This is a genomic window from Paenibacillus sp. J22P51 (assembly GCF_059692215.1).
This window is the reverse complement of sequence record NZ_JCAUAZ010000001.1, coordinates 980,415-1,095,757: the sequence shown is the minus strand read 5'-3', so window position 1 is coordinate 1,095,757 and position 115,343 is coordinate 980,415. Positions and strand designations below refer to the sequence as shown.

The following is a 115,343-nucleotide window of genomic DNA, read 5'->3' as shown; positions in this document are numbered from 1 at the left end:
GCAGATTGGCCTTATCTTCCAATCATTTGCCTTAGTGCCGTATATGTCCGCTTACGAAAATGTAGAGTTCGGTTTGCGCATTTCGGGCATTCATCCCAGTCAATATAAAGCTTTAGCAGAAGAAGCACTCCATTTCGTGGGCTTGAAGTCGAGAATGAAGCATAGACCTTATGAGCTTTCTGGCGGAGAACAACAGCGCGTTGCGATTGCAAGAGCGATTGCTCACAAGCCTAAGCTGATATTGGCTGATGAACCTACGGCGGAGCTAGATAGTCGAATGGGGCTTCAGATTCTCAAATTGTTCAAGGATTTGGTGCAAGAAGGCATGACCATTATTTTGACTACACATGATCTGGCGATTATGGAAATTGTAGATGAAGTCTATGCATTGGAGGATGGTTCCATTGTCGATGAAGGTTAATAAAATCGCTTCAAAGCTTGTTCTTATTTCCGGCGCCATTTTCATACTTGCTGGCTGCTCGTTGCTGCCGAAGGAAGAAGAAGCGCTGAAGCCGCCTTTAGTTAAACCAGTCAAAGAAAATTTTGAGCTGTATGAAGTGAAGAAAGGCACCATAACGAGGAAGGTTAGTGCGGTTGCAACGTTTAAGTCGAGTAAAACAACCAGTTATTATTTCAAAGAAGCAGGTCATCGTTTAGCTGGAATGCGTGTTAAATTAGGCGATATCGTGAAGCAGGGTGATGTGCTGGCTGAATTGGAAAAGGGCGATTTAGAAACGAGGATTGCGCTTCAAAAGTTAAATCTGGAGAAAGCTCAGATTGCTAGCTTGCAAGCCAAGATGACTTCCCCAGATCAAGAGCTAACGATTCGTCTCAAAACCATAGATGTGGAAGCAGCGCAGCTGCAATTAGCAAATCTCCAAGCTGAATTGGCCAAAACGAGAATAACGGCAGATACCGGAGGGATCGTGACCTACTTGACGGATGCTCAGGATGGGAAGATCGTAGATGCCTTCAGTACACTTGTTGTCGTGTCAGACCCTACAAAGCTGCAACTATATTATGAGTCATCAGATAGCGCGACTCTTTCTGGTATTGAAGTTGGCATGAATGTAGACGTGAAGCTCAGTTCCAAAGGGAATGTGGTACAAGGTAAAGTGCTGCAAACCCCATCAAGCGCTCCTCCATCCGATAACAAGGCGCAATCTGAACGAAATGCCAAAACGATTATCGTAGGGATTCCACAAGGAACAGAAGGGGCAGAGATTGGTGCATATGGTGACATGACGATTAATGTTGAGAAACGAGAAAATGTCATCGTCATACCGAGAACAGGTCTACGGTCTTATCTAGGCCGTGATTATGTGCAAGTGCTGAATGGTGAAAGCCGTAAAGAAGTCGATGTTGAGAAAGGGCTTGTCACAGCTACGGAAGTTGAAATCCGAACGGGGCTTAAAGAGGGTCAGAATGTCATTTTAAATAATTAGCACGCTTTAAAGCTTATGCTACGAAGCTAGTTTTACTAAAGCAAAACGCTTAGGAGGATTACAATGTCTTTATTTCTGATGATTCTCCGTAAAATGGTGAAGAACCGCTGGTTAGAGCTAAGTTTATTACTTGGGCTAATTATTTCCGTAGCCCTTGCGAGCTCGATGCCGATTTATACGCATGCCATTTTGCAACGTATGTTGATCAAAGACTTGGAAGTACAACAAACCAATACACAGCAATATCCAGGACTTGTGGCTAACCATGCTTACTTTACAAAATCGAAAGACGGAGACAAACGACTAACGGAAACGGATGCTTTCATGGCCGAGACGAGCAAACGCTTCGGATTGCCGATTCTGCTTTCTACGATAACACGAAGTACAAAGACGTTTGATCTTACACCTAGCGATCCTAGTAAAGTAGATCCCAAAGTGCAACGGAATGGCGAAGTAGCTGCGATGACGGAATTGGAAAAGCACATTCGACTTGTTGATGGCGTCATGCCTTCGACTCAGATCGTAGATGGCGTTTATGAGGCATGGGTATTTCCAGAGCTGTTGACGAAGTTGAAAATTGTGCTTGGCAATGAAATAACTATCGCGAACAAAGATTTGAAGATAAACATTCGAATCAAGCCAGTTGCTGTAATCGACCGCGCAGATATTGCCGATATTTACTGGACCAATACGACGAAAGATTTGAGTTCTAGATTTTTCATTCCATACGCGTTATTTGAACAAGATTTTGCGAAACAAACGAATTTTATCGACATGTTTTCCTATTGGAATTACTTAGTGGACTATCATCAATTGAAGTTAGAGGGCATAGACAATTACAGCGCGACATACAAAGAAATGGATGCTTATTTTAGTCAAAATTTAGAAACCTATACAACTAGTAACCCAACGATAAGTACCTTACAAACCTATGGGGAAAAAGAGAAGAAGCTCCGCATCCTGCTGTGGTCATTGAATGTGCCCGTTTGTATACTACTTGCTTTCTATTTATTCATGGTCGCTAATTTGATTACGGAACGGCAGAAAACAGAAATCGCCGTGCTCCGAAGTCGAGGGGCAAGCCGAGCTCAGATTTTGATTGGATATGTGATCGAAGGCATTCTACTCGGTGGAATTGCCCTGCTAATCGGTCCTTTTATAGGGCTCCAATTAACGAAGGTCTTGGGTGCTTCGAATGGCTTTCTGACTTTCGTCCAGCGTGCTGCGATGGAAGTTAAGCTGGGTCAGGAGGCGTATCAATACGGATTGATCGCAGTAGTCGCTTCGGTTTGTATGACGCTCATTCCCGCTGTACTGGCTACACGTGTGAGTATTGTAGGACATAAGCAAACGCTCGCTAGGAAGAATAAGCTTTCTTTTGTGCATAAAATATATCTAGATGTCATCCTATTAATCGTTTCTATCTATTTATTGCAGAGCTTTAAGCGACGGATGGATGATCTGGTAGCGCTTGGATTAGATTCTATGGACATGAAGGTTGACCCACTATTATTTGTCGTACCCGCTTTATTCATATTCGCTATGGGGCTTTTCCTTCTGAGGATCTATCCTTGGGTCATACAACTGATCTATACAGTCGGTCGAAAATGGTGGCCAGCCTATTTATATTCAACGCTGCTGCAAGTGGGGAGATCGACCACACAATATCAATTCATCATGCTTTTTATCATTATGACATTGGCAACAGGTATTTTTAGCGCGAGTGCAGCAAGAACGATGAATAAGAATGTGGAAGAGAAAATTCATTATAAAAATGGCTCCGATATTGTATTGCAAACGGCATGGGATAATGACGCACCTCCTCCACAGGCAGGACCGCCAGGATCCTCTGGTGAAGGGAAAGCATTAGGCAGCGAAGGTGGGGGCAAGAAGCGCGTTCAATACGTAGAGCCGCCGTTTATACCATTTACGCAATTGACAGGCGTAGAAGCAGCAGCACGCGTATTTCAAAAGAATGATGCCTATATCGCAGTGGGCAAAGATACGAAAAAAACAACACTTATGGGGATTGATACCGACGATTTCGGTCGAACAGCCTGGTTCCGTGATCATTTACTGGATCATCATTTCTATGACTATTTGAATGTGTTGGCTACGGATTCCAAAGCAGTGTTGATTTCTAGGTCTATTGCCGAGGAAACCGGAGCCGGCGTGGGTGATGTGGTTCGAATTGGATGGAATGATGTTGAGGGGGCTACGGCTGTGATCTATGGCATTATCGATTATTGGCCCAGCTGGAATCCAAATCCGATCTTGACGGCGGTGGCGAGTGCCAAAAGCAACACCAGCTCAAGCAAAAGTAAAGTCGATGCACCAAAGCTTGTAATTGGACATCTTTCTTACCTTCAAAATAATTTAGCCGTAGAGCCGTATGATGTGTGGTTAAAGCTGAAGCCAGGTATGACGAGTCAAGCCTTGTATGAAGCGCTGGAACAGAAGCATATGTCGGTCACACGTTTAGTGGATACGAATATGATGGTGATTCGTTCGAAGAACGATCCCTTCCAACTGGCAGTAAACGGAGTTATGACCCTCGGATTTCTGATAGCGATGGGCATCAGCTTTATTGGATTTCTCCTGTACTGGTTACTCTCTTTGTATGGGCAAATTTTACAATTCGGTGTTTTTCGTGCGATGGGAATTTCCTATAGGCAGTTGATCGGAATGCTGGTCGCCGAGCAGCTTCTAACTTCAGGAGCAGCTGTGCTGATTGGCATGATCACAGGGAATACGGGTAGCCGATTATTCGTCCCCCTGTTCCAATTAACGTTCGATTCGTCAAGCCAAGTCCCGCCATTTCAAGTCAGTTTTGATCCGAGAGACCAACTGCATTTATACGTCATTGTTACGATTATGATCGGCATGGGATTGCTGCTGCTCGGTACGATGCTCTCCAGAATTAAGATTCATCAAGCCGTAAAGCTTGGGGAGGATTAAGCATGATTCACTGTGAGAATTTAGTTAAAATTTATAAAGCTGCTGATCTTGAAGTCGTTGCCCTGCAAGGGCTTGATCTCCACATTCAAGAAGGAGAACTGATGGCCATTATCGGCAATAGCGGCAGTGGGAAATCTACGCTGCTCAATATGCTGGGAGGGTTGGACCGACCTTCGGCAGGTAATCTGAGTGTGGATGGGAAGGACTTATTGAAGTTTAAGGAGTCTGATTTGGTAAAATATAAACGGGAAACCGTGGGCTTCGTCTGGCAAAATAATGCCCGTAACCTGATTCCCTATTTGACAGCATTGGAAAATGTGGAATTGCCTATTCTGTTGCAGGGACGGCGCAAACGCTATCGTGCGCTGGATTTATTGGATGCAGTAGGTTTGAGTCACCGGAGAAATAACAAGCTGGGTGAGCTTTCCGGCGGGGAGCAGCAGCGCGTTGCGATTGCGATTGCGCTGGCTAATCAGCCGAAGCTTTTGCTGGCGGATGAACCGACAGGATCCGTCGATACGAAGATGGCGAATCAGATCCTCGATTTGTTTCGTGAGTTGAATCGTAACTTTGGGCTGACCGTCGTGATCGTTACGCATGATCCGCTTCTGGCGAAGAAGGTAGACCGTGTTGTTGCGATTCGTGACGGCAAAACCTCATCCGAAATTCTGCGGCGCAAATCCTACCAAGAAGAATTGTTGGAACTGGAGCAGGGGATTATTTCGTCGGATGAAGATTCACATGTTGAGTATGCCGTCGTTGATAAGGCAGGCAGACTGCAAATCCCGGCAAACTACCTTGAATCCATTGGTGCTGCCGGAACGAATAAAATTCGTGTAGAGATGGAAAATGGACGAATTATCCTTCTTCCACAGGACAAAGCTTAAGGAAATTATCCGACTAGTCAACTGTAAACTTGAAACACGAGCTCGTTCCGCATAAAATATGAGAAGGCTGCGATTTAGGAGCTCACCTAAATGCAGCCTTTTTTTTGGCTTTGTTGAAATAACGCTAGATATGAAACTTTTTCTCCCGAGTAACGGTCTATTAATTTGAAAAGCTTTGAGAACTTCTAGGAGGCATGACGACAACGAATGAAAAATAAAAAGGAAATAAGCATTGCCTTGCTTATAGGGTTATCCATCTTAGCTGGTTGCGGCAATAAAAGTGAAGAAATGTCTACTATCCCACCTACGCCAACAGCTACAGTATCACCATCAGCATCTGTTTCACCAAGTGCAGGAGCGACACCGACTACGTCAGCGACTACTGTGCCAACGACTACACCAAAGCCCTCTGTGAAACCATCTGCTTCTCCTGCGGCAAGTACTACCCCGCCTAAGGATGGAGCGGTTCAAGTGATAGCTAGGCCAGAGAGCATAACGGTTCTTGTGAATAAGCAAAATATGCTCCCATCGAGCTATGAGCCGAATGATCTTGTCTATCCAAACATTGCCTTTACGTTTTCTGAAAAAAATGAAAAGCGTAAAATGCGGCAAGCTGCCGCTACAGCTATCGAGAAGCTTTTCGATGGATCGGCAAAGGATGGCGTCCAATTAGCCGGTGTATCTGCCTACCGTTCGTATGCTACACAGAAAGCTCTTTTTGACAGCTATGTGAAAAAAGATGGTTTGGAAAAGGCCAAAACGTACAGTGCAGTTCCTGGAACAAGCGAACATGAAACAGGGCTTGCCATTGACGTGTCGGGCATTAATGGGAAATGCGCAGCAACCGATTGCTTCGCAGGCACGAAAGAGGCTGTCTGGTTAGGGAAGCATGCTGCAGAGTACGGCTTTATCATCCGCTACCCGCAAGGAAAATCCACCATTACAGGTTATCAATACGAGCCCTGGCATTTGAGATATGTCGGAACAGATATTGCGATGGAGATCCAAGCGAAAAACTTGACGATGGAAGAATACTATCATACGGTTCCGGTCACCAACTAAGGCTTGCAAATAACCCCACAAGAATGTCGTCATTCGCGTGGGGTTGTTTTGTGTACCAGTAGATTGGAACCAAAGTTACGGAACGTAGTTCCGCTATTTTGGCGAATTACAGGTGATTATGAAAGTTGCGGAACGTGGTTCCGCTAATCTTGCAGAAACCTCCTGCAAACAGCTCAAAGCTAAGAAATAGCGGAACGAAGTTCCGTTTCTCAACGTAATTGCGTGTTTTTGTGGAAATAGCGGAACGACGTTCCGCATGCGAACTCAAACACCACTCCCACGTTATAGAAAAAAGCTTGACGTTCTAGTCATTCTATCATACTCTTCGAGTAAGCTAATATTCATTCATATGTCGTAATTTTGCACCTTCATCTGTCGCTAATTCGAAATTTAACCGCCCTCACCACCGTGTTACAATGAACCCAAGTCACTTATTTGGAGGTTATTTAGGATGAAAGTAGCAATGTTGAGTTTCTGGCATGTACATGCAAAGGATTATGCAAAACAGGTGAATGAACACCCAGATACTGAAATTGTCGCGATTTGGGACGAGATTGTGGAAAGAGGTCAGCAAGAAGCCGAAGCACGGGGTGTGACATTCTATTCAAGTCTTGAAGAGCTATTAGCAAATCCAGAAATAGAAGCGGTTGTTGTGGATACACCAACCAACCTTCACCGAGATGTGATCATCGCTGCCGCTAAGGCAGGTAAACATATTTTTACAGAGAAAGTCATTGCTCCTACGCTCCGCGAAGTGAATGAGATCCTAGCGGCTGTGGAGGAAGCTGGCGTGACCTTAACGGTTTCGTTACCGCGTTTGAATTCGCCATCTACTTTAGCGATCCAAGAAATTGTCCAGAAAGAACTGTTGGGTCAAATTACACTTGTGCGCACACGACTCTCTCATAATGGTGGTATTTCTACCACTGCGAATCCGTATGGTTGGTTGCCGGAGCATTTCTATAATGCCGAGCAATGTGGTGGCGGGGCGCTTATTGATCTTGGTTGTCATCCCATGTATCTCAATCGTCTATTGCTAGGATTACCTGTTGCTGTAAACGCTTCTTACGGCTACGTGACGGGAAGAGAAGTTGAAGATAACGCGGTATCGTTGCTCCAATATGAGAACGGTGCATTGGGAATTGTTGAAGCAGGCTTTGTGAATGCTTTTTCACCCTTCGTCATTGAAGTTCATGGCACTGCAGGCAGTGTCTTATATTCGGACCAAGATGGACGCGTTATGCTGCGTACGAATAAGCTAGAGGAAGCGACAGGACAATGGGTGGCTTACGAGGCGTTGCCAGAGGCTAAGCCGACTGCTTTTGATCAATGGGTCGCACATATTCAAAATGGTACCAAAGCCACTGAAAATATCGGGTTGGCTGTGGACTTAACGAAGCTTATGGAAGCTTCCAATCTATCCGTTGCAAGCAAGAGCCAGGTTCGACTGGATTCTTTGGTTAACTAATGTTCTAAACAGCTGGAAAGGAAACGGTGTTTACCCGAATGAGCCAACCCTTTTACTTCGAACCGATGCTAGAGAATCCGATGGCTTTAGATCGCCTGGAATTAAGCTTCCGCTGGGGAGCTTACGGTCTTAGGGTATTACGTTGCCACCTGACTTCCTTTCCAGCAGGAACAATCGTGAATTATCATCAACACTCCGAATACGAGATTCATTATATCCCCTCCGGCAAAGGGAGAGTCATTCTGGATGGGATTACACACCCACTCCATGAAGGACTTCTCTATGTCACCGCTCCTGGTGTCATCCATCGGCAAGAAGCGGATGAGCATGAAGCAATGGGAGAGCTTTGTCTCCATGTGGATATTGTTAAGCTAGCTCAGAGCGATGCTGATGAGTCAACTGCTACGCATGGCTGGGGAGAAGAATGGGAGATGGCAGAAGCGGAAGCGTGTATTGGACAGCTAAGTGAGCTGCCTCATATTCCGGCTGTAGACCGCCATGAAGCGATGAAATGCTTCCTAGTTGCATATGAAGCTTGGCGGAATAATCAACTAGGCCAATATACGATTATTAAACAGTCCATCGTCCAGATGCTGCTCAGAACGGTCAGTGCCTATCGACCGGAACAGCAGGGAGTGAACCTGCCTGCCCGTGATATGAAAAGCTATCGTTATCACATGGCTGTTCAGTTCATAGCAGACAATTTCCACCGTCCTCTAACCTTAGAGGGGGTAGCAGAACGCGTGCAGATTAGCTCGAGACAGCTGCAACGGATTTTCAAGGAGAAAGCGAATGTTTCATTTAGCGAATACTTGGAGCAGATTCGCCTTAAATTTGTATGCAGCGAGCTGCAGCAAACCACACTTACTCTAGAGAAAATTGCAGAGCGCAGCGGCTTCACGTCCAGCAATTATCTGCACTATGTATTCAAAAAAGCGCACGGAACAACCCCAAATGCCTATCGTGAAAATAGGATGCTCCAGTACGCGAGCATAACATAAATCCCAAAAAGAGCTGCTCGGAGGTAGAGAAATCTACTTCCGAGCAGCTCTTTTTTTAATGACATAACTCCAATTGGTAATGTAGCCACATTCGAGCAATATAGTAACTTAACAACTCAGCAACTCACCAATCCAGCAACTCAACAACTCACAAACTCACCAATCTAGCAACTCACCAATCTAGCAATCCAGCAACCTGACCACAACCCAGCCATTCGGCATCCGGCCATCACCAACCCAAAAACCCAAATAACTGGAAAACCTCCAGCTATTTGGGCCCGAAAACTCATCTTAATTGAAATAACTGGAAAATATCCAGTTATTTTTAGTCATTTGAAGCATATGAGGCAAATTTGTAAGGATTAACTGTAGTTTTTCCATCTAATCTTAAATACTAGCTGAAAATCAACAATTTAACTGTAGGTTTTCCATCTATTCGAAAAGCTTACGCAGATTTTCCGTATACGGAGCTTGAACGATGCCTTTTTCCGTGATAATCGCGGTGACATACTCATTGGGCGTCACATCGAACGCAGGATTGAATACTTTCACGCCAACTGGTGCTGTGCGTTTGCCAAAGCCTTGCGTGATCTCGTCCTCATGACGCTCCTCGATTGGGATATCGCCGCCAGTCGGCGTGTTCAAGTCGATGGTCGACATCGGACTTGCTACATAGAACGGGATGCCATGTGCCTTAGCCAGCACAGCTACGCTGTATGTGCCGATCTTGTTGGCTACATCGCCGTTAGCCGCAACGCGGTCCGTTCCTACGATGACCGCTTGAATCCAACCCTTCGCCATGACCGCGCCGGCCATGTTGTCACAGATCAGCGTGACGTCTACGCCCGCCTGCTGCAGTTCAAAAGCCGTGAGACGCGCGCCTTGCAGCACGGGCCGTGTTTCATCGGCGAACACTTTGATGTTCAGCCCTTGTTCCTTCGCCAAGTAGAACGGCGCTAACGCTGTGCCGTACTTGGCAGTTGCCAAACCGCCGGCGTTGCAGTGTGTCAGCACGCCAAACCCATCCTCGAACAGCGTGAGCGCATGTTCGCCGATACGGCGGTTGGTGTCTTCGTCCTCCGCCTGAATGACTTGCGCTTCTGCTAGAAGCGCAGCCTTGAACGCATCCGGGCTCACGCCCTCGGCTGCCAAAGCACTTGCTCTCGCGCGCATGCGATCGAGCGCCCAGAACAAGTTCACCGCTGTCGGACGTGACGTCGCCAGGTAATCCGCTTGCTTCTGGACTTCCGCCAGAAGCCCTTCAACTGCAGCATCCACCCCGCGGATGCCGAGATAAACACCATATGCGGCGGCGATCCCAATCGCAGGTGCGCCGCGAACTTTTAAGTGCCGAATCGCTTCCCACACCTCAATCGGTGTCTCCAGCGGTAAATAGACAATCTCCTCCGGCAGGAGTCGTTGATCCAGCAAATCAAGTTGCTGGCCGTTCCAGCGCAAGGATTGCAAAGCACCTTGCTCTTGGTTTTCTTTATTTACTTTCTCATTCTCTACGTTGTTCGTTGTCGTCATAGTACATAACCTCTTTCTGCTGCTCGTGTTGCAATTGCAATTAGCTCATCAATCGTCGCTACCTGACGGTTAGCTCGAATGCATGCTGTGCCGATCGTTAGTGCCATGCGCTGAGCGCGTTCTCTTGCTGCAGCGTCCTCAATTTTATCGATATCTGCGACGTGGGCAAGACCGACTACGCGACGCACCATTTTGGCGCCAGTGAAGCCGACCGTATCACGCAGCAAGTTGGTCATGAAATAGTCTTGGTATCCTGGAGCTGTAAAAACACGATCTACGCCTTGTTCGTTCCATAATGCACGGAAATTTTGTTCGAAATACGTCCATACATCCTTCACAGTTTGCGTTAAATAAGCGCGGTAAGAGGAACGACTTTCTTCGTCCTTACTCCAACCTTCTTGGGCAGCAAAGTTAAGAAGCAGGTTGGCTAGAACAGCACCGATATCGAAGCCCATCGGTCCATAGTAAGCGAATTCCGGGTCAATGACTTTGGTGGAATCAGGTTTGATGAAAATACTGCCTGTATGCAAATCACCATGAAGCAGAGCTTGCGCCTGAGTAAGGAACTTGTTGCGCAGAATAGCAACTTCGAAGTGAAGTTCTTTGTCTGCCCATAGCTGCTCTGCCGCATCACGGATAGGGGCTTCAAAATTGTTCGTTTCCGCATCGCGATAGGGATCGTCGAAGATCAAATCTTCGGTGATTTTGCAAAGCTCAGGATTGATGAAGCGTCCTAGCTGAATCTTTTTTTCTTGTTGATTTTTGCCTAAGTCCGAAGTGAAGAAGAGCGTATTAGCTAGAAAGCGCCCAATATGCTCAGCAAATAGCGGGTATTGATTGCCTTCAATTAACCCTCTGCGCATGATCACGTGATCGCTCAAATCTTCCATTACTGTAAGAGCTAGGTCGGCATCGTAGGCGTACACATGCGGGACAAGGTCTGGAACGAGCCCTTCTTCAATAATCAAAGCCTCACTCTCAATACGTGCGCGATCAAGCGTCAGCGGCCAAGATTCCCCAACAACTTTGGCATAAGGAAGAGCTTGCTTCAAAATAATACTTTTTCCAGTGGCAGCTTCTGTTATACGAAAGACGAGGTTTAAATTCCCATCCCCGATTTCCTGGCTAGCCAGATCAGCACCTGCTTGGAATAATTGTGGAATATGACGCGCGTATTCGATGGCTTGCGCTTCCGATAACGGATGATAAGTGGACATGATCGAACCTCCTAAAAGTTTTCGTCAGAAAACTGACTTCGTAAGCGTGCTCTTAAGTGATTGGAATTAATTCCAACTAGTTTACTGAGTATTAATTGTCTTTACCTAGTATAAGACAAATTGATTCTGCATGAAATACACTTTTCAGAAATGTCGTTTATTTTACATAAAATCCGCGAAATAAACGTAAATTAGCGTGTACAAACACGATTTTTCAGTCAAAATGAAGGGGGATTTCGATGACGAGCGCGACATTAGTTGGGGCGCAATCTATTCAAGCTGTTCTCAATAAGCAAATTTCAAATTGGAATTTACTTTTTGTTAAACTGCATAATTTCCATTGGTATGTTAAAGGAAATCAATTTTTCACACTCCATGTGAAATTCGAGGAGCTTTATAATGAGGCTGCACTTCATGTGGATGAGCTGGCTGAACGATTATTGGCTATTGGCGGTCAACCTGCTGCCACGATGAAAGCTTATTTGGAGATTTCTTCTTTAAAAGAGGCCTCTGGCACAGAGACAGCAACGAAAATGGTCGAAACGATCATTGAAGACTTCACTATTCTTACACAAGAGCTGAAAGCCGGCATGCAGATTTGTGAGGAAGCGAGTGATGATACCACATCGGATATGCTTTTAGCGATCCAAACGTCTTTGGAAAAACATCGCTGGATGCTGCAATCATTTTTGGGCTAAGTAAGAAATTTACACAATCTTCAATTCGTTCAAACATTCATAAAATGAAATTCAGTTATCCTAGAGACAAAATGGTTTCGAAGGATGTGGAATTTATGAAATTCCTGAATATCATTATGGCCATCGTTGTATGCACCATTTTCCTACTCATTGCGTACCATGCAGATGCTCCTGATACGGCCCATGATCCGAACCCTATGAAACATAATCAAGAACAGTTTACCCGAATGCAGCTCACGTATGACACGGATGAAGTGAAATAAGGAGAAGGAATGGCCAGTTTTTGAGCCGTTCCTTTTTATTTTTCCTGAAATATGTCAGTTTTCATTTGTTTTGCTTTCAAAGTTTAATTATAATAGATGGATTAATGAGGAGAACGAGGAGTTGGCGTCATGGGGCAGGGGATGGCTTTAAAGGAATGGGCATCTGCGGTTAAAGCATTAGAGGCGGGTTCGCAAATTTTTATTATGCGCAAGGGAGGTATTGTCGAAGAAACGAGAGATTTCCAAGTGGAATCTAATGACTTTTTCCTGTATCCAACATACGAACACCAGAGAAAAGAGCTGTTAAAAGAGCAATATCGCGGGATTATCGATGAAACTTTGGTCAACTGGAGCGCTGAAGATACACACGTTACGATCAGTTCCTTTGCCCGAATGGTAGAAGATATCGAGGTTAGTGATCAAGAAAAGCTGAATCAGTTATTTCCTTTTCATATTTGGACAGAAAATTTCACAGAAGAGCGTTTGAAGTGGAAACGCAAAAACCCGCTGCATATAATGATTTTAAGGGTATATACACTTAATCAACCGATTCAAATCGAGATCGAACAGGCCTATATTGGCTGCAAATCATGGATACAGCTGGGGGCATTGGTGCCGGATGATTCCGAGATGACTCCTGTGTTGAATGAGGAAGAATTTACCGCGCAAGTTGCTGAAATAAAACGTACTTTGGCGTAAAATTTACGTAGTATTTCACAAAACGCTCTCCTTTTTCACCTGATTGCCCTTTCTTGATTTGTTACAGTAAGTTATAATAGAATTATTCTAATGAGAATCAGTGATAATCACTACACAGGATTGTCATCTATCTTGTACACTCAAACATTATGGAGGCTTAAAGAAAATGGCAAATTCATCAACATTTACAATAGAGGGTCTGAAAGCGACCATCGAAGGAAAGGAAATTTTGAAAGGTCTTAGCCTAGAAATCAAAGGCGGCGAAATTCACGCGATCATGGGGCCAAACGGTACTGGTAAAAGTACTTTGGCTTCCGCGCTTATGGGTCACCCGAAATATGAAGTAACAGAGGGGTCTGTTACATTAGACGGCGAAGATGTTCTTGAAATGGCTGTTGACGAAAGAGCACGCGCTGGTTTGTTCTTGGCAATGCAGTACCCAAGTGAAATCACGGGCGTTACCAACGCTGACTTCTTGCGCAGCGCAATGAACGTTCGTCGCGGCGAAGGTAACGAAATTTCTTTGATCAAATTCATTCGTCAAATGGAAGCGAAAATGAAGCAACTGGAAATGAACCCTGAGTTCATGCACCGTTACTTGAACGAAGGCTTCTCAGGCGGAGAGAAGAAGCGTAATGAAATTCTTCAAATGCTTTTGCTTGAGCCTAAATTCGTTATCCTTGATGAAATTGACTCAGGTCTAGATATCGATGCTTTGCGTATCGTTGCTGAAGGTGTTAATGCAATGCGCAGCGAAGAGCGTGGATTCTTGATTATTACGCATTACCAACGTTTGTTGAACTACGTTAAACCTGATTTTGTACATGTTATGATGCAAGGTCGCATCGTGAAGTCCGGTGGTCCGGAGCTCGCTGAGCGTCTGGAAGCGGAAGGTTACGACTGGATCAAAGAAGAACTCGGCATCGTTGATGAAACTGTTGGTCAAGATACGGAAGAATTCAAAGTTCCAATGAACACAACAGGGCCGAAGTACTAGGAGATGAGAGACTTTGATCTTAGGGTCAAAGATACTTATAAATGGAGGAAATCATGAGCACTAAAACAACACTTTCCATCGATTCTAACGCTGTTATCGAGCTCTCCCGCAGCAAGCAAGAGCCGGAATGGATGACAGCTCTTCGTACTGAAGGGTTAGCGTTAGCGAATTCGTTGGAATTACCTATACTAGAAAAAACGAGAATCGACCGTTGGAGCATTTCCGCCTACGGTTCCTATAAAGAGCAAGCAACTTTGAGTTCACTTGATGCATTGCCAGAAGTGACGCAAGGTTTAACGAATTCCGGCAATCTGATCGTACAACGTAACTCCGGTATCGTGTTCAATCAAGTGTCCGAAGAATTGAAGAAGCAAGGCGTTATTTTCACAGAACTTGAAACGGCTGTTCGTGAGCATGGGGATTTGGTTAAACCTTACTTCATGAAGGCTGTCCAAGCGAATGAAAATCAGCTGACTGCTTTGCATGCAGCCTTGTGGAATGGCGGTATCTTCATCTACGTTCCGAAAAACGTTGTTGTAGACATTCCGCTTCAAGCGTTGTTTGTAGCTGATGATGCAGAAGCAACATTCGCACCGCATGTCCTGATCGTTGCTGAGCAATTCAGCTCCGTTACGTATGTAGATAACTTTGTGTCCTCCGTTGGTGACGCAGCGCTTGTACAGAACGGAATTGTTGAAGTATTTGCAAAACCAGGATCACGCGTAAGCTATTCCTCTATTCACAGCTTAGAAGCATCTGTAACAGATCTCACTTATCGTCGTGCGATCCTTGAAGATGATTCCCGTATTGGATGGGTAGTTGGTGAATTGAACTATGGGAACTCGATGTCCGATACGACATCCATTCTCAAAGGTAAAGGGTCCGATTCCGATGCGAAAGTCATCTGTGTTGGAACCCATGAACAAAAACTAAACCTGACGACTCGCGCTGTTCATTGGGGCAAAGCGTCTACAAGTGATATGATTACACGTGCGGTTATGCGTGATAGCTCTACAGCGATCATCAACGGAATCACGAAGATCGAGAAAGGCGCACAAGGCTGTAACGGTCAACAAACCGAGAAAGTCTTGATGCTTAGCCCGAAAGCTCGCGGAGACGCGAACCCGATTCTTCTGATTGACGAAGATGATGTTAAAGCAGGTCATGCTGCGAGTGTTGGGCAAGTGAATGCAGAGCAAGTTCACTACTTGATGTCCCGTGGTATTACCAAAGAAGAAGCTCAACGCTTAATTATTTATGGATTCTTAGCGCCAGTCGTTTCTGAAATTCCAGTTAAGAGCGTTGAAGAACAGCTGCAAAGCTTAGTGGAGAGGAAGCTAGGACAATGATACCTGCAGAGATACGTGAACTTTTTCCCATTCTGAAGCAAGAAGTGAACGGTCATCCTCTGGTTTACTTGGATAGTGCTGCTACTTCCCAGAAGCCTATTCAGGTGATCGAGGCACTGAAGCATTACTACGAGTGGGATAATGCGAACGTTCATCGCGGGGTTCATACCCTAGGTTCCCGAGCAACGGATGCGTACGAAGGAGCTAGAGCCAAAGTGGCGAAGTTCATCGGCGCAGCCAGTGAGCAGGAAATTATTTTCACAAGAGGCACAACAACCGCTATCAATATTGTGGCAGCTAGTTTTGCGGAATCGGTACTTCGTGAGGGCGATGAAATCGTCCTTACCCCGATGGAGCATCACAGCAACCTGATTCCTTGGCAGCAAGCTGCTAAGAAGTCAGGCGCTACTTTAAAATATATCCCGCTACAACCTGACGGATCCATTTCTCTTGCTGATGTTGAAAATACGATTACTGATCGTACGAAAATCGTTTCGATTGTGTATGTATCCAACGTGTTAGGCGTTATCAACCCGATCAAGGAAATTGCAGCCATTGCCCATAAGCATGGTGCCAAAATCATGGTCGATGGTGCGCAAAGCACACCGCACATGAAAGTGGATGTACAGGATTTGGATTGCGACTTTTATGCCCTGTCAGGGCATAAGATGTGTGGTCCTACTGGAATCGGGGCATTGTATGGGAAGAAGTCTTTGTTAAATAACATGGAGCCAGTTGAGTTTGGCGGCGAAATGATCGATCATGTCGATCTTTACGAGTCAACTTGGAAAGAACTTCCGTGGAAATTTGAAGGCGGAACACCTATTATAGCAGGAGCAGTAGGTCTTGGTGCGGCAATCGACTTCTTAACTGAAGTCGGGATGGATAATATATATAAACATGATGTAGAGCTTATGAATTATGCGGTAGACCGTATGATGCAGATCGAAGATTTATCTGTCTACGGACCGACGACGAATCGTGCAGGTCTTGTTACCTTTAATCTTGGGGATGTTCATCCTCATGACGTGGCAACCGTGTTGGATTCCATGGGCATTGCAATTCGTGCCGGTCACCACTGCTGCCAACCGCTAATGAGATGGTTAGAACAAAGCAGCACAGCTCGTGCGAGCTTTTATCTATATAATACGGAAGATGATGTAGACCGTCTTGTGACGGCTTTAATTAAAACAAAGGAGTACTTCGGCGATGCAATTGGATGATTTATACCGTAGAGTAATTATGGATCACTATAAAACTCCTCGCAACCGTGGGAAATTTGAGTCCGGCGAGACCGTTACGATTGACCTGAACAACCCAACCTGTGGAGATAAAATTTCACTACAGATGCAAGTTGAAGAGGGTATCGTGAAAATGGCGAAATTCACAGGTGAAGGCTGCTCGATTAGCTTATCCTCTGCATCCATGATGACGGATGCAGTCAAAGGAAAAACAATCGAAGAAGCACTGAAAATGGCTGATGATTTCTCTGGGTTGATGAAGGGCGAATCCGTAGATTTTGAATATGAAGACATTGAGGCCCTGTCGGGCGTTAACAAATTTCCAGCGAGAATTAAATGTGCAACTCTTGCGTGGAACGCTCTTCGCAAAGGGATTGAACATTCTCATAAGACCGATAACTAACGCATTTGCGATGGAATAGGTTAAACATATGTAAGTAAGAGATCGTTAAGGAGGAATCAACCATGGCGAAACAAATGCCAGATTTAGAGGATTACAAATATGGTTTTAGAGACGAGCACAAATCCATTTTCCAATCCGGTAAAGGCTTAACTCGTGAAATCGTTGAAGAAATCTCAAGAATTAAAGGCGAACCAGAATGGATGTTGGAATTCCGTCTGAAATCACTTGAGCAATTCTTCAAAATGCCTATGCCTCGTTGGGGCGGAAACATGGATGACTTAGATTTCGATGATATCCAGTACTATGTTCGTCCATCCGAGAAGCAAGGTAAAACGTGGGAAGAAGTTCCTACAGAAATTAAAGAAACGTTCGACAAGCTTGGTATCCCTGAAGCAGAGCAAAAGTTCCTTGCTGGTGTATCTGCTCAGTACGAATCTGAGGTTGTTTACCACAGCATGCAAAAAGAGCTTGAAGATCAAGGTGTTATCTTCACAGATACAGACACAGCTCTTCGTGAATACCCAGAGTTGTTCAGACAATATTTCGGAACAATCATTCCTCCAGCCGACAACAAATTTGCAGCATTGAATAGTGCTGTTTGGTCCGGCGGATCCTTTATCTACGTACCAAAAGGCGTTAAATGTGAAGTGCCTTTGCAAGCTTACTTCCGTATTAACTCCGAGAACATGGGTCAATTCGAGCGTACATTGATCATCACTGATGAAGATAGCTTCGTACACTATGTAGAGGGCTGTACAGCTCCAATCTACAGCACGAACTCCCTTCATAGCGCAGTAGTTGAGATCGTATGTCTGAAGAACTCCCGTGCTCGTTACACAACGATCCAAAACTGGGCACCTAATATCTACAACCTCGTTACCAAACGTGCGGTTGCAGAAGAAGGAGCTACGATGGAGTGGGTTGATGGTAACATCGGTTCCAAGCTGACAATGAAGTACCCAGCAGTTGTTCTTAAAGGCCGCGGCGCTAAAGGGATGGTTCTTTCCATCGCTGTTGCGGGCAAAGGTCAACATCAAGATGCGGGTGCGAAAATGACGCATTTGGCTCCAGATACAACATCGACAATCGTCTCCAAATCGATTTCCAAGCATGGCGGTAAAGTAACGTACCGTGGTTTGGCTTCCTTCGGACGTAACTCCCAAGGATCGAAAGCTAACATCAAGTGCGATACGTTGATCTTGGATAACGAGTCAACGTCAGATACAATTCCTTACAATGAAATCTTGAACGATAACATTACGCTTGAGCATGAAGCGACAGTATCCAAGGTATCTGAGGATCAATTGTTCTACCTCATGAGCCGTGGTCTTACAGAAGCAGAAGCTACGCAAATGATCGTTATGGGCTTCATTGAGCCATTCACCAAAGAACTTCCAATGGAATATGCCGTGGAAATGAACCGTCTCATCAAGTTCGAGATGGAAGGATCTATCGGTTAATCTCCTGATAATAGAAAAAGCGTTCCAGAGATATTTCTCTGGGACGCTTTTTTACGTATGTTAACCGTTAATCCGCTTACGATTCTGTGTTGCTGCCGATTGAAGTGCAACATATAACGATTGGATATTGAATTTTTTCTTGAATTCAAAGCGATACGACGCGGTAGATATGTTATTGGCTTTGTAATAAGGTGAGGTAATGTAATGAATAATTAACTCACTGTCATCAAAGCCTGTACCACCAGATTCCATCGATACTTCATAGATGGCGTCTAGATCAATGGTGGAAACTTTGGTCTTTTTGCCAGTAACACCTTGATGATCAATCAGGATAATCCGCTCGTCGGTGATAACGAAAGAATCTCTCACCAGCTTGAAGCCTGTTGTAATGGTTTCGTTCGGCATGAGATACACACCATACTGCTTCGTAAGCTCCTCAACAGAAACTTCCGATAAATTCCCTAATATTCCACTGAAAATACCCAATATCATCACTCCTTCTTGAACAAATATATGTAGGTATTCCACATTTAGACTGTGCTTTCCTTTTTGCAATATCCGTCTACAGACGGAAAACTAAGCCTGCTTGAGGCGGTTATTTTGATGAACTACGGATGATATGCTAGTAGTAACATCGAAGGAATCTCGTGTCATTTTACATACTAGGAGGCGTTCGTGATGAGTAATTCCAAATGGTTCAATGGCATGTGGGGAACGAAAGGCTGGAACCTTCCAGAAATCGATTATCAGTGGCCATCCCCCCAATTGCCGATCGTTAACATTAGGACTGGCGGCGCAAAGAAAGCTAGACGTAGGATAGTCATTGGTGTTATAGCGGTGGGAGACGTAGCGGTAGGTCTAATTTCAGTAGGTGCTGTCAGCATAGGCCTTGTATCCTTTGGCGCTGTTGCTTTGTCTTGGTTAGCCTCCTTTGGCGCTGTCGCGGTGACTTCGTATGTGGCAGGAGGAGCTGTAGCGATATCGCACTGGCTATCTATTGGAGCGGTAGCGATTGGTGATTTAGCCTTAGGAGCGGTAGCGATAGGTAAAACTGCCCTTGGTGCAGTGGGTATTGGTGAAACGGCCTATGGCGTCGTTGCCATCGGTGAACATGGATTAGGCTTGGTACCGATAACGGTTGATTTTGCTAACTGGGTGAAAGGACTATTCACATCCAAGTAAGGAGTAAAGGAGTTGCAATGACTAGCTGGCTTTCCAACATGCTCCAAGTCAGTTTGAGCTAATGGATTGCATAATTGCTTGCCACTTGTCTCACTCTATAAAGGATAATAATGTTTTCCTTAAGGAGAGAGAAATTCATGTGGAGTAAGCTAAAGGCACCAGCAATTGGAAGCATGGTCGTCATGCTGGCGATTACGACAGCTTGTGGGAAGGATAATGCGAGCCCCCGAAGTGTAACACCTACACAGAGTCCGACAACTCTTACAGGCCCAGGAAACACGACTACGAAGAGCCTATCTCAAGCAGGTAAGGATATTATTGCGCTTGCGAGCAATGATGCAGTTCTCCCGATGAAGCAGATTGGCAATGTGAATCATGTGTCTGCCCAAGATCTTATTAAGACATTAAAATTCCAATCAGAATGGGAAGAATCGGAGAACAAGCTAATATTAGGCGATAATGATGCCAACTTTGAATTGATTATGAACTCGAATAAAGCCATTAAGGATGGCGCAGATATTCAATTGAGTCAGCCCGTTATCAAAGAGGGCGCCACGGCTTATTTACCAGTCTCTGACTTGACCGATTTATTTCAAGATGATATGTCGTATGAAGTAAGAAAAAGCGATATTCTTATTCACGCCTCTCCCATTGCGATTATCGAACATGAAGATGATCCGGCAAGTGCGAATGATAATTCACCAGAGTTGGACTTCGCCGATGACCCATCTGATCCCTTCAAAGGCAATGATGAAGGCGCAAATCCGGCAATGAACTCGGATAAATCCTTAGGTGATTTACAAGTTTGGTCGCCATATGACCAAGAAGAGGTAGTGCCGGTTCTGAAGAATATCGATATTAACGCTATGATTAATAAAGGAAAGAATTATTTAGGGGTCAAATATAAATTTGGAACGGGTTCTTATCCGAAAACAGGCCGATTCGATTGCTCAACATTTACCCAATATATTTACGGGAAATATAATATTAAGCTGCCGCGCGTAGCTCGCCAACAAGGGGCTAAAGGCTCTTTGGTTTCTCGTAAATCATTGCGTAAGGGAGATCTTATGTTTTTCTATGTGCCTGGCCGCTTCAAATCGAACAAAACAGTTGGTCATGTTGGGATTTACATCGGAAATCAAAAGATGCTGCATGCGTCTCCTAAGCCGAAAAATGGGGTACAAATCACAAATATTAATAAGGCATATTGGAAAAAAACATTTATCAAAGCGAAACGCATTGCCTATTAATGGAAGTAATGGTAAGAGCCTATCCATGAGATAGGCTTTTATTTTTGTTAATTTTGAAACAATTGTATCTCTCGTGCGTTTAAATGTGTAGGAAGTTTGTTTGTGGAGGAGGCATGGGAGAATGACAATTGTACTTTATGAAAAGTTGATTGAGGGGCAGCTGCTCCGAATTGGAGAACGCGCATGGGATGATAAGCTTATTCAAGCCTTAAATGTGGCTAATTTTATCCTCGTTGGTGGCAAGGAATACGAAATGATTGAAGGTCGATTGAATTTAGATCTCCAAGTGTTTGAACTGCTTCTCGTTGCAGCCAGCTCAGAAGGGGGAGGAAGCAAGTAGTGAAACGACCACTTAAAGTACTATCAGCTTCACTCAGTCTGATCTTGTTAAGTCAAATGCTGCTGGTATCGACTCAGGCCGCAGAGACGCCAAGTCCAAGCGCGGGTTCATCCAAATTGGTGGAATGGTCGAACGAAGACGTCAAAGCGTATTATGATCCGCAGGTGGATTGGAGCTTACCTATCCCAGGGGATAAGGCAGCAGCTTCACCCTCGCCGACACCAGTTGCCGGTACGTCAGTTGGTACAGGAGGCAGCAGTGCTCCTATCATTGTGAATCAGGTTTCGGGCGGTGGCTTTGGTTGGGATGATCTTCTCCTGTATCATCTTATTTTCAACACGGTAAGCCCATATTCGTCTAGCAATTGGGGGAACAATCATCGCTCGTATTATTATCGTTCGAATACCCCATATGTCAATAAAACGTATCAACCGAGCTCATTTACGAATCGTTCCACCACGAAGACCCCTACTACCTCAAGCGGAAGCGGCACTTTTACATCGAATAAATCGTCTACAACCACCAAATCAAACACGAGCACGACAACCTCTTCCGGCTCTTCTGTAAATAGTTCTAGTTCTAGTGGCAGTACGTCCTCCAACAGCTCCAAATCGACTTCAACCTCATCCGGCAGTATTGGCGGTAAATCAAGTGGCTTTAGCTCATCTTCCTCCAGCTCAAGCTCTGGGGGTTAATTGCATGGAATTTGAAGTATGGGGTACACCATCTCCCGACAGGGACTTGAGAGTGCAGCAATTGGCTGAACTTGGGTTCACATGGGCCAATTTGGAGAAGGAAGACTACTGGATTGATCAACTTGTCGTGATGTCTAGTGGGGTTTATGAGGAGCTTATTCAAGCCGCTTCAGGACTGTGGCAGGTGTTCGATAAAGCGGTTCGTTACGTCCACAGGAATAGGGAACTTTATGCAGACTTATCGATCCCTGATGTGCTGTGGGATGGATTGGATCGGCTTGAACCGAATGAAGAAGGCTTCATTAGCCGTTATGCCAGATTTGATTTTACCATCAGTCAGGATGGCGCGATTAAATTGCTTGAATTGAATGCAGATACACCTACTGGCTATGTAGAGGCTGCAATTGCTACTCCGTGGCTATGTGAGCAATACGGTGTTGACTCACCAAATGTGTGGATGAAAGAGCTGGTAAGAGCCGCTTGGGAGATTGAGGCTCCCGACTACGCGGCCTGTATAGCATACGGACAGCATGCGGAAGACTCTGGTACGATAAATGCACTAGTCGCACATAGCCAGAGAGAGATGACTTGTGTGGATTGTTTGGATTTATGGATTGATGAGGGCGTAGTCAAGGTTGGTGCTGATCAGACCATTCGCCGTATGTTTGCCTTGTATCCGAAGGAATGGATGGGGGTCGACGACGGAGGAGAAGCACTGTCGTATGCAATCGAAGAACAATTCGTTCACGTGTTTAATCCCTTGCACGCCGTGATTTTGCAATCCAAAGGCTTACAGGCGTTAATCTGGGATCTTCATCTCAGACAGTCTGAGTTATTCACACTAGAGGAGCACGACGTGATAAAGACCTACATGCTGGCTACGTACATGGAACCAGTTTTCGAAGGTAGCTATGTGTCCAAGTCGATGTTTGGTCGTGAAGGGGGCTCTGTGGAGCTATATAACGAGCAAGGAGAGCTGGAGTTTAAGGATGAAGCAGGCTTCGATACGAGTGTGTTTTTCAAGCGTGTGTATCAGGAGAGGGCTGATTTGCCGCGGCTTTCCTTCCAGCATGGTCAAGGTCACTTATTAACCGGCCTTTTTGTATTGAATGGTACACCTTGTGGCCTTCTAGGAAGAGCTGGCGGAATCATTACGGGAAATGCAAGTCAATTTGTGGCGATTGGAGTGAAAGCGCCTTGAAACAAGGAAGATTCATGCTATTGGCAGTAGGACTTATCGGAATCATTTGTATCATTTGGTTGTTCAGCATGGCATTCGATAAGAAACCATCTGTTCTCAGCAAAACAACATCAGGGAACGCGGCAACATATACCAGTAATGGAACGAGTGGGCTAGAGAACACATCCGGAAACACGAGTAGTACAACTGGTGAGGTGCCATGGGACTACCAGGTTCAGCAAGTTAAGGTTGGCGATTTAATCGATGGTGACATGGTGTTGTTGCCGAACAATGATCGAATTTCCAATGATCAGAATTTTGCTACTGGAGATACCATTTGGGTATTGAGCTTTATGCAGGCATCGATGCAAACGGACAGTCAAGGGAAGAACGAAGTCACCTTGTCGCAGTGGAAGCCCCTCAAATCTTTTAAAACAAAAGAAGAAGCAGATAAAGATCTAGCGGAGTTGAAAGTAGAAATAAAGACGGATGTGAAATTGATCGGGGTTTATAAAACAGAGCTGGATAGCAAATTTAGATTTTTTGCCGTGGTAGAATTGCCAACAGGACAGAAGGTCAAGCAGCCGATTCCAGAGGATCGTTACAAAACGTTCAAAGATAAAAAAGAAGTAAATGTAGTTCTAGAAGAAGTACATGATTATACAGATTTTGATCAATCCATGGCTAAATTTCGGGGGTGGGCAGAGTGATCGTTTTGGATATTATAATTAGTTTATTTGTCATTGTCCTGCTACAGTTTGCAGGGATGTACGTATTTAGTTTAATGACACCATATCGCGATATGGAAGAAATAAACAGCGGCAATGTGGCCGTGGGTATCACCATGGGAGGTAAGTTCGTGGCAACGGCGATCATTCTAGGCATTGCTGCCTACACGAACTCCTCCATCTGGCATATGAGCTTATGGTTTGCGGTTGGGTACGCATGCTTAATAGCTTCATATTGGGTTTTTGATTGGTTAACCCCAGGCATGAAGCTATCAGATCAGTTGAAGCAGGGTAATATAGCCGTAGGTACCTTACTTGCAGCTGTATATATTGGGATTGCGATTTCGGTGAGCAGTCTAATTATTTAACTTGTAGGCCAATTAGATCGCAATTTTCGTTATTTCAACATTCCCGATTTGCGATAAATCCAAGAACTGATTGTCGATGTTAATGAGCGGTCGGAAGAAATCAGTAGGGTTCGTCATGATGATCGTACCTTCACGTCCGTCGCTCAAAGACACTTTCTTGCCTATAAAATTAGGAATCATGTTGCGAATGAATACTTGCGTTATTTTGGGATCCAGCTCACCAAAGCTCATACGGTGCAGCTCCTTGAGAACATGCAGAAGATCACGTCGCTGTTGATAGACCCTGCTTGATATCATTGCGCTGTAGACATCTGCAACTGCGACAATACGCGAATAGGAATGAATGTCTGTACCGAATTTCCGGAGCGGATAACCTGAACCATCCATACGCTCGTGATGCTGAAGGGCAACAAGAGCTAGTGTATCATCCTTTAACGACTTACGAATGATATCATAGCCATGAATGGTATGCTTCTGAACATCCTCGAACTCTTCCTTCGTCAGCTTGCCTGGTTTATTCAAAATATCCGGATGAACTCTACATTTCCCAATATCGTGTAAATAGCCTGCTTTACCAATCACCAAAGCTTCTTTCTCGGATTTGTTCATCCATTTGGCAATATAATAAGATAACATGCCTACTTGCACACTGTGCTGAAGGGTGTACTCATCCTGGCTTGTCAACGATAGGAGAAGTGATACCACGTCTTTCTCTTCTTTAATGCTCGCAATCATCGGATTGAAAGCGGATTCTACATCCTCATTACGAATAGAACCCCCGTCTTGCAACACTTCAAATAGCTCTTTGAAGCCCTCGATAGCGTTATTAAAAGAGGAAACCTGTAACTTGTTGGCTTGTCTGGATGGGGCTTCCTCAACCACTTTCTCGATTTCACTGCTTCTAGGAGCTATATCAACATAATCCACACTGTGGCGATTGAGCATCGAAATGTCTCCAGCATCAAGAACCGTGCCTGATGATAGGAGATTTAGGCCTACTGAATTGTAGGAATCGGAAATCAATTGATCACCAACTATAAGTTGAAGCACATGTACACGCATAGAAGCTCCTCTCCAAGTCCTAATTTCACGTAGGTATATTGTAATACTACATCCCAATATAACGGCTGTAAAGACTTTTGGCTTGATTTAAATCTTCAGTCCCTTGAATGAGAACGCGGCCGCCAGGGAATAGAATCATTTGAATATCGGCAGAAACGTGAAACTTCAATAGAAAGCGGTTTTTCTCAACAATACCTAGGGGCTTCAGCCGTTCCTCCCAGTATTCCAACGGATGTGTACTAGGCACGATTGGGTGAATTTGAACCGAATTACGCCCGCATAAGGATTGAATCGTATCGCTTTCAAGAATGGCATCTAAGTACTCATATTGCTTATGTGCACATGCGGGACAATCCGACTTCTTAGCCCCAGATACCCGTATGGCTGAGTTCTGATTGAACCATAAGTCCCATTGCTGCATGCTGAGATTAAGCTGCTCAGTTGCACCTACAAGCAGCTTGAGCGCCTCTGTGGCTTGAAATGACGCAACAACATGAATGATACCTCCAATGACTCCGGCTGTATCACAAGTATCCGTAGAACCTGCGGCTGGCGCTTGTGGGAATAGGCAGCGCAAGCAAGGGGTTTGTTCAGGGAGAATTGTCAATGAGACACCTCTCGAGGCAACAGCACCGCCATAGATCCAAGGAATTCCTAATTTCAAGCTGACATCGTTGAGCAGGAAGCGGACGGCAAAATTATCCGTGCCATCGAGAATGACATCAACATCATGCAGCAAATGTTCCGCATTCGTTGCGTTCAGATCACAGACATGAGGGTCAATAACAACAGCAGAATTGACAAGCTGTAGACGTTTAGCTGCAGCGATCGACTTTGGGATCGTAGCAGACGCGTCCTCTTCATCGTAAAGCATTTGCCTTTGCAGATTGCTCCTGTCTACAAAATCACGATCGATGATTCGAACATAGCCAACACCTGCACGCACCATATGATTGGCAAGTACGGTGCCTAAAGCGCCCATGCCAACAATAGCAACTCGTCCATGGCTTAGCTTTCGCTGACCTTCAAGGCCGATAGGGGGAAATAAAATTTGCCTCGAATAACGCGAGTCAACGTCAGGAGCAGCTTCTGTATGTAAGTGCGGATCCAAGTTAAGTCATCTCCGATCAAGTCATTATTCAGCTTTCGGTGTAGAAAGCGGGTTCCAAGGTCCGGTTTGGCTGCCTTTCCATTCGGATCCGTCTTCCCATATTTCTTTTTTCCAAATGGGTACGATTTGTTTCAAGCGCTCAATCGCGTATCGACTGGCTTCATAGCAATCGGCGCGGTGAGGTGAGGACACGGCGATGACGACGCTCGCCTCTGCTATAGCAACCTTACCCAAACGATGCGTAATGGCGCACAAGGCACCGGGCCACTTGGCATCGATTTCCTCACCGATGCTCGCCATCGTTTTCAGGGCCATAGGAACATAAGCCTCATACTCCAATAGCACGGTTCGCTGTCCATAAGTCATTTCTCGCGTAGTACCTATGAAAGCGAGTGAAGCGCCGTGGTTGGGATGGTTCACCTTGGAGCTCACTGAAACAACATCAATGGGTGTATGAGTGATTTCATAAAGGGAAGGCTGTCCACCTGAAACAGGTGGTATGAGAGCGAGCTCATCGGAAGCGGAAACGGTCTCCTGATCACCGGCATAAGCTTGATTTTTGGCGAAAAAGCATATAGGAAGCTGCGCCGAGGCCGCAGGATAGTTAGTTATAATTTTCTCTTTCAATTGTGCGATCGTTATGAACTCTTGTTCAACAGAAATCGTCAGATTAGAAGTTCCGAATAGGTCTACGAGCCCTGCGAAAAGTTGGATGTGTAGGTTCAATTTGTTTCTCCTAGCGATAGATGTTAGAATCCCTTACAGCATATCATATTTTGCCCTGGAAATGGTATAATGGAGTGATCATTTGGCAGGAAATGCCTGTTGAGTTGGAAGGGGATGTAAGTATGCAAACTAATTTAGTCATAGAAGTGTCTGACATATATATGAAGATGGAAACCTTTACGGTTGATGACATGGTCGCTTTGGCGGATCAACGTTTGAACATTCAAGATCGCGTACCCGCCGTGGAGGGAGAGGCATTTGATCTCAAGGGCTGGTACCAAAACTGGAAAAGCAATAGGCAACAGTTGAGCAATGAGGAGCCATCCCACGTGAAGGTGGAAGCCGTAGATGAGTTCCAAGCTGTGATACCGTGGTCACAGGTTGATCAAGCCCTTTTTCTATATGCACAGGAGGGACAACCGCTCCAGAAAGGGTATCCCATTCGTCTTTACGTACCAGATGGAAGCAGCGAATGTCTCAATGTTAAAAGTATTGTAAAAGTATGGTTCCTAAGCGAACCAGCTTTGGGGGAAGAAGCAACCTATGGGTTTAAAAATAAAGTGTCCCTCGATGAATTGAAATTCAAGAAATGAGCAGCAGGATACTTGCATAACATAGAGACATGCTAGGAACTAGTTGACTACGAAGAGAGGTGAACGGGATGTCGGCCCCCTTGCAACGGCTAGTAATTTTACATACGAATGATATTCACAGTCATTTTGAGCAGATGCCCAAAATAAGTGCATATTTTGATCGTGTTCGCCGCCTCTGGCCGCCACACCAGGTATTGACACTCGATATTGGCGACCACATGGATCGGATGTTTCCTGAGACGGAAGGAACGAATGCAATCGCGAATTTAGAAATTATGAATGCGACAGGTTACGATGCGATGGTTCTGGGAAATAATGAAGGCTTGACCTTCACGCCGGATTGGCTTAGAGCGGTTGTGCTGGAACACGCGCAATTCCCGATTATTGGCAGCAATATTACCGAAATCGCTACCAAAGAGACGCCGGATTGGATGCTGCCGTCGCTGACCGTTGAGAAGTCAGGACTTCGTATAGGTCTGATTGGTGTTACAGCGTCTTATCAAGATTATTATGAGCTGCTTGGTTGGCATGTCACCGATCCTGTGAAGGCTGTGAGCGCCCATGTGAGCCTTCTGCGCCCTAAAGTGGATATCTTAATCGTTATGTCCCATCTGGGCCTGAGAACGGATCAGAAGATGGCTGAGGAGCTGGAGGGCATCGATCTGATCCTAGGCGGACATACCCATCATCTTCTCGAAGAGCCGCTTTTGCTCGGCGGCACTTATATTTGTGCGGCCGGCAAGTTCGGACAGTATGCCGGCCACATCGAACTTGCCTACGACCCGGCGCAGCGCAGGATCGTGGAGCTGAACGGCCGCGTCGTCCCGATGACGGACGCGAGCGAAGAAGACAGCAGCGTCACCACGCTGCTTGAGCACTACCGCATCGCCAGCGCAGCCTCGCTGGCGGTGGAGGTGGCGCAGCTGCGGCAGCCGCTGCGCCTGGACTGGTACGGCGAATCCCCGCTCGGCAACTTGCTTGCCGCGGGCATTCGCCGCTGGACCAGCGCCGAGATCGGGCTGGTCAACAGCGGGCAGCTCCTTCAGGGACTGAAGGAGGGGGGCTTGACCCGGGGCCGGCTGCTGGAAATCTGCCCCGGCCCGATCAATCCCTGCCGCATGCTGCTCAGCGGCGCGGATATTCGTCAAGCGCTCGAAGAGTCGCTGCTTGACGAATTCATGGAGAAGCCGATACGCGGTTACGGCTTCCGCGGGGAGGTGCTCGGCGTACTCTGTGTGGACGGGATAACCGTCCAAATGGATGCGTCGCGCCCTCCGTATGAACGCATCCTCGCCGTGCATGTTGGCAAGGAGCTGCTAGATCCAGAACGCTCCTATCTTGTAGGTACGATCGATATGTTTACGTTCGGTTCCGGGTATTTATCGCTGGGACGTGGCAAGCAGATCGTTTACATGCTGCCGGAATTTATCCGTGATGTGCTAGCGGATCAACTGCAGGATGAGGCCGCGATCGCAAGCAGCCATAATTTTAGATTCACAGATGTTGTCAGACCCAGTCCCAAACAGGTAGAATAAGTACTTGGAATAAGTATCACCATATTCAACAGGTCATAGGGGGCAATTATGCATACAATTTTTGAAGCGATCATCATTGGGATCGTTGAAGGCTTAACTGAGTTTTTACCCGTATCATCGACAGGACATATGATTTTGGCGCAAAGCTTATTAAACACACAAAATGACGAAGTTATGAAAACCTTCGATTTCGTGATTCAGTTGGGTGCCATTATGGCAGTCGTCATTATCTATTGGAAGCGAATCCTATCGTTATTTGGACTCGTAAAACGGAAAAGTGAAAGCAAAACAGGGAAAAAGCTGAATTTAATGCATATTTTAATTGGTATCGTACCTGCTGGTGTGATCGGCGTCTTATTTAATGATATTGTGGATGAGAAGCTATTCAACACAACGACAGTGTTAGTTGGACTTGTGTTAGGCGGTATTCTATTGATCATTGCTGAGCAGAAGAAGGAACAGCCCAAAACAATGGTCCTGGATGACTTGACGTATCGACAAGCCTTTGCAATCGGTTTATGGCAGCTCATTTCGATCTGGCCAGGCTTCTCTCGCTCAGGCTCAACAATTGCGGGTGGTATGCTGTCTGGTGTAAGCCGTGCGGCTTCTGCTGACTTTACGTTTATCATGGCGATTCCAATTATGTTCGGAGCTTCTGGCGTTTACTTTTTGAAAAATTATGACGCGCTTTCCTCAAACGATTTGGCCTTTTTTATTGTAGGGTTTCTAGTGGCTTTCGTCGTTGCTTTACTTGCCGTCGTATCCTTCATTAAATTTGTACAAAAGATGAAGCTAACTTACTTCGCCTATTATCGTTTTGCAATTGCGATTATTTTCGCGCTTTATATGTTTTTAAAGTAAAATATTACGTAGGACTAGCGAATCGCGTCGAAAGACGCGGTTTTTTATATTGAAGTTTTGAATAAAATCTATTACATTTAAATAGAACGTAATGCTCACCTATGCGGGGGTCCTGAAATGCTGTTTATGCCGATCAACATGTGTCAACCAGGAATGAGGCTGGCCAAGAATATATACAACGATGATGGTATGGTCCTTCTGGCTGTTAATGTTGAGCTTACACAGAGACTCATTGATCGCTTGTTTACGTATGGAATCGATTATATCTACATAGAAGACGCTAGAACGGATGACATCATTCAAGAGGATGTCATTCAAGATGAAACAAGAAGCAGAGCGGTATCCGAAATTCGCAACACCTTCAAGAAGGTAATGGAGGATTCGAATAAACGCGGAGCCGTTAATTATTACGATATTGGGCGTAATTTTCGTGATGTTATGAAGATGATCATTGATGATCTCAGTGCTCATGAGGGTGCGATGGTCATGCTCAATAATATGAATGTGAAAGATAACTACTTATTTCAACATTCTGTGAATGTAAGTATATATGCGATTATGCTTGGTATCAGTTATGGGTATAGTAGGGATAAGCTGGAGACACTTGGTTTGGGGGCATTATTGCACGATATTGGCAAAACCAAAGTTCCATTAGGTATTCTGCGCAAGCCTTCTCAGCTAACCCCTGATGAGTTCAAGGAGATGAAGAATCATACGACCTATGGTTTCAATCTACTGAAGGATGAGCCGAATATCCCACTGCTTTCTGCACATTGTGCCTTACAGCATCATGAACGTATTAATGGCAGCGGCTATCCCCGAGGGATTCAAGGGGATGAAATCAATGAGTTCGCCAAATGGATTGGACTTGTCGATTCTTATGATGCTATGACGACAACACGGGTATATCGAAGACCATTATTGCCACATGAAGCGATGGAGCAGCTATTCGCGGGTTCTGGAACCATGTATGATCAAAGTCAGATTGCGTTATTTCGAGACAAAATTGCCATTTACCCATTAGGTATTACGGTTCGCCTGAATACGGGAGAATACGGAATCGTATCTAAGCTGAACATGTCTGTTCCGCACAGACCGACGATTCGTGTACTTCAGGATGAAGCAGGAACCGTGCTTAAAGAACCCTATGAAATCGACCTTTCAAGCAAGCTATCCGTATTAATTTCCGAAATTGGAGAAATTAACGTAAACGAATCAGAACTTGATTCAAGTATGCCGACAATTATTTAGAACAGACATAGCACTTTTTAGATGAAGAACCTGGGAAACCAGGTTCTTTTTGTAGATCAAGGAGGAAGTAAAATGAGGGAGTCAACGGTACAAGGGAAGTTTTGGAGATGGGGCCATGCCATGTATAAGTTTCGATGGCTTGTCCTAACGATCGGCATCATCTTAATGCTCATCTTTGCTGTTTTCGCGCAGAAAATGCCTGGTCTGCTCAAGGACAACGGATTTACCCCGAAAGGGAGTGAATCCGATCTGGGTTTGATTCAAATGCGGGATGAGCTTGGCGTACCGCGAACACAACTGAGTTTCGTTTATCAGGGGATTAACGGTCTTAATTTAACGGAGAAAGATCAGCAAGATGCTATTATGGATTCTCTTACTAAATTGAAAGAACTTCCTTATGTAGAAGGTGTAAAGTTCGTATCTACTTCTCGTAATGAAGGACATCTGGATATTCAAGCAGTTACGGTTTCACTGTCGTTGGATACGGATCCCGCACTTGAGAAATATCCGGAGCTCAAATTGCTTGTGCATCCGCCCGCTGGTATGGATGTCTATGTAACCGGGGGACCGGCGATTCTGTATGACATGCAAGTAGCGAGCAAACATGATATTGCCAAGTCGGAGGCGATTGGTTTACCGATTGCTCTCCTTGTATTGCTAATTGTTTTTGGTACATTCGTTGGCGCGCTTCTACCTATGATCGTGGGTGTAATGAGTGTAACTCTTACCCTTGGCGTTACTTATTTCATCGCACAGCATCAATCGTTATCGAATTTTTTGCCGAATATGGTTACGATGCTGGGGCTTGCTGTTGGTATCGACTATGCCCTCTTCCTGGTCAGCCGTTTTCGTGAGGAGCTTAAAGTCCAAGGGAGTGTTGCAGACGCCGTAGCAATGACATGTCAAACAGCCGGGAAATCGATATTTTTCTCAGGAATCGCTGTACTGATTGGCTTATTAGGTATGTTGTTTGTAGATTTGACCTTCTTCCGCTCTTTGTGTCTCGGTGGTGTCGTCGTTGTTTCTATTTCTGTGATTGTGGCCAATACGGTACTGCTAGCGCTTTTAGGTGTTCTAGGTCATCGTATTAACTCCTTGCAGGTTGTTCCTAAACGTTTCCGCAAGCAAGGAACATCCTTGTTCTGGGAAAAAATCGCTTATGCGGTGATGAAACGTCCGGTCGTTTTAGTTGTTCTGGTTGGTGGTGTGCTGATTTATAGCATGATTCCCATCGGTCATATGAAATTAGGTGTGCCGAACGCGGAAGTGCTTCCTCCGAGCTATGAATCCCGTTTTGGTGCAGAACTGATGAAAACCGCCTATGACCCTCGAATGACAGGACCGATTCAAATCGTGATACATACGAAAGATGAGGTGTGGTCCTCAGCTTCTATTGGGGAGATACATGCTTACGCTGATCGCGTTAAAGCTGTCGCTGGTGTCAATGAAGTCCAGAGCTACCTTAGTGTCCTAGGTTCGCATACGGATGCTGAGCTTGCGGGTATGTTGGCGAGTTCCGATGTTAAAAAGCAGGTGGAAGTCTCGCAATTAGCGAAGGGTCATACCGCTTTATTAGTCGTAGTACTTGAGAGGGATACCGATGATCCTGCAACGGATACACTTGTTCGAGAGCTTCGTAAGCTGGATAAAGAGGGATTAGAGGCTGCCGTCACAGGCGGACCTGCCTACCGATTGGACATCATTGACCGAATTCAAAAGGAGATTCCTGCAGTATTAATTTTCGTAATGGGAATTACTTATCTTGTTCTATTGTTTGCCTTCCGATCAGTGCTACTTCCACTTAAAGCTGTGCTAATGAATATGCTTAGTTTGGGGGCTAGCTTAGGTATCGTTGTTTTAGTTTTTCAATACGGGTACATGGCGGACATGCTGCACATTACGTCGATTGGGTATGTAAGTGCAACGCTGCCAGTGATCATCTTCTGTGTCGTTTTTGGCATTTCCATGGATTACGAAGTTTTCCTCATTTCACGCATTATGGAAGAGTATGAGGCCAGCGGCGACAACGATCAGAGTACAGCTGAAGGTTTGAAAAAAACAGGAAGCCTGATTACAAGCGCAGCTTTCATCCTTGTTGTCGTTGTCGGCTCGTTTATTTTCACGGATATAGAAATTATGAAGGCGCTGGGACTAGGTCTTGGACTTGCCGTCTTGATCGATGCCACGATCGTACGCGTCATGCTCGTGCCTGCGCTAATGAAGCTGCTCGGTGATGCAAACTGGTGGGCACCGAAGTGGCTTCGCGTTAAGCACCAAGCGAAAGTGGATAAGCGTTAGCGACATCTGCGATTCATGCCCCTGTTTCCTTTTTTGTGAATCATAAGTTACAATAAAGGGCATAGGTATAGGCATAAAAGGTAGTAAGATGTTCTTGAATAGGAAATGATAGGTCAGGTGTAAACAGCATGAATAGGAACGTAACACACTCCATATTACCGGAGCTAACTCCCCATTATGACCCATGGGACCCCATTCGGTCGTATCGGAAATACGGGAAACATGTATTAACCAGTATAGAGCTAACCATCACCAATCTGTGTAATATGCGTTGTGAGCATTGTGCAGTTGGGGATTCACTTACGATGACAGAGGGGCAGCGTATTCCGTTGCCGGTCATTCTGCAAAAGCTGGATGAAATTGAGCATTTGGAAACGATCAGTCTAACTGGCGGCGAACCTTCTTACCACATTAAGATCGTGAAGGACTATATGCTTCCGATCCTCAAGTATGCGCGGGAGCGGGGTATTCGCACTCAAATCAACTCCAATTTAACCTTGGATTTGGAGCGATATGAGCTGCTTGCGCCTTATCTCGATGTTATGCATATCTCATTCAATTATTTGGATGCAGAGGATTTCCATCAAGTCGGGTTTGTGAACTCACAGCGTCCTGTGGGGCAAGCAACGGCTGCGGGGATGTATGAGCGAATGGTTAATAATACAATCGCACTCAGCAAAGGCGGTTTGTACGTTTCTGCGGAATCGATGATTAATACGCGGACCCATTTAAAATTGCCTGAGATTCATCAGCTGATTAATGAAATGGGGTGCAAGCGTCACGAGGTACATCCGATGTATGCGAGCTCCTTCGCCTCACATCTTCCAATGGTCTCGCTGGATGAATTGCGCACGAGTATCCATCGCTTGTTAGATCAGCGTAATCCAGACATGTGGATGCTGTTCGGAACACTGCCTTTCTTCGCATGTAATGAATTGGAGGAGGATCGCAGGTTAGTTAAGCGTCTACGCGAGGAACAGAATGTAACGGTTCGTAACGACCCCGATGGGCGAAACCGATTGAACGTTAGTACGTTCACAGGCGAAGTTTTCGTCACCGATTTTGCTAATGAGCCTCCGCTTGGAAATATACACGATGATGGGCTTGATGCCATCTTTGCACGTTGGGAGAATAACACGCTAAACCAACGCGTGAACTGCTTCTGCAGTGCCGCATCTTGCTGCGGACCAAACCTGCTTGTTGCCGACTCGTACTATCGAAATGTAGATTTCAAAAGCCGCAAAGCTATTATTTAATCATCTCTTTCTAAAGGAGAATACATTTTGTCACATACGTCGTTTGATTTCGGTTCAATCGCTCTCAATCTTTTCCTGGTTATTGTGCTCGTCCTGCTGAATGGATTTTTCGTTGCAGCGGAGTTTGCACTTGTAAAGGTTCGACAGTCACGAATTCAACAGTTGGTCAACGAAGGTAGCGGTATAGCCAAATATGCAAGCAAATTAACGTCCCAGTTGGATAGGTATCTATCAGCTACGCAGCTTGGGATAACCCTTGCATCCTTGGGTCTTGGTTGGGTTGGAGAACCAGCCATCCATGAATTGATTATGGAGCCCCTCTTTTATCAACTTGGTTTTGGGGAATCTGGTTATACAACGACTTTGTCGTTTATTGTTGCCTTCGGGTTTATTACGTTTTTGCACATCGTGCTCGGTGAGCTGGCTCCTAAATCCTTTGCCATTCAAAAGCCAGAATTGACATCCTTGTGGCTATCAGCGCCCTTATTGTTTTTCTACAAAATCTTTAGTCCGATTATTTGGGTGCTAAACGGAGCGGCAAATAAATTTCTAGCGATGATTGGTGTCGAGCCTGCCAGTGAGCATGAAGCAGCGCATACCGAGGAAGAAATTCGAATCCTGATGGATGAGAGTGTCAAAAGCGGTCATATCAATGAAGATGAGATGACGCTTTTCGATAATATTTTCGAATTCTCCGATCTCATTGCTCGGGAAGTTATGCTGCCGCGGACAGATATGGATTGTCTGTTTCTGGAAGTAAGCTTTATCGATAATTTACGATTCGTTCACGAAACCAAACATACACGTTATCCTGTTGCTGATCAGCATAAGGATAACATTGTCGGTTTTGTACATATTGCTGATTTATTGACAGCGGATCCTGATGTTGAGCAGGAACTCAAGACCTTCATTCGTCCCATATTAAATGTGCCTGAGTCGATGGAAGTTAGCCGTGTACTCAAGCTCATGCAAAAAAAGCATTCCCAACTCGCTATCGTTATCGATGAGTACGGGGGGACTGCGGGGCTCTTGGCTTTAGAGGATATCATCGAGGAAATCGTGGGTGAATTGCATGATGAATTCGATGTAAATGAGCGACCTGGTGTGGAAGTAAAGGACAAATACACATCTGTTGATGGTCGTGTATTGCTTGAAGACCTGAACGAAATGCTGGACCTTCAAATTGAAGACGATGATGTGGATTCGATTGGCGGATGGCTGTTTAAGAAAGTAGAAGGCGCGCCTGTCAAAGGTAAAAAAGTACCTTACGCCAACCATGTGTTTGAAGTTACAGAGGTAGATCGATTACGTATTGTACGTATACATATAACGAATATCGACACTGTCAAACCGGGAAATGAATAATCGGAGGAGTCCCTATGTCACCTAAGACAGCCATACTCATGGTGTTAGGATTATTGCTGTTGTATGTGTTGTTCACCGTAGGACTGCCATTTCTCTTAGCACTGGTGACAGCTATTTTCTTAGACCCATTAACGTCTCTCTTGATGCGTGCCGCGAAAATGAGACGCTTTATCGCCGCAACCATCGTCAGTACAGCATTCACACTTCTGATGGTAGCATTAATTTATTTCATTGGGATGAATGTGGTTACTGAACTGATCGATCTAGGGCGTAAAGCACCTAACTATATGGAGGACGTCAATAAATACGTGGATCAAGCCGTTGTGCGAACCCAAGTATTCTATGATTCCTTATCGCCGGAAATGGCGGCACAGGTGCAGACCTGGCTGGAACGCAGTACAGAAACGCTAACAGGTGCTCTAACGAGAATCCTGAGCGGAATTTCAGGATTTTTCCTCAATATGGCTGGTAAAATCCCTAATTTATTCATGCTGTTGATCGTTTATGTGATTGCCCTGTATTTGTGCATGTACAACTTGGCCAATTTGAAGGTTGCGTTTCTCTCGGTGTTTGAATCGAAATCCAAAGATAAAATGGAGCATGTGCTGACTTATTTGCGTGAGGCTATCTTTGGCTTCATTCGCGCTCAGCTAATCATGGCGATATTTACGTATTTGTTGACATTCATCGGACTGCTCGTTCTTCGAGCAGAGTACCCCCTCGCGATTTCACTGCTCGTTATGGTGATGGAATTCGTGCCTGTGATTGGTACCGGCATTATTTTCATTCCATGGATCATTTACCAGCTGCTGCTGGGGTACACAGGAATGGGTATTGGGTTGTTCGTGCTCTTCTTGGTGCTAGTCATTCTTCGCCGTATTATAGAGCCCAAAGTGCTTAGTGATGCCGTTGGTATCAATTCATTAGCCGCTCTAATTTCGTTATACATTGGTTTTGAGTGGCTTGGATTCGCTGGGTTGTTCCTCGGACCTTTGGTCGTCATTATTTATCAATCGTTGCGCAAAGCAGGCGTGCTGAATTTTAATATTAAATTAGATGAATAGCGAGATAATGAAATCCCTTTTCGAATTGCGATGGCGCAATCGGAGAGGGATTTTTTTGTTTGGTGGAAGAGAGTGGATCAGCTGTAGGGGGTACTTAGATCACGCAGAGGTAGGGGGAGCGATAGGCTCGGAAAACGAGCATAAGTAGTGGCGGCTGGAGCAATAGGCTTGGAAAACGAGCATAAGCTGCTCACCCAAAGCCATTTGTACTTCAAAACAAGAACATCACATCGAAAAAGATGGGAAATCGGTGATTTTGGTCAAGTTATGCCGCATATAACGAGTCATATAGGCTCTGAAAAGGAGGAAACGTATGTACACACAATTTAAAAAATGGTACCCGTATATCGGACCGTGCGACCCTTGTCCACCGATCCGAGTGAAATGGTATAATACGCCACCGCAGTTATATATTCATTTTCAACCGCCAGGACTGCCACAGTTTAGTCCTTATGATGCTTTGAAAATGGGGACGCTTTGGCCTGCGCTCTATGGACCTTATCCGATGCATGAGCCGAGAGTCGAGAAGGAGGCCAATCTACATGAGTGAGTATGTACTACCTGAAGCTTATTACAAGCAGCTTCGTGATCTGCAAGCCGTGGATTTTGTATTGGTCGAGCTGACGCTCTATTTGGATACACACCCAGACGATCTGAGCGTGATACAACAATATAATCAATTTGCCCATAAGCGCTTGCACATGGTTCAGCAATTCGAACTAGAGTTCGGCCCTTTGATGCCTTTCGGACACAGCTTTACGAAAGCACCATGGCAGTGGGTGGAGACTCCCTGGCCTTGGCAAGTTTGAGAAGGAGGATAGCCCATGTGGATTTATGAGAAAAAACTGCAATACCCAGTCAAAGTTAGCAAATGTGATCCTCGAATGGCCAAACTGCTTCTTGAACAGTATGGAGGAGCAGATGGGGAGCTTGCTGCGGCGCTGCGATATTTGAACCAACGATACTCGATTCCAGATAAGGTCGTGGGTTTGCTGACGGATATCGGTACGGAGGAGTTTGCCCATCTTGAGATGATTGCTACCATGGTGTATAAGCTGACGAAAGACGCCACTTTGGAGCAAATGAAAGCGGCTGGATTGGATGATCACTATGTAGCTCATGATCGCGGGCTGTTCTATCAGAGTGCCGGAGGCGTCCCCTGGACGGCAACCTACATACAAGCTAAGGGGGACCCAATCGCTGACCTTTACGAGGACATAGCGGCCGAGGAGAAGGCGAGAGCGACTTACCAATGGTTAATCGACCTAACGGATGATGTGGATTTACAGGATAGCTTGAAATTTCTCAGGGAAAGGGAGATAGTGCATTCGCTGCGGTTCAGGGAGGCTGTTGAAATTTTGAAGGATGATCGCGTGGAGAAGAAGATTTTCTAGTTGAACATAGTGCACAGTACGAAACAGGCATTCCGCGGAATTTTACATGAACATGCCGCAGCTCTATCTGTTTTTCAGTAAAAGAGGAGGAGTGGTGATCGGCTAGATCAGGCTTTCGAGCAAAGTTTACAGCGATTTTCCGCATAAAGGGAACTACGATCCTCTATTTGCCTGTTAATCGCCAAAAAATGATTGTAACGGAACTCCAGTCCCCTATTTGTGCGAAATTGGCCTTCCTACCTCTAAAAGTGGACGAATAGCGTCCCCTAGTTCCGTTTCAATTGAGAATAGACTGAATGTGAGGAAATAGCGTCTCCTAGTTCCGTGTGAGTGGCGGAATTATTAAAAAGCGCAAGGAGTAGGCAGAAAATCGGAATGGTGAAAGGATGATATGATCTGGTTGTAGGAAGTTGTATGAATAGCGACAATAAAAGCCAGCTCAGATGAGCTGGCTTTATGTTTTAAGATTTCATTGCCGCGCCGCGAACCCAAACCTGCTCCAGCGCAAGCTCCGAGCTGATCAGCAGCAGGTCGGCTTGCTTGCCCGCGGCAATCGAGCCGTGCGTCGCTTCGAGGCCAAGCAGCCTCGCCGGATTGCCGCTCGCGTAGCGGCTCGCATCCTCGACGCTGACACCGACCTCGCGCACCATAAACCGGAGCGCATCGATCATCGTCAGCGTGCTGCCGGCGAGCGCGCCGCCCTCCGTCAGCCGGGCCACGCCCGACTGCACGGTAACGGCCTGGCCGCCAAGGTCGTACTGCCCGTCGCCGAGCCCGGCGGCGGACATGGCGTCCGTGATCAGCAGCAAGCCATGCGGCTGCTTCACCATCGTCAGCAGCTGAATGGCTGCTGGATGAACGTGAATCCCATCGGCGATCACCTCGCCGCTGATGCGTGCGTCGGTGAGCACCGCACCGACGGTACCGGGCTCGCGATGATGCAGCGGCTTCATCGCGTTGAAGGTGTGCACCGCATGCGAGAGCCCCACACTCACCGCCGACTGAATGTCGGCGTAGGAGGCGTCCGTGTGGCCGCATGCGGCAACGATGCCGTGATCGCGCAGCCATGCGATCATCTCAAGGCCCCCCTCGCGCTCGGGGGCCAACGTCAACTGCTTCATGAGCTGCGGGAACCGCTCATGCCAATCCTTGAGCCATGGCAGCTGCGGCGTTACCATGAGCTTTGGATCTTGAGCACCCGCCCATTTGGGCGAGATGAAAGGACCTTCCAAGTGCACGCCAAGCAACTGAGCATAAGGCATACCTTGCTCAATATAGCGCTGGACCTCGACAAGTACGCGATCAATCGCTTCATGCGTAGCCGTCATCGTCGTTGCCAGCATGCCAGTTGTGCCATTCGAGGCATGATAACGAGTGATCGTATCCAATGTCTCTGGATTCGCATCCATGAAATCGGCGCCATAGCCGCCATGCACGTGAACATCGATGAAGCCTGGCAGCAGCCATTTGCCGGCAGCGTCTATACGAATTGCACTAGGACTAGCTGTGTCCGCCAGCCAGCCAGATGGTTTACCTACATAGGCTAATTTGCCATCAACCACGTGAACCAACCCATTTTCAATTATGCCTTGTTCTGTAACAACCCTAGCACCTGAGATGAGAAGCTCGCTCATTCGAACAGCCTCCCTGCCTCAGCATCAAGAAGAACAACAAGGTGAGGATGAGTCTGAAGCAGTGTGGCTGGAACTTCGGTTGTAATTGGTCCTGTTAGGGCACGATGTACGATTTCGGCTTTATCTGCGCCGCGTACAATTAAAAGGATGGTTTTGGCTTTCAGAATCGTACCTACACCCATCGTCAAAGCGTGCGTAGGCACATCATTGATCGAATCGAAATAACGCGCGTTCGCTTCGCGTGTTTCTTCTTTCAATTCAACGCGGTGGGTACCGCTAATCAAGGAATCGTCTGGCTCATTAAAGCCGATATGTCCGTTATGGCCAAGGCCTAGAATTTGCAGATCAATTTGCTTGGCATCATCCAAAAGTTGATTAAATCGTTCACATTCCGCTTCCAAATCTGAAGCATTACCATTAGGGATATGTGCAGCATCTGCAGGAAGGTCTATGTGTGCAAATAAGTGCTGCTGCATATAAGCATGGTAGCTTTCTGAGTGGTCGACAGGCAAGCCAACATACTCGTCCAAATTAAAAGTCGTAACCTGTTTGAAACTAACACGGCCTTTCTCGTAGGCTTTCACAAGTTCTTCGTAAATCCCGACGGGAGTGCCGCCAGTGGCTAAGCCGAGAACAGCTTTCGGTTGCATTTGAACCAGGGAGGTGATAATACCAGCACCTGCTTCGTTCAGTTCTTGTTGGTTTTGGAAAATATGAAGGTTCATTATCGTATTCCTCGCTTTCATGGATATAAGTTATAAGGGGAGAAGATTTTTTCATAAAATTATTAAATGTAGTTAGGATTATTTTGCATGAATATTTCATTTTTTGATCAAATTATTCTCATTTCAATCATAACTGAATTGTTTGAGATCGGCAATAACCATTTTTCCATGATTGTACATTGACTTACATGGGTATGTTTGCCATTCTTAACTTAGATCATTACAACTATTTTATACATATAAAGGAGTAAGAAGATGACGACTCGGGGACAACTGCCTGAAGCAATGCTTTTTGACTTGGACGGGACCTTATTTCAAACGGAAACCTTACTGTTACCAGCTTACCATGCGACATTCGACGAGCTTCGTGCCAGAGGCTTCTACGAGGGAGAAACGCCGCCGGAAGAACGAATTCTAGGGGCTTTGGGTATGCTGCTCGAACATATATGGATGCGTGTTATGCCAGAAGCACCGATTGCCACACATCAGGAAGCCGATAAGCTATTGATCAAATACCAGGTTCAAGGGCTTCTGGAGGGCCGCGGGGAGTTATATGAGGGTGTGGCTGAAACCTTGCAGACCTTGCACGCCCAAGGTGTCCGATTATTTGTTGCGAGCAATGGGTTAGAGAAATATGTGAAAGAAGTAGTTGCAGCGATGGGGCTTGCGCATCTATTCGAGGGGTTATACAGCGCGGGTGAGTATCAAACGAGATCTAAAGTAGATTTAGTCAAACTACTGCTTGAAACCCACGGGATTGGGTCGGCTTGGATGGTTGGAGATCGCTCATCGGATGTTGAAGCAGGTCTGCGCAATAACCTGACCGTTGCAGCTTGCGATTATGCTGGCTTCCGAGAGGCTGGTGAGCTGGATGGCGCGCATATGCGTCTCGGTCGATTTGCCGATTTGCTGGATCATATTTCCTAATCTGTGCAATCAGTCGCAAAGCGGCATTGGTGGGCATACACTATAGCACATTGAGAGATAAAGGTGCTGATCAGAATGCCTTCTTTTGTAGGGATATTTAACATCATAAGGAATGAAGGAAACCTGATTAACGGAGATACGTGTGTCATTGCCCCGACGAGTGCCTCCAAAACTTATACAGGCGCGGGCGGGGGAATAACGGGGGATTTTTCGATATCCACGACCGTTTTCAGTGCGACAATTACGCTAGACCCTGACGTGATTGATGCAGGGGCGAATAAGGCAGGTACGGGGACCTAAATAAGCAAATCGCACTTGATTATGACCGATTCAAGCTCACCTCGCGTGAGTCGATGAATCGGTCTTTTTCCACATTAGGGAGTATAAGTTTTCGGTTCCCGAAAACGTCTTGCTAATTGGCGATAAAAACAACCTTTAAAACGCGGTCGCTCATCCTCGAAGGACATCGATACAAGTTTTTCTCATTTTTGGTGAAGCCTATTGACACTGGCAAGCGTGCTTCTTTATTATAAACATATGAGCAATCATTCATATATTAATGTCATTTTACAATATCCGTCATTTATGGCTCAAGCAGTGAGCAGCTAGGGAGGGAATGCCATGCATCAGCACGATTCTGGTAAACAACACGCATGTGGACATGACCACGGAGATGAGAACAAAGGTCATAAGCATCATGACCATGATGGCCACGGCCATAACCACGATCATCATCATGGTCACGGTCACCACCATCACGGGCATGGCCATCACCATGGGCACACAGGGAATAAACAAGGGTTACTCATTGCGCTGGGTATAACGGCAGGTATCATGCTGCTCGAATTTGTAGGCGGGCTATGGACGAATAGCTTAGCTCTGCTCTCTGATTCGGGTCATATGCTTAGTGATGCAGGCGCACTGGCTCTAAGTCTCCTTGCGCTATGGTTTGCAGCAAAGCCCACCTCGTCGCGCTTATCCTTCGGCTTTCACCGATTTGAAATTTTAGCTGCACTCTTTAATGCAGTGACGTTATTTGCCATCGCGGGACTCATTATTTGGGAGGCGATTGAACGCTTCCTACATCCTACTGTCGTTGCTAGTGGATCTATGATGTTGATTGCATGCATAGGTCTACTAGCTAATTTGTTAAGTGCTTGGTCGCTCATGCGCAAAGGAGATATACATGGCAATTTGAATTTGCGCAGCGCGTATCTGCATATTTTAGGTGATGCTTTAGGATCTGTGGGTGCGATATTAGCTGGCGCTCTCATGCTGCTCTTCGGGTGGTATGTGGCGGATCCTATTATTAGTATCATTGTTTCTCTACTTATTTTAAAAGGCGCGTGGAGTGTTCTGAAATCAACGCTGCACATCTTAATGGAGGGGACACCAGGTTCTATTTCCATCGGTAACGTTAAACAGGTATTAGAAGAAATTGATGGTGTCGTTGATGTCCATGACTTGCATGTATGGACGATTACATCGGGGATAGAGGCCTTGAGTTGTCACTTGCTTATCATGGATGATCGTGACAGTCAGGAAATTCTTCAACAAGGGATCACTGTCATTGAGAAGCAGTTTGGCATTACGCATGCGACGATCCAAATTGAGAAATCAATGAACAATCACAGCGTTCTTCCTGTATAAAATAGGTGACGAAGCTAGGGGGATTTCGTATGGATAAAGGATTGCTGGAGGTAAGAACCGTAACCGACGATTGCAGCTGCGAGCATGCGGAGCGGTCCCCAGCGGAACTCGAGAGTGAACTAACAGATGGGCAGGCAGTTGGAATTGCCGAGATCTTCAAAGCACTAGGAGATCCAACTCGTGTTAAAATCATCTACTTCTTACTGCGTAAGGAGCTCTGTGTTCATGAGCTTGGGACGAGGATTGGGATGGAGCAATCTGCCGTTTCACATCAACTACGGTATTTGAGAGATCTGCATATAGTCAAAAGACGCAAAGAGGGAAAGACCGTGTATTATTCCCTAGATGATGAGCATATTGAGCAAATATTTGTACAAACGATTGGGCATCTAGGGCATATGTAACTGTAACTGGTTACAAGCCGAAAAGAAGAAAAACCTAAAGCAACGAGAATTCCATGTCATCTCGTTGTCTCAGGTTTTTCTTGTTTTAATGGTGGTTTTTATGGGGGGAATCGGGATTAATTATCAGGGCTTTGATTTCTTTGCTTCAGCATCCAAAGGGCGTATTCCAACGGTCTTGTTACAGCTTTCTGGTAAGTCGCGTGTTGACCAATTCTGCGAAAAACTTCGCGAGAAGGCTTCGGATTGACTTCGAGAAGCCATACATTGCCTTTGGGATCAACAGCGATGTCCATACCTAGCTCGCACAGCTTGCCGAATTTGACCTCTAGGTAGTCAGCAAGCTTGTAAGCAAAATCGTTCATCTCGTCTTTGATAGATTCTATTTTCTCAGGGGAAGAGAAGCGATAACCTAATAATCGATCTTGCGTGACGGCAGTGCCGCCTCCGTGAAGATTGGAGGTAATGCTGCGATGGGGACCAATTCTTCCAGCACATCCGGTCACTTCCCACGTACCTTGACCGTTTTTCTGAATAAGCAAACGATAGTCATGCACACGGCCATCATTCAGTGTAAGATGGATCCCTTGTTGTACGACATAATCAGGGCTCAGATTCAACGTATGCAGCTTAATTGCTAGCTGTCTTTCATTGGCTCTAAAGGGCGCGATGATCGATCGGTATTGATTTCTTCCTTGCAATAAATATAGATCGGAGGAAAGCTGTTCAATTCTCATGATTCCTCTTCCTCCGGTGCCATTCTTTGGTTTGACATAGATAAGCTTATACTTCTTCAGGAACCTCATCAACTCATGGATGGTGCTGTATCGCACTGTCGCTGGTAAATAAGGACGAATTGTGCTGCTTTGGGAAAGTGTTTGATGCATCGCCCATTTATTGGCGAGCGGCCTACTTAAATAAATGAGTTTGGCATGGCGGTTGCGGAAGGCTTGAAGCATATGATAATTCGCCGCGGCTTTATAGCGGCAGCGATCGTAGATAATGGGAGGTAATGACGTGATCTTCCGAAGCCATCTTCCTCGATTGGAATCAAATGTGAGCGTTCGCACTGCGTTTCCCTGTACATCCGCCGGAGTAAATACTTCGACTTGAACGCCTAGCTTCAGGCCTTCCTTACTTAGCCGTTTGAAATAGGCAAGCTCTTCAAGTCGTGAGTTGTTTAAATAGATAGCGAGTACGCCTAGTCGTTCTTGAGCCAAGCATAATCACCTTCTTCTCCGATTATTGATCAAATGCAGACTGTATTGAATAATCCGTTCAAGCGATTTTTGACGAATTCGGGGTTCGTCGAATTTCATTGGCTTCGAATTAGCTTCAAAAAACCAGATGTGTCCTGCCGTGTCAACGCCGATATCCATGGACATTTCTCCAAGGGGATTGCCAGAGGACTTCTCAATTTGAGTAGCGAGTGTTATCACCGCAGTCCGAACTCGCTTTAGAATGTTTTTGGCTTCTTTAGCTCCGAAAGCATAAGTCAGCAGCTTCCGCGGTTCTTCGATCGATCCGCCGCGCGGAACGTGTGTTGTGATGCTTGCTTTGCCTGCTACACGAGCTCCGATACCAGAAACACTCCACTCACCCTTAGCCGTTTTCTGGACTAATGCACGCAGATCATAGGCACGTTCTTTGAATCTTGTAAGGGCAATCCCCTGTTGAACGATATAATCCTGGCTACCGCGCTTCTGATCCCATTCATCCCAGATGTCGTCCGAAGAATTATGAAAGCTATAGACCATTTTCTTGTCTTCTAGACGGCTCAGTCGATATTGCGATTGATTGTTTTTGTTGGTCACGCGATCAATCCGCATGATGCCCATTCCGGCTTTGCCTTTTACTGGTTTCAAGTAAAGCACAGGGTGTTTCTGTAGCAATTGTGAGAGATCAGACACCTGGTTCATTTGAAGTGTGTCTGGCATATAGGGCTTGCTTTCCTTGGCACTATTTAACCAACTGAATAATGTCCATTTATTAAAGAATGAAGGATTGAACAAATGAATGCTTGTGCTTCGTTTACAGGCTTGAATGGTTTGTTGAACCTCGGGCCTCATTTCCATTTTTCGGTAGGGAATGCGATTGTAAACAACTTGAGGAGAGGGAACAAGTTCCCTGCTCCATTTATTAGTACCTAATTGAAAGCGATAACCGTACATCTCAGAGTTCGAAATGCTGAAGTCTTTCGCAGTCACGACATAGACGTCGAGGCCTAACCGCTCACCTGTTTTTATCAAATCCAGAAAGTTGTCTAAGTTTCCACGAAATACACGGGAGCTGTCTTTCACCGTGAGGATGGCCATCGTAGGTCTAGGTGCTTTCTCATGAAGGGTAAAACCCATTAGTTTTCCCTCCTTGAGCGGAAGCGGCTCAAATAAAGACAATGCTCATAAACACTTTGAATGGTAGCAGCATCTCCGTCTTTCAGCGAAGGATGCTTGAATATCGATCGGCCTGGCTTCGCATTGGCTTCAAACATCCACACTTTTTCATTCTGATCGATTCCGATATCGAAGCCTAACTCACCGAGCAAATGGTCATAATTATTTTCGATCCCCTGCGCAAGCTTAATAGCTGTTTCTTTGGCGTTATCAAGAATTTGCTCTGCACGACCTCCATAGACTAAACGTAGAACCTGTTCAGGTGTCATTAATTGACCACCATTTCGGATGTGTGTTGTCACACTGCCTTTGCCTGATTTCTTAGCACCAATCGCAGCCACAACCCATTGATTACTGCCGTTTTTCGTCAAGTGGAAGCGGAAATCAATGGGGCAATTATCAATTTCGATGAGTCGAATTCCTTGTTGGGCGACATAGCTTGCTAAACGTCCGCGTCCTGTACCCAGCATTTGCATCAAGCCCTCGAATTTGGCATAACGAATCAAAACATTTTTATTCGATTTGCGGTAACGAACGAAATAACCGCGCTTCGGATTATAAGTTACCCGAAAAATTCCGATGCCAAGGCTGCCCGCTGTTGGCTTCAAATAAATAAATTTATGTTTATCGAGCATTTCTTTAATTTGCTCGGCAGTGGGATTAATTTTGGATTCAGGTACGAAACGGAAAGCGTCGTCGCCGTCTAGCATTTTGTATACATCCCATTTATCAAAGAAGCTCCAATTAAAGATCGGAATACCTCGTTGTACGAAGCGATTTTTAAATCCCTCCATACCTGCAGATTTCTCCGCTTTGCGGCTGGATAGCCGGTTATAGATAACATCGGGGAGAGGGAATGTTCTACGCATCCAGCCTCCGCCTTCTTTCGGGATAAGGCCAGACACCGTCTCTTGAATCCAGTTCACATTCTTGGGACTGAAAGCGAAGCTGAACGAACGATGTGAACCTGTATTAATGACTTGGCGAATGAAGCCTGTTATTGAGCCGAATGGCGATGTACCGTTTTCCACATTGGTTAAAACGCCGATAAGTGGACCGATACGAAGCTCTTTATTGTTGGTATTAGAAACTAAAACATTCCCAGTGCGAGGAATACGCAAGGAGGCCATTAAGGAAAGCGGGATATACATATGCTGACCACTTTTTTTGATCAAACGGATCGGTAACGAAGTACCTTTACTCCCAACCTTTACAGTAATGGATTTAATTCCGGTTAACCGTAAAGCTTTGGCGAGATCACTCGTTAAGTAGACCGATCTATCTGTTCGTTGTACGGCGTGGAGCATACACGATGTCAAACTCATTAGGTTACCCTCCTAAACTTGTTGCCCTACGGGGCTTTCCGTGTCAAAACAGGCAGATATAGCTTCTGCCCCCAATGAGCACGTTCAAACAAAGCTTAGCTAGCTCAGCTCAGCTGTTTGTTTAACAAAAATCCAGCATAGTGGATCGGATTTGCAATTGATTTCGTACGTGCTCGCTCATTATGCAAACGGGCAAAAATCGTTCTGCCCGGCTTCGAATTCACTTCAAGGATCCACACACGTCCACTGGTATCGATTCCTAAATCAATGCCAAGTTCTGCAAGTCGACCGTGATAAGACTCCAGTACAGACGGAATGTGCTGTGAGAGCCTGGCAATCGTGTCAATCAGCTGATGAGACTTCATTTCACCGAATTCTCTGATAAGAAAATGACTCACATCCTCGGCAGAGCCACCGCCATGTAGATTAGAGGTGATACTTCCAGGTTTGCCAACGCGAACGGCCATACCCGTATGTTCCCAGTTTCCGCGACCATTTTTCTGCACTAAGGATCGAACATCATAGGCCATCCCGTTCATCGAGTGAAGATGTAAATATTCTTGCAGGAGATAGGGCCGTGAGCCTAACAAGCTCTTCAGCCATTGCCAGCAAGAATGCCACTCCTTAAACTCTTCTGTGATGGGGTGATTACGTCCATCTCGTCCTTGCACGTGATACAACAGTCCCTCTTTATGAATGTGCAACGCACCTCTGCCTTGACTGCCGCCTTGTGGCTTTAAGAAAGCATCTGCCCTACGCTGAAACCAGATTTCGAGCTGTTGTCCGCTTCGGAGTCTGCTGGTTTCTGGCAAGTATGGTTGTAGATCAGGATCCTTCTGTAAGATCTGTCCCACTTCCCACTTTCCGCCCAGACCGTAACCAAGAAACCGAATAGAGGACATGGAACGCAGCTTGCGCACATGATATTGATACGTGAGATAACTATGTTTATTGCTGAAGAAACAACGATCATAGATGAGAGTCGGAAGGGGGAACAGCTTTGTAAGCCATGCCTGCTGTATTCTATCGTACATGTAGCCCCTTACCATTTTTTGGTTCCAGTCGATGCGATTTGGTGAGAAGACAAACACATCAATCTCCTCGTTAGCTCCGTGCGTCGTCAGATTCTGATAGAAGTTCGTGTTGGCAAAAGGTAGTTCTCTGTTTAGTTCAGTTACCATGATCCCCAACAAGGGTCGCTGTGTTCGCAATCGCATGTTTCACCTCAATACTTCGCTAAGAAACGAGCGTATTTGATTAGCGTCTTAACAGATGGTCTAATTTTATTTTTATTATTAGGGTCGGTGTTTAGTGCTGTATTATCATCCTTAGATGGCTTGGAATTGACTTCTAGAAGCCAAACTCGGCCTGATCGATCAACAGCAAGATCAATCCCTAGCTCTCCGAAATGACTTGGAATTTGGGTTTCGATCCCCTTGGCAATGTCCAACGAGGCCTTGCGTAGCTTCCTTATAATGGAGACACGCGTTGGAGAGGAGAAGCCAGCTTTGGCTAATGCTTCAGGGACCGTTGATAAGCTTCCACCGCGTGCAAGGTTAGAGACAAAGTGTTGGCTGCCTGCAATCCGACCTACAATGGAAGTGATTTCCCATTCTCCTTTTTCACCGCGTTGAACTAGTGCTCGGAAGTCAATTGGATTTCCCTCCGCAGTAATGAGATCAAGTCCTTGCTGGATTTGATAACGCTGTGTCTTGAGCTTCCCGGAAATGGACTGGAAGACGGCTAGAAGTGAAGGGAATGTCTGTCTACGGACACCGGCAAGGCTTGTTGAGTGAGCCGTATACGATTCACCGAGACCTTCTTTGCGAATACGAATAATGCCATTGCCGAGACTTCCAGTGATCGGTTTAAGGAAAAGAGCACTATGGCGAGCAGCCATAAGTTTCAGCATTTGAAAGTTTTTGAAAAGATACGACTCAGGCAAGTAACTGTGCAATGAGCTATCTTTACGCAAAGCCTCAAAAACCTCTGTTTTGTTCAAATATTTCTCATTAAAGATTTCCGTGCCATACCGGGACTTGACGTCCTTCATAAACTGCTGAACATTGGGCATATTCTCGTATTTGCGCGAGGTGAGTCGATTGTAGATAACATTCGGAATAGGGAACGTTTTTTTACTCCAAGAACCATTAGCATACGAATAAGCAGAAAGTGTTTGTGGATTTGCACGCATCTCTTGTGGAGGGAAGAAACACACACTAGCCCCTACTTGATTACAAGCATCGGTCAATTCTTTACAAAAAGTGGTGATAGGACCAAAAGGGCGGCTGGGGGAACTCGTATTAACGCGGCTAATCATGACGCCAATTAAAGGTCCGATCGACATTGTATTCGAAGTTGGCTTATAGTTGATAGTAAGCCGTGCCCCTTGATGTAGACCAATCTTTGATGCAAGTGCAGGGTCGACACGGAGGCTATTCGGTACAGCAGCTGTGACCACTTTGACATCCTGCTGGTATGAGCCGAATCGCATGTTAATCATTTGATTGGACGGAACTTTCCATTTTCTTGCAATGGCTTCACTTAGAACAACGGTTCGATCATCCAAATAGATGCTGGTGCTTTGAATGGATACGCCAACTTTCGTTCTGGTGGTCAATAGTGAACACTCCTTCCAGCATGAGAAAATCCCTATCGAGGCCATTCATGGATGATCGACCATCGTTTAAAGGTGGATTTTATTGCCAACAAGCAAAGTAAACTACTCCATCATATGAGGACATATTTCCCTTTGTGCCTAGGCTTCGGAAGGAAAGCGCCCATTCTTCAAACATAACTTCAGGGAGTTTTCAGCTAATTTTTAGGGTTTACTCAGGATTTTAGGACTTTAACCGCGTATAATTAGCCTTAGATTCTTAATCAGAGAGATGGGATGGATTAGGTATGAAAGCATCCTCCAAATGGACAAAATGGCAGATCGGGCTCGTGAGTGCGATGATTGTGGTCTATTTATTTCAGGAAGTTAAAGAAAGTCCTGAATTTCTTGGTGCGGTTCGAGAGGCTTCTAATGCAAAGCTGAATTCGACAACCATGACCACACAGCAAAAGGTCGACACACCATCGACAGAGCCATTCAATAATAGAAACTCAGATAATAGGATGGAAAACAGCGGAAGACAACCACAGTCACAAATACAATCACCATCACAAACAAAGCCGCACACAAGAAGTCACGCATCCTAGCATCGTGAATGGATAGGAGATGATGGCCGTATGCTTCAAGAGCTCACATTTCGCGCAATGAATTCACACATGCAGGTTCTATTGGAATCAGATACGTCAATAGCTCAGCTTGAAATGCCCATATTGGATAGGTTTACTATTGAGGAACAACGGTTTAGTCGGTTTCTATCCGCTAGTGAATGCTCATATATCAATGCGCGAAGCGGGCAGCCTAGTCTCGTTTCTGACAGCATGATGGAGGTGCTTGAGCTAGCGAGGCATTATAAGGAACAAACGAGTGGCGCTTTTGACATTTGTATTGGACATGCTTTGCAGCAAGCGGGGTATAGACAATCATTTGAGAGAATAAAGGCATGGAATGTGGAGCTGGAACAACATCCTGCCCGTACTGGGACAGGATTGGAGCTGCAAGTGGATCCTTGGATGAAATCGGTTCGAATCCCGGCAGGTCACCAACTGGATTTCGGCGGGATTGTGAAAAGCTGGACAGCTCACCAAATAGCAACTCTGCTGCGAAAGGATTGGCATGTAGGCAGGGGGCTCATGAATGCGGGCGGTGATGTCGTGGTCTGGGGAGGAGCGTCGGAGAACGAGCCATGGAGCATTGGAATTGCAAATCCCTTTGAATCGGATATTTCTCAAGAAGCTGCGCTTCAACTTGTAAGCGGCGCTGTAGCTACTTCCAGCATCCTGCGCAGGCGTTGGCAAACGAGTGAAGGGGAGAAGCATCACCTCATTGACACACGTACGATGCGGCCGAGCACATCTTCTGTCGTGCAATGTACCGTTGTCGGCCAAGATTTGATCGCTTGTGAAGTTTGGGCAAAAACGCTGTGTATACTTGGGATTGAAGCAGGAGTTTCCCTCTTTCAGCATAAAACACATGGCATGGAAGCTATCGTATACACCACCGCAGGTGATGTGTTTCATGTAAAGCCACTCATTGGCAGCATGGAGCTTACCTGGACTGGATTGAAAGGAGCAAGAAGTCTATGATTCATTTTTTCGTTGAATTGCCTACCTGGATGCTCATTCGAACCTTTGGTATTCTCTCGTACCTAACCTTGTTTATTGGAATGGCTATCGGTATCATTTACAGCTATCCTCAGATTAAAGGGCACACAAAGGGCAGATTGCTCCGATGGCATACCTATATGAATCTCACGGGGACCTGTTTTGCCCTCCTGCATACGGTTCTTCTCATTATAGATACTTTTATGCCTTTCGACTGGGCTGAGCTCCTAATCCCTTTTACAGCGAAACATAACCCGGTCTTGAACGGTATGGGGACAATCGCAATGTATGGCTTATTGCTTGTGCTATTTACTACAGATATTAGAAACAAGTTGAAGAGAAAGCTCTGGTTAACACTTCACTTCTTATCGTATCCAATTTATGTATTATCCATGGTGCATGGATTACTACTAGGTACGGATAGCAAGTTGGGGTGGGTGCCGTTTATGTACATGGCATCAGCGACGATATTAGTCAGTTTAACAATTATGAGGTTTCTGCTTTCAGCACGAAGACGGCAAGTCAAAGTAGGGCAGACCAAGCAATTATGAAGTCCCAAACCATTATTGGGGCTTTTTGGCATGGAATGAAGCTGTTGCGAAACATGTCGAAAATGTCTATAGTAAAAGTGTATTTATTAAGAAATGAGGATAGCAAACCGACATGGCAAAAGCAAAAATCACGGAGCTTGATATTGTCAGAGCAATTTCCATCCTTGCTGTTGTAATGATTCATGTAACGGCAGACTGGACAGTGGATCCGGCTTTGAAAGGCAGCAGCACACAGCTGTTTATTTTATTTATGAACAAAATAAGTTATTTTGCTGTCCCTGTTTTCATTTTTTTGAGCGGCATCGTGTTGTTCTATATTTATGCGGATAATTGGAGCGCTAAGCAAGCAGGTATTTTCTATTGGAAACGCGTTCGGCAAGTGCTTGTCCCTTATATCGTCTGGTCCTTTTTCTACTATATATATAATCCATGGCTGTGGACGCCAGAGCATCCAATAAAAATAGATCTTAGCGTTTTTCTTGAGCAGTTAAAATGGGCGGATTCGGGCTATCATTTGTATTTTATGATCATTATCGTGCAGTTCTACCTATTGTTTCCGTTGCTTGTTTGGGCTGTCAGAAGTGCCGCATGGTTTCGTAAAACGCTGGCGCTTTGGGGGTTAGCTATTCAGGCGGGTGTCTACATCTATAGTCACTGGTTTGGCGCGATTAGTCATAAGCCTGAACTATGTATCACGTATTTCGGCTACTTCCTCGTCGGCGGTGCCATTGGGATGAATTATGGGAATTTCCGCGCATGGTTGGATCGGAACAAAGGATGGGTGATTCCATCGTCTATCGTGAGTGGTTTGGTGTACACGGGGCTTTATTTATTAGCATCAAGAGGATATTCCTTTGAAAATACCTGGTATGAGATCACGTGGCTGTTGTACAATCTGGGCATTGGCGTAAGCATGATCTGGATGGCTAAGGAGCTTCTACTAAAATGGAAGCGGATAGGTAAGTTTTTCGTCTCCCTCGGGATGGTTTCCTTCGGGGTCTATCTCATGCACCCTGCCTTACTATCCCTCTGGAAGTATAAGGTTCACATGCCGGGGTCTATCCTGCTATTTAATGTTTACAACGGTATTGTATTTGTATTGATTGTAGGCATTCCATGGGTGTTGACCTTGCTGTATCGTAAAGGAAGAAAAGTGTTGTTGAAATAAGGTTGGAGAAGACCTCGGATTCATTGAGGCGAAAACCATTGTACTCAAACTCCCGTAGAAACTGCGAAAATGCAGGTTTTGTGGGAGTTTTTTCGTGAATATAAGTAATACCTGTTTACAGATGGTGTGAAATCGGTCTAGGTGCCGTCTTTTTCTCGCTGTAGTGATGAAAAACATCACTACAGCGGTCACCTGCCGCATTAAGGATTCTGTAGTGATGAAAAACCACCTTACAGATGGTGAAATCGATCTGAATGCCGTCTTTCTCTCGCTGTAGTGATGAAAAACATCACTACAGTGGCCAATCGGCGCATTGAGGAATCTGTAGTGATGAAAAACCACCTTACAGGTGGTGAAATCGATCTTAATGCTGTCTTTCTCTCGCTGTAGTAATGAAAAACATCACTACAGCGACCACTCGCCGCATTGAGGAATCTGTAGTGATGAAAAACCACCTTACAGGTGGTGAAAACGGTCTGTGTGCTGTCTTTCTCTCGCTGTAGTGATGAAAAACATCACTACAGCGGTCACCCGCCGCTTAAATGAATCTGTAGTGATGAAAAATCACCTTACAGATGGTGAAAACGGTCTGAGTGCTGTCTTTCTCTCTTAGTAGCAGGTTTTCCGTCTTTCCCCGCCCTCCCGTCCGCGCACCCAGCCCCGCTTATCTCCTCACTCACATTAATCTGATAGTTGGATTTGAAAATTTGTCTTGTTTCAGGGATACTGAGAAAAAAACAAAGGACGTGGACCGAAGAAATGAATCACATCATTGAACTTTTACAAAGTCATCGCTCGATCCGTAAATTTACAAACGAGCAGGTTAGCATCGAACAACGCGAAGCGATTCTGCAGGCGGCTCAGGCTGCCTCCACATCGAGTAATATGCAAGCCTTCAGCGTGATCCATGTGACGGATGCTGACCTGAAGAGCCAGCTAGCTGAGCTAGCTGGCAATCAAGCTTACGTCAGCGAGTGCCCGCTCTTCCTCGTGTGGTGCGCAGACCTGCACCGCTACGCGGAGGCGGTCCACCAACACGTGGACACGCCAGTTACTGGCAATGCTGAGAATCTCATCATTGCCACCGTCGACACTGCATTAGCTGCGCAAAATGCAGCCATTGCCGCCGAGTCACTCGGCCTCGGCGTCTGCTATATCGGCGGGCTGCGCAATAAGCCCGCTGAAGTATCCGAGCTGCTGGGCTTGCCCCAGCTCGTGTATCCGATCTTCGGCATGTGCATCGGCATGCCGGATCAAGAGCCGCTGCATCGCCCGCGGCTCCCGTTAGAGGTCGTATACCACGAGAATCGGTATACACCAAACAGCGGCGCGGTCGAAGTGTACGACGAGACGATCCGCGACTATATGAACGTGCGTACCGGCGGCAAAGTCGATACGACCTGGTCCAAGGAAATGGCTGCGAAAGCGAAGCGTCCAAGGGAGCATATGAAAGCCTTCCTGAGCAGCCAAGGCTTTGAAGTGGAATAAGCTTGGCCATCACGCGCCCATACGTTCATATATCTAGAACTTGTCTCATACAATGAAAGTAGGTAGAGATCGGTTCGAGGTTATTAAGAGCGAAAGGCGTGTGATTCGATTGAAAGGTTTCAAAAATGTCGTGTATATGAGTTTGGCAGTCGGCATGTTATTTTATTCCATCCCACAATTACAATTTCGTGAAGTTGGTTCCTTGCCGATGATTTTTAGCGTCATCTGGCTTGTGATGGCCTTGCTCATCATTGCCGCACATTTACACCAAATCCTTGGTGTAGATGAAGAGAAACGCAAACAGCAGCTCCGGATTAATCGGATGAAGAAATGGCAGATGGAGCAGCTCGTTCAGGGCAGACGAAAGCTTTTGCAATTCCGTAAGTAAGCAAAGAATGAGCTAATCTTTGACATCGAACGTATGTTTGGTATAATAAAGATGGAGCATCCAATCCAATAGGGTTGGATGCTTTTGTTTCTCCCTAGCCTCATTGTTCTTACCCGCTAGAACGATTATACTAGTAGTACAGACTAATACAGGATCTAGTGAATGAGGTGTAACAGTTGGATACACATTCGGTCGATACATTAACGAAACATGAGCAGATTTTGCGGCATATTGAAGACTTGAAGCTAGGCAGTCGGATTTCCGTTCGCAAAATCGCCAAAAATATGGAAGTCAGCGAAGGCACAGCGTATCGCGCAATTAAAGAGGCGGAGAATCAGGGACTCGTTTCGACCAAAGAGCGGATCGGAACTGTTCGTGTGGAGAAGAAGCTTCGTCAGAACATTGATAAACTGACCTTTGCTGAGGTTGTGAATATGGTGGACGGTCAGGTGCTTGGCGGGGCGAAGGGGCTTCATAAGACGCTTCACAAGTTCGTTATCGGCGCCATGGAGCAAGATGCGATGATGCGTTACATTGAGGCAGGCAGCCTGCTAATTGTAGGGAACCGGAATCGGGCGCATCTGTGTGCCTTAGAGCAAGGCGCTGGCGTCTTAATTACTGGTGGATTTAACACGAGCACCGAGGTCAAAGTGCTGGCGGATGAATTGGAGCTGCCGATTATTTCAAGCAGCTATGATACCTTTACCGTTGCATCCATGATTAACAGAGCCATCTACGATCGTTTGATCAAAAAGAAAATCATGCTCGTGGAAGATATTCTCGCCTCGGGCGCAGCGCTCTTCGCACTGAAGGCGAACAGCACCTTGAAAGATTGGCAGCGTATGTCCGAGGATACGGGCTACAGCCGCTTTCCTGTCGTTGATGAGTGGAATCGCATTATCGGTGTGGTAACGTCCAAAGATATGGTCGGCGCGAGCGCACAGCAATCCGTCGAGAAATTGATGACGCGAAATCCACTGACCGTTTCACCTCAGACGTCAGTCGCATCAGCTGCACATATGATGGTGTGGGAAGGGATTGAGCTTCTGCCGGTCGTGGATACGAATCGGAAAATTGTAGGTGTACTTAATCGCAGCGATATTCTAAAGGCAATGCAATCGATCCAGAAGCAGCCGCAGAATGGAGAAACCTTCGAGGATTTGATCTGGTCGGGGATGGAAGAAGTGAGAGATGAGAAAGGCAAACTGCGGTTTCATGGTGTAATCACGCCGCAGATGACAAATCATTTGGGCACCGTATCCGAAGGGGTTCTTACGACACTTATGACGCAAGCGGCTTACCGCATCGTGCAAGAGCATAAGAAGGGTGACCTCGTGATGGATAATATGTCGACCTATTTTTTAAAGCCGCTGCAAATTGATTCCAAAATAGAAATACGACCCACCATCATAGAGGTGAGCCGTAAATTTGGCAAGATTGATGTAGAGATTTATCATGCGGGAGCACTGGTTTCCAAGGCGATGTTAACTGCCCAAGTAATCTAGCGCAGCAAGCGATCGAAGTGTCCGTGATTGCGGATACCGACGAAAACATTGAAAACACCGATCAACACAAGTACTGTGCCGAAGATGCGGCGGAAGCTGGATTCGCTGAAGAAAAAGATCTGCGTAATGGCAATAAGAACGAGCATCAATCCCATGGCAATGTTCATGCGGGCTGTATACAAGCCTCGTTTGGCGGCATCTGACTCGCGCCTTGAACGAATGCTAAAGAACAAGGTAAGCCCGAGCAAGAGACAAATTAAAATGAATAACGTCAATTGTATGGCGTGCATAGCGACAATCCGTCCCTTATCGTTGAATTTACACTTAACTTTAGCGATTTTGAGACGGGATTGCAATATGAGCCGCCATTCACGTTATGTTTTTTTCTCTTGCGCCGTAATCCAGATGGTTAATTCGGTTTGGATTAAAACAATGGATTTAACCTCGACGACATATTTTTTATCGTGTAGGAAATACGTTCTTTGCGTGATCAATCGCTCGTAGAGAGGCTGAGAATCTCGCACAAAGGTTGCTTTTTGGCCAATGACGAGCTTGAGCTCACCTTTCACATCACCTTCGATTTCCTTTTGAATATCCTCGCTGATCAGATCATCTTGATTCTTGGGAAGCAGATGAACATTGATGACATTCACTAATGTTTGATTGTTTTTCGTCTTATTCAAGCTAGAGATATCATCTTGGAGATCATAATTCTCCTGTAAAACTTTATGCAATTGCACGTACAACTCATTATACGTGTGTTGATGAATGCTCATATATACCGCGCTCCCAATGATCGCTCCCGACAACAGCAGTCCAAAGCTCGCAAGCAGTCGTTGGTATCGGGCAAAAGGAGGGATTCTCAAGGCTGATGGCCCCCCTTGCAGATCATTTGAATAAGTGCAGTTCCGAATTGTGCCCCTGTAAAAGCAACGATGATATAGACAACCTGTTTGATCGCCGGATTGAGATGGCCGATGGCCACGTGACTTTCAATATAACGGATTGGATCAATGGTACCACCAACCGCAGCGACCATGGCCCAAATCTTGATATTTTCCGAGATGGTCAACATTTTTTCTGTGGGAGATTGCAACGTTAATACGGCTGCGATGCCGCTTAACATACTGCCTCCGAATACGACCCCGAATGCAATGCAGAAATACATGATAATACTTGCCCAAAAGCCAGCCATGTACCAATCGCTTCCTTTCTACTGAGTTGAGAGGACAAACTCTCTCTACTACTGTATGGGACTGGCTAGCTCCAATATGATAAAATGTAAGGAATAAATCACGAAAGAAGGGGGGAATTGCGGATGAGTTCGTTTGTACATCTGCATGTGCATAGTGAATACAGTTTATTAGACGGTGCGGCACGGATGGAGGAGCTTGTTTCACAAGCGGCTAATCTTGGCATGACCTCTCTGGCCTTGACGGATCATGGTGTCATGTATGGGGCAATCGCGTTCTACAAAGCCTGCAAACAGCGTGGCATTAAACCAATTATTGGGTGTGAAGTGTACTTCACTGCCGGTTCCATTCGGGATAAAGGAACTAGGCAGGAGCAGCCGATTTATCATCTTATTTTGCTTGCGAAGAATTTCAAAGGCTATCAGAACCTAATGAAGCTCACGTCGATTGCACATCTACAGGGCTTTCACTATAAACCGCGTATTGATTTAGAACATCTGTCTCAGCACTCAGAGGGGCTGATTTGCCTAAGCTCTTGTTTAGGTAGTGAGGTTTCCCAGCATTTGCTCCATAACCGTTACGACGAGGCTCGCAAAGCTGCAGAGCGTTATCGCGACATTTTCGGTGACGATTTCTTTCTGGAAATTCAAGATCACGGCATGATTGAGCAGAAAAAAGTGATGGTTTCGATGATCGAATTGAGCAAAGAAACCGGAATTCCTTTGATCGCAACGAATGATGTGCATTACGTAACAGAGCCGGATCATGTGATGCAGGATATACTTATTTGTATTGGCACTGGCAAAACCGTGGAGGACACGGATCGTCTCAAGATGGGAACGAGCCAGATGTATTTGAAAAGCGAAGAGGAGATGCGACGCCTATTCGTCCATGTACCAGAGGCGCTTGCGAATACAGCTGTGGTAGCTTCGCGCTGCGATCTCGAACTGACGTTCGGGAAATCGATTTTGCCAAGCTTCAGGCCGATTCCAGAGCATTTGACCGCCGGGGCTTATTTGCAGGAGCTGTGCAAGCAAGGGTTGGAACAGCGTTATGGCAGTAAGCCAGAATGGCGAGATCCGAGCCATCCCATGAGGAAACAGGCTGAAGATCGCCTTGTTTATGAACTTGGTGTCATTGAGAACATGGGCTTCTCAGATTACTTCTTAATCGTATGGGATTTTATTAGATTCGCGCATGAGAAACGGATCATGACAGGGCCTGGTCGGGGATCCTCCGCAGGAAGTTTAGTTGCTTATGTGCTGCGCATTACGAATGTCGATCCGCTGCAATATAAGCTGCTGTTTGAACGTTTCTTGAACCCAGAACGGATAACCATGCCGGATATAGATATTGATTTTAGCGATGAGCGACGGGATGAAGTCATAGATTATGTCGTGGCCAAATATGGTCATGAACATGTTGCGCAAATTATTACCTTCGGAACGATGGCGGCTAAGGCCGCTGTTCGGGATGTAGGGCGTGTCCTCAATGTGCCTTACGGGGACGTGGATCGAGCAGCAAAAGCGATTCCTAATCAGCTAGGCATGACACTGAAGGAAGCTCTTCAGGTTAGCTCTGATTTGAAAGGGATGGTAGCCAGACAGCCTAAGACTGCAGAACTGCTGGAAATGGCAATGCGAGTTGAAGGTATGCCGCGCCATGCCTCAACGCACGCTGCCGGTGTAGTCATTTCGCGTGAGCCGCTGACGCATTATGTTCCCCTGCAAGAAGGCACGACACAGACGGCACTCACGCAGTATACAATGGAGCATTTGGAAGCGATCGGACTCCTCAAGATGGATTTCCTGGGTCTACGGACCCTTTCGATCATTGAACGAACCGTGGATTGGCTTGCCCAAATGGAAGAGGTTCAGATTAACTTTGATCTCCTCAACATGGATTCGGATAATATCACGTATGAGATGCTTAGCAGAGGTGAAACAACAGGCGTATTCCAACTGGAGTCAACGGGCGTTCGCAAGGTGCTAAAGGACTTGAAGCCATCTGAATTTGAAGACATTATTTCTGTTTTAGCCTTGTACCGTCCCGGCCCGATGGAATTTATACCGAAATATATTGCAGGTAAACATGGACAGGTGGAGGTTGTTTATCCGCATCCGACCCTTGAGCCTATATTACGCGATACGTATGGCATCATCGTGTATCAAGAGCAAATCATGCAAATTGCCTCGTCGATGGCAGGCTTCAGCTTAGGAGAAGCGGATCTATTGCGTAGAGCCGTTTCCAAAAAGAAGCGGGAAGTGCTGGATGAAGAACGTACGCATTTCGTCTCAGGGAGTTTACGTCAAGGATTTAACGCGGATGAGGCGAACCATGTGTATGATATGATTGTGCGTTTTGCTGATTATGGCTTCCCGCGTGCGCATGCGACGGCATATGGGGTGCTTGCATTTCAAACGGCTTATCTAAAAGCGCATTATCCGATCTATTTCATGGCTTCGATGTTAACCGCGGTTATGGGGAATCATCGCAAGGTTGCTGAGTACGTAGATGAATGTCGACGTGTGAAGCTCGCTGTCCTGCCGCCGGATGTGAATGGCAGCGGAACGGTGTTTACACCCGATTCGAGCGCCGGAGCCATCCGTTTCGGATTGGCCGCCATCAAAAATGTCGGAACACAAGCCATAGATGCCATTCTTAGTGAGAGAAAGAAAGCGCCATTCGAGAGCCTGTTGGATTTCTGTCGTAGGGTCGACCTCCGCGTCTGTAACAAGCGGGTGGTTGAATCCCTCATCCAAGGGGGCGCCTTCGATTCGCTTGGCGGTCACCGTGCCCAACATCTCGCCATCTTAGATGAAACAATCGCTTCTGCTACGAAATGGCGCAAGGAACGGGACGATTTACAGCTTCACCTTTTCGGATTTGTCGAAGAGCCGAACTGGGAGGTTGAGGTGCCGAATATCCCGCCGATGCCGCCATCCAAGCAGCTAGAGTTGGAGAAAGAGCTTCTCGGCATGTATATCTCGGGTCATCCTCTGGATGCTTATTCCGAGCAGTTGGCAGAGCTGGATGCTGTAATGCTGCATCAGCTAACGGAACTGCCAGATCATAGCGATGTCATAGTAGCCGGGATGATCCTCTCGAACAAGACGATCGTCACCAAAAAAGGCGATCCCATGGCGTTCATGGAGCTGGAGGATCGCATAGATAAAGTTGAGGTGGTCTTGTTCCCCGAGACCTGGAAGAAGTCGGCCCCGCTCGTGCAGAAGGGCAGACTCGTCCTCATCCGTGCGAAGCTGCAGCTTCAGGACGAGGACCCGCCCAAGCTGCTCGCGGAGCAGCTTGCCGCGCTGGACGACCCGGAGGCCGTCCAGCGGCTTCGCAGGCAGCCTGCGGCGCAGCGACGATCCCCTGACGATGTCAGGGATCGTACGCCGCGCTCGGCTGCCCCACAGAGCGGCGCGCGCAGCGCCGCTCCAACACCACAGGCGGCCCCCGCTGCGGGCCGCCCAGAGCCCCGCGCTGCTGCTGAGGCGAAGCCGCAGCGCGTGTTCGTCAAGATCACGGCTGACTGCGAGCAGCCGGATAAGCTCCTGCAACTGAAGGCGCTGCTGAAGCTGCATAAGGGCCAGCTCGCGGTTGCGCTTTTCTATGAAAGCAGCAACAAGCTCTTGGCCTTGAGCGACCAGTATCGGGTCGATCCGACCAAGGATCTGATGCGCATGATCGAGACGATTATGGGCAAAGATTCCGTCCGAGTGAAATAAGAAAATTCTCGATCGTGGTTTTTCTCTTGTGGTAAATATAGCTTCCTCCGCATATGAATAGGAACCCGGCTTTTCTTATTCATATAGGCATCCCATTGCTAGGAGGAGGATTTATGACCGAACAACACATGATCCAGCTACTCCAGAAACGCGGTGTGTCCGTGGATCAAGTCTCAGAAATCGTATACAGGCTGCAGAAGCCGTATAATGATCAACTCACGATTGAAGAATGTGCAGATAGTGTGATGGCCGTGCTTTCTAAGCGCGAAGTGCAATATACCCTCTACACGGGTATAGCGTTGGATGAACTAGCAGAGAAGAAACTGCTGCCTGAGCCGCTGCAATCTATTCTTGAGGTGGATGAACCTCTTTACGGTGTAGACGAGACCTTAGCACTAGGCATTGTACATGTTTACGGTATGATTGGATTAACCAGCTTCGGCTACTTAGATAAGGAAAAAATAGGAATCATTCGCGCATTGAACGATGACCGCAGCGCTGTGCATGTTTTTCTAGATGATTTAGTATGCGGATTAGCCGCAGCAGCCTCAGCCAGAATTGCTCATCAAAATGAGCATGCGCCTGATTATAGCAGTAAACAACGTCTGGACTAAGCATAAATAGTTCAGGCTTTACTTTTTATATCGATGTGCTCTGTTGCGGGCAAAAGTGGAATTATGATATCATTATTGCATTGTGTGTTCCTATGCGTATAAAGGATGTATTATCGTCATTGCTTAGTTGCCTTAGTGGTTGTAGTTGCACGTCATAGGAGGTTTATTCATGTGGACGGTGATCTATATAGCTCCTACTGCGAAAATTGCAGAGCGGATTAAACAGAGGCTGACGGAAGAAGGTTTTCTCGTTCAAGTACGAGGCATCTCTTTATCCAAAAATCAATTCGAAATTGTTGTTCCCGAAGGGGAGTTGGAAGAAGTACAAGAAGTGCTCAATTCTATTTTACATAGATAGTAAAAGTAGAACTAAGAATCGTGGCTTGTCAAGGAATATAGGTCATAGCCAATTAGAGGTGGAAATGTGCTAAAGGATTTATTTCAAAAGCGTAAATATGCAACAATTCCTTCTGAGAGAACGAAGAGAGAGATTCCTGAGGGTTTAATGAATAAATGTCCGAAGTGTGGCACGATTCAGACAAGCAAAGAGCTTGAGAAGAATCTCAAAGTGTGTACGTCTTGCGGTTATCATTATCGATTAAGCGCATCCGAACGGATCCAACTTACGCTCGATGAAGGTCAATTTGTTGAATTTGATACAGACATGATTTCTGAAGATCCTTTGCAGTTTCCTGATTATGTCGAGAAATTGGACAAAGCCAAGAATGCAACGAAGCTTCAGGATGCGATTATGACAGGTCAAGGAACAATTGGCGGATACCCGGTTATCATTGCTGCTATGAGCTTTGATTTTATGGGAGGCTCGCTAGGTTCCGTTGTCGGTGAGAAAATGACGAGAGCTGTCGAAATTGCAATTGAGAAAAAGCTTCCAATTCTCATTTATTCCACATCTGGTGGCGCACGTATGCAAGAAAGTATTCTCAGCCTTATGCAAATGGCCAAAACTAGTGCTGCATTGTCCAAGCTTAGCGAGGAAGGCGGATTATTCATATCGATTATTACAGATCCGACTTTCGGCGGAGTTTCGGCAAGCTTTGCGATGCTTGGCGATATTATTATTGCTGAGCCGGCCGCTTCATTTGGTTTTACGGGCCGCCGTGTTATCGAGCAAACGATTAAGCAGAAGCTGCCTGACAATTTCCAAACATCTGAATTCAATCTCGAGCATGGTCAGCTCGACAAGGTCGTCTGCCGCAAGGATTTGAGACCGACGTTAATTAAGCTGCTCGACATGCACGGAACGAAGGAGGAACCGACTTATGGCGGGTGAAATGCTGTTTGAACAGCCACTGGCGGAACTTAAAAGTAAAATTGCCGAACTGCGTAAATTTGGGTTAGAGAAGCAAATTGACTTTTCAGAGGAAATTCGCCGTTTGGAAGAAAGATATGCTCAGCTTGAGGATGAACTATATACTTCGATGACGTCTGCGGAGAAAATGCAGCTGGCTCGCCATCCGCAAAGACCGACGACGATCGATTATATCAACACGATTTTCACGGATTTCATTGAATTCCATGGTGATCGCTTATATGGTGATGATCTTGCCATTGTTGGTGGACTAGCGAAGCTAAACGGTGTTCCCGTAACAGTAGTTGGTCATCAAAAAGGAAAAGATACGAAGGATAACATTGCGCGGAATTTCGGATGTCCGCATCCGGAAGGGTTTCGTAAAGCGCTGCGTTTGATGCGTCAAGCGAATAAATTCAAGCGTCCTATCGTGACATTTATTGATACGAAGGGAGCATTCCCTGGGAATGCTGCGGAAGAGCGCGGTCAAGGAGAAGCGATTGCCAGAAATCTGCTGGAAATGGCCTCTTTTCGTGTGCCGATCATCTGTATTGTCATCGGTGAAGGCGGCAGTGGCGGTGCCTTGGCGTTAGGTTTAGGTAATAAGGTGTTAATGTTGGAGAATGCGATCTATTCGGTTATTAGTCCTGAAGGCGCGGCTTCCATCTTATATAAAGATGCTTCTAAAGCATTACACGCAGCAGAAGCTATGAAAATTACGGCCGATCATATCCTTGAACTTGGGGTTATCGATGGTATTATTCCGGAGCCCAAGGGCGGCGCTCACCGGGATTTAGCAACGCAAGCCGAACATATTAAATCAGCGGTCTGGGAACAGCTTCAGCAACTGCTGAGTTTGAACGAACAGGAGCTGCTCGAGGATCGTTACCGTAAATTTAGAGACATCGGTCGGTTCACATTCACTCAGGAGGGTAAAAGTAACCATGCGTAAAACGAAAATTGTCTGTACCATTGGACCAGCAAGCGAATCACAAGAAAATCTTAAAAAGCTTCTAGAAGCGGGCATGAACGTAGCCAGGCTTAATTTCTCCCACGGAGATTTTGAAGAGCACGGCGCACGTATCCGCAATCTTCGCGCTGCATCCGCTGAGACAGGCAAAGTAGCTGCTATTTTGCTTGATACCAAAGGTCCAGAAATCCGTACAGGTAAGCTAAAAGAAGAGCCAATTGAGCTTGTTCAGGACAAGCACATTATTTTGACTACAGAAGAAATTCTTGGGGATGTAGACCGTATCTCTGTAACGTATTCAGACCTGCCGCGTGATGTTGAAGTCGGATCCACCATTTTGATTGATGATGGCTTGATCGGACTTACGGTTGTTGATATTCGTGGAACAGAGATCGAGTGCCGTATCGTGAATGGCGGAACGATCAAAAGTAAAAAGGGCGTTAACGTACCAGGCGTGAAAATCAGCCTGCCAGGTATCACAGAAAAAGATGCGAATGATATCGTGTTCGGTATCGAACAAGGTGTAGATTTCATCGCAGCTTCTTTCGTACGTAAAGCAAGCGACGTGATGGAAATTCGTGAGTTGTTGGAGCGTCACAATGCTTCTCACATCCAGATCATTAGTAAAATCGAAAACCAAGAAGGCGTTGATAACCTTGACGAAATTCTTGAAGTTTCCGATGGTCTAATGGTTGCTCGTGGAGATCTTGGTGTTGAGATTCCGGCTGAGGATGTTCCGGTTGTTCAAAAACAAATGATCAAAAAATGTAACATCGTAGGTAAACCGGTTATTACCGCTACAATGATGTTGGATTCCATGCAGCGTAACCCGCGTCCTACACGTGCGGAAGCAAGTGACGTAGCGAATGCGGTATTCGACGGAACGGATGCAGTTATGTTGTCTGGAGAGACAGCGGCTGGGAAATACCCTATTGAATCCGTTGAAACGATGGCTCGTATCGCTGAGCGCGCAGAAGCGGCTTTGGAATATAAAGAAATTTTCCTTCGTCAAGCACAAGCGCAACAAGTAACGGTTACAGAAGCGATCTCGCAAGCGGTAGCGAACTCCGCATTGGAGTTGGGTGCAAAAGCAATTTTGACTGCAACCGAAAGTGGCTACACAGCGCGTATGGTATCCAAATACCGTCCGAAATCTCCGATTATCGCAGTTACGCCTAGCGAGCAGGTCATTCGCCGTTTATCCCTCGTTTGGGGTGTAATTCCGGTGTTTGGCGAACAAGCGAAAACGACTGATGAGCTGTTCAACCTAGCGGTGGAAAGCTCCATCAAAACAGGTATCGTTTCCCTGGGCGATATCGTTGTCATCACAGCAGGCGTGCCAGTTGGCCGCTCTGGAACAACGAACCTGATCAAGGTTCATCACGTTGGTGAGATGATCGCCAAAGGGACAGGCATCGGCATGCAAACTGCGACAGGTACTGTCGTAACGGCACGCACGCCAGAAGAAGCTAATGCGAAAATGGTAGACGGTGCTGTGCTTGTAACGGTATCAACGGATAGAGAGTACATGCCGGCTATTCAGAGAGCTTCTGCGTTAATTACCGAAGTGGGCGGCATCACGTCTCACGCGGCAGTCGTTGCACTTAGCCTTGGCATTCCTGTCATCGTAGGCGTGGAGAACGCTGTAGAATTGATCAAAGATGGAACAGAAGTTTCGATTTACCCAGAAGTAGGCGTTATTTACTCAGGTCAAGCGAGCGTTCTGTAAGTGATAACGAAGAGTGAAGCGAGAGTTCAATCTTGCTTCACTCTTTTTTTGCGTTGTTAACCTCCTAATGCTTCTAAACATTATTCCTACTCCTCCTTTGCCGCATCTACTCCTAAATTAACCCCGAACTTATCCGAAAACTTAGATCCCATTGGACTTATCCAATGAATAGCCAATATAAATGGTCAAAAAAGGGATTTGACTGGATAAATCCATTCAAATATTAGAAAAAGGTCATATATCGACCAATACGGGGCTCCTCCAATGGATAAATCCAATACTTTGCTCAAAAGATGCACTTAAATGGAGTTTTCAATGTATTTATCCAATGGCACTAATTGAAAATGGAATAACGTATCATATACATGCCATCACTGCAGCATTTAAGACTCACGCCCCACCTATGATATAATGGAACCACAAGTCATTGCGGGAGGATTTATAATGAATCAGGAACGGATGCATCAACATCAGCTGCGTGTGCGGTATCAAGAAACGGATCAAATGGGAGTTGTATACCATGCCAATTATTTGACTTGGTTCGAAATCGGACGTACCGAGTTTATTCGATCCCTTGGGTTTCCCTATCGTAAAATTGAGGAAATGGGACTTCTTTTGCCTGTAACGGAAGCGGATCTCAAGTTCAAAAAGCCAGCGAGATACGATGATCTCGTGGGGATTTATACACGGGTGTCGCAAGTGAGCAGTGTTCGGCTGCAATTTGCCTATGAAATTCGCAGAATTAATGACGATCAATCCGAAGAATTGCTGGTTACAGGAACATCTGGTCATGTTTGGGTGAATCCTTCTTGGAAGCCAGTACGTATAGAGAAGGAAGCGCCAGAATTGTGGCAGCTCATTGCGAAGTATTCTGAAGGAGGCTAAACCTATGTTTCGTTGGATTCTTGCTATTTTTATTCTCGTGCCTGCGATAGAAATTACAATGTTGATCATGCTTGGACATCTAGTCGGAGGTTGGATGACCTTCCTGTTAATCATAGCGAGCGGCTTCTTGGGTGCTTACTTTGCTAAGCGCGAGGGGCGCAAGGTGATGGAATATGCGAAGTTTGAGTGGTCGCAGGGTCAGCTGCCAGCGCAACAGATCCTGGATGGGATTTGTATTTTCCTTGGGGGGATTTTGCTGATTACACCGGGCTTCATTACGGACATTCTGGGTTTCCTGCTCGTCTTTCCGTATACAAGACCGATATTCAAGGTACTGCTGCTGGCCATCATTCGCAAACAAATCGGAAAAGGCAACATGCACATCATCAATCGCAGATAAGCTGTCATGTCTGAAAGTAATCTCAAACCAAAGGCTCGGTCATCCTCCTATTTCGGAGGTGCCGAGCCTTTATGTATGTAAGCTGCGATATCATGAAAGATTCTCGCTCGATAGAAGGCGGTAATGAGAATAAGGGATACAGGCCCAACGATAAGTCCTAATAGTCCGAATAGCTTTAAACCAACGAACATGGCAATAAGTGTAGCTAGTGGGTCTAGGCCGACTGAAGAGGCTAATACCTTAGGCTCCATAATCTGCCGCGCAATTACAATAACCCCATATAATACACTAAGTCCAATGCCAAGGACGATATTACCTTGCGCAAAGAAAACGTAGAGAATCCATGGCACCATGACAGCGCCTGTTCCAAGATACGGCATCAGATCAGCTAAGCCTGTTAACAAGCCAATGGTGATGGCATAATCAACACGCAGCACAAGCAGGCCGATGATCACAACTAACGCAGTAAGTGAAACTAGGATTAGCTGAGCTCTTATATATCCAAACAAAGCCTTTTGTAAATCCGTGCGGATTAACTTGGTTGTTTTAACAATCATGTCCGAGAAGATGCCCTTATAGCGTTTGATCAAACCATACCAATCCTTACTGATAAAGAAGGTGGCCAGCATTACGATGATGGTGATCGTCGCGATATTAGGGAGCGAGGTCAAGAATGCTTTGAGAGCCGCAAAGATATAGGTGATAACCAATTTACTAACATCGGCAATAGAGCCTGCTGTGGAAGAGAGATTGGTGTTAACCGTTTCCTGATATTTCGGATTATTTTCAAAAAACTCATTCACGCGCTCAATCCATTGCTGGAAGGTGATCGAATTAATGAACACATTAAATTCCTCTACCCACCGGTTGATTTGAAGTTGGATCGTATCCGCCAGGGAACCTAGCTCTACGACGATATTGGCTACCAGTAAAGTGATGATCGTGACCATCGCACCAAGGAATATAAGCATGGAGAGTGTGACAGACAGCCATCTGGGCAGCTTTAATTTGAAATGAAAAAAATTAACAAGCGGATTGAGCATAAGTGCGATAATCCAACCGAAAATAAAGGGGTAAATGAGTGGAATGATATAGTAAAAGGCAAGGGCCACGAGAAAGACAATTATTGCCACCCAGATGCCTCTGAAAATTTGGTGAACCAATCGCGGATTTAGGATACCCATGGTAGGAATCACTCCTTGTTTCAAGTCAATAACATTGTAACATGAACATGGATAAATACGGAAATATCATGATATTTACAAAATCTTAATATATTGAAATACAGGGATTTGGATTGTCGCCCCCTAAGACCCATAGTACAATGAAGATACTAAACCACTAAAATTGGAGAAATACTGGAGGATTTATGAGTATTGCGCGCGAACCAGAACTTAGGGAAGTAAAAGAACTCAAAGAAGTCAAAGAGATTTCAACCAAGTACTTAAATCGTGATTTGAGCTGGATCGAGTTCAATTGGCGTGTGCTTGAGGAAGCGCAAGATGCGAGTACACCACTGCTGGAGCGTGTGAAATTTCTGTCGATCGTATCGAGCAACCTCGATGAATTCATGAGTGTTCGTGTCGCAGGACTCAAGGATCAAATTAAGGCTGGTTATACCAAGAAGGATTTCACCGGCTACACACCAGCAGGACTCATCAAACGAATTATGAAACGCACGGCGAAAATGGTGACTGAGCAGTACAAAACATATCGTGAAGTATCGCGGCTATTAACCAAAGAAGGGATTGTATTTACCGAATACGAAGATCTAAATACGTCTCAGAAGAAAGCCATGGATGCGTACTACCATGATATTATTTTCCCTGTGCTCACGCCGATGGCTGTCGATCAGAGTCGTCCATTTCCGCTTGTACATAATCAATCCTTATATTTGGCTGTGTTGCTTGTGCGTGAGGGAGAGGATCTGGATGAGGAACCTTTCTTCGCGATTGTTCAAATTCCTAGCAACTTATCTCGCTGTATTCCTGTACCTACCCGTTCAAATAGTAAAAAGACCGAGTTCATCTTACTTGAGGAGCTCATCGAGCACCATATTCAATCCTTATTCAGTGGATACATACCGATTTCCGTGCATGGCTTCAGAGTGACGCGTAATGCGGATTTAACGCTCAATGAAGAGGGCGCGGAGGATTTGCTGGAAGAGATCGAAAAAGAGCTTAGGCGCAGACGCTGGGGCTCTCCTGTGAGGCTGGAGGTCCAAGAAGGGATCCACCCGTACGCTTTGGCACAATTACAGGATGAGTTTGAGATAGAGGAACAAATTTTTGAGATTGATGGGCCCTTGGACATCACATACTTTATGAAGCTCGCTAACACATTGAATGGTTTTGATAATCTTCGTTATCCGCGTATAACAGCCAAATATCCGGTTGAATTTGAGGACTCAGCGGACTCGGCTGACTTTTTCAATATTCTTAAAATGAAGGATGTACTTGTGCATCATCCGTACGAGACGTTTGACGCAGTCACGGACTTTATTGTTCATGCCGCGTATGATCCGCACGTATTGGCTATTAAAATGACGCTCTATAGGGCGAGTGGTAAATCGCCCATTATTCAGGCTTTGGCGAGAGCGGCAGAATCCGGTAAGCAGGTGACAGTGGTTGTCGAGCTGAAAGCGAGGTTCGATGAAGAGCGGAATATTGCTTGGGCTAGGATGCTTGAGAAATCGGGCTGTCACGTAGTATACGGGCTAGTGGGACTCAAAACACATGCGAAAATCACGCTCGTCGTTCGACAGGAGGAGCATACCCTTCGCCGTTATGTGCATGTTGGAACAGGTAACTATAATGACAGTACGGCGCGGTTGTATACGGACGTTGGATTGTTCACCTCGAACAGTGTTATTGGCGAAGATGCTTCAGCGCTTTTCAACGAAATTACAGGATATTCAGCACCACATGATTGGCAATCCTTCGCGGTAGCTCCAACGGATTTGAAAGATAAGTTGTTCGAGCTCATCGCACGTGAATCTCTGCATGCCAGAGCAGGTCGACCCGCGCAGATTATTGCCAAAATGAACTCCTTATCGAATCAAGAGATGGTAGATGCGCTGTATGCGGCTTCTCAGGCTGGCGTGAAGATTGAACTCATTGTACGAGGCGTATGCTGTTTGCGGCCAGGTGTACCTGGTCTAAGTGAGAATATTACGGTTCGGAGTATTGTAGACCGATTTCTAGAGCATTCAAGAATCTACTATTTCGAAAATGGGGGGCATGTCGATGTCTACCTGTCTTCGGCAGATTGGATGACGCGTAATTTAACGCGTCGAATTGAGCTGATGTGCCCAGTTTTGGACCGCGAAATGAAGAAAATGATGATTCAAATTCTGAACGTGACTCTCCATGATAATGTCAAAGCGAGAGAACTCATGTCCAATGGGATGTATACACGCATAAAAAATGAACTGACCCCTTATCGGAGCCAGTTCGAGGCGATGCGAATTACTTCATGGAAGAAACTCCGGCGTGAGTCATAAGCTTAAGACCCCAGATTTTTTCGAAATCTTTGGTGAATGCGTTAAGCTCTTTAAGCTCCAAATAAGGGTTGTGAACACAAAGCAGCTTGAGACTTATCGATGTTTCACTGCGCTGGATGCTAAGTTCTTGAATAGGCTGTGTTTCACTCACATCCATGGCAATGGCAAGCTTCAGGATGGCACCTAATTTGATGATTAAGGCTGTATCGGATTCCAGCAGCAGGTCCTTGTACGCAAGAGCTTGCTGCTGGGTCCGATTTTTTGTTTTGAATGTTGCGATAAGGGAAGCAATCACAATCTCCCGATGGCTTAAACCGTCAATATGGGCTTCTTGGATCATATATTCCGTGTGTTTGAGGAATTGGTAATAATGAACACTTACCCCAATGCGGTACAATAGTGCAGCTGTGTGCAGCAACAGCCTGCCGCGAGCCTCTAAATCTGTTGTTGGAGCAAGTGCATCATACATCTGCATGGCAAATTTATCGATATGACGGGCATGTTTTACGGATGCATTAGGGTGGAGCGTAAGTACATTTTGGATGCTAGCTTCCAATACATTGGGTTTAATGGGTTGCTTCGGATTAAAGGTTTCAAAGAAAAGTCCATCACGCAAGCCTGACCCGCTAATGAGGCAGGCAGAGGATTTGGCTGCTTCGAAGATCGTCTCTAGAATGAGTAAACCTGGCACCATAATATCGGCTCGTTCTTTGGCGAGGCCATCGACTTTTTTTCTTTTTTCAATGGGCATCGAGGATAAAAGAAGTGAAAATACTTGAAGCTCCCCTGGCTTCAAAACGTAATTATGAGCAAGCTGGAGTGGATATTTGTTACGCTTACGGCTCATTTTACCCAGTGTTCGGATCGTCCCTCCGAGTCCAACCATAGGAAGATCAGGGGATTTCGTAATCCAAGGCTGAGACGCAATCGCCTCATGCACCATTTTACGAATATCGGTAATCTCTTGATCAGTTAGATTTGCGCCCTTCATATGTTGGCGAGTGGTATTCACTGCTCCGAATGGAAAGGATACACATTGTACCAATTCTCTATTCTTTAATAAAGAGACTTCCGTGCTTCCTCCGCCGATATCTATGATCATGCCATCCCGAATATCCATCGAGTTAATGACGCCGAGATAACCGAAACGCGCTTCCTCAAACCCGCTCAAAACCTCGATGCGAAGCCCGGTTTGCTCCTCAAGGACATGTACGATTTCTGCGGTGTTGGCAGCGTTCCGAACAGCTGCAGTTGCAACGGCTCGAACGGTTGTGACAAATTGCGACTGGCATAAAAGGGCATAGTGGGTTAAGATGGGAACGATGGAAAGGATATCTTTGTTATGTAAAATCCCATCTTGACCCATGCGCTCACTAAGTCTTGCGGAATCTTTATGCTCACTGACGACGCGATAAGCTCCTTGGGCATTTATTTCATAAATGACAAGTCGGATGGAGTTGGATCCGATATCGATGATGCCAATCCTAGTTGCATGGTTGCTCATAGTGTCGCTCCTTTATAACTCATATCACGGATTCATTGGTTTCATTGTATCAATCTCGAACTATGTCTACAAATTTTTCCTCGCAGACTGAATAATTCAGTGAAATTAACAAAAACTTGTATCGTATGTTTGGAAGATCAGGATGAAAAATGGTGTGAAAATTCCGCCAAAAAGAATTCTTATGGTAGTGATAATGAAGTTCTATGACCCCATTTGTTCACTTACCGAGTAAAATACTTTATTATTAGAAGAAGAAAACAGCAATAATTTGCTAATAGAGTAGCTAAGGAGAGATTCCCATGTCTGCAACCAAAGGTTTAGAAGGAATTGTAGCCACAACCTCGTCGATCAGCTCCATTGTAGATGGCGTGCTTACGTATCGCGGGATTGATATTGATGACCTCGCAGAAAATGCGACTTTTGAAGAAGTAATTTACCTGCTATGGTTCGGGAAATTGCCTACACAAGCTGAGCTTGAGAAATTGCAAAGCGACCTGAACGCATACAGCAAAGTACCTGATGCGGTGATTGACCTTATTCGTTCATTCCCGAAAGATGTTAACTCCATGGCGGCGCTTCGTACAGCGGTTTCCGCACTTGCCCTGTATGATGACGAAGCTAATGATTCCAGTTCCGAATCCAATGTGCGTAAAGCTATCAAGCTGCAAGCACAAATTCCTAGTATCATCGCAGCTTTCGCACGTATTCGTGAAGGTAAAGAGCCAGTTGCTTCCCCAGGATATTCATCCGTAGCGGCTAACTTCTTGTTCCAACTAACAGGAAATGAGCCAGATAAAGTAGCTATCGAAGCGTTGGACAAAGCATTAGTTCTTCATGCTGACCACGAGTTGAATGCTTCCACATTCGCAGCGCGTGTAACTGTTGCAACACTTACAGACATCTACTCCGGTATTACTTCCGCTATCGGAACGCTTAAAGGACCTCTTCATGGTGGTGCGAACGAAGCGGTTATGGTCATGCTTGAAGAGATCGGTACTGTTGAGAACGTTGTTCCTTACATTAACGGTAAATTAGAGCGCAAAGACAAAATCATGGGCTTCGGTCACCGCGTATACAAAAACGGCGATCCTCGCGCGAAGCACTTGCAAAAAATGTCGTATGAGCTTGGTAAATTGACTGGCAACTTGAAATGGTACGAAATGTCCATTAAAGCAGACGAGTTGGTAACAGGTCTTAAAGGCTTGAAACCAAATGTAGACTTCTACTCGGCATCCGTATACACAACGTTGGAAATCCCTCGTGATTTGTTTACGCCGATCTTCGCGATCAGCCGTACGTCCGGTTGGGCAGCTCATATCCTTGAGCAGTACGAGAACAACCGCTTGATCCGTCCTCGCGCTGAGTACACAGGTCCAGTTAATCAAAAATATATCCCAATTAGCCAACGCTAATTAGTATTGCATTAAGCTCAAGGTGCGGGCAGTTCGGTACTGGGTCCAGGTCATCTGGGGGAGTACTGTAACTCCCGTCACTTTTTGTGTGCCTAGCTATGCACAACATATAGGAAAACCATTTAGACAAATTTGAGGAGGAACTATTATCATGCCACAATTCGAAGCTTACGAACTTCCAACAGAAGGTCAAAAAATCACGATCGAAAACGGTGTTCTTCAAGTCCCTAACAACCCAATCATCCCTTTCATCGAAGGTGACGGAACAGGTCCTGACATTTGGGCAGCTTCTGTACGTGTACTAGATGCAGCTGTTGAGAAAGCATACAAAGGCGAGAAAAAAATCGCTTGGTACGAAGTATTTGCTGGTGAGAAAGCATTCAACAAATTCAACAACTGGTTGCCTAACGATACATTGACAGCTATGCGTGAATACATCGTGTCCATCAAAGGACCTCTAACTACACCAATCGGTGGCGGTATCCGTTCCCTGAACGTGGCACTTCGTCAAGAGCTAGATCTTTACGTATGTTCCCGTCCAGTTCGTTACTTCAATGGCGTTCCATCCCCAGTTAAACGTCCTGAGTTGGTTGACATGGTTATTTTCCGTGAAAATACAGAAGATATCTACGCAGGTATCGAGTGGGAAGCTGGTTCCGAAGCTGTTAAGAAAGTAATCTCCTTCTTGCAAAATGAAATGGGCGTTAACAAAATCCGTTTCCCAGAAACTTCAGGTATCGGTGTTAAACCAGTATCCTCCGAAGGTACAGAGCGTTTGGTTCGCGCTGCAATCGAGTACGCAATCAAACATGGCCGTAAAACGTTAACTTTGGTTCACAAAGGGAACATCATGAAGTTCACAGAAGGCGCGTTCAAAAACTGGGGTTATGAGTTGGCTGAGCGTGAGTATGCAGATAAAACTTTTACATGGGCACAATACGACCGTATCAAAGAAGCAGAAGGCGCTGAAGCAGCGAACAAAGCTCAAAAAGACGCTGAAGCTGCTGGCAAAATCATCGTAAAAGATGCGATTGCTGACATTGCTCTTCAACAAGTATTGACACGTCCAACTGATTTCGACGTAATCGCAACGTTGAACCTGAATGGTGACTACCTGTCTGATGCACTAGCTGCACAAGTTGGCGGTATTGGTATCGCTCCAGGAGCAAACATCAACTACTTAACTGGTCACGCAATCTTCGAAGCAACGCATGGTACAGCTCCTAAATATGCTGGTCTTGATGTTGTTAACCCAGGTTCCGTTATCCTTTCCGGCGTAATGTTGCTTGAGCACCTTGGTTGGTTGGAAGCAGCTGAGCTGATCTATAAAGGTTTGGAAACATCTATCAACAACAAAACGGTTACTTATGACTTCGCACGTTTGATGGAAGGCGCGACAGAAATTAAGTGCTCCGAGTTCGCTAACGAAATCATCAAAAACATGGCTTAATTTGCAACAAAGATTTGTTTGACTACAAAAAGTAGGAGGTAAATCTCAAATGGCTATTCGTCGTAATAAGATTACCGTTGTTGGCGCGGGTTTCACTGGTGCTACAACTGCTCTGATGCTAGCTCAAAAAGAACTTGGTGACATCGTTCTTCTCGACATTCCGCAACTGGAAAACCCCACAAAGGGTAAGGCGCTTGACATGCTTGAAGCTGGTCCAGTTCAAGGCTATGATGCACAAATCACGGGTACATCCAACTATGCAGATGCTGCCCATTCCGACATCGTTATTATCACTGCTGGTATCGCTCGTAAGCCGGGTATGAGTCGCGATGATCTCGTAAATACGAATGCCGGTATCGTGAAATCCGTTTGTGAGAATGTGAGAGAAGTTGCACCTGATTCCATCGTTATCATCTTGAGTAATCCCGTCGATGCCATGACGTACGTAGCTTATCAAGCGCTTGGTTTTCCCAAAAACCGCGTAATCGGTCAATCCGGTGTTCTTGATACCGCGCGTTACCTGACATTTATCTCCCAAGAGTTGAACGTATCCGTTGAGGATGTGAAAGGTGTTGTTATCGGCGGACACGGCGATGACATGGTTCCACTTGTTCGCTACACTTACGCTGGCGGCGTGCCAATCGAGAAACTGATCTCAGCTGATCGTATTGAAGCCATCGTTCAACGTACACGTACTGGCGGCGGTGAAATTGTCAACTTGCTTGGTAACGGTAGTGCATACTACGCACCTGCGGCTTCCCTTGTGCAGATGACAGAGGCAATCCTTAAAGATAAAAAACGTATCATCCCTACAATCGCTCTTCTTGAGGGTGAGTATGGCTATGATAATCTGTTCATGGGTGTTCTGACGGTACTTGGCGCTAACGGTATCGAGAAAATCATGGATATCGAATTGACCGATGCTGAGAAAACAGCCTTGGATAAAACAGCGGATTCCGTACGCAACGTAATTAAAGTTGTTTCGGGCTAATCGAAATGAAATGAAGGATCAATCTCCTAGGTATTAGGAGGTTGGTCTTTTTTTGTGGCGGTAGCAATCCAATGCACCGTTAGACACTCCCTTAGTTGCGGAACGTCGTTCCCTTATTTGGGCTGAAACGAACAAAATCAGTGAGAAACGGAACGAGAGGACGTTATTTTCCTGAAAATAGCTATTCATAGCTGATTTTTAAGGAATAGCGGAACCACGTTCCGCAACTCTCGGGAAATCGTTGTTTTCGCCAAAATAGCGGAACGTCGTTCCGTTTCTCCGAGGCTGAGAAGACGGCGTAGCTGTTATTTGTATGAATGCACAAAAAGTTGTTGATTTTGTAAATTGATTTCCAAATGCTATCCCACGAGATTGGCGTATGATACGATATGTATAGCCAAATGACATTGGTTAATTATTCCATAGGATGGTGGGAATTGATGTTGAGAAGAAGTTGGTTTGGCAAGAAAAGCTGGCGAAGATTCTTTGTTGGCGCGGCAATAGCTAGTACATTGTTAAGCGTCGTACCGCAAGCATGGGCGGAAGGACCGAATGACCCAGCCCCATCGATTACCCCTGCTTCCCCGAATGGAAAAAAGGTGTTGTTTGATAATACACATGGACAGACAGCTGGAGCTGCCGATTGGGTTATTGACGGTGCTTTCTCTGATTTCGCGAATGCGCTAGGAAATGCCGGTTACTATGTAAAAGAGTTACGCAAAAGTTCAGCAATTACACTATCGGACTTATCTGCTTATGATGTATTCGTCCTTGGGGAAGCTAATATCCCTTATAAAACCACGGAACAAAGCGCTATGCTGCAATATGTGCAAGCTGGCGGAAGTATTTTCTTCATCGGAGATCATTACAATGCGGATCGGAACAAGAACCGTTGGGATGCGTCCGAAGTATTCAATGGCTATCGTCGTGGGGCGTGGACAAATCCTGCATTAGGAATGAGCACCGCAGAAGCAACATCAGCAGCGATGTCCGGCGTAGCAAGCTCAGACTGGTTATCGACAAACTTCGGCGTACGTTTCCGTTACAATGCGCTAGGTGATATTACGGCCAACAACATCGTGACAGGTGCGCAAGGATTTGGCATTACAAGTGGTGTATCCACGGTTGCCATGCATGCGGGTTCGACGTTAGCCATTACAGATCCTAACAAAGCGAAAGGGATTGTGTATTTGCCATCTACAACGACGAAATGGGCGAGCGCTGTGGATCAAGGGGTATACAATGGCGGCGGCGTAGCGGAAGGACCATTCGTTGCCGTTTCCAAAGTAAGCGCTGGTAAAGCAGGCTTCATTGGTGACTCCTCGCCGGTTGAGGATGCGACGCCAAAATATTTGAAGGAAGAGACGGGTGGTGCAAAAACGACCTATGCAGGTTTCCAAGAGCAGAACGACGCAACCTTGCTAGTCAATATGGTCAATTGGTTAGCTGCGAAAGAGAGCTATACGAGCTTGACACAAGTTTCGGGGCTGACCTTAGATACGGCAACGACACTATTCACATGGGAACAACCAGCGAATACGACTGAGCCACAAGCGGAGCCATGGGCAACACCAGCAGCGGGTTACAAGTGGTATGATCCAACGACGTTTAAAACAGGATCGTATGGCGTCTCTTCATCAACCAACACAACAGACCCATTCGCATTCGTGCATCAAGCTCAACTGCCGAATCAATACGTGTTCCAAGTGAAGATTATTATGAACGGATTAGCCGCTAATTCGACGACTACAGGCTATAATTTGGGCATCTATAATGGCTCAGGTACCCAAGTCGCCAAAGTGCAGAACAGTGACGGCACATGGCCAACAGCGTATGGATACAGTACGAACTTCTCGATGACAGCTAACGCGAGTGGTCATGCTGAGAAAATTGTGAATGTCCAAATCAATACGACAGCTTCTGGCGCAGCGAATATGCGTATTAGACAGAATACAACGAATAAGTTTACGGAAGCTGTGACGATAGCGAATGTTGCTGTAGTGCCTCTGCCATAGGGCTAGGAATATGAAGTGAAATGACTAGATAGGTACATAAACAACGCCAGTTTCCTGTGTTGGGAATGGAACTCGTATGAAGTGACAGTTGAAGGACCGAAAGGTCATGCTAATGTCAGTGATCGAGAACGTTCAGGGGGAACTGGGGTTGTTTTCTGCGTAATTGGTCACATTTTTATGGAGATATGGTGAATTTGCACAGAATATGACATCGCTTTCTTGTTACGCTCAATCCGATTCTGTATACTAAAAGAGAACGATTCTAAATAAAATTGCGGAGGTCGGTTCAATGTATCAGGTTATGATTTTTTTACATGTCATTAGTGCGCTTATGCTTGGCTCTTATGTCGTTTTCCCTTTCATTGTAGGACGAGCTGCTAGCTTATCCGGTGCAGGACAAGAAAGCTTCATGGGATTGTTATCTACGATTAACCGTGTTGGTCAATTTTCTTTGATTGTTACCTTCCTTTCCGGTGGTGCGATGATAAGCAAATTGGACCCTATGCCGTCTGAACTTTGGATGGGGCTTGCTGTTGGTCTATTAGTGATTGTTGGGGCTGTTACAGGCATGATCGGCAGCAGAATCAAAAAGCTGAAAGCAAACAGCGCAGCAGGGAAAAGCACGCTATCTGATGCTGCGAAAATCAAAACATTTAGCTGGATCGCTTCTGTAGCTGTTATCCTTGCTATTTTGATTATGACAAATCCTCAAATTTTGTCATAGTCTTAAAGATGAAAATAACCTCCTTTCCATGAGTGCGTGGAAGGGAGGTTATTTTGTGTTCGTGCATGCCCTCTAGATCCTCAACTATTCGTCGAATAGATGGATTTTCTGCAGTTAAATTCCGGGAGAACCCTGGAAATTGGGAAATAGCTGGATTTTCTACAGTTAATTTAAAGTTTTTCGGAATAATGGATGAAAATAGACTAAATTAACTACATGAAATCCATCTAAATTGGAATAAGTGGTGAAAACCGAGAAAAAAGCTGGAGTTTTTCCAGTTAATTGGGTCTGGCACTCGAGCTAGCACGGATCTGCGATATCCAAGGTAATCTCATCCAGCGTTTTCTCGAAAGAAGCGCTCATATGCTCAAGGAAGTATTCAACTTCTGGCATGTTCATCTTTTTCAAGCTGTCTAGGACTTGTTGTTTGGCAACGACGAACTCGCGGTTCCCCGTGGAGAGCTCGGTTAGGCATTTGATATAGGCTTCGATCAAATCAGCGGCTTTTACCCAACGGTAGAGTTCAGGGTCAGGATCTTGAATGAGGCCGCGGTAGATGCTGCTAAGTGCCGGGGGAATCGTGCCAATCAGGCGCTCGACCGCGACATCTTCAATTTCACGGAAATTGCGCAGAATTTGCTCGTTGTTGTGCTTCACAGGCTGAGGGATGTCACCAGTCAGCACTTCGGATGCATCGTGGAATAAGGCAATGGATACGACGCGGTCGGTCGGCACATTGCCGCCATAGACTTCGTTGGAAATGGTGCAAAGCATATGAGCAATCGAGGCTACGTAGAAGGAATGCTCGGCTACGTTCTCGCGGCGCATGTTCCACATCAAACTCCAGCGATCGATATATTTGAGTCTGTATAAATAAGCGAAAAAGTGATGATTCATGAGTTGAGCTCCTTCATGTTTGATTTGGCGGGCCGAGTAACACAGCCCGCTCGCCAAGGGCTACTTCACGCTCGGCGCCACCCGCACAGCCACCTTGCCGGTGGCCGGGGTGTAGACGAGCGACTGCCCAATCAGCGCTTGCAGATCGTCAAGCGCAATCGTGACCTGCCCGTGCTCGCGCAGCACGGGCTGCCGCAGCCGGGCGCGCGCTTCGCCGCGCGTCGCAGTCTTCGCATTCACCTGCAGGGTGAATGCCTCTTGCCCGAGGCGGAGGCGAAGCTCTCCGCCCTCCACCGCGGCGCTGCCGCCGAGCTGCGTAGCAGCAGCGGCAGCATCCACGCGCAGCGGCGCGCTGTCACGCTGCGCCGTAACCCGGCGCTGGATCGAGCGCTGCAGCAGCTCCGGCGTGATGTTCGGGCTGCCCGCGTTGATCCGCGGGATCAACATGTGATCGGCGCTGCGCGTCGCTATCTCGGGCGAGATCGTGAAGGCGTAGCGGATGCCCGCCTTCTTCACTTGCTCCGTCGCCGCTGGCGACGTGATGCCGAATGGGTACGCCATCGCGTCGAGCGGCTTATCCGTTAGCCTCGCGAGCTTGCCTACGCAGGCTTGCGTGTCTTGGAACACGCGCTGCTGATACGCATCCGCGTTCTCGCCGTCGAGTCTGCCCACAAGCGCTGCTTCTCCACTTGGAAGCTTATTGTGGAGGCTATCCGTGTGGCAGCCGATGTCGATGAAATTCGTCGCATGCGTCATTTCACTGACCTGCTCGTTGGACATCGACGGAATGTAAGAGGCCAAGGGGGTCGCTAAATCCTTCGTGATGACGAAGTTGACAGCGGGGATGCGCAAGCTTTTGAGAATCGGATAAGCTCCGGTAAAAAAGCTTTGATACCCATCATCAAAGGTGACCAGCACCGCGTTCGATGGAACCGTTGCGCCTGCCAAGTACATTTTAAACTCATCTAATGAAATGAAATGATAGCCTTTGCTGAGCAGCGACTCTAACTGATTTTGAAACAGTGTACTTGTGATCGTACTTGAGCTTGTGTCCGTGTCATGGATGTGATGATACATCAGAACGGCAACCTGATCTTGGTAGTAAATAGTCTCGGATCGTTCAGCCTGCAGGGGTGTCAGCAAGAGCGTGAGCCCAATCAGACTAACGAGAATCGAAATTGCAATTCTTTTGTACATGTCAGCGAATCTCCTTGTTTTCCTCACAAGAACCGTCGAACAGTTCCTTCGAGGTATGGTATAATAGACATATTGTTTTTGATTATGTATGTATTTGAGAGAGGAGCTAGACAGCGTTATGCAGCATTTTTATCAAAGCGTTTATGATTTGATCGTTGAAACATCCACAAACCTTCCTGGTGATGTTCGTCGTGCGGTTCAGGCCGCGCAAATAAAAGAGGATAATGGCACGCGTTCAGCCTTATCTCTATCCCGAATTGCCGATAACATTCATATGGCGGAGACGAATGTATCCCCGATTTGCCAGGATACAGGAATGCCAACGTTTATTATACACTGTCCGGTTGGGGCAAACCAAATTGTTATGAAGAAACACATCCTTGAAGCGGTTGCGAATGCGACGAAAGCTTCTAAACTTCGTACGAATTCCGTAGATTCGCTTACGGGTGCTAATAGCGGGGATAACCTCGGACCAGGAACACCCGTTATCCATTTCGAACAATGGGAACGTGATGATGTTGAAGTGAAGCTCATTCTCAAAGGCGGCGGCTGCGAGAACAAAAATATTCAATACAGTTTACCTGCAGATCTTGAAGGCGTAGGCAAAGCAGGTCGTGACCTCGATGGCATTCGCAAATGTGTCATGCATGCCGTGTATCAAGCACAAGGTCAAGGCTGCAGCGCAGGCTTTATCGGTGTTGGAATCGGTGGCGACCGGACAAGCGGTTACGAGCTCGCTAAACATCAATTGTTCCGCCATGTAGACGATGTGAACCCGCATCCGGACCTTCGTAAAGTCGAAGAATACGTGATGGAACACGCGAACACGCTAGGAATTGGTACGATGGGGTTTGGCGGTCAAGTGACCTTGCTCGGTTGTAAAGTTGGCGTAATGAACCGTCTGCCGGCTAGCTTCTTCGTTTCCGTAGCGTATAACTGTTGGGCGTTCCGACGCCAAGGCGTGATTCTGAATGCTGAGACGGGTGAAATCAACGGCTGGTCTTATCCAAGAGGTGTTGAGGTTTCCTTCCAAGAGGCTTTCGAAGCAAGTGCGGAAGAAGCTAGAAACACACCGCAAGAAGAGCGTCGCGAGATCGTACTAACGACTCCGATTTCGGAAGAGCAAATTCGCAGCTTGAAGGTCGGTGATGTGGTCGTCATTAATGGGACGATGCATACAGGACGCGATGCGCTGCACAAATATTTGATGGACCACGATGCGCCAATCGATCTGAATGGAGCAGCAATTTATCACTGTGGACCGGTTATGGCCAAAGATGATGCTGGTGAATGGCATGTGAAGGCAGCTGGACCGACAACGAGTATTCGTGAGGAGCCTTACCAAGGCGATATTATTAAAAAGTTCGGTATCCGCGCGGTAATCGGTAAAGGCGGCATGGGTCCTAAGACGCTAGCAGCCCTGAAAGATCACGGCGGCGTGTACTTGAATGCTATTGGTGGAGCGGCACAATACTATGCACAATGCTTCAAAAAGGTAGAAGGCGTCGACTATCTGGAATTCGGTATTCCTGAAGCGATGTGGCATCTGGAGACGGAAGGCTTCGCTGCGATTGTAACGATGGATTCACACGGCAACAGCCTGCATGCAGATGTGGAAAAGAACTCGTTAGAAAAACTGGCAGCGCTGAAAGAGCCTGTTTTTAAATAATTTCTCTCTATATTGTCTTCTCGTCACATTTACAAAAAAAATACTGGATTAACATTAGAAATTAGGGTTACTATTTAGAGTAGCCCTTTTTCTTATTTATGGAATAAATCGGCACACAACCCTGTTGGAGGTTTACGCGTTCATGACCAAATTTCGTGCAAAGCTAACCCTGATTTTAATTTTACTAATTGGATGCTCGATGTTGGTTGCCGGAATTTTCATGGCGAAGGTCCTTGAGAACTCTCATGTGAAGTCTTTACAAGAAAATATGGAGCGAGAGCTGCATGTCATTGTGTCAAGCGGCGTATGGGATTATCAAGGGACGGATGCCGAGCTGTTCAAGTATTATTCCGCTCAGGCTCTTCGGCTGAAGGACGCAACGGGCGAGCGGTTGACGTATGTGCGTGCTGACGGTAAAGTTCTCGGTGACTCCGATCAACTGCCTGAGCAGATGGACAATCATTTAACAAGACCAGAAATTGCAGCAGCAGCGAAAAATGGGGTCGGATATACGACACGTTACAGCGATACGCTGAAAGAGAAAATGCTGTATGCCGCCATTCCCGTTAAAAATGAAGCCAAAGTGACAATCGGTTATTTGCGAATATCGATGAGCTTAGAGCAGGTAGATAGATCTATAAGCAGTCTATGGTATTTCCTTTTTTCAGGACTTGCGATCCTATTTATCGTTGCGGGTATCGTTAGTTATCGCATTGCCAAAGGAATTACAAGGCCAATCGAGCGGATGACCAAGGTCGCGCAGCAAATCACGAATTTGAATTATGAATCTCGTGTTCCTGCCTATCGGAATGATGAGGTTGGGCAGCTTGGGCAGGCGATTAATCGCATGTCAGAAAGCTTGCAGGGACAAATGGCGCGAATTCAGGAGAACGAACGCAGACTGCAAGGTGTCATGGAAAATATGATGAGCGGCATCATGATGATTGACCGCGAAGAGCGGATTATGCTGCTTAATCCTTCTGCAGAAGCGATTCTGGGCTTCTCGTCCCAGGAGTTGCTAGGGAAGAAATATAATGAAGCGAAGCAGCAATATGATTTTACGAAAATGATCCAAGAGTGCATCGAGCTTCAAGAACCGATTTCGGACGAGATGATGTTCTATTACCCTGCCGAACGTATACTAGATATCCATTTGAGTCCCATTGCACATGAGGATGAAGAATGGTCAGGTGTGCTCATCGTACTGCATGATATCACGGCGGTTCGAAGATTAGAGCGGATGCGCAGCGAGTTCGTGGCGAATGTCTCGCACGAATTGAAAACGCCGATTGCGGCGGTCAAAGGCTTTGCAGAGACGCTGCTAGCTGGCGCGCTGAATGATAAGGAAACAGCGGTATCGTTTCTACAAATCATTTTTGATGAAAGTGAGCGGTTGAATCGATTAATTGGGGATATTCTGGAGCTTTCGAAGATTGAATCGAAGCGGATTCCGATGAATTTCTCGCCTATTTATTTGCCAGAGTTTCTAGATAGATCCCTAAGTGTATTGCGGAAAGAAGCGGAGAAGAAGCATATCGAGCTTAGCATGACGGTTGAAGATGATATGTATATTGAAGCGGATGAGGATCGATTACGCCAAATCATTATTAATTTGCTATCCAATGGTATCGCTTATACGCAGGAGGGTGGCAAAGTTAGATTGCGTGTAGAGCCTCTGGAGATGAATGCTGACGGAGATTATGAACGACTGCGAATGATTGTTTCGGATACGGGGATGGGTATCCCTAAGAAGGATTTGCCGCGTATATTCGAACGATTTTATCGGGTGGATAAAGCACGATCCCGAAGCTCAGGTGGAACAGGACTCGGGTTATCGATCGTAAAACATCTCGTGGAGATGCATAAAGGATCGATTCGCGTCGAAAGCGAAGTCGGGGTAGGGACGAAATTTATCATTGAGTTACCTGTGATTCATTAATTTGGGTTGATATAATTGCGGATTTACACCACGATGATGTTGACTTTACAATGCCTTTACATTTGTGTGATACACTCAAGTTGTGTAATGTTAATAAACAGTAAATGCGGGGGATCCCATGGCACAAAAGATACTCGTTATTGAAGATGAGCCAACATTGGCTCGGTTACTATCCTATAATCTCTCGCAGGAAGCCTATGATACGAAGGTGATTGATCATGGTGGAGATGGCCTGCAGGAGGCGCTTCAGCAGTCGTATGATTTAATCATTTTGGATATTATGCTCCCAGGCCTGAGCGGCTTTGAGGTATTGGCTAAGCTTAGGCAGAAGGGAAACCGGACACCTGTCATTATTCTAACGGCGCGCAATGCCGAAGATGAAGTCGTACAGGGCTTGAAACACGGAGCTGATGATTATATCACGAAGCCATTTGGGGTGGCTGAACTGCTTGCGCGTGTAGCTGCTGTTCTACGGCGGACACAGTCAGACGAAGCAGCTGCAGATATAGCCAAATCGAATGAGAAAGTCATTCAGGCTGGTGAGCTTCGTATTTATCCTGAGAAATATGAAGTCGTGCTGAATGGCGAGTCGATTCCACTTCGACCGAAAGAATTTGAAGTACTGCTATATCTTGTGCAGCGGCCAGGTGTGGTTGTCACCCGAGATGATCTCATGAATATCGTTTGGGGTTTCGACTATATCGGGGGTCAGCGTACAGTCGATGTACATGTGAGCTCTTTGCGCAAAAAGCTGGAAATGAATCAGCAATCCGTTCAGATTGATTCGATTCGCGGCGTTGGGTATAAGCTGGTTGCGACAATGATTAAAAAGTAAGTAGCATGGAAGCTGGTTAGGCAGCGGCCATGCTTTTTTTTAGTGATTAGGCTCGATTTCCGAGCCTATCCACGGATAGCTTGAGTAGAGATTCGTTTTCCACCCCAACCTCAACTAATCATTTCTTAGAATTGATAACACAATCGCATACAATCTTCGCAAAATCGGGAATTTTTTTAACGGTTGTATTGGGTATAATTAATGTATACATAAAATTACTGTCTAAGAGAAATTTGCAGGTTAATTATAGAGGAGGAACATCATGTCAACGACGTATCGAATCGCAATTATTGGGTGTGGAGGGATTGCCAATGGCAAACACATGCCTAGCTTAAGCAAGTTAGACAATGTAGAAATGGTAGCATTCTGTGATATCGTTTCCGAGCGAGCAGAGGAAGCTGCTGCGAAATTCGGTAAGGGAGAAGCCCGTGTCTATGAAGATTACCGCGAGGTATTGAAAGATAGCACCATCGATATCGTTCATGTGTGTACGCCAAATGATTCCCATGCGGAAATTACGATTGCGGCTTTGGAAGCTGGCAAGCATGTAATGTCAGAGAAGCCTATGGCGAAAACAGCAGCTGACGCTAGACGAATGGTTGAAGCAGCTAAACGTACAGGCAAAAAGCTAACTGTCGGCTATAACAATCGCTTCCGTGGCGATAGCCAACATCTCCATAAGCTTTGCTCGGAAGGCGAGCTAGGCGAAATTTATTTCGCAAAAGCACATGCGATTCGTCGCCGCGCTGTTCCGACTTGGGGCGTGTTCCTCGATGAAGAGAAACAAGGCGGAGGCCCGTTAATCGATATCGGTACGCATGCTCTGGATCTGACGATGTGGATGATGAACAACTATGAGCCAGCGGTTGTTTTGGGTACTTCTTATCACAAGCTCTCCCAACGTGAGAACGCGGCGAATGCTTGGGGTCCTTGGGATCCTGCCAAGTTCACGGTGGAGGATTCAGCATTTGGCATGATTACGATGAAAAATGGCGCTACGATTATTCTTGAATCGAGCTGGGCTTTGAATACGCTTGAAGTCGATGAAGCGAAATGTACGCTATCCGGTACGGAAGGCGGCGCCGATATGAAAGGCGGTCTTCGCATCAATGGTGAGAAGCACAGCCGCTTGTTCACGACGGAAGTGGAACTGAACGCAGGCGGAGTTGCTTTCTATGACGGTAAAGCAGAAGTTGCCTCAGATTTAGAGATGAAACTATGGATTCAAGCGATAGAGAATGATACAGATCCAGTCGTTACACCTGAGCAAGCGTGTGTGGTTTCTGAGATTTTGGAAGCCATTTACGAGTCAGCGAGAACAGGTATGGCTGTTTATTTCGACTAAGACTGATAACGTCCCCCATGCCTAGGAAATAGTTAATGATGTGAAAAATCCCCTTACGATAACATGCGCTTATCGGTTGGTGGGATTTTTCGTGGTTTTCCGGTGCTCGCCGGGGGCTACGCCTGTACGTTGTTTGAATATTTTAGAAAAATGATGTAAATCAGCAAAGCCGCAGTAATCGGAGATGGACTCATGGCTGAGGTCTGTATTCGTAAGTAATTCCTTCGCATGATGGATGCGCATCTGCAATAAGTATTGGTGCGGGGAAGTCCCGTAGCGTTGTTTAAAGAGATAGCTGAACCTTGAAACAGAGAGATTTGCACGTTCGGCCATGTCCTCAACAGAGATGGGATCACTTAAATGATTGGAGAAATACGAGGTGATCCAGTTCAAAGTTGGAGCCAATGTGGGGACATCCCGCTGATAAGATTCTAGAATCGAAAGGATGATTTCTAACATAAGATGCTGAATTCTTAGCTGTGTGAGCGGATCTTGAATATTAACAAGCTCAAGGGTTTGTAAGAGCTTTTCTTTTAAAAGAGAGGGGTTCTGCGGCTGGATGTGTACGGGAACTCGAATGTCGAACAGGTCTTGAATGGTTGGTTGCATCAGATGCTTGTACGCGGATAAATCAATTTGACCTGGTCGGGTAGGGAAGCTGTTTTCACGTTCTGGATTGTAGGCCATATCAAAATGTAAATAAGGCGTGACTGTGTTGGTTAATCCCTCTAAGGATAGCAGGCTTCCAGGTTGGACTAGACAGAATTGACCTGGGTAGAACATATATTTCATGTGGTCGACCCAGAAACAGCAGGTGCCTTCTTGGATGTATATCAATAAATAGTCCAAGAGTCTGCGCTCGGGATAGTTCCATGGCTTGCGCACGGCAAAGTCACATTCCCTAATATAGGGGACAATCGGCGGGGACTTCATTAATTCTTGCAGCATGTGAGAGCCTCTCTTCATATAACTTGAAAAGTATTCTTACTGACGGTAGATGCCCGTACTCATATCTTATTGTAGTTCAGGATAGCTGTTCGAATCCAGTTGTTTTTGACAAATCAATAACCTTGTTTGACAAAGATTCTTACACTACAGGGTCGTATAATGAAGCTATAAATAGACAAGTTGAGGTGCATAGCGCATGAGTAATCTTGAATCGAACCAAGTCAATGAATTGCCGTTGTTAGAAGACAGCTACACGTTGTCGCAGGAGCAACAGGAAAGCTATCAAAGCAATGGCCATATCGTTCTTCGAGGGGTAGCGAAAGAAGCTGAGATCAATGTCTATGAGCCGATCATTTCGAACTGGGTGAAGACATTAAATAACCAAGATAAACCACTGGATCAGCGTGATACGTATGGGAAGGCATTTATTCAGATTTCGAATTTGTGGGAGCATAGTGAAGAAATCCGCCGCTTTGTGTTTGCGAAACGTTTTGCCAAAATTGCCGCAGATTTAATGGGCGTTGACGGCGTGCGCATGTATCATGACCAAGCCTTGTACAAAGAGCCTCATGGCGGTCATACCCCTTGGCATCAAGATCAAATTTATTGGCCGTTGGATACAGATAAAACGATTACGATGTGGATGCCGCTTGTCCCGATATCTGAAGCGGTAGGTTCGATGACCTTTGCTTCCCAATCCCATCTCATGGGTTACATCAATAAAATGGTTATTTCCGATGAATCCCATCGTACGTTGGCAGGGTATATCGAGGGTAAGGGCTTTGAGACCAAGTCTCACGGCGCGATGGCCGCAGGGGATGCTACTTTCCATGCCGGATGGACGCTGCACAGCGCGCCAGGCAATCCGACGGATACGATGCGCAAAGTCATGACCGTTATTTATTATGCGGATGGCTTACAAATTGCTGAGCCCGATAGCAAAGCTCGTGAGAGCGATTTGAAACGTTGGTTTCCTGGCCAAAAGCCTGGGGAGTTAGCTGCTTCTGAGCTGAATCCGTTATTATATAGTCGCAAATAAAAGAAAAGATCGCTTTCCCACTTTAAGAAGTGAGGAAGGCGATCTTTTTAATTGAATGTAGCTAGGTTACCATTTGCTCCCATACGGAGAAGGGCAGCGAGCGCTGCTGAGCTTGGCCTTCACGCCCATCAAGCAGCCGCAGTGACGGCATGTTGTGCCGAACTGATAGTCGCTGCAGCTTGTGCAGACAGCAATCCGACGGTCATATTCAGCTTCTGTGGTCAGCTTCAGGTTGCGCACGCGGAGCGTTTCGCCGAATAGCTTGGCAATTTCTTCGGGTGTCACGTGAACAGATGCCGAACACCCTTTGCAATCGGATCCAACTTCTGCTCTAGTTCCTACTGGGTTATCCATATCTTAAAGCTCCTACGTGAGGCATAGTGTGACAACGGAACGAGCAGGAAGGGTAACGAAAAGCACGCCATTTTCGACTCGATAGTCTGTAAAAGTTTGTGATTTCACTACATCTGGTTCCTCGAAGGTATTGTGTGCATACATCGTTTCGGACGTAATAACCGAACCAGAGATCGTGCCACGCTCAGCACCCTTCATTTCGCATTGAACAACAAGCGGTTCTTCATGATGCAAATTACAGAGGGATACATGCAATTGATTATCCGCATTTAAAGAAGCTGATGCGCTAAGTTGGTTGATTTGCTTGCCATCCATTGTATAGGACGGGCTGTCTGCCTCTACAGCAATGTGGCTAGCATCTTGATGCACTTTGTACATGTCGAAGACATGATAAGTAGGTGTAAGCAGCATGTCAGCACCTTCTGTTAGGATAACAGATTGCAATACATTGACGACCTGAGCAATATTAGCCATACGAACACGATCACTATGTTGATGGAAAAGGTTTAGATTAATACCAGCGACTAATGCGTCGCGGATCGTATTTTGCTGATAGAGGAAGCCAGGATTCGTGCCAGGCTCTACATTGTACCAAGTGCCCCATTCATCCACGATTAAGGCAACTCTTTTGTCAGGATCATATGTATTCATAATGGCAGAATGACGTGTAATAAGTTCATCCATGTAGAGCGTTTTCTCGAGGGTTGCAAACCACTCTTGTTCCGTAAAATCAGTTGCGGAGCCTTTGTCTTTCCAGACACCAGTTGGCAAAGTGTAGTAATGAAGACTAATGCCATCCATGTATTTAGTCGCTTCGCGCATCAAAACTTCGGTCCAATTGTAATCAGCGCTGTTGGCGCCACAGGCGATTTTGAAAATCTTATTATCCCCGTAGTTCCTTACATAGCAAGCGTATCTACGATACAAATCGGCATAGTATTCAGGACGCATGTCCCCGCCGCAGCCCCAATTCTCGTTGCCCACGCCAAAATATGTAAGCTTCCATGGCTTCTCGCGGCCATTTTCTTGGCGCCAGTTCGCCATCGGTGACTCGCCGTCGAAGGTCATATATTCTACCCACTCTGACATTTCCGCTACGGTACCGCTTCCAACGTTGCCGCTAATGTATGGCTCAGCGCCGATCAATTCGCATAAACGTAGAAACTCATGCGTCCCGAAATGGTTATTCTCAACAACACCGCCCCAGTGTGTATTGATCATGCGTTTGCGCTTTTCAGCGGGACCGACGCCATCTTTCCAATGATATTCGTCCGCGAAGCAGCCGCCAGGCCAACGAAGAACTGGAATTTGCAGCTTTTTCAGTGCGTCAAGCACATCGTTCCGCATGCCTTCAGTGTTAGGGATCGGAGAGTCGAGGCCAACCCAGATGCCCTCATAGATACAACGTCCCAGATGCTCAGAGAAATGACCATAAATATTACGGTTAATCGTGTGTTGAGGTGAATCCGAATGAATAGTCAGCTTAGCCATGAAAGGTATCTACTCCTTATTAATTCATATTGGAAACCGACTCCCGACTGATCAGAGCAGCCGAAAGAATGATTTGTTCCTTAGCGATAGATGCTTGCGCGTGGTGCCGATGGATCGCGGAAAGCAGTTCCTCGACGAGATGCTTGGCATCCAAGCTAAACGTCGTCAGTCTTGGTGATATTTGCGAAGCAAGGGGAATATCATCACAGCCAATGATGGAAACATCATCCGGAACGGAGCGGCCATTCTCTCGAAGGCCTTGTATGCAACCGGCAGCCATCCAATCATTCACGGCGAAAATGGCATTCGGGAGCTCGGCTGTAAGCAGAAGATCCGCTGCTCGGCGTCCGCCTTCCCAGTTCATTTTCTCCGTAATGACGTGGACTTTCGCATCTTGCTGTTGACAATAAGCGAGAAAGCCTTGCTTACGCAGCCGGGAAGAATCGTACTTGTCTGGCCCAGCTAACAGGGTGAAAGTCCGATGCCCTGCGTCGTATAAACTTTTGGCTGCTTTGCTGCCGATTCGATAATCATCGAAATAAATTTGGATGATATCCTCACGGTGGGCGTAGCGCTGAATGGAGAACAACTGTCCAGACACCATGTTGAGACGGTCGAGCTGCACGTCATCCATTTGTCCGATTAGAATGAGCGGGCTTGGAAGTGAAGCTTCACGTGGCTGGTCGGGGTGCACCATAGATATTTTGATTGCTTGCTTCGCAGCTAAATTCGTGATTTCCACAAGGAAGTTCGTGTAGTAGGGGTCATTCCCTTTGATATCTGGTGAACACATGACGTATAGCGTGTCTAAGAGAACAGCTGGAACGATATAGGTACCTTTACCTTGTAATTGAACGAGCAAGCCTTCTTGAACTAAGGTTTTGATAGCTGACCGAACACTTACCCGACTAGCTTCGAAATTCTCAGCCAAATCTCGCTCAGAGGGGATCTTGACGAGCTGATCCTTTTGCAAGGACTGAACTTGAACACGAAGTTGTTCGACGAGTCTTTCTTTAATAAGTGGAGATTTCTCCATTGTGACCAAACCACCATTCTGGGTAATACCATTATAAAACTATATAATACCAATAAGATACCACTTAGAGTTGGGGGAGTCTATATTTTTTTCTTAGATTGATTCTTCTATCATCAAATATCAAGGCAAAGAAACCTTTTAGTATCAAAAAAGTGTTACTATTTGTTTGCTCTTAAGTTTGGTTTTGATCGTGGGTACAGCATACGCGGAATCAGCAATAAGCAAGATTAAACTTCTTACCTATATTGGACATGTTCCGATTTTCTCTAAACAAAGTGGAACCTCAAACAGCTTAAATCTTGAATTAGAGCAAGAAAAGAAATCAGCTTTGGATAAGGTTTTTAATGAAAGTAAGGTTGGTCGGGAAGTAGTTGCGGGGATCTCTCCAGTTCCATTAATACTGCCGACTTTGCCAGACGGCTATGAGTTAAAAGATGAATTTGGGATTCCGGGGAGAATATCGCAACAAATCAGGGAGGGGAAACTTGAAAATACCTTTCTTCAGAAGGATGGCACCTTCTCTTACATAGCCTCTTTTTCAAAGGCTAACAATGATCCTATTGTGATCCAATATAGCTATTATTCAAAGTTCCAAGATATTGGTTCAATGGAGTTGAGATTCGAGACGGATAAGGTTGAACTAGAGGGTTACCCAGTAACGCAAACAGAAACGAGTTCTATAGTGTGGATTGATCTTATAGATGGGGCTTTGCTTACAATAAATATTTCAGGACCTCAAACTTATAGCACAAGAGAGAGAAATGATGGTTTAAAAGAAGTTATAAAGAAGTTAAATCTGAAATAATAATGTGTAAACGGCCTTTCAACATATAAAAATCGATATCATAATTACAAATAGGCTGCCTGCCAGCATGATCGTTGCCTATTGACGTAAAGAAAACGATAGCGGAACAGCGGATGCCGATGCATCCGTTTTTTGTTCGCTAAGCTAACGGGCAGATTAGCGCGGAGATTGACAAGTGTTTGAAGTGAATCCATATGGTAAAATAAAGGAGAACAGAATGGGATAAAACAATAAATATATTTGGGGTGGGAAAGTGATAACGGCATTAATTGGAAGTGTTAGTTTTTTTGCAGTTGCTATATTTTACATATTGTTAGCTATGGGTTTACCTTACGGAGATTTTGCAATGGGCGGTAAGTATAAAATAATGCCAAAACAAATGAGAGTTGCATGTGCAATATCGGTATTCATTCAGCTGATTGCAATCATTTTTATACTACAAGCAGGAAATGTAATCTCAATAGATGCTTTAAACACCATTGCAAAAGGAGTATGTTACTTTTTTGCATTTTATTTAATAGTAAATACCATTATGAATGTTTTGTCCAAAAGTAAAAAGGAAAAGCTCGTTATGACACCATTATCTTTTCTCACAGCGATTTGTTTCCTAATCACTGCTATGAATGGTTAGATAACTTATTGTTAAACAAGGTAACTATAGTTCAACCAGAACAAGGAGCAGGCCGTCGGGGTGCTGCTCCCTGTTACATTGAATTAAATTAAGACTGAACGATACGAATTCGAAGGTTAGGCACAGTGTTTTAATATAGAGTTGGAATCGGAGAACAATTGAAGGAAACAATATCTCTTAATGCAATCGAATATTGATTCCATCTTCCGCCGAAAAACCTAAAGCCATAGGCTCTTGATTCCCCGACAGTCGTCAAAAAAAACCAGAAATTGTCTCCGTTTCTAAGCCACATATAAGTGAAACGATATAAACAATGTTGAAGACCAAATGGACTCGGGGCATAGGGAGGCAATTGTTGCATATATCCCATTATTCGAGGTTCACTCCTTGTTAAAATTAGATTTATAACCAGTTTATGCCCAGAGTCAAAGATTGGGTTGGATGTATGCCTAGGAGCAGGGCGTGTAAAAAAAGGTATTTAATGCAAAGGACGGTTACAAACTAACGGAGTACGATAGCTTCACAAGACACAACGGCAGCTGGCACACGATCGGCTGCCGTTGTTCATTGAAGTAACGGGCAGTTATGCAAGCAACAGCACATAACCCTGCACCACGTATCCTAAGTGTATGTAGAGGGCATTATATGAGCATGTTTCGTGTATGGGGTGAATGATAATGATTGGAATATATGCAGCCCTTGTTATGTTCATCATAATCGGTACTATCGGGTATTTGATGTATAGGGAGATCAAGTATATTAATCGTGAAAATGTATCCGGCTTAGCCTTCAATCAGATCAAGGCTGCAAAGCAAGTGGAAGAGGTAGCCAAGGACGTAGGCGAAAGCCTTGAAGAGCTTAGAAAGATCCATGCTGATATGGTCCAAAGGCAAGATGAAGAGAAAGTAAAGACGAAGGAACAAAACAGTCATTAAGCTCCCTCGGTATAATCTGATTTCCTCACACAAGCTCGTCTATTCGCAGGATTTCATCCTTTAGGTTTCGATGATGAATGAAAGATAGCGAGATATATTCGGATGTGTCGTTAGAAAGGCATGCGGGAACAGAGGTGGAGTTGAATCACCCAGTTCATTCCAGTTGCTGCACGTATTCTCCACGGTGCCCTTAGCGATTTTCACTCCCATGTCTCAACGGGTCAAGCGCCCTATCATTCCTTCGTCACATCTATCTAAGGGGTGGAGGTCGGTTTTTCTAACGGAACGGGTCGGAGCCCTTTTGCGTAATGTATCCCGATACTCCGTGCTTTCTTTGTCATCCTGAGGAGTGGAAACGGACAGGGGAGTAGTAGCCGTTTTTCACCATGTCGGCAATTACTAAAGCATCTTTTTTGTCGCTTTTAGAACGTGTATTGTCGCGGTTTTCTTTATTCTTTTTAACTAGGTGAGGATTAACAAGTATGGCTTCAATTTCTTTGTTTATAAGCCAACCGGCAAGGCTGAGCCAGTAATGACCAGTGGGTTCCATACCAACGATAATTTGGGATAATTTATATGAAACTAACAAGTCCATATCCTCAAAAATTTATGAACAACAAAAACGGAGCGCTGCGGTTTGTGGACTCCGTTTTCTAATATCTTATTCTCTTAACTTCTTTGATCTTTTAATCTCCTTTCAGATGAAGTAGTCTACTAGAGTTCATCTTTTCATAAATTTAGACCTGAATCTAAATATCATCACTCAAGTTGTATTGTACATAATGTATGAGCTAGTTTAAAATTGTAGCTATGTCTGCTAAACCATAATAAATATGGGGGATCACAAACCATGCTCATCAAAAATTTCCGAAGTATACCCATCGTCAGGAAGCTTGTGCTGCTGATTATCATGTTAATGTGTGTTCCATTTTTTCTGTTTGGCTACTTCTGGTACACCATTTCAGCCAAAACGGCCGAGCAGAACGCCATTGCTTTCAGCGATCAGCTGCTTCGTCAAACAAGCGAGCATTTGAACTCTTATTTCCACGATCTGGAACGCACGACTTATCCGCTGCTTACGCATCCGCTGATCCAGCAATTCCTTAAAATACCCGCCCAGGATACGTTTGAGCAATTTATGTACACTAAGCGGATTAAAGAAGAGCTGGTTCACAATATTATTTTTGGCCGAGAGGATATCTACAACTTCACCGTTTTGTCCAAAGAAGCTGTGGATCTATCCAGTACAGGAGGACCTGAACTGAGAAAAAGAAACCTTCGCCTCCTCGACACGCTCGTTCCTTCGCAAAATTATAACGTAATCGGTGTTGATAAGGTGGATGCAACACCTGTTCTGACAATTTTGCGTGTATTTTTGGATACGCTTTCATATAGAAATACAGGTATCATGCTGATCGATCTTAACTTGAACGAAATCGATAACATTTGCGGTAGGAACCGGCTGGGGGACACTGGATTTTTATGGGCGGTCGACCGCAACGGCCATATCGTATGCCATCCCGATAAAACAAAGTGGGGACAGCAAGCAACGGAAGAAGAGCTGAAGCTTTTTCAGAGCACGAAGGGCTCCTTCAAAAAAGGGGAAGGTGGCAGTACCCTAGTTACTTATCAACGCTCGGATAAATCCGGTCTTGTGTTAATTTCCGAGGTGCCGCTTCAAGAAATGAACCGAGGTTTGAATGCGTTACGAAATGCCACCATTGTAATTGGGATTGTTCTTGCAGCTTTAATCTTCACTTCACTCGGGATGTTTGCTTATTCGCTGACACGCTCCCTGCGCAATCTTCAGAGGCTCATGAAAAGGGCGGAAATCGGAGATTTATCCGTGTCTGCTCCAGAGCAGCCTTTTAACAGCGAGTTAGACAGTGTTAACCGGAGCTTTAACAAAATGGTGAGTGAAATCAGGCGATTGATTGAGGATGTGCACAGAGCTGAGTTAATGCAAAAAGATATGCAAATTCGCCAGCGGGAAAGTGTGCTGCAAGCGATGCAAAGCCAGATCAATCCACATTTTTTATATAACACGCTGGAAATTATTAATTCCTATGCCATTGTGCAAAATATTGTGCCAATCAGCCGTATGGCGACTGCTTTGGCCGCTTTTTTCCGCTACAGCGTGAATAATAGGAAGCCGGTTGTGTCGCTTAGGGAAGAATTGGACCATATGCGTACATATATGTTGATTCAGCAAGAGCGTTACCGCAGGCTCGATATTGACATCGATCTCGATGAGGAAGAAACGGAGCAGGTTTCGATTATTCGCCTCACGCTTCAACCGCTGGTCGAGAATGTGTTTGTTCACGGTTATGAGCGTCACAGGCTTCGTCCTTCCTATATTGGCATCGTAGGTAAGAAGAATGCTGATTACTACTCGTTGAAGGTGCTTGACAAAGGACACGGTATGGACGAGAGTTTGATGGCGCAGTATAACCGGGCTTTTCAAGGTTCTATCAACAGCATCAACGATACTTCGGATTTGTCGCCGTTCCAGCGAATTGGCATGTGGAACGTTCATGCAAGGCTTGCCATGCATTTTGGCGAAACTTACGGCTTACGAATCGAGAGGTCTGATGATCATGGCACCGTTATTGAAATCAGACTTCCTATCTTTCTAAAACATGTCGAGGCTGGCAATTCAGAAAAGGAGAATGAAGCCCATGTACAAAGTCATACTGGTTGATGATGAATATATGATCAAACTAAGTTTGAACAAACTGATCCAAGATCTAGACAATAAGTTTCAAGTTATCGGTGAAGCGGAGGATGGTGAGGAGGCTTTACAGCTCATCGAGCAATTGAAGCCTAATTTGGTCGTTACGGACATTCGAATGCCAGGCTTGAACGGACTCGAGCTTGTAGAACAGGCGAAAAGTAAATATCCCGAGACCGAGTTTATTATCGTCTCAGGTTACGAAGAGTTCGACTATGCCAGGAGAGCGCTCCGTCTAGGCGTTAGTGAGTATTTGCTAAAACCGTTAGTGCCTGAACAGGTACATCAAGTGCTTGGAGCGATATACGAGAAATTTGAGAACCGCACTCGATTGAGACGGTTACGGCAATCCTGGATCAATGTCTGCAGCACGGAGGCGAAACAGTTGGTCGGGCACATCGAGCTCCTTAATCAGAGCAGGGTAGATGAAAGCTTGATGACCCTACAAACAAAATGGCTTGTGCTTGAGCGGGATCTTGGCATGGAGCCATTATATGCAGATTTTATAGCCTTTCTCGTCGAGGAGCTTAGGGTTCCTCATGAAGAAACAGATGATGCTCGTGAAACACCGGATAATGTGGAACAAGCTGTCGGACAGCTGCGCATTTTTATACAGGAAATCATGGGAAAACGACGTGAAGCGCGTAATTGGGGTGTGCGCCAGCAAATTTCGAAAGCGGAGCAATATATCTGCAGCCATTTTGCAAATGAAGAATTATCGCTCCAGCAGGTCGCCGAGCATGTAGGGATGTCGCCGGCTTACCTGAGCACATTGTTTAAAGAGAACTTGGGAACTAGCTTTATCCAATTCATAACGAAGCTAAGAATGGAGCAGACGTGCAGGCTTTTGGCGGATCCAACGGTAAAAACATATGAGGTGGCCTATGCGGTTGGATACAGCGACTATCCCTATTTTAATAAAGCGTTTAAGAAACATTATGGCGTTTCTCCTACCGAATATCGTAAAAACATGGGACTTCAATAAAAACGGTTTAAAAGAAAAGACAATATTTTAATAGAAAAAACATGTGATTCAAATCAGGAAGCGCTTACAATCAAATTAAAAGAAACGGAGGGAGACAGCATGAAGACGATTGAGGCACAAGAGGTTCAAACGGTTAGTTTATCCATAAAATCGAAATCAAACCAGACATCCTTCTGGAGATATTACAGAAAAAATTGGCAAATTTATTCGATGATCGCCCCGGGCATCCTGTTTTTCTTCTTGTTCAAATATGTGCCACTCGCCGGCAGTATCATTGCGTTTCAGGATTATAACGTCTTTGGTGGATTTTTAGGAAGTCCGTTTGTAGGCTTTAAACATTTTGCCAATTTGTTCTCCTATCCTGAGTTTTATCAGGTCATGTCGAACACGCTGCTTATAAGCCTTTATCAACTCGCGTTTGGTTTTCCAGCCCCAATCTTGCTTGCACTCCTGCTGAATGAAGTTAGAAAGGTCATCTTCAAACGAACGATTCAGACCATTATCTACATGCCGCATTTTTTGTCCTGGGTTATTGTTGGCGGGTTAGTAATCAACTTCTTATCGCCGTCATCCGGCATACTGAATCAACTGCTGAAATCACTAGGGCTAGAACCCATATTCTTCATGCAGGAGCCAAACTTTTTCCGCAGCATTGTGGTTTCCTCCGGGGTTTGGAAGGAAGTTGGCTGGGGCACGATTATTTATTTGGCGGCGCTAACTGGCATTAATCCGGAGCTATATGAAGCTGCTGAAGTGGATGGTGCAGGGCGGTTGAAACAAGTGTTCAGCATTACGATTCCAAGCTTGCTGCCAACCATTATAATTTTGCTATTGCTGCGAATCGGCCACATCCTTGACCTTGGTTTTGAGCAGGTCTACATCCTTCTGAACCCGCTTGTGGTGGAGACCGGTGAAATTTTGGACACTTACATTTATCGCATCGGTTTGCTTGGAGCACAGTACAGCTATACGACGGCCATTGGTATTTTCAAATCAGTCATAGGACTCATTCTAGTCATGGGCGCTAATTACTTAAGCCGAAAATCAACCGGAAATTCAATTTACTAAAGGGGGAGGTTCCTCATGATTCGTATGAGTCCCGCAAGGCGCGGATTTACTATCGCTAACTACGTCATCCTTACAATAACCGGCCTAGCCATGATCCTGCCTTTTATTTATATCTTTGCCGGCTCTTTCAGCAGCGGTCATGCCATTTCAGCTGGTAAAGTGCTTCTCTGGCCTGTGGATTGGACGCTTGAAAATTATAAAGCGGTAATGAACAATAAGGCGCTATGGCGAGCGTTCGGGGTCACGTTATTTTTAACAACGTTCGGAACGTTCATTAACTTATTTTTCACCAGCTTGATGGCATACGGTCTGGCTCGCCATGATTTACGCGGTCGTAAGTTCATCCTGTTGTTCATCGTGTTTTCAATGATTTTCCAAGTACCAATTATCCCGCTTTATTTGCTCATAAAATCTCTCGGGATGCTGAATTCATTATGGGCCCTCATCATTCCTGGGACGATCAGCGCATTCAATTTGATTATCATGATCTCCTTTTTCCAGAACATCCCTGAAAGCTTGACGGAAGCGGCAAAGATCGATGGGGCGGACGAATACCGGACACTATGGAAAATCGTACTCCCATTATCGCTTCCTTCCCTCAGCACGATTGGCCTATTTTACGCAGTCGGACATTGGAACGGGTACTTCAGTGCGCTGATGTTCCTCCGGAATCCGATGCTCTACCCTTTGCAAGTGAAGCTGCGCGCCTTGATTGTCGAGAGCGACGCGGAGTCCTCGATGCAGGCAGCCTCGTTGTCGCTGCAGTCACTTGAAGGCATTAAGATGGCTGCGATCATCGTTGCAACAATTCCGGTAATACTTATCTATCCATTTATTCAGAAGCATTTCATTAAAGGGGCTATGCTTGGTTCACTGAAGGGGTAGATGTTGTTTATAATATGAGATTAAGAAAGTGAGGGATTGAGATGGTTTCAAAAAAGGTAATTGGTATGACGCTGACAGCAAGCTTGCTTGCAAGCGTTGCAGTTGGCTGTTCTCAAACCACGTCAAACAATGGGGGAACTAGCTCGCAGACTCCAACCAGCAATGGCGGAACCAGTTCGCAGGCTCCGGCAGTAAAAACAAAGCTAAGAGTGGCTGTAGGGACAGAAGGACTGCAGTATGTGGAGGGCTCCCAAAATATTAACGAAGATCCTTATGTAAAAAAACTAAGAGAACTTTCGAACTTTGACGTCCAAATGGAACTCATTCCTCACAAGGATTTTAACCAAAAGCTTACGCTCATTTTCGCTGGAGGAGATCTTCCTCAGCTGCTTCAAACACGCGGTATTAATATGCCGGAAACCGCACCGGCTGTAGACAATGGGGCTCTGTATGATCTGAACGATCTTCTCGATAAATACGGACCGAACTTGAAAAAGAATATTCCCAAGGAAGCCTGGGATTATGGCGGTGTAAGCAAGAATGGGAAGATTTACGGTATACCGACGCTGAATCCGACTCCGAACGATGTTATTAACTTTGTGCGTAAGGACTGGCTGGATAAGCTCAACCTATCGACGCCTAAAACAGTTGACGAGTATATCAACATGCTGCGAGCTTTCCGTGACAAAGACCCGAACGGAAACGGCAAGCAGGATGAAATTCCGTACTCTGGCCGTGAGAAGCTAGCTTGGACAGAAATGTTCTTCGGCGCTTATGGCGTCGTACCTGCGGATTGGACGCTCGAAAATGGTCAGTTGGTGCCTAATATTGTTCGTGCCCCAATGAAAGATGCATTGAAGGTCTACCGCACACTATACAGCGAGAAGCTGTTGGACAACGAGGTTTTCGTGCAGCAGCCGAAAGATTGGGATGCCAAAATTAAAGCTCAAGGCATTGTAGGCTTATGGCACCACGTTCCAAGACTCGCTGATAAGTGGGCGAGTGAAGTTATGGCAGGCACGCCGACAGCGAAGCTGGACATTATTCCTGCCCCAACAGGGCCGGATGGTAAAGGTGGGTTAACGATCAAGTCGGTCGTCGGGCAAAACGTATGGGTCATCCCAAAATCGAATAAAAAGCCAGAGGATGCCATTAAATTCCTAGATTGGTTCTACTCCGATGCGGCACAAAAATTCATGCTATATGGTATCGAAGGTGTGGATCATACAGTGAATGGCAGTCAAATCAAATACAATTTCCCAGCGAAACCAGAGGATATTTACCGTGAGGAAATGCATCTGACCTGGTTGCGCTTTGTAAGCCCTTCACATGTTCTCAATAAAGAATTCATGAAGGAACGTCCGAATGGCGAGATGGTCAGCAAAGGCATTGAGGTCGCGTCTAAGGAAGGCAGAAAGAACGACGCGCTCGGCATGCCAGTAATGCCAACGCTTCAAGCACGGCCGGAGCTAGGTAGAGACGGTTTATGGCTGGAATTTGCTGCCAAGGTGATTACTGGCAAGGAATCTGTAGATAACTTTGATAAATTTGTTGAAGACTGGAAGAAGCGCGGTGGCGATCAGTTGATTAAGGAAGCAACGCAATGGTACAACTCCAACAAGAAGTAGATGAAGGGTGAGGAAGGACCCTCCGGTTACGGAGGGTTCTTTTTTTAGAACCAACAACGTGAAGGAGAGGGAATTAAAATGAAGCAGTTGGCAGGGACGCATGATTTAATTAGCCTTGATGAGTGGGGACCGTATACAAAATCATACATGGGCATTTCGCATGTAGCCGATTCGTCGAAAGGGATACGATTCGATTTAAGTATCATTCCTGGCTTTTACAGGAGAAAAATTGATATCCCGAACGTTATGTGGGAAAGTGGTTACCATCCTTGGGAAGCGGCGACCGATTTGTCCTATTACAGCCATCGACATGAGCTGGAGTGGAAGGATCAGGTGTACTGTGATATCTCCTTTACCAAAATAGACGAACATACTCGGTTAATGTGCTGCGAAGCGGTCAATCAGACAGATAGCGAGCAGAACCTCGTGCTGCATCTGATGGGCTCTCTCCACATGCCGCAAGTGAAGCCGCACGGGGATCGACTTGAATTGAGTAAATCTCTATCTGCCCCGGGTGCAATTTGGGTGGATGGACTGGACTATTCGGACCTTTGCTTCGCTATTCCAAGGCATGACGATGGACTGATTTATGACGCGTTGCTCCGTGGAGAGATTCGCGGGCAAGGTTTCGTTGGCGGATCGGGTGTCGGTCGCGGTTTCGGTAAAGACACAGGTGACCGTATTGAATTCCGCTTCACGATGCCTTCCGAAGATTGTGAGAGCGTATTGAAGCTGCGCTATCGGATGGCAGAAGGCAGCCGTAGTTGTTGGAGACTGGAAGGAGCCGTAGAGGCTTTGTTAGCACTTGCTGGGACGGGCGATTTTGCTTATGTAGAGCTCGCTCTTGGCCGTATTTCTGAAGAAGCTGTGTTCGTGTTCATCTCAGAGGGTGGCGCAGAGGTCGAATTAGACGGATTCTTCATCGGGGAAGCGGAAGCAGTTGGCAGATCCGAGGTCATACCCGAGGCATGGAGCTCGGTTCCGAGTATCTCAGAGGGACCTGTAGATAAAAGTATTTTGCTGCACTATGAAGACATTGACCATGCATACGGTATTCGCTGGTTTTCGGATGACTACGAAGTAAGGGAGATTTACGCCGGCGAATTGGACCGCTATATGCGATATATCGTTCATCATCATGTTCACAAGGTGTTTCACGGACCGGGTGAAGGACATTTCACAAACGTCTTTCTTCGTCCGATTCTAGTGCCTGCCGGAGAACGGGTAAAGCTTTACGCAGTTGTCGCAAGCGGACAAGAGTCTGAACTTAACAGACTGCTGGAAGGCGAAAAAATGAATGTTGCTGCCTTGGAGGAGCTGAGGTCAAAAGCTCATGCTAAAGCCTTCGCGCCTCAAGTGACGGCGGCCGGAGAACCCTATTTGTTCGGCCAACAGTTAATGGCGGCCACAATGCTTACGAATATTGTCTACCCTGTTTATATGAAAAAATCGTACATCAAACACCATACACCAGGCCGATGGTGGGATTGCCTGTATACTTGGGATTCTGGTTTTGTCGGTATCGGACTCGCCGAACTCGACCTGGAGAGGGCGATTGAATGCTTAAACACTTATGTGACCGAGCCCGGCGATTCGCAAGCGGCGTTCGTGCATCATGGCAGTCCCGTGCCAGTTCAGCATTATCTTTTCCATGAGCTATGGAATAAGACGCAAAACAGGGATTGGCTTACCCACTTTTATCCAAGGCTGAAGCAGTATTACAAATTTTTAAGCGGCTTCGCAGAGAGCAGTATGACACGCAAGTTATCCTCCAATCTGATCACGACTTGGGACTACTTCTATAACTCGGGAGGATGGGATGACTATCCGCCACAGGTTCATGTTCACCAGGAAGGAATTGCCGCCATCACTGCCCCAGTATCCAATACGGCGCATTGCATTCGCATCGCCAAAATGTTATGTGTGATGGCCGAGGAGCTTGGCGAGGCAAAGTCAGAAGTCGAACAATATCTCGAAGAGATCGGCATGTTCGAAAAAGCGATTCAGCAGCACGCGTGGGATGCGCAATCAGGTTACTTCGGCTATGTGCTGCATGATGCAGACGGCTCCCCGCTGAGCATTCTAAGGCACGAATCGGGTGAGAATTTTAACTGCGGTCTCGATGGCGCTTATCCGCTTGTAGCAGGTATTGCTACACGGGAGCAAGAAGCTTTGCTCGTCGAGCGTCTATTTGCTCATGAGCGGATGTGGACGGAGATCGGCCTGTCCACGGTAGATCGTTCGGCTGCCTATTACCGTGCAGATGGCTATTGGAACGGTGCCGTATGGATGCCGCATCAATGGTTTTATTGGAAAACGATGCTTGACCTGGGTTATCCCGAACACGCGCGTAAAATCGCGATGACTGGTTTGGAATGCTGGCGCAAAGAAACGGGGCGGACCTATAACTGCTACGAGCATTTTATCGTATCGACCGGGCGCGGAGCAGGATGGCATCATTTTGGCGGACTGTCGAGTCCGGTATTAGCGTGGTTCCACGCTTATTACAAGCCAGGAACGGTAACCGTTGGCTTTGATTCCTGGCTGACAAGATCAGCTTTTAGCGAACCATTTACAAATTGTGAAATCGAGTTACGGAATGGGCGGAAAATGGGAGAAAACCAGCGTCATTGCATCATCGTTGCGATGAATCCTTCTTTCCAATACGCGGCAATATGGAACGGTCATTTGACTGAAGCCGGTGAAGTCACGCCAGGTGTATATGAAGTGCTGGTTCCTGCTGGCGAAAATGGCAGCTTACTAATGAAACCCATCTAGGACAGAAGGAGAGAGGCAGCATGGCTTCCGAAACAAAACCTACCGTGATTCATCTGCTCCCGCATTTTCACTATGACACGGTTTACTTAAAAACATATGACGATTATTTGCGTGATGCGCTTGAGCATATCCATGAAGCGTTGCGGATCATGGAAACGGAGCCTGCTTATACGTTCATGATCGAGCAGATGATTCTTCTTGAGGAATACTGGCGCAGGTTTCCGGAGCAGCGTGGGCGGCTTCGAAAACTTGCCGCCGAAGGAAGAATTGAAATAGCCTGTGGGATGTACTGCATGCCGGACGTCAATTTGCCTTCGGGCGAGTCGTTTATCAAACAAGTGCAAGAAGGCAGGAAGCTATGCCGGGAGCTGCTAGGCGTAGATGTGCGTGTTGCGTGGATGTCGGATTGCTTCGGACATCATCCGCAGCTGCCGCAGCTTTTGGCAGAGACTGGATATGAAATGTACGTGTTTTCCCGGGGAGCGGACGAAAACATGCCAACCCCGTTCCAATGGCAGGGCCTCGACGGCACGAAGGTATGGGCGCATCGCCTTCATGGGGGCTATGGATTGATCATGTTCTCATCCAATGTGCAGAACGCGTTGGAGTTGAATTTTGGGAAAGCGGGCAATGCGGAGACGATTCGACAGAAGGTTGCGATGCTGCAAGATGTTACCTCCGTAGCTGGTCATGTGCTACTTCCGAACGGAGGCGACATGGCTAAACCGCAGCGGGAAGCGGCGGAAGCAGTTCGGTTGTTTAACGAGCGATATGAAGAAGAGCTGATGTCTGTACAGTTCTCGACGGCACAGACATTCCTTGATGCCGTGAAGGCGGATGCCCAGTCTTTGCAAGTTTTTAAAGGTGACATTAATCCTGTTTTTCAGGGGACATACAGCTCGAGAATGGGCATTAAGCTGAAGAACCGTGAGTTGGAATGGAGACTGCAGGCCGTTGAGCGTTTGCAAGCAGTCTTGCTGCTAACTGACAAGGTCGATAAACCCATTGTCGATTTCCCCATCCAGGAAGCGTGGAAAGAGGTGCTTTACAATCAATTCCACGATATAATCTGCGGGACGATTCTGGACGAAGGGTACCTAGATACGATGAAGCGGTATCAGCGGGCTGAGCGTCATCTTAGCGATGCTGCGGCAACGCTAATGGATCGCATGCAGGACCATATCGGCGAGGGTGTGGTTGCCTATGTATTTAATCCTTCCGGATTCGTGCGTCAAGAGCTAATTGAGCTGGATATCGCTGTCACAACCGCTGGAGTTTCTGGAGTACGTGTTATCAATGGTGACGGTACCGAACTGCCGGTTACTTGCACGATTGTGGAGATGGACGCTTTTGGCGCGCACAAGCTGCGGGTCGCTTTTTCCGATAAGCTGGAAGCACTGACGCTCATGGCATACCGCTTGGAGTTGACTGAAGATGCTGTGGACGACACTCGTTCTCGTGGCTATACGCTCCATGAAATAAGTGGCGGCTATGTATTTGAGAACCGCTTTATGCAGCTGCATATTTCCTCCAGTGGTGGCATTAAGCGTTTTGTTAGCAACTCGAATGAATCCAAAGCGCAATGGAATTGGGTAGAAGACGGAACGGAATGGAACGAACTTATTTTGCTGCGTGATCAAGGAGACCTATGGCTCTACGATGAGCCGATCTTGAATGGGGCATATACGGGAGCTACGCCGATGAACGGCCTCATCCGCTTTAAGGAACAGCTGCCATATTCGCGAAGATGGCTCGGTCAATCGAGCGCAAGCTCGACATCAAGCATTCGGATTGAAGAGGAAGGGCAGGATCGGGTCGTTCTTTGCAGTACCGGTTCCATCTCCTTTTGGAACAATAAATTGACCTATACCAAACGTATTGTACTAGATGCGAATGGTGATCGTGTGCGTTTCACTACAAGCTTGACGGGTACCGGGAAGCAATACCGGGTCATCGCCGCCTTTCCAACCAGCTTTCAACAGCCTTCCATGGTGCAGCAAATCCCGTTTGGCAGGGTAGATCGTGGCGAAGGTGAGTTCCCAGCGCAGAATTGGAGCCGGATCGAAAGCGGCGACGCTAGGTTATTGATTAGTAATGTGGGGATCCCAGGCAATGGATTAGAAGGAGCAACAGCATGGTTGGCATTGACCCGATCTGCAGCAATGCCTTATAAGGCTCCGTCTGACCTCGCCTATGAAGAGGGAGTTACCCATAATTACACCTATGAAATTTGGGCTCGTCATTCGGAAGAAGCAGAGGACTTCGCCGAATACGACCGTGCTGCTGAATCGCTTAATATGCCGTTCGTTACAGCAATCCGTCCATCAGTCGCTATGTATATTGCCCAAGGACCTCGTTCCGATAAACCGGAAATTGGGATTTCCTCCTTCCATTATTGCAGCGAGCAAAATGCTTGGATACTTCGTCTGTATGATGCTTCTGGGCATGGCGCAATAGGCTTAATCCATCTGCCGGTTCTTACGAATGATAGGATTACGGTACAGGAACAAAACGCCATACTGCAGTCCAAAGCTGAGCCAGTTCCTTACAACCGAGTTAATGGATTAGAGGTTTCTCTTGGACCGTTCCAAATGCGAACCTTTGCAATAAAACATTTCTGATGACATAACGAATACGAATGTTGATTCCTTTCTTCTTCAGCCCAGTGTTGGGAGGTATTAAAGTATTAAAGTACACAATAAAGGTTGAAGTAGACATAAAAGTTGAAGTGACAAATAGGAGGGCGTTCACTCTATTGGGTGAACGCTTATTTAATTTCTTGTATGGAGGAAGTCTAATCCGTAACCGGGGGATACACCCCGTTTAGTTGCCTTTCCATTTTGACGGAAAAATGGCTTACCTTGATTGGCATGACGAATTAAAGATTATGTATAAATGTAACTCAAAAAAAAGGCTCAAAAGAGAAACAGCTTCCTCATCTTTCGAGGAAGCTGTTTCTACTTATCTATGCCTAATTTCACAAATTATATTACTATCTTAGTCAAACTAAGCATTAACAGTCTCAGGTCTTTTTATTTGTAGTGGAGGAGGAACAAGCCAACCTTTTTCTTTACTCATCTCAAGTATTTTGACGCCTAATGCCGTTTTAGTTATATGGTATTTTGCAAATAAAGCACCTATATCCAATCTAATGGATTGGCCCATAGCTTGACTGCAGGCAACTAATCCCAATGAGACGTCAGCTGCAATTTTGGCTGCAATTTCGGGATCAGCGAATCTTGCCCCGACGGGGATATCTTCGAGTTTTACCGGTGGTCGTTCAGGCATCATTGGAATTGTGGCAATTCCGTTATCAATCAGCACTTTATCTAATTCTTTAATTTCAAGATTTGCTTGATCAATGAGACCGTCGAGTACCTTTTTAAGATCTTTGTCTCCTGAGTGATTTAAATAAGCTTGATAACAGGATACAGCTCCTTTAGCCACTGTGGATGCTGTCCATACACTAAAGATTTCCCCGTAGTGTAGAGGTTCATCTTTTGGATTACCGCTTAAAATTCCCATATGAGTTTAGCTCCTTTTTTCTAATTTAATGACTTGATTAACATACCCATTTGTTCCTTTAAAATTCATGTGTCCGTCGATTTATTTTTAATGAATATTGTTATCTACATAACGGCCATGGTCGGGGACAGCTATATTTTTGAAATCGGCTGCCAATTGTGATAAACCGCATGTTAGCTCCTCACCAGACATAGGTACCCATGGCCGGATATTGCTATACTCGGCTTTAGAGCTTCAAGCCTTCTAACGGATAGCTCAGCAGCCTGCCAATCGGTTGTAAAGTATACTGGAGGTCCTGTCAGCTGCTTCTTCTGAGTTAAGACCTTGTATTGTGAGTCTTGCTCAACCAAACTTATATTAACGATCTGATTGGGATAGCAGAATATATCATGGCTAACCTCGCCACCGACACCGCTTCTAATGGAAGTCATCGGTATATAATTATCTGCCAATGTATCTTCCATATCCCCATAATGGATATGTTCCATTAGTGTCCCCCTAGTTTAAAATGAATTAAAATTCTCGATATTATATCCAATTGAACTTGATAACTATAACTGGATATAGAATAAAATTACTGAAAAGTGAATTTTTGATTATTTCTTTTGGGCACAATACAACAGAGGTGATTACATGCGTTGTTTACTTTGCGAAAATGAGCAATTTGTTAAAAGGGAAAAAAACGAAGTGTTTTATATGTACCATTATCAAGCGGCGAAATTCACCTGTATTACGGTGGGAAATAGCGTCATAATATAGCTGGAAGTCCATTTTTTGCAAAAGGGAGGATACAAATACAATGACGTCAAATTCAGACCTAGATGAAATATTCAATAATGACAACAACTAGAAAAAGTCTATCAAAATTAAATAGGCTAACTCCTGCCGATACAGGAGTAAACCTATAAGTATGAAAGCTTTAAAAATTCATATCTTGCAATCCTGGGCTATGCTCATTTGGCATATCAGGTAAGTTAGGCACTGGGAATCCCATCGGTGGCGGGGTAACTAATAGCTGTCCTTTATTTCTACTTGGTGATACACCTTGGAAAACCTCACCAATGCGCGTATCATCTAAACGGAAGTTAAACTGCATATTATGATAACCCATATCTACAAATTTTCTGCATTCCGGATACTTATTAATATCGTAATTAGGAACTGGGAAAAGTTTTCCCCAATCAACACCTAACGTTTCTAAAGCTTTAGCAAAAGCATTTTGATGTGCATTGTCTCGAACGATGAGGAACCCAATTGTCTCACGGAACGTTTTATTGGAGCTCATCTCATAAATTCTACTTTTTTGGAGTACTCCTGTAGATTCGAGTACTAAATTATCCAATAAATCAGCAATCAAATTACCATGTGAATACACCCATGAGCCATTCCATGGGTTTCCACCTGCATCGACCGGTAAGGAAGCTTGAGCGCCGACAATGAAATGGTGGGGATTTGCATGTTTGACGGCTTCATCAAGAGGTGCCCCATTGACACCTGAATTCCCTACACCTGTGGAGTTACCAGAATCGTTCAGTAATTGATTTATCGTATTTTGAACCAGTTCCACATGAGAAATTTCTTCTAGAAAGACCCCACGGATTAAGTCACGATATTGAGTAGCTTTGCCTCGAAAATTAGAGCTTTGAAAGAAATATTGCATCATGGTTCTCATCTCACCATAGTGTCCGCCAAGTGCTTCTTGTAAAACTTTAGCTGCAGCTGGATCTGGTTGGTCTGGAACAATTTGATTAATAAGTTCTTCTTTATAATAGTACATATATTCACTCATTTCCTTTGAAATTGAATTCTCGGGGCTGAATAATAAAATAACCGCCTAGAAAAGACGGTTATTTGGACAACTGTTTATGTTTAGGTATGTTCACGATTCCGCTTTTTTAAACCAGCTAAACCGACTAACCCTAGAAGGCCAAGCCAGCCCCAATTGGAATCATTGTCATCGGTAGCAGCATTAGTTCTATAAGTAGGTGTTGAATTTGTCCCGTAACTATTAGTAGTAGTCGTACCGTTAACTGAACCATATCCGTTATTTACCGATCCAGTCATACCTGTATTATCCGCGGCACTCGATACCCCTGTACACAACAGAAACATAAAACAGATACTAAAAAAAAACATAAAGACCTTCTTTTTCATTTGGCTTCTCTCCTTAAAATCAATTTGTTTACACGTTTGTTTTCTCCTTTATGTAAATCAATTATACGAATGAGAGATTACCAAAGTAGTCCACTAAATGGAAGGTGTAGATTGTTCCGAAAAACATATAATATTGATGTTCCAATTACTTAGATGGGTGGGCTAAAGTCATGACGAACCAAAAAAAGAGTATTGAATCAGCAAAACAAAAAAACCAAAAACCAAATCAAAACAGTAGTAAAAAAAGTAGCAGCAATAATGGTATTGATGATGCAAATATTAATTCAGGTGGTTAATAAATTTATTTCAACAACTTAATAAACTGATCAAACAGCCTCACTTCAATGAAGTGAGGCTATGCTAGGTTTCAGATATTAATGAGTTACGAGGTTGTCTGATTTTTAACCACTGATAAAAAAAGATAATAATAATAAAAGTGTCAATTGCATCCCCGCCATAATACATAAGCTTAGCACCGTTTTCCGCTTGAATGGCTGATATTCCAAGTGGAGGGTTCACATAAATGGTTTTAGATAATATGCCATGTGCGGCTATGGTAAATATAAAGATAATACCACGGTAAACGTAGCTAGTTCGATGGGGTGGTCTGTCGATGTAAATCATTGAGATTGTGAATAGGTAACCTGCAGTAAATATATGTAGATGAACTATTAAATGTAAAATTGAAAACTTGTGCATGTTCGAATATAAGTTGGTTGTGTATAAGATACATAGTCCACCGATGTTTAATATTGAAGCTACTGAAGGATCGCTAAACATACGAAACGGCATGCCTCTAAGTATCCGTGAGATCCTACGAGCTGATTGTAGGGGGAGAGTCCTTAAGATGAGAGTCACAGGTGCTGCAAGTGCAATGAATAGAGGAGCCAGCATCCCAAGAAGTAAATGACCTATCATGTGCGCTGTGAAGTTTATGTGTGAAAGATTTGCTATAGGGCCAACAACAGATAGCGCAATACATAGTAAACCTATTAACCAGTAGATATAACGTGAGAAGGGCCATTGCTTATAGGTGCGACTGGATATGACTGCAGCGTACAGATAAAAAAATAATACACCTAAAAATAGGAGTATGAGGATAAAGTCAGAGTAAGCGCCACCGCCATGAGTAAAATGATCATTTGTCATCCGAAGGTGCCCTCTCGACATGAACATTAATACGGGAATGAATAGTTAAAATGATTCCAATGAAAAGCATAATTATAGCGCTAATATTCCATATGGTATCGTAAATGATGACATTTGGGATGTAACGGATTTGATGAAGTCGCAAGATTTTATGTTGGATTGTTCCATCATATAGTTGGAAAAAGCCAGCACCTAGTAAAATGCCGCTAACCCACCTTTTTAGGTGTAGTGCTTTTCTACGTCGAAGATCTGCAAACATAAATAGCGACCCAACCGTCACAAACCAACTAAAAGCGTGAAACAAACCATCGGAAATCAAACCAATTTGGGTCGTGGACTTGTCGTAGAAATGATGCCAATGCAAGAGTTGATGAAATACTGTTTCATCGATAAAGCCGACTAAACCAAGGCCAAATAATATACCCGACCACAGATTACGGTTAGCTGTTTCCACTTTTTATAACTCCTTTTGATATTTTCAAGCTACATATCTTATTTTTAATTTGCCCTTTTTATGGAATTGTAACCGCTTATAGATTCAAGACAACATCAGGTTAAAAAATAGAGAAAGCGGCATATATGTATGGCGTGCAAAAAAGCTGGCGGCATTACTTATAATTGCAACAATTATTGTTTTTGTATTAACATTATTCGCATAAAAATCGACTAGAAAGGGGAAATATCAATCCGTGTTATGGGGTAATAGTGTGGGATGAGGGCAATGATAATACACTCTTTACAGAAACGGTTGTTTTTATTACAATAATATTCATAATAATCGTGATTGGTTTACTGCTTTTCATGCGCGTCCATAAACCTAAATTTCCCGAGAATATAGGAGTGAAACAATTATGACATATCGTACAGAATATCCAAGACCGCAATTTGTTCGTAAAGACTGGAAGCTTCTTAACGGCACATGGCAATTTGAATTTGATGATCATAATGTCGGCGCAGAAGAAAAATGGTACAAAACCGAGCGAAATTTTACGCAAAAAATCGAAGTTCCTTTTGCCTATCAGACAAAGCTTAGTGGTATTCATGATCCATCTTTTCACGATTGGGTCTGGTATAAGCGCAATTTTATAGTTGATCAAGCATGGAAAGGGAAACGAGTGCTGCTGCATTTCGGTGCGGTAGATTATCGCGCTTGGGTGTATGTGAACGGCGCTTATGTCGGTACGCACGAAGGCGGTAACGTTCCTTTTCATTTTGATATTACGAATGAGCTGAATTGGGTTGATGATCAGGTTGTTTTGCGGGTAGAAGACCCGTCAACAGATGAAACAATTCCAAGAGGCAAGCAATATTGGGTCGAGAAGTCGGACGCTATTTGGTATACGCGCACAACAGGTATTTGGCAATCTGTATGGTTGGAAGCTGTACAAACTGTGCATTTGGCTAAAGTGAAATTCACACCCGATTTGGATCGCGGGGATGTGATTGTCGATTTCGAAGTGGAGGGGCCGTATACAGGCGCGGCGCTTGACATCTGCATTTCTTTTAAGGGACAACAAGTCATTACAGATCGCATATCGATTCAAGAACGGTATACAAAACGAGCTTATCATTTATTGAATCGACACATATTCAGAACAGGATTTCATCATGAAGGCTGGACATGGACACCAGAGAAGCCAAACTTGTTCGATGTATCCATGACTTTAAGTAAAGCGGATGTCATCGTTGACGAAGTAAGCTCGTATTTCGGGTTGCGTAAAATCCATACAGAGCGCGGCATGGTGTACTTAAACAACAAGCCATATTATCAGAAGCTGGTGCTGGATCAGGGATACTGGCCGGAAGGCTTATTAACAGCTCCGACAGATAATGATTTGAAGCTTGATATCGAGTTAGCGAAGGAAATGGGCTTTAACGGCTGCCGCAAACACCAAAAGGTTGAGGACCCGCGCTTTCTCTATTGGGCGGATCACCTCGGATTTCTCGTGTGGGGCGAGTGTGCCGCTTCTGCTTCTTATTCCAATGATGCAGCAGCTCGGTTAACGAGAGAATGGATTGAAATTATAGAGCGCGACTATAATCATCCTTGTATCGTAGCATGGGTGCCGCTTAATGAAAGTTGGGGCATTCCAATGGTGAACAGTAATATGCAGCAGCAGCATCACAGCCTTGCCATGTATAGTCTGATTCACTCTTTGGATGGGACGCGCCTTGTCATTTCCAATGACGGATGGGAATTGACGAGGACGGACATCTGCGCTGTCCATAATTACAATCACGGTCAGCCCGAGCAACTGGAGAAATACGAGCACTTCAAACTTTCGTTATCAACGAAAGAGCATATCTTGCACTCGCAGCCTGCTAAGCGAGACATTTATTCGCAAGGATTTTCTCATCAAGGAGAGCCGATTTTGTTGACGGAGTTTGGCGGAATCGCTTATAAAATTGGTTCGGATGAGGGATGGGGATATTCATCTGTTGCAAATGAGGAAGACTTTGTCACACAGTATCGTAGAGTGGTTGAAGCGGTTTACAGTTCCCAAGTGATACACGGATTCTGCTATACGCAATTGACTGATGTGGAACAGGAAGTGAATGGTTTGTTGACCTATGATCGTAAACCGAAGTGTGATTTGAATGCCATTAAGCAAATCCATGCCATGTGGCGCGTGCCAACCATTCAAGATTAGTTGAAGATAAGTACACACTATCCGGACACACCCCACGGTCAAGAAAGATCGTTGTTTTTGACAGTTGAAGAGACTGAATGGGAATTAAGATTAAAAAAATAAATTAATGTAAAGGTGTGAATGAGGATGAAAATTCGTAGTGTAGAATGTTTTAAAGTGCCTCCAAGATGGCTGTTTGTGAAAGTTGAGACCGATGAAGGGATTGTTGGTTGGGGGGAACCCATTGTTGAGGGTAGAGCGGATACCGTGCAAGCTGCTGTTGAGGAACTGAAAGTATATCTGATCGGGCAAGATCCGATGCGAATTGAAGATTTATGGCAAGTGATGTATCGCGGCGGATTCTACCGTGGCGGTCCGATCTTGACGAGCGCTATTTCCGGTATTGAACAAGCTCTTTGGGATATTAAAGGCAAGTATTATAATGCGCCGATTTTCGATTTATTAGGCGGTGCTTGCCGTGATCGTACACGTGTGTACGCTTGGGTAGGCGGTGACAGACCGAGCGATGTCGGGGCTGCTGCGAAAGAGAAAAAAGATCAAGGATTTACTGCTGTGAAAATGAATGGAACCGAAGAGATGCACTACATCGATTCATTTGCCAAAGTTGAAGAAACTGCCGCTCGTGTTGCTGCAGTTCGTGAAGCATGTGGAAAAGACTTCGGCATTGGTGTTGATTTCCATGGTCGCGTGCATAAATCGATGGCTAAAGTGCTAGCCAAGGAGCTGGAGCAATTCCGCTTAATGTTCATCGAAGAGCCTGTTTTACCGGAAAATAACGAAGCACTCAAAGAAATCGCGAAATACATTGCTACTCCTATTGCGACAGGAGAAAGAATGTATACGCGTTGGGGCTTTAAAGAAATATTGGCTCAAGGTATTGTCGATATTATTCAGCCAGATGTCTCCCATGCTGGGGGCATTTTGGAGAC

At 45.6% G+C, this 115,343-nt stretch carries 105 protein-coding genes and 2 pseudogenes (2 of these 107 cut by a window edge); 76 read left to right on the top strand and 31 right to left on the bottom strand.

Going from position 1 to position 115,343, the window contains the following annotated elements:
* The 7 genes from AC58QC_RS04330 to AC58QC_RS04300 all read left to right on the top strand — a co-directional run.
* A protein-coding gene (locus AC58QC_RS04330) for an ABC transporter ATP-binding protein (protein ID WP_497414070.1) crosses the window boundary here: on the top strand, positions 1-421 show its 3' portion. 269 nt of this gene lie to the left of the window's left edge; the window shows 421 of its 690 coding nt (coding positions 270-690); the start codon falls outside the window, past its left edge; it ends in the stop codon at positions 419-421.
* Positions 411-1,445 (top strand): efflux RND transporter periplasmic adaptor subunit, encoded by a 1,035-nt coding sequence (locus AC58QC_RS04325; protein WP_497414069.1) that lies wholly within the window; start codon positions 411-413, stop codon positions 1,443-1,445. Before AC58QC_RS04330 ends, AC58QC_RS04325 begins: the two co-directional genes overlap by 11 nt.
* Positions 1,446-1,508: 63 nt before the next feature.
* Positions 1,509-4,403, top strand: a complete 2,895-nt coding sequence (locus tag AC58QC_RS04320) for an ABC transporter permease (protein WP_497413954.1) — start codon at positions 1,509-1,511, stop codon at positions 4,401-4,403.
* Between the two features lie 2 nt (positions 4,404-4,405).
* Positions 4,406-5,290, top strand: coding sequence for an ABC transporter ATP-binding protein (locus tag AC58QC_RS04315; RefSeq protein ID WP_497413953.1), 885 nt, complete (start codon positions 4,406-4,408; stop codon positions 5,288-5,290).
* Positions 5,291-5,497: 207 nt separating this feature from the next.
* A complete protein-coding gene (locus AC58QC_RS04310) occupies positions 5,498-6,352 on the top strand; it encodes a M15 family metallopeptidase (protein ID WP_497413952.1) in 855 nt (284 codons plus the stop codon).
* Positions 6,353-6,803: 451 nt separating this feature from the next.
* Positions 6,804-7,820: a Gfo/Idh/MocA family protein gene (locus tag AC58QC_RS04305; RefSeq protein ID WP_497413951.1), complete on the top strand. Its 1,017-nt coding sequence runs from the start codon at positions 6,804-6,806 to the stop codon at positions 7,818-7,820.
* A gap of 38 nt (positions 7,821-7,858) precedes the next feature.
* Positions 7,859-8,821, top strand: a complete 963-nt coding sequence (locus tag AC58QC_RS04300) for an AraC family transcriptional regulator (protein ID WP_497413950.1) — start codon at positions 7,859-7,861, stop codon at positions 8,819-8,821.
* 432 nt (positions 8,822-9,253) lie between these two features.
* On the opposite strand, the gene mtnA is transcribed toward AC58QC_RS04300, so the two are convergent.
* Entirely contained in the window at positions 9,254-10,351 is a 1,098-nt protein-coding gene (gene mtnA / locus AC58QC_RS04295; protein WP_497413949.1) for an S-methyl-5-thioribose-1-phosphate isomerase, read from the bottom strand.
* Positions 10,348-11,568 (bottom strand): S-methyl-5-thioribose kinase, encoded by a 1,221-nt coding sequence (mtnK, locus tag AC58QC_RS04290; protein WP_497413948.1) that lies wholly within the window; start codon positions 11,566-11,568, stop codon positions 10,348-10,350. The genes mtnA and mtnK overlap by 4 nt, the downstream gene beginning before the upstream one ends.
* A gap of 239 nt (positions 11,569-11,807) precedes the next feature.
* Between mtnK and AC58QC_RS04285 the strand changes: the two genes are divergently transcribed.
* The 8 genes from AC58QC_RS04285 (at position 11,808) to sufB (ending at position 18,678) form a co-directional block, all read left to right on the top strand.
* Positions 11,808-12,266: a Dps family protein gene (locus AC58QC_RS04285; RefSeq protein WP_497413947.1), complete on the top strand. Its 459-nt coding sequence runs from the start codon at positions 11,808-11,810 to the stop codon at positions 12,264-12,266.
* A 95-nt stretch (positions 12,267-12,361) separates the two neighbouring features.
* Positions 12,362-12,529 (top strand): hypothetical protein, encoded by a 168-nt coding sequence (locus AC58QC_RS04280; RefSeq protein WP_497413946.1) that lies wholly within the window; start codon positions 12,362-12,364, stop codon positions 12,527-12,529.
* A gap of 129 nt (positions 12,530-12,658) precedes the next feature.
* A complete protein-coding gene (locus tag AC58QC_RS04275) occupies positions 12,659-13,228 on the top strand; it encodes a DUF1802 family protein (protein ID WP_497413945.1) in 570 nt (189 codons plus the stop codon).
* Positions 13,229-13,394: 166 nt separating this feature from the next.
* Positions 13,395-14,225, top strand: a complete 831-nt coding sequence (gene sufC, locus AC58QC_RS04270; RefSeq protein ID WP_497413944.1) for a Fe-S cluster assembly ATPase SufC — start codon at positions 13,395-13,397, stop codon at positions 14,223-14,225.
* Positions 14,226-14,278: 53 nt separating this feature from the next.
* The gene (sufD, locus tag AC58QC_RS04265; protein WP_497413943.1) at positions 14,279-15,574 is read left to right on the top strand and encodes a Fe-S cluster assembly protein SufD; all 1,296 of its coding nucleotides are present in this window, start codon (positions 14,279-14,281) and stop codon (positions 15,572-15,574) included.
* Positions 15,571-16,797, top strand: coding sequence for a cysteine desulfurase (locus AC58QC_RS04260; RefSeq protein WP_497413942.1), 1,227 nt, complete (start codon positions 15,571-15,573; stop codon positions 16,795-16,797). Before sufD ends, AC58QC_RS04260 begins: the two co-directional genes overlap by 4 nt.
* The gene (sufU, locus tag AC58QC_RS04255) at positions 16,784-17,218 is read left to right on the top strand and encodes a Fe-S cluster assembly sulfur transfer protein SufU (RefSeq protein ID WP_497413941.1); all 435 of its coding nucleotides are present in this window, start codon (positions 16,784-16,786) and stop codon (positions 17,216-17,218) included. The genes AC58QC_RS04260 and sufU overlap by 14 nt, the downstream gene beginning before the upstream one ends.
* A gap of 62 nt (positions 17,219-17,280) precedes the next feature.
* Positions 17,281-18,678, top strand: a complete 1,398-nt coding sequence (gene sufB, locus AC58QC_RS04250) for a Fe-S cluster assembly protein SufB (RefSeq protein WP_056624188.1) — start codon at positions 17,281-17,283, stop codon at positions 18,676-18,678.
* A gap of 60 nt (positions 18,679-18,738) precedes the next feature.
* On the opposite strand, the gene AC58QC_RS04245 is transcribed toward sufB, so the two are convergent.
* The gene (locus tag AC58QC_RS04245) at positions 18,739-19,170 is read right to left on the bottom strand and encodes a PH domain-containing protein (protein WP_497413940.1); all 432 of its coding nucleotides are present in this window, start codon (positions 19,168-19,170) and stop codon (positions 18,739-18,741) included.
* Positions 19,171-19,356: 186 nt separating this feature from the next.
* Here AC58QC_RS04245 and AC58QC_RS04240 point away from each other — a divergent pair, with 186 nt between their 5' ends.
* From AC58QC_RS04240 to AC58QC_RS04210, 7 genes are all read left to right on the top strand, one after another.
* Positions 19,357-19,860: a hypothetical protein gene (locus tag AC58QC_RS04240; RefSeq protein WP_497413939.1), complete on the top strand. Its 504-nt coding sequence runs from the start codon at positions 19,357-19,359 to the stop codon at positions 19,858-19,860.
* A gap of 137 nt (positions 19,861-19,997) precedes the next feature.
* Positions 19,998-21,110: a C40 family peptidase gene (locus AC58QC_RS04235; protein ID WP_497413938.1), complete on the top strand. Its 1,113-nt coding sequence runs from the start codon at positions 19,998-20,000 to the stop codon at positions 21,108-21,110.
* 121 nt (positions 21,111-21,231) lie between these two features.
* Entirely contained in the window at positions 21,232-21,450 is a 219-nt protein-coding gene (locus AC58QC_RS04230; protein WP_497413937.1) for a hypothetical protein, read from the top strand.
* Positions 21,450-22,145, top strand: coding sequence for a hypothetical protein (locus AC58QC_RS04225; protein WP_497413936.1), 696 nt, complete (start codon positions 21,450-21,452; stop codon positions 22,143-22,145). Before AC58QC_RS04230 ends, AC58QC_RS04225 begins: the two co-directional genes overlap by 1 nt.
* 4 nt (positions 22,146-22,149) lie before the next feature.
* Entirely contained in the window at positions 22,150-23,346 is a 1,197-nt protein-coding gene (locus tag AC58QC_RS04220; protein WP_497413935.1) for a glutathionylspermidine synthase family protein, read from the top strand.
* A complete protein-coding gene (locus AC58QC_RS04215; protein ID WP_497413934.1) occupies positions 23,343-24,035 on the top strand; it encodes a signal peptide protein in 693 nt (230 codons plus the stop codon). The genes AC58QC_RS04220 and AC58QC_RS04215 overlap by 4 nt, the downstream gene beginning before the upstream one ends.
* Positions 24,032-24,421 carry a DUF350 domain-containing protein gene (locus tag AC58QC_RS04210; RefSeq protein WP_497413933.1) on the top strand — a complete coding sequence of 130 codons (390 nt, stop codon included), beginning with the start codon at positions 24,032-24,034 and terminating at the stop codon, positions 24,419-24,421. Before AC58QC_RS04215 ends, AC58QC_RS04210 begins: the two co-directional genes overlap by 4 nt.
* Before the next feature lie 12 nt (positions 24,422-24,433).
* Here AC58QC_RS04210 and AC58QC_RS04205 read toward each other — a convergent pair whose 3' ends face one another.
* Genes AC58QC_RS04205 through AC58QC_RS04195 form a run of 3 tightly spaced genes read right to left on the bottom strand, consistent with a single transcriptional unit; the run spans position 24,434 to position 27,320 of the window.
* Positions 24,434-25,483, bottom strand: a complete 1,050-nt coding sequence (locus AC58QC_RS04205) for an HD-GYP domain-containing protein (protein ID WP_497413932.1) — start codon at positions 25,481-25,483, stop codon at positions 24,434-24,436.
* 46 nt (positions 25,484-25,529) lie between these two features.
* Positions 25,530-26,594 (bottom strand): ThiF family adenylyltransferase, encoded by a 1,065-nt coding sequence (locus AC58QC_RS04200; protein WP_497413931.1) that lies wholly within the window; start codon positions 26,592-26,594, stop codon positions 25,530-25,532.
* A 24-nt stretch (positions 26,595-26,618) separates the two neighbouring features.
* Positions 26,619-27,320 (bottom strand): molybdenum cofactor biosynthesis protein, encoded by a 702-nt coding sequence (locus AC58QC_RS04195; protein WP_497413930.1) that lies wholly within the window; start codon positions 27,318-27,320, stop codon positions 26,619-26,621.
* 122 nt (positions 27,321-27,442) lie between these two features.
* Between AC58QC_RS04195 and AC58QC_RS04190 the strand changes: the two genes are divergently transcribed.
* From AC58QC_RS04190 to AC58QC_RS04140, 11 genes are all read left to right on the top strand, one after another.
* Positions 27,443-27,913, top strand: a complete 471-nt coding sequence (locus AC58QC_RS04190; RefSeq protein ID WP_497413929.1) for a molybdopterin-dependent oxidoreductase — start codon at positions 27,443-27,445, stop codon at positions 27,911-27,913.
* An 80-nt stretch (positions 27,914-27,993) separates the two neighbouring features.
* On the top strand, positions 27,994-29,448 hold the full coding sequence (locus AC58QC_RS04185) for a bifunctional metallophosphatase/5'-nucleotidase (RefSeq protein ID WP_497413928.1): 1,455 nt from the start codon (positions 27,994-27,996) through the stop codon (positions 29,446-29,448).
* 48 nt (positions 29,449-29,496) lie between these two features.
* Positions 29,497-30,309, top strand: coding sequence for an undecaprenyl-diphosphate phosphatase (locus AC58QC_RS04180; protein ID WP_497413927.1), 813 nt, complete (start codon positions 29,497-29,499; stop codon positions 30,307-30,309).
* A gap of 117 nt (positions 30,310-30,426) precedes the next feature.
* Positions 30,427-31,560: an HD-GYP domain-containing protein gene (locus AC58QC_RS04175; protein ID WP_497413926.1), complete on the top strand. Its 1,134-nt coding sequence runs from the start codon at positions 30,427-30,429 to the stop codon at positions 31,558-31,560.
* 72 nt (positions 31,561-31,632) lie between these two features.
* Positions 31,633-33,858, top strand: a complete 2,226-nt coding sequence (locus AC58QC_RS04170; RefSeq protein ID WP_497413925.1) for an MMPL family transporter — start codon at positions 31,633-31,635, stop codon at positions 33,856-33,858.
* Positions 33,859-33,986: 128 nt separating this feature from the next.
* Positions 33,987-35,114: a radical SAM/CxCxxxxC motif protein YfkAB gene (yfkAB, locus tag AC58QC_RS04165; RefSeq protein WP_497413924.1), complete on the top strand. Its 1,128-nt coding sequence runs from the start codon at positions 33,987-33,989 to the stop codon at positions 35,112-35,114.
* Positions 35,115-35,138: 24 nt separating this feature from the next.
* Entirely contained in the window at positions 35,139-36,479 is a 1,341-nt protein-coding gene (locus tag AC58QC_RS04160; protein WP_497414068.1) for a hemolysin family protein, read from the top strand.
* A 14-nt stretch (positions 36,480-36,493) separates the two neighbouring features.
* Positions 36,494-37,543 (top strand): sporulation integral membrane protein YtvI, encoded by a 1,050-nt coding sequence (ytvI, locus tag AC58QC_RS04155; RefSeq protein WP_497413923.1) that lies wholly within the window; start codon positions 36,494-36,496, stop codon positions 37,541-37,543.
* 313 nt (positions 37,544-37,856) lie between these two features.
* Positions 37,857-38,093: a spore coat associated protein CotJA gene (locus tag AC58QC_RS04150; RefSeq protein ID WP_497413922.1), complete on the top strand. Its 237-nt coding sequence runs from the start codon at positions 37,857-37,859 to the stop codon at positions 38,091-38,093.
* A complete protein-coding gene (locus AC58QC_RS04145) occupies positions 38,086-38,352 on the top strand; it encodes a spore coat protein CotJB (protein WP_497413921.1) in 267 nt (88 codons plus the stop codon). The genes AC58QC_RS04150 and AC58QC_RS04145 overlap by 8 nt, the downstream gene beginning before the upstream one ends.
* 15 nt (positions 38,353-38,367) lie before the next feature.
* Positions 38,368-38,937, top strand: a complete 570-nt coding sequence (locus AC58QC_RS04140) for a manganese catalase family protein (protein ID WP_497413920.1) — start codon at positions 38,368-38,370, stop codon at positions 38,935-38,937.
* A gap of 461 nt (positions 38,938-39,398) precedes the next feature.
* Here the strand turns inward: AC58QC_RS04140 and nagA are convergent, their stop codons facing one another.
* Together nagA and nagB are read right to left on the bottom strand one after the other, a co-directional pair.
* Positions 39,399-40,571, bottom strand: a complete 1,173-nt coding sequence (gene nagA / locus AC58QC_RS04135) for an N-acetylglucosamine-6-phosphate deacetylase (protein WP_497413919.1) — start codon at positions 40,569-40,571, stop codon at positions 39,399-39,401.
* Positions 40,568-41,296, bottom strand: a complete 729-nt coding sequence (gene nagB / locus AC58QC_RS04130) for a glucosamine-6-phosphate deaminase (RefSeq protein ID WP_497413918.1) — start codon at positions 41,294-41,296, stop codon at positions 40,568-40,570. The genes nagA and nagB overlap by 4 nt, the downstream gene beginning before the upstream one ends.
* A gap of 255 nt (positions 41,297-41,551) precedes the next feature.
* On the opposite strand from nagB, the gene AC58QC_RS04125 reads away from it, so the two are divergent.
* The 4 genes from AC58QC_RS04125 (at position 41,552) to AC58QC_RS04110 (ending at position 44,277) form a co-directional block, all read left to right on the top strand.
* Positions 41,552-42,223: an HAD family hydrolase gene (locus AC58QC_RS04125; RefSeq protein ID WP_497413917.1), complete on the top strand. Its 672-nt coding sequence runs from the start codon at positions 41,552-41,554 to the stop codon at positions 42,221-42,223.
* Positions 42,224-42,298: 75 nt separating this feature from the next.
* Positions 42,299-42,523 (top strand): spore germination protein, encoded by a 225-nt coding sequence (locus tag AC58QC_RS04120; protein WP_497413916.1) that lies wholly within the window; start codon positions 42,299-42,301, stop codon positions 42,521-42,523.
* Positions 42,524-42,844: 321 nt separating this feature from the next.
* Complete coding sequence (locus AC58QC_RS04115; RefSeq protein WP_497413915.1) at positions 42,845-43,873, top strand: cation diffusion facilitator family transporter; 1,029 nt, start codon at positions 42,845-42,847, stop codon at positions 43,871-43,873.
* Between the two features lie 29 nt (positions 43,874-43,902).
* A complete protein-coding gene (locus AC58QC_RS04110; RefSeq protein ID WP_497413914.1) occupies positions 43,903-44,277 on the top strand; it encodes an ArsR/SmtB family transcription factor in 375 nt (124 codons plus the stop codon).
* Positions 44,278-44,393: 116 nt separating this feature from the next.
* Here the strand turns inward: AC58QC_RS04110 and AC58QC_RS04105 are convergent, their stop codons facing one another.
* The 5 genes from AC58QC_RS04105 to AC58QC_RS04085 all read right to left on the bottom strand — a co-directional run bounded on the left by AC58QC_RS04105 (position 44,394) and on the right by AC58QC_RS04085 (position 50,612).
* Positions 44,394-45,494, bottom strand: a complete 1,101-nt coding sequence (locus tag AC58QC_RS04105) for a YheC/YheD family endospore coat-associated protein (protein WP_497413913.1) — start codon at positions 45,492-45,494, stop codon at positions 44,394-44,396.
* 6 nt (positions 45,495-45,500) lie between these two features.
* The gene (locus AC58QC_RS04100) at positions 45,501-46,628 is read right to left on the bottom strand and encodes a YheC/YheD family endospore coat-associated protein (RefSeq protein WP_497413912.1); all 1,128 of its coding nucleotides are present in this window, start codon (positions 46,626-46,628) and stop codon (positions 45,501-45,503) included.
* Positions 46,628-47,992, bottom strand: a complete 1,365-nt coding sequence (locus AC58QC_RS04095; protein WP_497413911.1) for a YheC/YheD family endospore coat-associated protein — start codon at positions 47,990-47,992, stop codon at positions 46,628-46,630. Before AC58QC_RS04095 ends, AC58QC_RS04100 begins: the two co-directional genes overlap by 1 nt.
* 104 nt (positions 47,993-48,096) lie before the next feature.
* Positions 48,097-49,209, bottom strand: a complete 1,113-nt coding sequence (locus AC58QC_RS04090) for a YheC/YheD family endospore coat-associated protein (RefSeq protein ID WP_497413910.1) — start codon at positions 49,207-49,209, stop codon at positions 48,097-48,099.
* Positions 49,210-49,217: 8 nt separating this feature from the next.
* Positions 49,218-50,612 carry a YheC/YheD family endospore coat-associated protein gene (locus AC58QC_RS04085; protein WP_497413909.1) on the bottom strand — a complete coding sequence of 465 codons (1,395 nt, stop codon included), beginning with the start codon at positions 50,610-50,612 and terminating at the stop codon, positions 49,218-49,220.
* 284 nt (positions 50,613-50,896) lie between these two features.
* Between AC58QC_RS04085 and AC58QC_RS04080 the strand changes: the two genes are divergently transcribed.
* From AC58QC_RS04080 to AC58QC_RS04050, 7 genes are all read left to right on the top strand, one after another.
* The gene (locus AC58QC_RS04080) at positions 50,897-51,196 is read left to right on the top strand and encodes a hypothetical protein (protein ID WP_497413908.1); all 300 of its coding nucleotides are present in this window, start codon (positions 50,897-50,899) and stop codon (positions 51,194-51,196) included.
* 30 nt (positions 51,197-51,226) lie between these two features.
* Positions 51,227-52,192, top strand: a complete 966-nt coding sequence (locus AC58QC_RS04075; protein WP_497413907.1) for an FAD:protein FMN transferase — start codon at positions 51,227-51,229, stop codon at positions 52,190-52,192.
* Positions 52,189-52,761, top strand: coding sequence for a ferric reductase-like transmembrane domain-containing protein (locus AC58QC_RS04070; protein WP_497413906.1), 573 nt, complete (start codon positions 52,189-52,191; stop codon positions 52,759-52,761). The genes AC58QC_RS04075 and AC58QC_RS04070 overlap by 4 nt, the downstream gene beginning before the upstream one ends.
* Positions 52,762-52,873: 112 nt before the next feature.
* Positions 52,874-53,929, top strand: coding sequence for an acyltransferase (locus AC58QC_RS04065; protein WP_497413905.1), 1,056 nt, complete (start codon positions 52,874-52,876; stop codon positions 53,927-53,929).
* Positions 53,930-54,688: 759 nt separating this feature from the next.
* Positions 54,689-55,417 (top strand): oxygen-insensitive NADPH nitroreductase, encoded by a 729-nt coding sequence (gene nfsA, locus AC58QC_RS04060; protein ID WP_497413904.1) that lies wholly within the window; start codon positions 54,689-54,691, stop codon positions 55,415-55,417.
* 100 nt (positions 55,418-55,517) lie between these two features.
* A complete protein-coding gene (locus AC58QC_RS04055) occupies positions 55,518-55,805 on the top strand; it encodes a hypothetical protein (protein ID WP_497264633.1) in 288 nt (95 codons plus the stop codon).
* 176 nt (positions 55,806-55,981) lie between these two features.
* The gene (locus AC58QC_RS04050; protein ID WP_497413903.1) at positions 55,982-57,310 is read left to right on the top strand and encodes a DRTGG domain-containing protein; all 1,329 of its coding nucleotides are present in this window, start codon (positions 55,982-55,984) and stop codon (positions 57,308-57,310) included.
* Here the strand turns inward: AC58QC_RS04050 and AC58QC_RS04045 are convergent.
* The 3 genes from AC58QC_RS04045 to AC58QC_RS04035 form a co-directional block, all read right to left on the bottom strand.
* Entirely contained in the window at positions 57,307-57,600 is a 294-nt protein-coding gene (locus tag AC58QC_RS04045; RefSeq protein WP_497413902.1) for a YtpI family protein, read from the bottom strand. The two genes, AC58QC_RS04050 and AC58QC_RS04045, sit on opposite strands and share 4 nt — an antisense overlap.
* Positions 57,601-57,684: 84 nt before the next feature.
* The gene (locus tag AC58QC_RS04040; protein WP_497413901.1) at positions 57,685-58,176 is read right to left on the bottom strand and encodes a sporulation membrane protein YtrI; all 492 of its coding nucleotides are present in this window, start codon (positions 58,174-58,176) and stop codon (positions 57,685-57,687) included.
* Positions 58,173-58,505 (bottom strand): YtrH family sporulation protein, encoded by a 333-nt coding sequence (locus tag AC58QC_RS04035; protein WP_497413900.1) that lies wholly within the window; start codon positions 58,503-58,505, stop codon positions 58,173-58,175. Before AC58QC_RS04035 ends, AC58QC_RS04040 begins: the two co-directional genes overlap by 4 nt.
* A gap of 123 nt (positions 58,506-58,628) precedes the next feature.
* Between AC58QC_RS04035 and AC58QC_RS04030 the strand changes: the two genes are divergently transcribed.
* The 8 genes from AC58QC_RS04030 to AC58QC_RS03995 all read left to right on the top strand — a co-directional run bounded on the left by AC58QC_RS04030 (position 58,629) and on the right by AC58QC_RS03995 (position 68,141).
* Positions 58,629-62,234, top strand: coding sequence for a DNA polymerase III subunit alpha (locus AC58QC_RS04030; protein WP_497413899.1), 3,606 nt, complete (start codon positions 58,629-58,631; stop codon positions 62,232-62,234).
* A 113-nt stretch (positions 62,235-62,347) separates the two neighbouring features.
* Positions 62,348-62,848: a phosphatidylglycerophosphatase A family protein gene (locus AC58QC_RS04025; protein ID WP_497413898.1), complete on the top strand. Its 501-nt coding sequence runs from the start codon at positions 62,348-62,350 to the stop codon at positions 62,846-62,848.
* A gap of 169 nt (positions 62,849-63,017) precedes the next feature.
* Positions 63,018-63,206, top strand: a complete 189-nt coding sequence (locus tag AC58QC_RS04020) for a hypothetical protein (RefSeq protein ID WP_028554922.1) — start codon at positions 63,018-63,020, stop codon at positions 63,204-63,206.
* A 66-nt stretch (positions 63,207-63,272) separates the two neighbouring features.
* Positions 63,273-64,139, top strand: a complete 867-nt coding sequence (gene accD, locus AC58QC_RS04015; protein WP_497413897.1) for an acetyl-CoA carboxylase, carboxyltransferase subunit beta — start codon at positions 63,273-63,275, stop codon at positions 64,137-64,139.
* Positions 64,129-65,109 carry an acetyl-CoA carboxylase carboxyltransferase subunit alpha gene (locus AC58QC_RS04010; protein ID WP_497413896.1) on the top strand — a complete coding sequence of 327 codons (981 nt, stop codon included), beginning with the start codon at positions 64,129-64,131 and terminating at the stop codon, positions 65,107-65,109. The genes accD and AC58QC_RS04010 overlap by 11 nt, the downstream gene beginning before the upstream one ends.
* Positions 65,102-66,856: a pyruvate kinase gene (gene pyk / locus AC58QC_RS04005; protein ID WP_497413895.1), complete on the top strand. Its 1,755-nt coding sequence runs from the start codon at positions 65,102-65,104 to the stop codon at positions 66,854-66,856. Before AC58QC_RS04010 ends, pyk begins: the two co-directional genes overlap by 8 nt.
* Positions 66,857-67,300: 444 nt before the next feature.
* Complete coding sequence (locus AC58QC_RS04000; RefSeq protein WP_497413894.1) at positions 67,301-67,741, top strand: acyl-CoA thioesterase; 441 nt, start codon at positions 67,301-67,303, stop codon at positions 67,739-67,741.
* A gap of 4 nt (positions 67,742-67,745) precedes the next feature.
* Positions 67,746-68,141, top strand: coding sequence for an FxsA family protein (locus tag AC58QC_RS03995; protein ID WP_497264643.1), 396 nt, complete (start codon positions 67,746-67,748; stop codon positions 68,139-68,141).
* A gap of 47 nt (positions 68,142-68,188) precedes the next feature.
* Here the strand turns inward: AC58QC_RS03995 and ytvI (AC58QC_RS03990) are convergent, their stop codons facing one another.
* On the bottom strand, positions 68,189-69,325 hold the full coding sequence (gene ytvI / locus AC58QC_RS03990; RefSeq protein ID WP_497413893.1) for a sporulation integral membrane protein YtvI: 1,137 nt from the start codon (positions 69,323-69,325) through the stop codon (positions 68,189-68,191).
* A gap of 185 nt (positions 69,326-69,510) precedes the next feature.
* On the opposite strand from ytvI (AC58QC_RS03990), the gene ppk1 reads away from it, so the two are divergent.
* Positions 69,511-71,643, top strand: a complete 2,133-nt coding sequence (ppk1, locus tag AC58QC_RS03985; protein ID WP_497413892.1) for a polyphosphate kinase 1 — start codon at positions 69,511-69,513, stop codon at positions 71,641-71,643.
* Here ppk1 and AC58QC_RS03980 read toward each other — a convergent pair.
* On the bottom strand, positions 71,609-73,147 hold the full coding sequence (locus AC58QC_RS03980; RefSeq protein WP_497413891.1) for a Ppx/GppA phosphatase family protein: 1,539 nt from the start codon (positions 73,145-73,147) through the stop codon (positions 71,609-71,611). The two genes, ppk1 and AC58QC_RS03980, sit on opposite strands and share 35 nt — an antisense overlap.
* A gap of 299 nt (positions 73,148-73,446) precedes the next feature.
* Between AC58QC_RS03980 and citZ the strand changes: the two genes are divergently transcribed.
* From citZ to AC58QC_RS03955, 5 genes are all read left to right on the top strand, one after another.
* Positions 73,447-74,559, top strand: a complete 1,113-nt coding sequence (citZ, locus tag AC58QC_RS03975) for a citrate synthase (protein ID WP_497413890.1) — start codon at positions 73,447-73,449, stop codon at positions 74,557-74,559.
* 151 nt (positions 74,560-74,710) lie between these two features.
* Complete coding sequence (icd, locus tag AC58QC_RS03970; protein ID WP_497264649.1) at positions 74,711-76,009, top strand: NADP-dependent isocitrate dehydrogenase; 1,299 nt, start codon at positions 74,711-74,713, stop codon at positions 76,007-76,009.
* A gap of 49 nt (positions 76,010-76,058) precedes the next feature.
* A complete protein-coding gene (mdh, locus tag AC58QC_RS03965; protein ID WP_497413889.1) occupies positions 76,059-77,000 on the top strand; it encodes a malate dehydrogenase in 942 nt (313 codons plus the stop codon).
* Positions 77,001-77,440: 440 nt separating this feature from the next.
* Entirely contained in the window at positions 77,441-79,015 is a 1,575-nt protein-coding gene (locus tag AC58QC_RS03960) for a DNA-binding protein (protein ID WP_497413888.1), read from the top strand.
* A gap of 289 nt (positions 79,016-79,304) precedes the next feature.
* Positions 79,305-79,739 (top strand): hypothetical protein, encoded by a 435-nt coding sequence (locus AC58QC_RS03955; protein ID WP_497413887.1) that lies wholly within the window; start codon positions 79,305-79,307, stop codon positions 79,737-79,739.
* Between the two features lie 300 nt (positions 79,740-80,039).
* Here the strand turns inward: AC58QC_RS03955 and yfbR are convergent, their stop codons facing one another.
* Complete coding sequence (yfbR, locus tag AC58QC_RS03950) at positions 80,040-80,636, bottom strand: 5'-deoxynucleotidase (protein ID WP_497413886.1); 597 nt, start codon at positions 80,634-80,636, stop codon at positions 80,040-80,042.
* 60 nt (positions 80,637-80,696) lie between these two features.
* On the bottom strand, positions 80,697-81,833 hold the full coding sequence (locus AC58QC_RS03945) for a polysaccharide deacetylase family protein (RefSeq protein WP_497413885.1): 1,137 nt from the start codon (positions 81,831-81,833) through the stop codon (positions 80,697-80,699).
* A gap of 118 nt (positions 81,834-81,951) precedes the next feature.
* Between AC58QC_RS03945 and AC58QC_RS03940 the strand changes: the two genes are divergently transcribed.
* The 4 genes from AC58QC_RS03940 (at position 81,952) to AC58QC_RS03925 (ending at position 87,621) form a co-directional block, all read left to right on the top strand.
* Positions 81,952-83,502, top strand: a complete 1,551-nt coding sequence (locus AC58QC_RS03940; protein ID WP_056624020.1) for a fumarate hydratase — start codon at positions 81,952-81,954, stop codon at positions 83,500-83,502.
* A 142-nt stretch (positions 83,503-83,644) separates the two neighbouring features.
* Entirely contained in the window at positions 83,645-85,441 is a 1,797-nt protein-coding gene (pnpS, locus tag AC58QC_RS03935; RefSeq protein ID WP_497413884.1) for a two-component system histidine kinase PnpS, read from the top strand.
* A 118-nt stretch (positions 85,442-85,559) separates the two neighbouring features.
* Positions 85,560-86,276 carry a response regulator transcription factor gene (locus tag AC58QC_RS03930; protein WP_056624013.1) on the top strand — a complete coding sequence of 239 codons (717 nt, stop codon included), beginning with the start codon at positions 85,560-85,562 and terminating at the stop codon, positions 86,274-86,276.
* Between the two features lie 262 nt (positions 86,277-86,538).
* The gene (locus AC58QC_RS03925) at positions 86,539-87,621 is read left to right on the top strand and encodes a Gfo/Idh/MocA family protein (protein WP_497413883.1); all 1,083 of its coding nucleotides are present in this window, start codon (positions 86,539-86,541) and stop codon (positions 87,619-87,621) included.
* 69 nt (positions 87,622-87,690) lie between these two features.
* Here the strand turns inward: AC58QC_RS03925 and AC58QC_RS03920 are convergent, their stop codons facing one another.
* A complete protein-coding gene (locus tag AC58QC_RS03920; RefSeq protein WP_497413882.1) occupies positions 87,691-88,569 on the bottom strand; it encodes a helix-turn-helix domain-containing protein in 879 nt (292 codons plus the stop codon).
* 196 nt (positions 88,570-88,765) lie between these two features.
* Here AC58QC_RS03920 and AC58QC_RS03915 point away from each other — a divergent pair, with 196 nt between their 5' ends.
* Positions 88,766-89,608 carry a phytanoyl-CoA dioxygenase family protein gene (locus tag AC58QC_RS03915; protein WP_497413881.1) on the top strand — a complete coding sequence of 281 codons (843 nt, stop codon included), beginning with the start codon at positions 88,766-88,768 and terminating at the stop codon, positions 89,606-89,608.
* 66 nt (positions 89,609-89,674) lie between these two features.
* On the opposite strand, the gene AC58QC_RS03910 is transcribed toward AC58QC_RS03915, so the two are convergent.
* Genes AC58QC_RS03910 through AC58QC_RS03900 form a run of 3 tightly spaced genes read right to left on the bottom strand, consistent with a single transcriptional unit; the run spans position 89,675 to position 92,489 of the window.
* Entirely contained in the window at positions 89,675-89,962 is a 288-nt protein-coding gene (locus tag AC58QC_RS03910) for a DUF6171 family protein (RefSeq protein ID WP_497413880.1), read from the bottom strand.
* Between the two features lie 12 nt (positions 89,963-89,974).
* A complete protein-coding gene (locus AC58QC_RS03905) occupies positions 89,975-91,453 on the bottom strand; it encodes an alpha-N-arabinofuranosidase (protein ID WP_497413879.1) in 1,479 nt (492 codons plus the stop codon).
* Positions 91,454-91,472: 19 nt separating this feature from the next.
* Entirely contained in the window at positions 91,473-92,489 is a 1,017-nt protein-coding gene (locus tag AC58QC_RS03900) for a GntR family transcriptional regulator (protein ID WP_497413878.1), read from the bottom strand.
* A gap of 190 nt (positions 92,490-92,679) precedes the next feature.
* On the opposite strand from AC58QC_RS03900, the gene AC58QC_RS03895 reads away from it, so the two are divergent.
* The 3 genes from AC58QC_RS03895 to AC58QC_RS03885 all read left to right on the top strand — a co-directional run bounded on the left by AC58QC_RS03895 (position 92,680) and on the right by AC58QC_RS03885 (position 94,860).
* A complete protein-coding gene (locus tag AC58QC_RS03895) occupies positions 92,680-93,294 on the top strand; it encodes a hypothetical protein (protein ID WP_497413877.1) in 615 nt (204 codons plus the stop codon).
* 253 nt (positions 93,295-93,547) lie between these two features.
* On the top strand, positions 93,548-93,925 hold the full coding sequence (locus AC58QC_RS03890; RefSeq protein ID WP_173193468.1) for a hypothetical protein: 378 nt from the start codon (positions 93,548-93,550) through the stop codon (positions 93,923-93,925).
* Positions 93,926-94,602: 677 nt separating this feature from the next.
* Positions 94,603-94,860 (top strand): hypothetical protein, encoded by a 258-nt coding sequence (locus AC58QC_RS03885; RefSeq protein ID WP_497413876.1) that lies wholly within the window; start codon positions 94,603-94,605, stop codon positions 94,858-94,860.
* A gap of 355 nt (positions 94,861-95,215) precedes the next feature.
* Here AC58QC_RS03885 and AC58QC_RS03880 read toward each other — a convergent pair.
* Positions 95,216-95,431, bottom strand: a pseudogene (locus AC58QC_RS03880) (IS110 family transposase); the annotation flags it as partial.
* A gap of 279 nt (positions 95,432-95,710) precedes the next feature.
* Here AC58QC_RS03880 and AC58QC_RS03875 point away from each other — a divergent pair.
* The 7 genes from AC58QC_RS03875 (at position 95,711) to AC58QC_RS03845 (ending at position 107,556) form a co-directional block, all read left to right on the top strand.
* Positions 95,711-97,561 (top strand): cache domain-containing sensor histidine kinase, encoded by a 1,851-nt coding sequence (locus AC58QC_RS03875; protein ID WP_497413875.1) that lies wholly within the window; start codon positions 95,711-95,713, stop codon positions 97,559-97,561.
* Positions 97,539-98,576 carry a response regulator transcription factor gene (locus AC58QC_RS03870; RefSeq protein ID WP_497413874.1) on the top strand — a complete coding sequence of 346 codons (1,038 nt, stop codon included), beginning with the start codon at positions 97,539-97,541 and terminating at the stop codon, positions 98,574-98,576. The genes AC58QC_RS03875 and AC58QC_RS03870 overlap by 23 nt, the downstream gene beginning before the upstream one ends.
* A gap of 99 nt (positions 98,577-98,675) precedes the next feature.
* A complete protein-coding gene (locus AC58QC_RS03865) occupies positions 98,676-99,644 on the top strand; it encodes an ABC transporter permease (protein WP_497413873.1) in 969 nt (322 codons plus the stop codon).
* 15 nt (positions 99,645-99,659) lie between these two features.
* Positions 99,660-100,529, top strand: a complete 870-nt coding sequence (locus AC58QC_RS03860) for a carbohydrate ABC transporter permease (RefSeq protein WP_497413872.1) — start codon at positions 99,660-99,662, stop codon at positions 100,527-100,529.
* Between the two features lie 41 nt (positions 100,530-100,570).
* The gene (locus AC58QC_RS03855) at positions 100,571-102,157 is read left to right on the top strand and encodes an extracellular solute-binding protein (protein ID WP_497413871.1); all 1,587 of its coding nucleotides are present in this window, start codon (positions 100,571-100,573) and stop codon (positions 102,155-102,157) included.
* A gap of 78 nt (positions 102,158-102,235) precedes the next feature.
* Positions 102,236-104,935, top strand: coding sequence for an MGH1-like glycoside hydrolase domain-containing protein (locus AC58QC_RS03850; protein ID WP_497413870.1), 2,700 nt, complete (start codon positions 102,236-102,238; stop codon positions 104,933-104,935).
* A gap of 20 nt (positions 104,936-104,955) precedes the next feature.
* Positions 104,956-107,556: a glycoside hydrolase family 38 N-terminal domain-containing protein gene (locus AC58QC_RS03845; protein ID WP_497413869.1), complete on the top strand. Its 2,601-nt coding sequence runs from the start codon at positions 104,956-104,958 to the stop codon at positions 107,554-107,556.
* Between the two features lie 385 nt (positions 107,557-107,941).
* Here the strand turns inward: AC58QC_RS03845 and AC58QC_RS03840 are convergent, their stop codons facing one another.
* The 4 genes and pseudogenes from AC58QC_RS03840 to AC58QC_RS03825 form a co-directional block, all read right to left on the bottom strand.
* Positions 107,942-108,460, bottom strand: coding sequence for a DUF3231 family protein (locus AC58QC_RS03840; protein ID WP_497413868.1), 519 nt, complete (start codon positions 108,458-108,460; stop codon positions 107,942-107,944).
* Between the two features lie 87 nt (positions 108,461-108,547).
* Positions 108,548-108,807: pseudogene (locus AC58QC_RS03835) on the bottom strand (MBL fold metallo-hydrolase); the annotation flags it as partial.
* A 572-nt stretch (positions 108,808-109,379) separates the two neighbouring features.
* A complete protein-coding gene (locus AC58QC_RS03830) occupies positions 109,380-110,237 on the bottom strand; it encodes a manganese catalase family protein (protein WP_497413867.1) in 858 nt (285 codons plus the stop codon).
* Between the two features lie 92 nt (positions 110,238-110,329).
* Positions 110,330-110,614, bottom strand: a complete 285-nt coding sequence (locus AC58QC_RS03825; protein WP_497413866.1) for a WGxxGxxG family protein — start codon at positions 110,612-110,614, stop codon at positions 110,330-110,332.
* 170 nt (positions 110,615-110,784) lie between these two features.
* On the opposite strand from AC58QC_RS03825, the gene AC58QC_RS03820 reads away from it, so the two are divergent.
* Positions 110,785-110,910 (top strand): hypothetical protein, encoded by a 126-nt coding sequence (locus tag AC58QC_RS03820; RefSeq protein ID WP_268240221.1) that lies wholly within the window; start codon positions 110,785-110,787, stop codon positions 110,908-110,910.
* Positions 110,911-110,974: 64 nt separating this feature from the next.
* Here the strand turns inward: AC58QC_RS03820 and AC58QC_RS03815 are convergent, their stop codons facing one another.
* Entirely contained in the window at positions 110,975-111,763 is a 789-nt protein-coding gene (locus tag AC58QC_RS03815) for a cytochrome c oxidase assembly protein (protein WP_497413865.1), read from the bottom strand.
* A complete protein-coding gene (locus AC58QC_RS03810; protein ID WP_497369759.1) occupies positions 111,753-112,217 on the bottom strand; it encodes a DUF2243 domain-containing protein in 465 nt (154 codons plus the stop codon). Before AC58QC_RS03810 ends, AC58QC_RS03815 begins: the two co-directional genes overlap by 11 nt.
* 397 nt (positions 112,218-112,614) lie before the next feature.
* On the opposite strand from AC58QC_RS03810, the gene AC58QC_RS03805 reads away from it, so the two are divergent.
* Both AC58QC_RS03805 and dgoD read left to right on the top strand, forming a co-directional pair.
* A complete protein-coding gene (locus AC58QC_RS03805; RefSeq protein ID WP_497413864.1) occupies positions 112,615-114,414 on the top strand; it encodes a glycoside hydrolase family 2 protein in 1,800 nt (599 codons plus the stop codon).
* Positions 114,415-114,540: 126 nt separating this feature from the next.
* Positions 114,541-115,343, top strand: partial view of a galactonate dehydratase gene (dgoD, locus tag AC58QC_RS03800; RefSeq protein WP_497413863.1) — the 5' portion only. It continues 346 nt past the right edge of the window; only the first 803 of its 1,149 coding nucleotides appear in the window; its start codon is at positions 114,541-114,543; its stop codon lies beyond the right edge, outside the window.

Bases quoted from the DNA above. Each gene is read 5' to 3' on its own strand.
- AC58QC_RS04010 (WP_497413896.1), top strand. From the start codon at position 64,129: ATGGCGGGTGAAATGCTGTTTGAACAGCCACTGGCGGAACTTAAAAGT.
- AC58QC_RS04310 (WP_497413952.1), top strand. From the start codon at position 5,498: ATGAAAAATAAAAAGGAAATAAGCATTGCCTTGCTTATAGGGTTATCC.
- AC58QC_RS04280 (WP_497413946.1), top strand. From the start codon at position 12,362: ATGAAATTCCTGAATATCATTATGGCCATCGTTGTATGCACCATTTTC.
- AC58QC_RS04065 (WP_497413905.1), top strand. From the start codon at position 52,874: ATGGCAAAAGCAAAAATCACGGAGCTTGATATTGTCAGAGCAATTTCC.
- AC58QC_RS04150 (WP_497413922.1), top strand. From the start codon at position 37,857: ATGTACACACAATTTAAAAAATGGTACCCGTATATCGGACCGTGCGAC.
- AC58QC_RS03870 (WP_497413874.1), top strand. From the start codon at position 97,539: ATGTACAAAGTCATACTGGTTGATGATGAATATATGATCAAACTAAGT.
- AC58QC_RS03955 (WP_497413887.1), top strand. From the start codon at position 79,305: ATGTATCAGGTTATGATTTTTTTACATGTCATTAGTGCGCTTATGCTT.
- AC58QC_RS04180 (WP_497413927.1), top strand. From the start codon at position 29,497: ATGCATACAATTTTTGAAGCGATCATCATTGGGATCGTTGAAGGCTTA.
- icd (WP_497264649.1), top strand. From the start codon at position 74,711: ATGCCACAATTCGAAGCTTACGAACTTCCAACAGAAGGTCAAAAAATC.
- AC58QC_RS03840 (WP_497413868.1), bottom strand. From the start codon at position 108,460: ATGGGAATTTTAAGCGGTAATCCAAAAGATGAACCTCTACACTACGGG.
- AC58QC_RS04030 (WP_497413899.1), top strand. From the start codon at position 58,629: ATGAGTTCGTTTGTACATCTGCATGTGCATAGTGAATACAGTTTATTA.
- AC58QC_RS04305 (WP_497413951.1), top strand. From the start codon at position 6,804: ATGAAAGTAGCAATGTTGAGTTTCTGGCATGTACATGCAAAGGATTAT.
- AC58QC_RS04220 (WP_497413935.1), top strand. From the start codon at position 22,150: ATGGAATTTGAAGTATGGGGTACACCATCTCCCGACAGGGACTTGAGA.
- AC58QC_RS04320 (WP_497413954.1), top strand. From the start codon at position 1,509: ATGTCTTTATTTCTGATGATTCTCCGTAAAATGGTGAAGAACCGCTGG.
- AC58QC_RS04315 (WP_497413953.1), top strand. From the start codon at position 4,406: ATGATTCACTGTGAGAATTTAGTTAAAATTTATAAAGCTGCTGATCTT.
- AC58QC_RS04025 (WP_497413898.1), top strand. From the start codon at position 62,348: ATGACCGAACAACACATGATCCAGCTACTCCAGAAACGCGGTGTGTCC.
- AC58QC_RS04020 (WP_028554922.1), top strand. From the start codon at position 63,018: ATGTGGACGGTGATCTATATAGCTCCTACTGCGAAAATTGCAGAGCGG.
- yfkAB (WP_497413924.1), top strand. From the start codon at position 33,987: ATGAATAGGAACGTAACACACTCCATATTACCGGAGCTAACTCCCCAT.
- sufD (WP_497413943.1), top strand. From the start codon at position 14,279: ATGAGCACTAAAACAACACTTTCCATCGATTCTAACGCTGTTATCGAG.
- AC58QC_RS03915 (WP_497413881.1), top strand. From the start codon at position 88,766: ATGAGTAATCTTGAATCGAACCAAGTCAATGAATTGCCGTTGTTAGAA.
- AC58QC_RS04175 (WP_497413926.1), top strand. From the start codon at position 30,427: ATGCTGTTTATGCCGATCAACATGTGTCAACCAGGAATGAGGCTGGCC.
- mtnA (WP_497413949.1), bottom strand. From the start codon at position 10,351: ATGACGACAACGAACAACGTAGAGAATGAGAAAGTAAATAAAGAAAAC.
- AC58QC_RS04245 (WP_497413940.1), bottom strand. From the start codon at position 19,170: ATGATATTGGGTATTTTCAGTGGAATATTAGGGAATTTATCGGAAGTT.
- AC58QC_RS03925 (WP_497413883.1), top strand. From the start codon at position 86,539: ATGTCAACGACGTATCGAATCGCAATTATTGGGTGTGGAGGGATTGCC.
- AC58QC_RS04075 (WP_497413907.1), top strand. From the start codon at position 51,227: ATGCTTCAAGAGCTCACATTTCGCGCAATGAATTCACACATGCAGGTT.
- AC58QC_RS03845 (WP_497413869.1), top strand. From the start codon at position 104,956: ATGGCTTCCGAAACAAAACCTACCGTGATTCATCTGCTCCCGCATTTT.
- AC58QC_RS04035 (WP_497413900.1), bottom strand. From the start codon at position 58,505: ATGGCTGGCTTTTGGGCAAGTATTATCATGTATTTCTGCATTGCATTC.
- sufU (WP_497413941.1), top strand. From the start codon at position 16,784: ATGCAATTGGATGATTTATACCGTAGAGTAATTATGGATCACTATAAA.
- AC58QC_RS04260 (WP_497413942.1), top strand. From the start codon at position 15,571: ATGATACCTGCAGAGATACGTGAACTTTTTCCCATTCTGAAGCAAGAA.
- AC58QC_RS03995 (WP_497264643.1), top strand. From the start codon at position 67,746: ATGTTTCGTTGGATTCTTGCTATTTTTATTCTCGTGCCTGCGATAGAA.
- AC58QC_RS03885 (WP_497413876.1), top strand. From the start codon at position 94,603: ATGATTGGAATATATGCAGCCCTTGTTATGTTCATCATAATCGGTACT.
- ytvI (WP_497413923.1), top strand. From the start codon at position 36,494: ATGTCACCTAAGACAGCCATACTCATGGTGTTAGGATTATTGCTGTTG.
- AC58QC_RS04205 (WP_497413932.1), bottom strand. From the start codon at position 25,483: ATGCGTGTACATGTGCTTCAACTTATAGTTGGTGATCAATTGATTTCC.
- AC58QC_RS04300 (WP_497413950.1), top strand. From the start codon at position 7,859: ATGAGCCAACCCTTTTACTTCGAACCGATGCTAGAGAATCCGATGGCT.
- nagB (WP_497413918.1), bottom strand. From the start codon at position 41,296: ATGAACCTTCATATTTTCCAAAACCAACAAGAACTGAACGAAGCAGGT.
- AC58QC_RS03830 (WP_497413867.1), bottom strand. From the start codon at position 110,237: ATGTACTATTATAAAGAAGAACTTATTAATCAAATTGTTCCAGACCAA.
- AC58QC_RS03960 (WP_497413888.1), top strand. From the start codon at position 77,441: ATGTTGAGAAGAAGTTGGTTTGGCAAGAAAAGCTGGCGAAGATTCTTT.
- ytvI (WP_497413893.1), bottom strand. From the start codon at position 69,325: ATGGGTATCCTAAATCCGCGATTGGTTCACCAAATTTTCAGAGGCATC.
- sufB (WP_056624188.1), top strand. From the start codon at position 17,281: ATGGCGAAACAAATGCCAGATTTAGAGGATTACAAATATGGTTTTAGA.
- AC58QC_RS03805 (WP_497413864.1), top strand. From the start codon at position 112,615: ATGACATATCGTACAGAATATCCAAGACCGCAATTTGTTCGTAAAGAC.
- AC58QC_RS04285 (WP_497413947.1), top strand. From the start codon at position 11,808: ATGACGAGCGCGACATTAGTTGGGGCGCAATCTATTCAAGCTGTTCTC.
- yfbR (WP_497413886.1), bottom strand. From the start codon at position 80,636: ATGAATCATCACTTTTTCGCTTATTTATACAGACTCAAATATATCGAT.
- AC58QC_RS03825 (WP_497413866.1), bottom strand. From the start codon at position 110,614: ATGAAAAAGAAGGTCTTTATGTTTTTTTTTAGTATCTGTTTTATGTTT.
- AC58QC_RS04325 (WP_497414069.1), top strand. From the start codon at position 411: ATGAAGGTTAATAAAATCGCTTCAAAGCTTGTTCTTATTTCCGGCGCC.
- AC58QC_RS04080 (WP_497413908.1), top strand. From the start codon at position 50,897: ATGAAAGCATCCTCCAAATGGACAAAATGGCAGATCGGGCTCGTGAGT.
- AC58QC_RS04045 (WP_497413902.1), bottom strand. From the start codon at position 57,600: ATGCACGCCATACAATTGACGTTATTCATTTTAATTTGTCTCTTGCTC.
- AC58QC_RS03820 (WP_268240221.1), top strand. From the start codon at position 110,785: ATGACGAACCAAAAAAAGAGTATTGAATCAGCAAAACAAAAAAACCAA.
- AC58QC_RS04235 (WP_497413938.1), top strand. From the start codon at position 19,998: ATGTGGAGTAAGCTAAAGGCACCAGCAATTGGAAGCATGGTCGTCATG.
- AC58QC_RS03920 (WP_497413882.1), bottom strand. From the start codon at position 88,569: ATGCTGCAAGAATTAATGAAGTCCCCGCCGATTGTCCCCTATATTAGG.
- ppk1 (WP_497413892.1), top strand. From the start codon at position 69,511: ATGAGTATTGCGCGCGAACCAGAACTTAGGGAAGTAAAAGAACTCAAA.
- AC58QC_RS03905 (WP_497413879.1), bottom strand. From the start codon at position 91,453: ATGGCTAAGCTGACTATTCATTCGGATTCACCTCAACACACGATTAAC.
- AC58QC_RS04090 (WP_497413910.1), bottom strand. From the start codon at position 49,209: ATGCGATTGCGAACACAGCGACCCTTGTTGGGGATCATGGTAACTGAA.
- nfsA (WP_497413904.1), top strand. From the start codon at position 54,689: ATGAATCACATCATTGAACTTTTACAAAGTCATCGCTCGATCCGTAAA.
- AC58QC_RS04190 (WP_497413929.1), top strand. From the start codon at position 27,443: ATGCAAACTAATTTAGTCATAGAAGTGTCTGACATATATATGAAGATG.
- AC58QC_RS04120 (WP_497413916.1), top strand. From the start codon at position 42,299: ATGCCTTCTTTTGTAGGGATATTTAACATCATAAGGAATGAAGGAAAC.
- AC58QC_RS04125 (WP_497413917.1), top strand. From the start codon at position 41,552: ATGACGACTCGGGGACAACTGCCTGAAGCAATGCTTTTTGACTTGGAC.
- AC58QC_RS03900 (WP_497413878.1), bottom strand. From the start codon at position 92,489: ATGGAGAAATCTCCACTTATTAAAGAAAGACTCGTCGAACAACTTCGT.
- AC58QC_RS04240 (WP_497413939.1), top strand. From the start codon at position 19,357: ATGAGTAATTCCAAATGGTTCAATGGCATGTGGGGAACGAAAGGCTGG.
- AC58QC_RS03855 (WP_497413871.1), top strand. From the start codon at position 100,571: ATGGTTTCAAAAAAGGTAATTGGTATGACGCTGACAGCAAGCTTGCTT.
- AC58QC_RS04110 (WP_497413914.1), top strand. From the start codon at position 43,903: ATGGATAAAGGATTGCTGGAGGTAAGAACCGTAACCGACGATTGCAGC.
- AC58QC_RS04140 (WP_497413920.1), top strand. From the start codon at position 38,368: ATGTGGATTTATGAGAAAAAACTGCAATACCCAGTCAAAGTTAGCAAA.
- sufC (WP_497413944.1), top strand. From the start codon at position 13,395: ATGGCAAATTCATCAACATTTACAATAGAGGGTCTGAAAGCGACCATC.
- AC58QC_RS03980 (WP_497413891.1), bottom strand. From the start codon at position 73,147: ATGAGCAACCATGCAACTAGGATTGGCATCATCGATATCGGATCCAAC.
- AC58QC_RS03875 (WP_497413875.1), top strand. From the start codon at position 95,711: ATGCTCATCAAAAATTTCCGAAGTATACCCATCGTCAGGAAGCTTGTG.
- nagA (WP_497413919.1), bottom strand. From the start codon at position 40,571: ATGAGCGAGCTTCTCATCTCAGGTGCTAGGGTTGTTACAGAACAAGGC.
- AC58QC_RS03930 (WP_056624013.1), top strand. From the start codon at position 85,560: ATGGCACAAAAGATACTCGTTATTGAAGATGAGCCAACATTGGCTCGG.
- mtnK (WP_497413948.1), bottom strand. From the start codon at position 11,568: ATGTCCACTTATCATCCGTTATCGGAAGCGCAAGCCATCGAATACGCG.
- AC58QC_RS03850 (WP_497413870.1), top strand. From the start codon at position 102,236: ATGAAGCAGTTGGCAGGGACGCATGATTTAATTAGCCTTGATGAGTGG.
- AC58QC_RS03815 (WP_497413865.1), bottom strand. From the start codon at position 111,763: ATGACAAATGATCATTTTACTCATGGCGGTGGCGCTTACTCTGACTTT.
- AC58QC_RS04115 (WP_497413915.1), top strand. From the start codon at position 42,845: ATGCATCAGCACGATTCTGGTAAACAACACGCATGTGGACATGACCAC.
- AC58QC_RS03865 (WP_497413873.1), top strand. From the start codon at position 98,676: ATGAAGACGATTGAGGCACAAGAGGTTCAAACGGTTAGTTTATCCATA.
- AC58QC_RS04070 (WP_497413906.1), top strand. From the start codon at position 52,189: ATGATTCATTTTTTCGTTGAATTGCCTACCTGGATGCTCATTCGAACC.
- AC58QC_RS04100 (WP_497413912.1), bottom strand. From the start codon at position 46,628: ATGGGTTTTACCCTTCATGAGAAAGCACCTAGACCTACGATGGCCATC.
- AC58QC_RS04145 (WP_497413921.1), top strand. From the start codon at position 38,086: ATGAGTGAGTATGTACTACCTGAAGCTTATTACAAGCAGCTTCGTGAT.
- AC58QC_RS03945 (WP_497413885.1), bottom strand. From the start codon at position 81,833: ATGTACAAAAGAATTGCAATTTCGATTCTCGTTAGTCTGATTGGGCTC.
- AC58QC_RS04230 (WP_497413937.1), top strand. From the start codon at position 21,232: ATGACAATTGTACTTTATGAAAAGTTGATTGAGGGGCAGCTGCTCCGA.
- pnpS (WP_497413884.1), top strand. From the start codon at position 83,645: ATGACCAAATTTCGTGCAAAGCTAACCCTGATTTTAATTTTACTAATT.
- AC58QC_RS04275 (WP_497413945.1), top strand. From the start codon at position 12,659: ATGGGGCAGGGGATGGCTTTAAAGGAATGGGCATCTGCGGTTAAAGCA.
- AC58QC_RS03910 (WP_497413880.1), bottom strand. From the start codon at position 89,962: ATGGATAACCCAGTAGGAACTAGAGCAGAAGTTGGATCCGATTGCAAA.
- AC58QC_RS03860 (WP_497413872.1), top strand. From the start codon at position 99,660: ATGATTCGTATGAGTCCCGCAAGGCGCGGATTTACTATCGCTAACTAC.
- AC58QC_RS04170 (WP_497413925.1), top strand. From the start codon at position 31,633: ATGAGGGAGTCAACGGTACAAGGGAAGTTTTGGAGATGGGGCCATGCC.
- AC58QC_RS03940 (WP_056624020.1), top strand. From the start codon at position 81,952: ATGCAGCATTTTTATCAAAGCGTTTATGATTTGATCGTTGAAACATCC.
- citZ (WP_497413890.1), top strand. From the start codon at position 73,447: ATGTCTGCAACCAAAGGTTTAGAAGGAATTGTAGCCACAACCTCGTCG.
- AC58QC_RS04095 (WP_497413911.1), bottom strand. From the start codon at position 47,992: ATGAGTTTGACATCGTGTATGCTCCACGCCGTACAACGAACAGATAGA.
- pyk (WP_497413895.1), top strand. From the start codon at position 65,102: ATGCGTAAAACGAAAATTGTCTGTACCATTGGACCAGCAAGCGAATCA.
- mdh (WP_497413889.1), top strand. From the start codon at position 76,059: ATGGCTATTCGTCGTAATAAGATTACCGTTGTTGGCGCGGGTTTCACT.
- AC58QC_RS04000 (WP_497413894.1), top strand. From the start codon at position 67,301: ATGAATCAGGAACGGATGCATCAACATCAGCTGCGTGTGCGGTATCAA.